The sequence below is a fragment of the Methylotuvimicrobium buryatense 5G genome, assembly GCF_000341735.1.
Lineage (GTDB): Bacteria > Pseudomonadota > Gammaproteobacteria > Methylococcales > Methylomonadaceae > Methylotuvimicrobium > Methylotuvimicrobium buryatense.
On sequence record NZ_KB455575.1, the window covers coordinates 4238609 to 4353951 of the forward strand.

The window sequence follows — 115343 nt, forward strand, 5'->3', positions numbered from 1 at the left end:
GACCGAAGTGAAACAGTGGATGGCGCGCCACCAGCTCGAACTGCATCCTGACAAGACAAGGCTTGTCAACGAACAAAACGACCCGCACGGATTCGACTTTCTGGGCTACACCTTCAAAAAGGGACTGCACTTAATCCGCAAGAAAAGCCGAAAGGCGATGCGGGATAAGATAAGAGCGCAGACCCTGCGAAGCCAGGGAGTTTCAATCGATACTGTGATTCACCGACTCAATCCGATATTACGCGGCTGGTTTAACTACTTTAAACACGCCCACAAGAGCGAGTTACAAGCCATGGACGGATTTGTACGGCGCAGACTCAGAAGTATCTTGCGCAAGTACCAAAAGAAAGGGAGCGGGACAGGAAGGAACGTCAGAGACCATCAACAATGGCCGAATGCCTACTTCGCAAACCTGGGACTTTTCACACTGACTGAAGCCCATGAGCAAGCGAGCCAATCCCGATGAGGAAACTATCGACTGGAGAGCCGTGTGCGGGAGAACCGCATGCACGGTTCGGAGGGAGGGGAGAGCCTGAAACGGCTCTTCTCTACCCCTATAGTGCCAGGGACGGCAAAGCGTAGCTTCACATCCATGTAACCTGGATATCGACAATCCATGCCGAGATGACGAATAATGCACCACAGGATAAGCACTAAGTTGGCGCTTATGGGGTTATGTGGGAGCGATCCCTAGATCGCGATTTCGGAGTCGGTAAGCTTAGGTAGCAACAAATGGTATCGAAGTCACAGTGGCCTAGATTCCTTGTTCCCGGCACTCCAAAGGCTGTGAGAGTATGCGAATACATCATAAAAAATTTATTCACCATGAAGGCAATGAAGAAAAAGACTATAAAATCAACAGTCTAATTCTTCAAGTTACTTCATGTTCTTCATGGTTATTTCATAATATTGAATACTTTCACGGTCTCTCCAGCGTGGGAATGCATATCAATCAAGGGAAAGATGAATGGGTGTTGATTCGCTATTTGTTGGGGTCAAATGGCTTCGAGGCGATGGCCTTGCTCGGTCCAGCATAGAACTTGTGCACTGTTTTTTTTCCAGTCGGGTAATACGAAACGCTTCGCCTTTTGTCCGTCGATTTCGAATTCATGGATCGCCGGCCGGTGCGTGTGGCCGTGGATTAGTTGCAACACGCCGTGTTCGCGCATAGTGTCGATAACGGTCTGTCGGTTGACGTCCATGATGTCTTGCGTTTTGCCGCGTTTGTGGAAATGGCTGCGCAAGCGGTACCAACGTGCGGCGATTAGCCTTAGCCATAAAGGCTTGGAAAGGACGTTTTGCTGCCACTCCGGAGTATGCGATTTTTCGCGGAATGCTTGATAAGGGAGATCGTCGGTGCAGAGTAGGTCGCCGTGAGTCAACAAAGTCGGCGTTCCGAACAAATCGATCACGGCATAATCGCCGAGCATATTCACGCCCGTTTCTGTGCAAAATCGTTGTCCGAGCAGGAAATCCCGATTGCCTTGTTGCAAATAGACTTGCGTGCCGGACGAGGTCAGGTGTTTGAGCTGCCTTTTGATTTTGGCGTTCGGCGGCGTCGGGTCGTCATCGCCTATCCAGGCATCGAATAGGTCGCCGAGAATGTACACGGCTTCGGCGCGCGGCGCATGTTGTTCCAAATAGGACAGGAAGCGCTTGGTGATTCCGGTTTTTTCAAGCGAGATATGCAGGTCCGAAATAAAATGGATTTCGCGGGGCATAGGCAAAAGACTGGCTCGTTGAATTGGGGGAAGGCGGGGTAGGAATATGCACAAAATAACCTCTATAAGTAGTAGGCTTTGCGGCGGTTCGGTGACTCGCTTGACAGGACGCCGTGAATACGTCCGTGTAGGCTTGACGGCGGTTATCCCTGCCGCCGACACATGTCAATCGAGCCGCCGAATTCCCTTCCAAAGTTGTCGACGTTATTTCATGCTCGTTCCTTAGGGAATGGAGCGCGAATGCGGCTAAGGACTTAGTAACAAAAAACTTCCCATTAAATTATCGTTCCCATGCTCTGCGTGGGAATGTATCCCGGGACGCTCTGCGTCCCCGATGACCGATAAAACAAGCAAAAGCCAACCCATGCACTTCCTAAAGTCTATCAAGCAACCTAACTGTCGCAGTCGACGCGGAGCGTCTAAAGCAGCGTTCCCGCAAAAGGCATGGGAACGATAAGCTTGCGAGGAATGTCGGCCGGCAGCATCCGTGTTCCATTGGCAAAAAAGTCTTATTCGACGATTTCGGCTTTTTCGATCACGATGTTGGTTTTTGGAACATCCTGATGCATGCCCCGGTTGCCGGTAGGTTCCTTGGCCATAGCGTCGACTATATCCATGCCTTCAATTACCTCGCCGAAAACGGCATAGCCCCAGCCGTTCGGAGTCGGATTGGTGTAATTCAAGAAGGAATTGTCCTTGTAATTGATGAAAAATTGCGCGGTCGCCGAATTCGGATCGGGCGTGCGAGCCATTGCCAACGTGCCCCGGTTGTTTTTTAAACCATTATCGGCTTCATTTTTGATCGGATCGCGAACGGATTTTTGGTTGAAATCGCCGTCGAAGCCGCCGCCTTGCGCCATGAATCCCGGAATAATGCGGTGGAAGATCGTGCCGTCATAAAAGCCATCTTTAACGTAGGTCAGAAAGTTTTCTGATGAGATCGGTGCTTTTTCGTGATTCAATTGAATTGTGATTTCGCCCAGTGTCGTGGTGAGTTTGACCTTATTTGCTTGTTCTGACATTGTATTTTCCTTTGCAAAAGAATGGGTTGTCGCTAGTAGTAGTATTGTAGCGGTAAAAAGAGTACGCATGGTCGATTTCCGTGAGTAACAAGTAACCAAGAATTCTATGTGTTTTTGTCTTGAAAGAGAAGCACCGGCTTGGTAAATTGCCCTGTTCTGTTGTTAACCAGTCTTATCTATCATGTTGAAAATATATAACACTCTGACGCGCCAAAAAGAACTTTTTAAACCCCGTGTCGAAGGTAAGGCCGGTTTATACGTCTGCGGTATGACAGTCTACGACTATTGTCATGTCGGGCATGCAAGAGTGATGGTCGTATTCGATGTCGTCGCGCGTTATTTGCGTTACTCGGGCTATAATCTGACCTACGTGCGCAATGTAACCGATATCGACGATAAAATCATTCAACGCGCGCGCGACAACGGTGAAGATTTCCAAAGTCTTACCGAACGCTTCATCGAGGCGATGCACGAGGACGAACGCGCACTTTCTGTATTGCCTCCAGACATCGAGCCTAAAGCGACCCAATCGATTCCTGAAATCCTGGCAATGATCGAAAAATTGATTGCGAACGGCATAGCCTATGTTGGCTCTAACGGCGATGTATTTTATTCGGTTTCGAAATTTAGCAACTACGGACGCTTGTCCGGCAAAAACCTAGCCGAGTTACAAGCCGGCGAGCGAGTTGAGATCGAGCAAGCCAAACAAGATCCGCTGGATTTCGTACTATGGAAAGCGGCCAAGCCTGGCGAACCGGCGTGGGAGTCGCCGTGGGGTCAGGGGCGCCCCGGCTGGCATATCGAGTGCTCGGCGATGTCGACCGGTTGCCTGGGTAATCATTTCGACATACACGGCGGCGGCATGGATTTGCAGTTTCCGCATCACGAGAACGAAATCGCGCAATCGGAAGGCGCGACCGGCGAAAAGTTCGTCAACTATTGGATGCACAACGGTTTCGTGCGCATCAATGAAGAAAAAATGTCGAAATCGCTGGGTAACTTCTTTACCGTACGAGAAGTCTTGAAACGTTACCGGCCGGAAGTCGTGCGTTTTTTCATCCTGACTAGCCATTACCGCAGTCCGCTGAATTATTCCAACGAACATCTGGACGAGGCGGCGGTCGCGTTGACCCGTCTGTATACCTCGTTACGTGGTATCGATGCCGGCGAGTTCGAAGTCGAAGCCGATTACGAGGCGCGCTTTAGAGAAGCGATGGACGACGACTTCAATACGCCGGTCGCGTTGTCGGTACTGTTCGATATGGCTAGAGAACTCAATAAAGTCAAAGACTCCGATAAGCAAAGGGCGAGTCAATTGGCCGCTACCATAAGGGGGCTGGGCGGCGTTTTGGGTATATTGCAAGACGATGCCGAGCGCTTCTTGAAAGAAGGCGATAACCAAGCCGAAGGCTTGACGGCCGAGCAAATCGAAACGCTGATACAGGCGCGAATCGACGCCAAAAAGAACAAGAATTGGGCGGATGCCGATAAAATTCGCGATCAACTGAAGCAGCAAGGCGTGATACTCGAAGACGTTCCGGGCGGAGGCACTAACTGGCGTCGGGAGTAAACGTCGCCGAAGCGGCACGACTTTAATGACAAAATAAGCAAATCGATCCATGACCAATATCAAAGACAAATCTTTACAAACCTATCTCGATGAATTGGCCAGCAAGACGCCGACACCGGGGGGCGGCAGCGCCGCTGCGTTGATGGGCGCGCAAGCGGCAGCACTGGTCGGCATGGTATGCAACTTGACGATAGGCAAGCCGAAATACGCCGAAGTCGAAGCGGAAATGGGCGTACTATTGGACAGGTCCGAAGCGTTACGCGAACGCCTAACGGGCATGATCAAGGCCGACGTCGACGTCTTCGGCCGGTTGATGGCTTGTTACGGCATGCCGAAAGAGACTGAACAACAAAAGGCGGCTCGTTCCGAAGCGATACAGTCCGTATTGAAAGAAGCGACCGAAGTGCCGCTTGAATGTGCCCGAGCTTGTTTCGAAACGATCGAGCTATGCCGGATTGCCGCCGAAAAAGGCAATACCGGCGTCATTAGCGACGCAGGCGTCGCGGTCATGTCCGCTTACGCCGGATTGAAAAGCGCGGCATTGAATGTCTATATCAATGTCGGCAGCTTGAAAGACAAGGAATTTGCCGATCGTAAGGCTCAGGAACTCGAATCGATTTTGGAAGGCACCGAACAAGCAGTCGATGAAGTTTATCGCATTGTAAAAGAAAGGCTATAGAAGCAACCGAACGCCGAGCGTTCGCCGTTATACACATCTCTTTGAGATACGCTGTGCGTGCCATGGCGCTCCCTCCAATATTAACCAAGCTCTCATGGTTTGATGTGGCTAGAAATTCGCTGCTTAACGGCATGAAGGTACGCGAAGCGTACCCTACAATTTAGGTATACTCATCGTAGATCAAAATTCGGCACCGGAGTATTTGTCAAAGGACGCCGTGAATACCTCCCTGTAGGCTCTATGCCAGCTCCATGCTGGCAAAGCTTTTGCCGCACAGCCCGGTGCCTCCTTAGTCAGGCGCTGCCGAAATTTGAAGTACGAAAGGTATATAACGATGAGCGCAGAGCGCGGGAACGATAATTGCCGGGGGGCTGAATAGTTACCAATAACTTGTTACCTGATTAGCAAGTTTCTTCAGCTAAAGCCCAAAAACTAGCATATCCCTAGCAGGACGGGGTTTGCAACCCCGTCCTAAACGTTTTGACTTTGGCCGAAGTTAGCCGAAATGTTTAGGGCAAACCGAAACGTTGGGGACGGGTTAAATAACCCGTCCCGCAGAAGTGGCTACGACTGGCCACTGCTCGGACAGTTGGCTTCAGCAAGCTGAAGCATCTTGCTAATCAGGACTTGTTATACGTTTGTATAGAGCTTTCGCTCACCAAAAAAGTTAGCGAGAATGTTTAAGTAATTCCTTGAAACCCTTCATGAACTTTATGCGCTTCGTGGTTAAACTGCCGAATTTAGGTTGAATTACTTTTTGAGATTATTGTTAAAGATTAAAAAAATCTATTGACGAAAGTCATGAGAGTCTTTATCATACGCAGCTCTTCACGGGTGGATAGTTAGACAAGATTCGAGCTCATTCACGAAGGTCAATCGGGGTATAGCGCAGTTTGGTAGCGCGCCTGCTTTGGGAGCAGGATGTCGGGGGTTCGAATCCCTCTACCCCGACCACACTGCGCTTGTAGCTCAGCTGGATAGAGCATCGGCCTTCTAAGCCGAGGGTCGCAGGTTCGAGTCCTGCCAAGCGTGCCATCTCCTGTTGAAACACTTTTCTGTGGTGATCGTAGCTCAGTTGGTAGAGCCCCGGATTGTGATTCCGGTTGTCGCGGGTTCGAGCCCCGTCGTTCACCCCATCCAAATCTAACCCCTTATCTCTCTCCCCTCCGCTTTCACATTGACTCCTGTGACACAAACTGTGTCGACGTTGCGCCATGTACAATGCCTTTCAAAGCCTGTTTTCTCGCTGTTAGCCTTATATCTGCGTTGTGTCTAGATTTTATCGCTCATCGTTTAGACGTCTTCTTTAGCACTTCCGAAATTTAAAGTGCGAAAGCTATAATCTAGCGGTTGTCGAGGGTGCAGAATTTAGCCCCGCCTGGCGTCTACTGACAGTTTCCCCGCGCCAAATTTTGATCTGTAAAGAGCAGTATATCGTCTTGGAGAAACAGGGGCTTTACTCATCTCTTGGATTCAACCGATGCCCGCAATATTTGCAATAGACGGCGTCGAAGTCGTGGCCGGTCGCGCCGCAATCGGGGCAAGGTCGGTTATCTATTCGGCTTTGTTTGTGGCTTTTCATCAGTTCCGCGCTGTAAATGCCGGTTGGCACGGCGATAATTCCGTAGCCCATGATCATGATTGTCGAGGCGAGTAATTGTCCTAATGCGGTTTGTGGTGAAATGTCGCCATAACCGACCGTGGTGATCGTGACGATGGTCCAGTAGACAGATTTGGGAATACTCGTGAAACCGGCTTCGCTGCCTTCGACGATATACATTAGTGCGCCGAATACCACGACCAGAGTCAAGACCGTATACAAAAATACTGCAATTTTCCGAAAGCTATTATTCAGTGCAATCAGAAGAACGTTGGCTTCGCGCATGTATTCGGATAACTTCAAGACCCTGAATATGCGCAGCAATCGTAGGATTCGCAATGTCAGCATATATTCGACGCCGGGAATCAGCAGTCCCAAATAAGTCGGCAGGATCGAAAGCAGATCGACGAAGCCGAAAAAACTTTGGGCATATAGCAAGGGGCGGCGTACCGAAAGTAGGCGTAAAATATATTCGAGTGTGAATAGCAGTGTAAAAAACCATTCCGATAAATAGAACAGTTGCCGATACTGATTACGGATCGCTTCGACGCTATCAAGCATAACTGTGACGATGCTGAGTAAGATCATGATGATCAAGACAACGTCGAAAGCCTTCCCAGCCTTGGTTTCAGCGCCAAAAATGATCCGGTTCAAGGTTTGCCGCCAAGCCGAGGTAGGGCTCTCTTCATGGATGCGAGGGTGTTTTAGCGGTTTATCATGAATCATATCGGTATTTTCTGGATTGAAATACGATGGAGATCGCGTCGAGCGAAGGAGCGGAATAGGCTCAGCTTCACTGTTGCACTGGGTAATGCGAAGTCGGAGCATGGCAAACGACAAGAAAGAGTTGTTGAGGCCGCAGTTCCAAGAGAGAAAGGGCTTATTCCGTTCAGAATAGTTTTTTACATCGCCTTGTCGGTTTGCTCGGGTGTCACAATCTTAGCAGTAAAACTCGCCAAGGTATTGCCCGATACTCTGAGTTTTTCATCATAAATGACTTCCAGGCGTGTTTTATAGCGTTGACCGACTTCGCCGGCCGAGAACTCCGGCCAATCGGTTTTTTTGATGGCCGATTTTCTACCCTGAACAAAACGACACATTAATTCGGCGGCATGCGAAATATCGGGGTCGGCCCATACCTGGCCGTCCGGGTAAGGGTACTGGCCTTTCTCTACGTTGATCAAGCGATAGCGGACCAAGTCTGCGTGAGGCGCATTACAGAAGTCGACATTTCCCGAATAGCCGGTAGTGATGACATGCAGGCCCAGTTGCAAGGCTTCGGCGATACCTCGGCCAAAGCCTTCCGCCCGGTGCAGCGACAAAAAGCAGTCGCAGGCTTGGTAAAGCGCCAGCAAATCCGGGCGGGAGAGGGTGCCTTCGATGATTTTGATGCGCTTGTCCCGGGCTGCCAGTTTTTTCAGTCTTTCCCAGTTCAGGTCCTTCATCGCGGGCTTATGTGCCTTGATCACCAAGCCCACTTGCTTCTCGGTATATTGATCGGTCGGGAAGGCGGCTAAAAAGGCATCGATACACGCCTGTGGATTTTTGCGCTGAAAATAAGATTTCAAATCCAATGAAAAACAAAATAACTTGGCTGTTTCCGGTAGGCCAAAATGCTCCCGGGCGCGCTTGCGAGAAGAGAATCGAGTGATGCTTCCCAGCTCAACCGTCATCGGCATCACCATTAAAGGTTTATGGCAAACGGGAGTCAGTGCATCATATATATGCCGGGTCGACACCCAAACTTCATCGACGAATTCCAGCATCATTTCCCAATTCTTAGGCCAATTGCCGAGCTCCCAGGGCCAGTAGCCGATAGTGTAGCGGTCCTGCAATTGAGATTCCCCGCAGTTCAAATAAAAGCGACCGTGCTCTTCCGCAGTCATACAGAAAATGTTGAAACCGAACGGTCCTTGTTCCGAAACATAGTGTTCCATGCTGCGGTCGTTTTGCGGAACATCCGAACCGGGCGGAAAGTTCAGCATTGTCATCGGAACATTGGCCGACAAAAAGGCGCGGGCGGCCATCCGAACATCCTCGCCAATACCGAGCTGGCCAAAGGCATAGCCGATCAAATTGACGCCGAACGGACGCTTCGAGAAAGGGATTTTGGGTTCCTCTGGTGGCGTGTTTGGTGCGATGATGCTGTTCAGGCGGGCCGGCCATGGCGCAGGAATTCTTTTAACGATATTCTTCTCGCGCTCTGATAAAAAAAACCAATAATTGTAATCCTCGAGGCCATAGGTGTAAAACCACTGATAAAAACTCATGAGCTGATCGGGTAGCGGAAACAGCGCTTGAATATCGGGGCGTGCCTGCCAAATGACGAACTGCAATGGTGTCAAGCAGGAATGAGAAACATCGAGAGAAGCCAACTGAGAAGCCAGGCGCGATAAAAACTGTTGGTTTTGCCGAAGCGCCGGGTACTCATGGAGTCCGTTGGTCAATAGCCAAGCTAAATAGGCGGCCGAACTTTCATGGCTTGCTTCGCCCAAATGTTCGCGGAGGTCGGTTCGTAATTGTAATATCAGTGTATTTAAATTGAGTTCAGCCATGTTTTGCTATTCGTCCTTCGTGCCTGCCGAATTTATCGAAATGATCCCAGCCGGATGAAAATAATCCCGAAGCAATCGCTTTAACGACATCGGGGTTCTGAGCTAGATACCAGGCTTCGTCGAAGTCATGTCGCCCGAAAGGCGACGGTAAGTAAGGATGGTGAGCGACATTGAAGCTTTTCAACAGCGCGAATAACAGCCGGTTGTCTGCTGAATTGGTAAATTCGAGACCGGAAGACCGGTCGCTGAGGGTAAGTTCCATGGCCAATAGCTTCAGGTCGTGAGCCATGACCTGAACAGCGGAAAGGCTAGCCTCAACTGAAGCTTGTCGATTAGCCACAAAGCGGATAATCAATAATCCGTAGTCTTCGCGCAAGCCATTCAGCGTTCCCATAAGGGTATCCAGCCAGGCGTTTTTGATCGGCTCGTGAGTCACCATGAGCAACAGCGGCGCGGCAGGCTGGGTCATGGCTGATCGAAAACGTTGAACTGCCCGTTCGAAGTAAGCAAAGTCCTTCGCTACATCGGGTGAATGATGATTAAACATGAAGCGTAAACCGAATCGTTCCCGATAAAAACGGTGCTCGCAAAGATTGGCTTCGGGCGTTATGCGGTTTTCGATCGGAACCGGTTCATAGTGCTCCGGGTCGAGAAAAAGCCTGAAATCATCTTGTAGGATGTGGGTTGTGACGACCGGGGTTGAAAAAATCCAGTCGAAGGGCCCGGAAAACGCGCGATACTCTACTAATTTTAACGCGTGCGCGGCATGGCAAAAATTACCGAGCGAGATCGCTTGGTGAAAAACTTTATCGGCCCAGAGCGGGGCAAGGCAATTACTGCGGTCGGTCCACATACTGTTATGGGTTATCGAAGGTTTTTTCTATATCTAGGTTGCGCCGCCGGTTGTTTAAACCAGTTTGTAAGCGAGTAACGGCGCTTTCAGTCATGGTTAGAGTAAACGGATTCGGCGATGGCTTCAAGGTCGAGTGCCATATTCAAGTCGTCAGGCGTGCGCATCTTAGCGCTGTCTGCCAGTTACTGTATACCTTTCGCGTTTCTAGTTTTGGCTCCTCACCTAACGCTCACTGCCATTAAGTTAAGGGAAATCCGTCATTCCGCCATGGATTGGCGGAATCCAGTGCCATGGATGGCAGGCTTTTGAGGCACATTCGAGCCTGAATGCCAACATTACTTATTCTGTGACGACTTAACTTAATGGCAGTGCACCTAACGCTAGGTGAGGAGCCTACGGGGGGGGGCTTATTCGCGGCGTCCCCAGCGCCGAATTTTGATATACGATGGGTAGTATAGCTTCAAAATTCAAACGCACAGGCAATGGAGTCAGCAAGCTGAAAAAGCATTTATTGTGTCTGTTGAAGGTGATTATGAAGCCGGACAATAAAGCTAGTCAAAAGTGATCCCTGGTAGGCTCAACGACGATCCGCGTCATTGCCGGTACAGTCAGAAAGTACAGCACTCTTTTTAATCGTTTGAATATCCTGTAACGTTAAGTCCATCAATTTTGCTACCTCCGCTTCCGGTATCCCATGATTTAGCATTTTCAGAACAGTTTCAGCTCGGGCTCTTTGGTAGCCGATGTGTTCACCTTCTTCTCGCCCTTCTTCTCGTGCGGTATCAATCACATTTTTTAAATCGCGATAATATTTCAGGCTGGACTCATACGCCTGTCGCTCTTCGGGTTGAAAGCGTGCAATGCTGGCTTTTTCAAACAAGCTCAAAAAGACTTTTTCGCGCAATCGCGGCGGGATTTCATCCAGTTCATGCAAATGGCGAAACAAAAAGAACCATTTGTCTTGCAGGGTGTCGAGTTGGTCTTCCGTTTTCCTGAAGTTGGGCAAGGTCAAGTAGATAAAGGTCAGCTTGTCGTAAAACACCTGATGATGCTGGTTTTTCAATTGTACCCGATGGATGACTTCATCGCGCTGGAGGCTGTCCTCATCATCGAACACAAAGTCCAAAATGCCGATGGTGTAGACCGCCGACAGCCTAAAATCCCAGTCGCCACGTTGGGCTTGCTGTTGAATCGGGAAGGTGGCATAAAAAACGCTGCGGTCTTTGAAGAAGTTCTGTTTGGCTTTTTGCAGCTCGACAATAAAATATTCACCGGTCGCGCTGACGCAATTCAGGTCAAAGATGGCTTTGCGGTCCAGCGCCGTCGCGCCTTGGTACTCGTTATTACAAAACTGTAGTTCTTCAATCTGGTGCCGCTCCGGCAGCAAGGTATTCAAAAAGCTGATCAAATGCTCTTTACTTGCCTCTTCGCCAAAGGCTTTTTTAAAGCCAAAATCGGTGAATAGATTAATGTACTTTTCTTTCATGAGTTAGGACAAAGACAATACAACATGAGGCCAAGTTTAGCATGATTCAGTTTGTGTCTTTTTATTCGTGAATGACTGTTCCTTGTCCAAAAAACTAAGGGGGGCTTTGTTGCCTAAATAATTTGTATCTGACTCTAGTTATTCACTGACCCGAGCTATTCCAGTTATTCTACTGCGACAAATACACCGAATGAGCTTTGACGCCGTTGCCGTACTGAACAGCTTTAGTCACACCTGCTGGAAAGGGCGCTGTAAAGCGTTGCCCCTGCTGATTTTCCAAAATTTCGGTTTGGTATTCGATCACGACGCGCCGGATGTCAATATCAAACACTTGGCGAGAGTCGAACCGACCACCGTATAGTCGCCGGGCGGCAAAAGGCACCGGTCGACCGTCAGGGGTTTAATCACATCGGGATTATCAATCTTTTCCAGCGTGGTGCCGATGCGCCCCGGTTGACCTCCGGTTTTTTTAACGGTACCCCTATATCACCTTTTCCGCCCTTGCCAAACCGATTGGATGAGGGGGGCTTGCTACTATTACAGCTGTTCAAGTTCAAACGGCCCACCATGATCTGCACCAGCATAATTAGTACACCCAGTATCGTACGTTAAGCCGTTGACAATTGCGCTTCCTCGGCAAGCAATTGCTGAGCAGTTTTGATCGTGGCCTCCACGTCAATGTCATTGACTGTCAAAATAAATACCGTAAATCGTTTGGAATGACGATATTATAAGGCCAGTTTCAAAACTCGAATTTTGCCTTCGAGGGTGACCTAAGTGCCACAAAAGGCATGGATAAGCAGTCGGGGGTACTTGTAATGCTATCCGGCTTTTCTTGAATGCGAGAGAGGCTATAAATGGCAAGTCTAAAGCCTTTCGATGTATCGCGAAAAATTACGGTTTTTCGCGACAAAACGTATCAAGTATTATTTTTTATTTTTTGAAAAAATTACGCTGAGTAGTTACAAAAATTTTAATATGCAATAAGCTGATTGTTGCTAAATTGGTTATTTTGCCCAAAAGCAACAAATTATAATAGTGTTATTAATCAGTGTATTAAAAAGTAAGCGAGCGATTAGTTAAGTGGGTGTCCTTTTATTGCCTAAATAATGTGTATCTGGCCCTTGTTGTTAAGGCTATAGCTGTAACCTGTAGCCGTCTATCACCACATAATCGAGTAACACCGATGAAGCGGTATCGGCTTTGCGCAAATCAAATGTGACTTGAAAAACGTTGCTCTCACACGATAAGACCAACGGTTGATCCATACCTAGATTAAAAGAGACGCCTCGTTTTACCTTAAAGTGCTTTGAATGAAGCCCATTGCAATCAATTACAACGTCTAAAGTCTCCATCGGCAATGTGGACAAAACACGACCGCAGAGATTGAAATTCCCCATTGCCTTGCAATTGCGAAAGCTCAAACAAACTTTGCGTTCCGTTAGTCGAGATTCACCGTTAGTCTCATGACTCACTCCCGAAACAGCGAATCGCTTCTCCAAATCCTCATGAACCGTCTTTTGTCTCAACAAAAAAGCCCAGCGCTGATCCTGTATAGTCAGTCGGTTTTCCGCCAGCATCAAGCTTGCTGCATGCGGCGTACGGATAAAATTCTCAGCCAAAACCCCATCCAGCCATGGCTGTTCGGCTGCATCCGTCGTTAATTGTGTCAACCAAGCTTGTGTTAAAAGCTTTTTGATTTCATCCCGCCAACGTGCAAACAGTAAACAACTATTACGCTCATTCTGTAGAGAATTGACGCCCCTGCTCAAACTCACATGATGCCGAATAACGCTCTCGTAAGCTATAACAACTGCTTTCCCGGCCTCGCGCACCTTAAAACACAAGTCAATGTCTTCGCAACCATTATTATAGCGGGTGTCAAATCCGCCCAAAGACAAAAAAAAGTCACGCCGCAACAGCATGCACGCCCCTGTTACCCAAGGCAAAAAAGCATAATAAGTATCGGTCGGTGTGCTCTGAATATGCTCAAACTGCGCTTTGAGATTGATTTTTATCCCCGCATGATCAATCTCGCCATCCGCCACTCGGCGTTGAACATTGCCCACTAGCCCGATATTCACTTCACTATCCAGCAACAAATGCAACATCGGTTCAAGCCAGCCGGGCGAAAAAATCAAATCATTATTTAACAAACACAAGATTTCACCGCAAGCTACATCAACAGCCCGATTGTTCGTTGCCGCGTAACCTAGATTTTGTGAATTAATCAGCGTTCGCATACGGGGATGGCGCAAACGACTGAGCCATTTAGGCGTTGCATCTTTGGAAGCATCATCTACCAAAATTACTTCAAAATCCAAACCCACGGGCAATGAAGTCAGCAGGCTGGAAAGCATCTCTTGCGTTTGTTGAAGGTGATTATGAAGCGGGACAATAAAGCTAATCAAAAGTGATCCTTGGTAGGTTCAACGACGATCCGCGTCATTGCCGGTACAGTTAGAAAGGACAGTGCTCTTTTTAATTGTTTGAACATCCTGTAACGTTAAGTCCATCAATTTTGCTACCTCCGCTTCCGGTATCCCATGATTTAGCATTTTCAGGACAGTTTCAGCTCGGGCTCTTTGGTAGCCGATGTGCTCACCTTCTTCTCTCCCCTCTTCTCGTGCGGTATCAATCACATTTTTTAAATCGCGATAATATTTCAGGCTGGACTCATACGCCTGTCGCTCTTCGGGTTGAAAGCGTGCAATGCTGGCTTTTTCAAACAAACTCAAAAAGACTTTTTCACGCAAACGCGGCGGGATTTCATCCAGTTCATGCAAATGGCGGAACAAAAAGAACCATTTGTCTTGCAGGGTGTCGAGTTGGTCTTCCGTTTTCCTGAAGTTGGGCAAGGTCAAGTAGATAAAGGTCAGCTTGTCGTAAAACACCTGATGATGCTGGTTTTTCAATTGCACCCGATGGATGACTTCATCGCGCTGGGCATTGTCCTCATCATCAAACACAAAGTCCAGGATGCCGATGGTGTAGACAGCCGATAGTCTAAAATCCCAGTCGCCACGATGGGCTTGCTGTTGAATCGGGAAGGTGGCATAAAAGACGCTGCGGTCTTTGAAGAAGTTCTGTTTGGCTTTTTGCAGCTCGACAATAAAATATTCACCGGTCGCGCTGACGCAATTCAGGTCAAAGATGGCTTTGCGGTCCAGCGCCGTCGCGCCTTGATATTCGTTATTACAGAATTGTAATTCGTGAATTTGGTGGTGTTCCGGCAACAAGGTGTTCAGAAAGCTGATCAGATGTTCTTTACTTGCCTCTTCGCCAAAGGCTTTTTTAAAGCCAAAATCGGTGAATAGATTGATGTACTTTTCTTTCATGAGTTAGGACAAAGACAATACAACATGAGGTCAAGTTTAGCATGATTCAACTTGTGTCTTTTATTCGTAGATGATTTTTCCCTTGTCCAAAAAACTAAGGGGGGGGCTTTGTTGCCTAAATAATTTGTATCTGACCCCAGTTATCCCTCTACGCAATCATTGGTTGTCCATGTTACGAGTTTTTCAAATTGACAAAGCCACCATATCACTCATACAAAAAAGAAAGATTTTGTTTTTCTATAATTCCCTGATCCGCACACCAAGCCTGATGGTCTTTAACTTCTGTCCATTCGGTTAGGAAAATGAAGTCCAGTTTAGCGGTTTTAGCGGCTTGATAATCGTATTTGCTGTCACCTAAAAATAAAGCAGGTCGGATAATGTTGCCGTTTTCGATTTCTCTGGCGAGTATGGTGTCTTTGGTGTCGGGACTACCGAAGATGCCGCCGTCAAAGTATTGGGCTAGATCGCGTGCAGCAAACACTTCGCGTAGTTCTTGTTGATCGCCACCGGAAACAATCAGCCAATTGGCGTTGGGGACTTGTGCTTTGAGTTGATCAAGCCCCTCGGCGATTTCGCAGTTCATCAAGCCTTGTTTAACGGCTGTCGCAAAGCGGTCAAGCAAGTCATTATTAAGTGCTTCATCAAACGGCTGTTGTAAGATTTGGGTGATAAAGTATTCAAACTTGGCATAACGTGAAATGCCGCCGTTGGCGACATGGTAATCAACCAAGATCATTGCTGGTTCGTGACCAAAATGTTTAGTGGCTTCGTAAAACGCTTGGGTTTTGATTTTGTTTGAGTTCAGCACTACGCCATCGCAATCAAAAATTAAACATTGGTAATAATATATTTTATTCAAGAAAAATATCCAATAATGATTTAAAATCCAAAAACAAATTTATTCGCAATAATATCAGCACAGCGATCGGCTTCATTTAAAACAAAAAGTTCAAATTTTAATTTAGAAAAACCTAAATCAGGGTACCGTGTTACAATACCTGCTGAATGTAAAGCATCCACTCCCCTTATTACTTTATTTTTTTTTGATGCATTGACCGATAAAATTCCAGTTTTGCAACCTGCTGTAAGCGATTCATATACCATTGATGCACTATCTTCTGTTACCCAACATTTTACAGCAACAGAAAGCAAATCTGGCAAGGTATCTGATGAAACAATATCTACAGAATGGTAGTTTGATTTATAATTTTCTTGAAAGTATTTTTTTGTAGATAAAGGTGTTCTCGGTGAATCAAGTATCTTCCATGACACGGTCTTATCACGCATAACATTATCAATTTGTTTAAATATGAGATCTTCAGGCCAATCATTGCTTTTAGATGGACCACCTATAAGTAAGAGTCCAGTACATGATTTTTTTTCTTTAAAAACTATTTTATTTGGAACTCCTTTAGTTAATATAACATTATCACTACTAGCAATTGAATCATGTGCAGGTGCAATAACCATGTTAAATAAAAAACATGGAAGGGTTGGTTTCATAAGACATACAATCTTTTGATTGAAAAATAAACGCGACATGATCAATATAAAATGTGTAGCATGCCCTGCACCGATTATACAAAAATAAGAATTTTTCTTATATAATGACCGCATAGTGCTATACATATTTTTAATTGTTTGAATTTCATAATCAATACCGTATTTCTTTTTCAAACACGATGCAATTCCGAGCATTTGATTGACGTGTCCTAATTTACCATCACTTACAATAAGAATTTTTTTTGTCATAGTTAAATACACAAATTGAAAAAATTCAAATATCTAACCAAGCTTTTGCACACGCAAGATCAAAAACATCATCAATATCAACTGACGATTTTTTATCCATTACATACATATAAGGATTTATACCATGAAAATATTGCCACTCAATCATCTTTAAACGAGGAGATATCAGAATTCCATCTGTAACTCTATATAGAGGTTCTAATTCTTGAGACGGTACATGTTTTATACCTAGTTCATAGTTTAGTGGACCAGTTTTAGTCCATATATATCTTCTAAACTCTTCAACTGACATCAAAGAGTCATATCCATTCTTTATTTCAATTTCATACCTTGCAATTGCGTCCTCATAATGTTTTGGTTCGACAAGTGGTGAAGTACAAGTTGCCCAGATAATATTTTCGCCTTCTACACTTTCAGCAACATGTGCAACTACTTCACCAAATGATTTGGTTTTTTCGTCACAGTATTCAATCGAACGTTTATGTATATCAACACCTTGGGCCTTACCCATTACCAACATATCATGACAATCAGACGTCACCACTATTTTTGTAATTTGAGGTACTTTTTTTAACTGTTGAATTTTATATATTAATAGGTTTGAATCAGCGAAAGGTGCTGTATTTTTTCCAGGCAAACGTCGGCTACCTTTTCTAACAGGAATTATTGCTGTATACATTTTTTAATCCTTTTTAATAATTTGAGATAATGCAATAGAAAAAATATTCAGATCAACTGAATGAGCAATGTAGTTAAAGCCTTCATTTTTAAGCGACTGATTGCGCACGATTGTGTCAGAAAATGCACCCAATAAAATCCCCTTAGCCTTGGCTTTAGCCGCTATCTGCTGCATCAGGCTTAAAACCTCAGGTGAATCCACTTGCCCCGGCTTGCCTATCGATTGCGATAGGTCATAAGGCCCGATAAATAGGATATCAAAGCCTGGTACTTCAAGAATGGCATCAAGGTTTTGAATGCCTTCTACGCCTTCAACTTGGAGTATCACTACGGATTGATTAGCTTGATCAAAATATTGGTCTTTAGGCTGAGTACCAAATTGTGCGGCATTTACAAAACGACATACACCACGCATGCCTTTTGGATAAAAGCGTGCGGCTTGAACAGCCGCTTTAGCTTGTTCTGCGGTCGCAATATTAGGAATTTGAACGCCCAACGCTCCAGTATCTAATGCCGCGCCAATCGCGTGTGCATCGACGCCTTTAACGCGAATAATCGGAAATAAATTTGAGATTTTGGCTGCTCTAACATGATTATTAAGGGTTTCTAAGGTTACCGTACCGTGTTCTTGGTCAAGGATAATAAAATCTAAGCCGCTATAACCTGCCGCTTCAACTAGATTGCTATCCGTGGTTTTACTAAAAATACCCAAGCAGGCCTGGTGACTTATTTTTTTTTTAAAGTCTTGTAGTAAATTTGTGCTCAATTGATCGCTCCAAAAATTGATTTGGTGGGGAGTTGATAATTTGTTGGCGTTATGGAATAGAGTTTTACTGCATTCAGAGATTGTTGATATTTTTTAAACAACTCAATCATTTCTTGATTGCGCGGGTCACCATTTGGATAACCATCAAATCCTGCTAAGGTTATTTGCTTAGCTTGCCCACTGCTCGCAATCGCTAGTGCATAAGCGATAACCAGTGAGGTGGGAAGTTCGCAGTAGGTTGAATGGAAATTAAAACCTTTGCTGGTAATGGCTATCCCAAAATCCAAGAGTTCTTTATTCGTCAATTCGTTTTTCACATCCGCTGGCAACATGGAGGCCGGTGTGATTAACGGCTGGGGCAGTTTTAAGTGTTCATGGCAATCCGCAAGTAAACGCACTGGGTGACAAGCAGCACGGGCATCAATCAGATCTTGACGAATATTGGATTGGGTATTAAGCGCAATCACATAGGGTTGGGTTTGTTCTATAAAACTCTCAATCGCGGCTTGGTATTTTTTCACACCCGGGCCAGTTCCAAGAATTAAGACAGTTTTATCTTTGAGCAAATTGCTGGGTTGCCAAGTGCCACGCGGTTCGCCGGCATAAAAATGGCGGGCGCCTTCTAGGGTGTCGAGGCTGAATTTTTTACCGCCTTCGATTTTTAGGTGATCGATTACAGCGAGAATATCTTCTTCGCTGTAACGACTGTCTTGCAACATTTCTTGAATATAGCTTGGGTGAATGCCGTATTGCCCAGCCAGGTAGTAAAACGGATTGGTGCCCCAGCCATAGCGGTTTTGCATGGGTTTAAAGTGTTTGCGGATCAGTTCAAACAGTTTGGTGGGGTTGCCTTGCTGTTGACGATAGTCGGCTAGCGCAAGAATCAGGTATTCGGTTTGCGCATTTCCTGGCCCGCGACCCATACCGGTGACAGTACTATCGACCCAGGTGACACCGGCTTTCACCGCTTGCAGGCTATTGGCAATCGCTTGCCCCATATTGTCATGGGTATGAATGCCGAGTGCACCCTGCCAACCTTTTTGAAAGGCATAAATAATGTCGCTGACCTGTTGCGGATTTAAACTACCCATCGAATCGGCGAAATACAAGGCATCAATTGGGTAATCGCTAGCTGCTTGAGCGAGTTGGGTAATGTCCGCTGGGGTACGATCCGCCACTTGCATCAGGTTAAAGCCGACTAAATAGCCTTGTTGCTTTAACCAAGTCGCGGCCGGTAAACAGGCGATAAACTCATGCACATGGCAGGCAATGCGCACCAACGTAACAGGAGAATCGGCTTGAGGGCTAAACAATTGTTCTAAGCAAGCGGTTTGGGTACTCGGGTCAGCGATTTCAGAACCGTTAATCATCACGCCGATTTTATTCGCTAAGCCCGGTGGAATAGAGAGACGTTTTAAAAAGGCATCAGTGCTATAGGCACAAGCGCCTTTAAAGCCATTATTGTTTACACTGCGAAAACCGATCTCAACAAAATCGATTTGTAGCGCATCCATCGCTAGCAAATAGTCTTGTACGAGTTCGGGCTCAAAATCCCAGTCGTTGTAGTAGCCACCATCGCGGAGGGTGCAGTCAAGTACCTTGCAAGCTTTATAATTCATTAAATAGCAGCCCTTTTATCGATTTTGAAAAAAATCCAGTTTGTAAACATTTAGTTATGTAGCTTGAATAAGCCGGCTCAGTACGCACCCTTGAGTTAAATAAATAACAACTAGCTTCCTTATTCCCAGGATTATTTTTTAGAAAATACAAACAAGCAAGATAACAGTCAAAATATAGGCTTGCATCATATAATTGTCTTATTTTTTCTAAAGTTTCAATGTTTTTTTCATTAGGATTACTTGTGCAGCTAACTACATTTTCAAGCATGTCATTTAAATCTAGATCAATCATAGGGATAGACTTATTTTTTTTCTCACTGAGTACCGCTGCTATATGGTTATAAATTTCTTTCCAGTCAACACTATAGTCTGCATTCATGCCCAAACCATCTTCGCCATTATTCAAAAAAGTTTTGACTTTTGAATAGGTTGTATCTGATGGTCTGTAAGGAAAAGTTACAAGCGCTGGATTTGAATGAAGGGCGCCATCGAGTTTTGCAATACGCAAAGGTACTATTGCACCAGAGCCCGCATTAGCGATAAAAACGTCACAACCATGTGCATGTTGAATTTTTTCTTCGTAATCAAACCCAACTAAATTGATTGTTGAAATGTTATTTTTTAACCGACTACTAATAGTATGTACTACAAGTAAATCATCTGTATCATTGGCAAGTGCTTTATTAACAGCTGTCCAGCCATCTATGAGAACTTCAACCGTTTCAAAGTATTGCGAAAGATTATTCAGGATTTTAACATAGCCTTCAATCTGCTCTTTCCAAGCTCTTTTTTGACCTGTTATTCCAATCCAAATCTTTAGTGTTTTTTCGGTAGATTTCATGGAAATTGTACTATCACGAGCGGAGTCGAATAAATAATTCTCAAAATCTGCAAGGTGCTTTTCTGGCATGATACCATTATGTCTAATCTTAAAATTGAGACCGACATTATTTAAGGCGTAATAAATATGGCTCTCCTCATAGTCTTTTGAAGAAGACTTGTTATCACTTGGTAGAAAAAAGGAATCCGCATAAAACTTACAATTTTTTTTCGTCTTATCTGAACACTTCCAGAAGTTAAAATATTGATCATAAATAAAATGAAAAGGTCTCGGGTGGCCAAGAAAAAATCGACTAGTTAAACTATTAGATTTATAATTAAATTTGGATAAAAAATCATTGCAATACACCTTTTGGAAGGAGTTCAGAACTTGATCAATAACCGTTTCTGAGAAAACAAAAAATGCAAGATCAGGAAACAGCATTGCATCTACAAAATTTTCAACCTGAACTAAAATCCAATCATATTTTCCACATGTACTTTTATAGAGTATGAAATTACATACTGAGTACCTTTCACTTACAACCGCATAGGTTTCAATATCACAATAAATAGGATGTTGTAGTTTCAAAATTTCATTTGACTCAACAAGCGATTTTATTTTTTCTAATGATTTATCATAATCATGCGTTAGCAATAGCTCTGAAAGGCTTTTGGTTTGTGTAAACACTGAAAGATTTTTCACTGAAAAAAATGGATAAGTATCTTTCTCAAAAGATTTTTGTGTTTTAGAAAAACTTTTTGCGGACTTATAAAGCCTAGCCAGAACAGTTTTTTCACCAATTTCATTCTCAATACAAAGTTGAATTTCATCTACTGAGTTAATTTTGTATTCAAAACCACAAAGCTGATGAGTTTCAATTTCCTTATTTTTCAGAAATGCTACTACATCATTTCTCACGATATTTAATGGCAATATATAATCTGAGTCATTAGATTTCATGATCAAGAATGCTCGTTGGTTATGCTTTATTGCAATCCACCCTTTTATTTCATTTATTTGTGATAAGACCTCATTTGGCTGATCGATCCAGTAGTCAAGACCTGCATCTTTAATTTTTTCTATAAAAAACATAATTATCCCATCTACACAGTAAAACTGTAATCGTTTAGCCCCCTCCCTGTTCCTATCACGCCAAAACCAGAATAGGCAAACGAGGGACGGGTAGGTTTTTACGGCGTTCGGCCAGTGTTTGAGCAATAAACTCCCAAGGATTCAGGTCTCTCAAACGCGCGGTATCAATCACGCTCGCCAGCAAGGCGACCACGCGGCTGCCTTGTGCCGTCCGCGAACCGAAGGTGATTTTGCGCAGCAATACCCAGTGCCGCAAACTGCGTTCCGCGACGTTGTTGGTCAATGGATGCGCCGGCGTTTCGACCACGCGCACGATGGCCTCCCAATCGTTGAGAAATTCGCCGGCTAATTGTCGGCTGTCAACATGCGCGATGTCTCGGTGCGTCTCGCAGAGCGAGCGCAGCAAGGTCAGCAACTGTTGATTCTGCGCCCATAAGGATTCGGCATCCGGCGGCGATTCGCGGAGTCGGTGGATGTTGCGCATCAACAGGATCATGGCCAATAACAAGGCTTCGCCGAAAGCTTGTCCTTCGCTATCCANGCACTGATACAGTGCTCGGGCCTTGCGCACCAAGTGCGCCCAACAGCGCAAGCGCCTAGGAAAGATGCGATAGACGCTTAGCCGTCGGTCATCAGTAAGCCGCAAAACGCTTCCCCTAAGAGCTGGTTCACGACGAGACGATGGCGTTTGCCCACTTGATAAATCACCGTCTGTGCGCTGACAAAGACCCAGAGCCAAAATAACTGCCCGGCTTCTTTCCAGGGTGTTTCATCGATATGTAAGAGGCCGGCGGCCTTGAGTTCCGCGATCAACTGCTCGTCGACGACCGGCGCAACGGCACGTCCCGCTTCATGAATGCATTGATTGATGGTGCTGGTGCTGAGGTAGATTCCCAGCCAATCGCGCAAATAGGCTTGGATTCTGCGGCGCGATGCCCGTAGGGACAATGAGAGATAGACCAGAAAACTGACCAGCCGGGGGCCGCACAGATGCCATTCGCTCAGGGCTACGCTCCAGCCGTCTTCGTCGGCGCCTCGCCCGGGCTCGGCAAGGGTTTGATGACCGCAGGGACAGGTCGCCGAGAAGTAGTCATGTCGGCTATGTTCGATTTGTAATTTCGGCGATTCGGCGTTGCCGACTTCAAGCTCCAGTTCGAACCGAGCGTTCCAGGGGCGATAGTCGGTGTTGTCGGCAAACGATTGCCCACACGCGGCGCAGCCATCCGGGCGATGCTCGATCGCCCGGGTCACCGGTAAGGTCAGGTTGCGGCTATAGCCTGGGCTACCGACTTGGCGCCCGGCTTTTTTAGGCTTTCCGCTATCACCGGTCGCCGCCGGAGGTGTTGCCGAGTCCTGGCTAGGTAAGTCATCTGACGGAGACTCAGACGAATCCAGTGCCGACAAGTCGCCCGTTGCCGGCGCTTCTTCAGACGGTTCGGCGCTGGATTGATTCGATTGCCAAGGCTCCCGGGATGACGGCGGACGCGAACTCGTATCCGGGGATTGTTTGAGTCGTTCTCGGGCTTCTTTGAGATCCGCCAACAGTTGCTTACTCAATGGACGCAACTCACCCTCCGGCAAATCATCCAGATAGTCCGTGTCCATTTGGCTAAGGTCTCGGTCGCTCAACGTCATGTCCTATAGCTTTTCATGTTTTAACGTGAGTTGCTACTTTTTTAGTGATGGGGGCTACACGATAACGTAAAACTGTTTTGTAATATGCATGTGTAACTATGAATCATTTCTTCATATGAAGGCAGCTTATCCAATGCAGCATAAGCGTTTTCCTTTAGTTTTTCTCTAAGAGCCGTGTTGTTAACAATTTGTACGATATTGTTTGCTAGGCTAGTTAAGTTCCCTACATCAAAAAGCAAAGCACTACTATTATGATGTACTTGCTCAGCTATACCATATGTATTCGTTGATACGATAGGCAATCCTAAATACATAGCTTCTTGAATAACTTTTGGAAAGCTTTCTAAATGGCTTGTAAACAAAAACGCATCGGAAGCATTATAGTATTTTCCGATATCTTTGGTCTCTTTAATAACCTTAATATTATTTAGATAGGCTTTTGGCATACTTTGATGGTACTTATGTAATTGTTTACTGTAATGAGACTCACGATCTCCGACAATTAAAATAACCGTTTTCTTTTTTATATCGTCAGGTAATTTTTCATAAGCTTTTAATGCATCAATCTGTGCTTTACGTTTTGACACAATACCAGGACAAATGAATACAAATTTATCTTCGATATTTAATTCGCTTCTAGCAGCCTCCCGTGCATCTTTTGTCATATTCACTTTCATCCGTTCAGAGTCAAAGCCATTATAGATAGTCATAAAATTATTTCTTCGATTGTAAGGTTGGAACAATGCCTTAGTAGCATTGGCTACAAAAATGACACGATAAGGATAATTGATGGCTTTTTTTCCATGCGATTCAACTAACTTACTGTGTTCACGTAAATGTTCAAATGGCGGTTCGCTTTCGTGTATCACCCAATTGGATGGCAAACCGAGTGCATAGGCGGACTCAATTGCCCAATGACATAAAATGGTATTTGCGATTACTACATTCACATTCAATCGGCCAATATGGCGATTCACAGTCGTTAAGGCTTCTTGATAGCTTCGTTCATTCTTTGCCGAGAAAAGAGTCATAATATTGGTATCTAATACCTCAACCTCAATACCTTCGGTTTCATAGGCTTCTCTTAAATTGCCATCAGAAGGTGATAATACAATCGGCTCTATGTTACCTTGTTTTTTTAATCCTTTTGCTATTTCATACATAATTAAAGGCGCGCCTTCATACTTGAGATTATGCGTTACAAATAAACATCTGAACTTTTGATTTGGCAAGACCTGAAGCGCTCGTGAACTAACCGAAAAATCCATCCCTTCATCAGTTAGGTTTGGGTTATAAAATGGATCGCGCCAGCTTTTATATTTGCGGATAAATGCGGCCTCTTCCGATGGTTTATCGTTGCCAACGCCGATGCCTCTTGTCACGCCTTCATAGTGAAATAACTCTGCATTGGGTGCGACGACGTTTCGATAGCCCGCTTGAGTTAAACGAAAACCGTAATCACAGTCATTATAAGCTACTGAAAAATCAATATCGTCAAACCCACCCATATCTAAAAATAGTTTTTTGGGAGTTAGCATGCAAGCTGCGGTCATTGCAGAAAAATTTTTAATGGATTTGGCATAATTTAAATAGCCATTATCGTCACCTTCTATCAGTTTTAACGCTGGGGCGGGCAAGCCATAAGCCGAAACTTGATTAATAATACCAACATGTTGCAGTTTTCCATTGCCGTAATATAAACGTGCACCAACAGAACCGATGCCTTTTATTTGAACCAAGCCTGCCATTTGGCTTAACCATTCTGCTGTAATGACTTTTACATCATTATTTAAAAATAAAACATAGTCTTCTTTGACAAATTTTGCTGCTTCGTTATTGATATATGAATAACTAAAATGACCATTTGGTGATGCAATGGGTAAGATGGTGTGTTTTGTAGTCTTGAAATATTCAAGTATATCCAGGTCGGTGCTTTCGTTGTTTATGATATAAACTTTGTAATTTTTATATGTTGTCTGTTCAACTGAATCTAAAGCTACTTTAAGAACATCAAACTTATTTTTAGTTGGAATAATGATAGCGATTTCTGGACCAACATCAGGAAATTGAATCGAGTATACCTTTCTTTCATTTTGAATTAACTGGACAAAAACTTTATCAAAGTGTAGTTCAAGTTTTGTCAAGTAATCGTTTATCAGTGCGCTATGATCAATTTGTATAGCATGTAACTGCTCACTATGGTACAAGATTTGGGCCAAGTGCCCGACCGGTTTATTCTGGTAAGCTGCTGTAAAAGCCAATGCATCGATTAAAGACTCACACTCAAAACTGCCATTTGTTATCAGTGATCTATTTGCATACACTAGTGAACCAAGATAATAAGGCTGCGATAATAGTAATTCGGGCGAAAAGTCGGGCTTAAATTCAGGAAGCTGGCGTTTCTTTTTACTTTTGTAGTCATTATCTGTATAGATTAATACATGCGCTTGGTTATTGAGTTCATTTGCAACATGGAAGAGCAGGTCCGGCTCGAGCGTCAGCTCCTCTTCGACCAAAATAAAATGATCGGTTGCTATGCTGTTTACCAATTGTTTGGGCTCGATATTTTGCGCAAACTGAATTCTCTGATAAGCAAAGCCTAGCGTTTCTGATATTTCTTGAATGGATATTGCTTTGCTTATAATAAATGTAGCAGTCCAATAGGGATAGACTTGTTCAAATAAATTGTCGATTGTTCGCTTTATCCTCTCATGTGCAATTTTAAATACAAAGTGAAAATGCTTTGCTGTGTACTGCACGTCCGTTTTTTTAGACTCCAACAGTCTATAAGCAGGCATTGTTTGCCCTTCAATAATACGATCTGCAAACTTATCAGAATTCGCTTCTTTAGGGGTTAACGCTATGTTCAGTTTGGTTAATTTACGAGATGCAGAAGCCCAATAACCATGCTGTTGAATTTTAAAGTCATCCCACTCTAAAATGTTTCTGTTGTTTGTTATTAGCGGGTATTTATTTGCACCAAAATTATCTTCAAATATTATGTTTGTAAAGTTGTTACAGTCTAACTCATCAGGATCATTAAAGAATGCTAAAATATTTTTCATCATTAAACTCGCATCATACTGGTTTAATGCCACAAATAGATTTTTGTGCTGACTCAAATAATCGTTAATAAAGTTTATTGCGCCATGACGTAACTTAGACAAATGATAATTTGATTCGGAATCAAACGATACTTTATCGTAAGTCGGCTGTAATTCTTTTTGAATACTAATTACCGAAGGGTGCGTTGCTGAAAAAAACAACTCAAATAATTGTACGTTATTGAAAAAATCTGAATTAATCGGATGATCACTTGCTATGTATGTATGATATTTCAAGCCTAATTTTGAAATTTCATTTATTTTTTTATTAACAATAAAGTAAATGCCTTCTACAGATATATTGGCTATTTTTTTAAGAGTAGGTTGAAGTGAGCCGGCATAACCTATATCCACGATTGCAGATTTATTTGTCATACCTGATTTTTCAATATAAGCTTTAAATGATTGAGACTTGGACTTATTAATTTCTATTATATTTGCTGATACGGTTCGAACGAAATCAATATAATGATGATGATTTTTATGTTGTATAACGGCATCGTCGTATGTTGTGAAAGCTGATTGACTAAGCATAGTTTCACATTGATCAAGCTTCTCTTGGGTAAAGCCAAATCGATACGTTAATAAGTGTCTCAGCGTGGTAGGAAAGTAATCCTTATTTGCCACAGTCAGAATAGAATCAATATCTACTAGACTGGCTGAATAAGATAAAAGACGCGAAGAAAAAAAATAAGCTGACTCCGGTAGCTTCGGAAATTTACCCCTTAAAAGATCATAAACTTCTTTAAGATAAAAGCCATCGCGTGATATAAAGAACACTTTGTCATATTGATGATGGACAACTGTGTTGTATAAAGAATGCAAAAAGCCAAGGAAAACAGGACCAAGCGCTTCATAGCCTAAGCGATAAGTTTCACCACAATACCTAGCCGACCTAAGCAGCGATGCATCGCAATCAGCGTAATGTTTTTGTGCAACCTGACCGAATACGCTAGCGTAAGCTAGTTCAGCATCATTACTTGAAAACTCGTCAATTAGATGGTGATTATTTTTGTGGAACAAACTAACAGCCGATGGTACTAAATAAGCATCCATACCGGCTCTCTCTGCCATAGTAACGTCACTATGCAAGTTATCGCCAACGTGTATCCATTTTTGCGGTGTCACATTGTATAGTTTTAAAACGTGATTAAATAAAGAGCCATGATGTTTTGTTTTTTGAATTTCTGATGAAATGTATATATCTATACCAGACAAGTCAATTTCGGCCTTTTTTAGTAATTTTTTGACGCTACTTTTAGACAGATACATGTCGCTAAGAAAAACAATTTTTTTGTTTTGTTTTTTCGCAAGCTCCAGCAAACGTATACCAAAAATTTTCTGGCTTACGCCCTCCAATTCTTCTTCTATCTCGAGTCTTTTGAAAACATCTAACAAATTGGCATCTATATCAAATAGCTCTGATATTTTTTGGTAAATATCTTCAAGGGTAATCTCTTGTTTATCCGTGTCCTTTCTGGCAGCTAGTTCAGCTTCAATCCTGAATTGTTTGTAATTGAAGTCTTTTTTGTATTCGGTCTTTAATCTTTGCTCAACTCGACTAAATATTGCAGAAGGATGTAGATATGATCTTTGAATTAAAGTATCAAAAATATCAAATGAAATTATAGACTTATCTTTAATTCTATGTTCAAAAAAATCTAGCCTATTTTTTGCATCTATAACTGTATCTATAGTGCATATTTTCTCAGCAATAAGCTGCTTTTTATTGTTAAATGAGTTATTAATAACATAAGTCTCATAAGAATCTTGATGGATATAGGCGTCTAAAATATTATCTAATATGCTTAATGTGTTTTTATTTATGTTAGCTGGGCTGACTCTTTTTATCTGATTTAAAACTAACTTGTTAGCTATCTTATTTTCAGGTAATTTAAGCGACAGAGGTTTGATTATAAAATCAAAGAAACTCAGCTCATCTTCCTTAAGATCTTTAATATCAGCTGCATTATTAAGTTTTAATGCTGTTTTAAAGTCACCTAAGCTTTCAATTGCTTTAAGGAAGGCAAGGCTTTTTTTATAAATGAAAACGGTTTTTATATCACCGCCACAAAAGGCTTTAATAAATTCAATATGTGTTGCGTTTGATAGGTTTATACAATAATTTTCATCATTTAAAACTAATACATCGCATAGTTCTTCAAAGTATGTTAAAAGCTCACCAGCATATAAAAAAATGACCCTGACATGAAATCCTTTATTTCTGTATATTGAATGTATTGTTTCAATAAGTTCAATCTTATCTTGTTCATTTTCGGCATTTTCGATAAAGAAAAGTACTGATGTGCTATTGTCTGGTTTATAGCCAAGACTTTCTATGTCAAATTGGTATCCTCGAATATCATGTGCATTTAGCTTTATGTTATAAAGGTACTCAATAACGTTTATACCATAGCAATAAGGCAAGAAGTACTTTCGTTCCAAATATTCAAGCTTTAGATTCTGAGTTGGATTTCTATGCTCTGCATATCCAAAATTTATAAAATGCCAAAATGGATCCATCTTAGAATTTTTTACGTCCGAATTTTGTTGCAAATAAAAATCTGGATCAAATAAGCTAAGATCAATAAATTCTTGTTCAATGGCTTTAAAATTTGAATGTATTTTTTCTGAAAATGGGTTTAGTTTAAAACTGATGTCACCTGTAAAGGTAGTATGTTTGTTTTGAAATTTAGTTGGAGTTATAACTTGAACTATTTCTTCACTTTTGTCATGTGCAACAATTATCTCATTTGAAGCAAGCCTTTTAGCCATGTTCAAGTTAAACTCCACCATAGATTTCAAGCTAGTCTCTTGGTTTATGAGTTTCTTATAAAGCTCAATTGCTAAACTATAATCTTTAGTTCTAAGCGCTCTATTAGCTTGCTGCAATATTGTAAGGCCTGGTTCTGTCATAGTGGTTTCGCTCTTTTTTTGTTCCAGTTTGTGTTCTTGGGTTACGCGTACTTTAATAGTACTGATTTTTGGGTTGTTTTTTGATCTCGCTGAATGTCAACTGGGATCAACCCATCTTTTTGATAATAGCGCTGATCATCTGGCCTAAGGTGTTGATGCCAGCGTTGGTAAAAAATCAAGCGGTTTTGTTGGATATATTGCCCGTCCCCTGTTTTTTGGATTCGTGATGAATCACAAAAATAACTGGGGTCGGGTACAAATTATTTTTGCTAACCTTATTCGTTAGATCAGCAAGTCTTTAAGTAATTCTATTTGCGCTTCGGCACGTATCAATTGTTGAGCTAGTTGCTGCTGTCGATTGTCTTGTTCGCTTAATTGCTGTTGCAATTGCTTAAGTTTCCTGTCTCGGTTTTGCAATGTCTCGTTCAATAATATCGCTATTTCTTCCAGTGCGGCAGACTGGTTTGCCATGCGCGCTAAACTTGTCCCATAGAATGAAGCAGTAGTACTCACATCTTTACTCAGTTGCCCATCCATTTTGGATGCGGCGATTTCTAGCAATGACCCTAGTGATGGCCCTTGTGTCGCCATATATTCCAGCAGATTGATTGGCGTTAAGGTGATGTCTAAAAAGCTTTCCGGTATAACTTGCGCTAGTAAGTTTTGTGCAAGATTTAATTTGAAACGTGGATCATGGCCCCAACAAATTACCGTACAGCCTTGTTGGTTCGCATGATCGGGGAGTACCGTGACTTCGGCTTTTTCTGTAAATATTTCACTATCATGCTGCCATGACCACAATAATTTTCCATCGGCTAAATAGATGTCTAGCTTGTGTAATAAGATGACGCATGGAGCATTGCTGATATCGAGGCGTAATGTTAAGAGTTGATAGGTGTTAGGTATCAAGGCGCGAATGCGCTGCACCTTACCATTCAATAAATAATGCGTCCGTGATGAAGTCGCTTCACTAATATCAAGCTCTTCTCCTGAAGTAGTTTTTTGTTTGACGAAAATCTGAGCATTTAATGTATCAGGTGGATAGGTGCTACGCGTATTTTGCTTGAATTGATCGATTACATGCAACGCAGGCTGTAGATTATATAAACGCTGGTTTAAATCTTGCCATGCACGGGTAAAGGTTTGGTCATTGTTTGAGCTCTCATCGCGACAGGCTGCATTAAGTAAACGATAGGTTTCTCTATAATCGGCCGTGACATCGTCCGATTGTTCAAATTCCGTAACACTATATTGTGTGTGACGCAGGTTGTCCGATAAAAAGTCAGTGATATAGGTTTCGATGCCTTGTTCAATATTTGCTGGGCTGGTTAACGCTAATTGCTGGGCTATTCGTTGTAATTGAATTTTGGGATTAGCCATCAATAAGTCATAATCAACAAACACTCGCGGGAAGCGATGCGTTGCATTTACGGCGGCAATGAGGTGTTGATGCCATAGTAACAATGATTCTTTAGTATCTAATCCATCACGAGCGAATAGCGATTGTGCAATACTGAGCGGGTTGCGCGAAGTGATTACTACTTTAACGCATACATCCATTTTTTCGAATAGCGGTATCCAGAACCAGAGTAAACGACAGAGTCGAGGGTCTTTAATCGCGAGTATAGAATTCGGCGCTATTTTGCTGTTCAGTAAGTTTTCTGCTTCTGTTGTCATAGCCGCATCAATACTGAGTGGGTCAAGCTGATGAATCAACGATTGCGAGAAATAATTTGCTTTTATTGATTTTAGTAATTGGTCATTAATATCAACAAAATCGACATCCTCAAAATAACCTTTGGGGTTGGCAAAGTTCGGTGGCATGAGTTGATTTCCTAAATCAACGCCTAAGGCCATTAATCCGCGTGTTACTGCACTCGTACCGCTACGATGCATTCCTAGGACTAACAAAAGTGTTTTGGTCTGGTTGTTCATTTAAATAACAATATACATCCTAGGAAAATAGTAAATATTGTCTCCCACTTAGAAAAAATAGGCTAGGGGCGATTATTGAAATAATCCCTCCTCAATCCCCCCTTTTTCAATGAGGGCGGCAAAGTTCCAGCTTGTTTTATATGCAGGGGCCTGAATAATTACGTTTAACTCACAATAATGAGTGATGGTCTTTTAGTTTGCCGAGGGCAATCTCGTCGGTGTCAGGTAGATTCAATTGTGCGAATTGCGATTGAGTTCTTGCTTGCGCAAGCAGCTTTATTTCGCCATTCGGTTGTGCGCTGCTGATTGCTTGTTCAAAAAAATCGAAAGCTTTATCGTTGTCTCCAGTAATTGCGGCTGCTTTGCCTAGGCTGTTGTAAGTGCCGGCAATCAGAATGCGGCTGATGAGCCGTTTTTCGCAGCCCCACTGCCTTGCCTGTGAGATCAGTTGTCGCGCCATGCTGTCGTTGCCTAATTGCAGCTGCGCAGCTCCCGCTAACAATGCCAATTTAGCTCGTTCCGGATGGCTTTCTATGTCTTCTTGCGTCAATGCCGCTAGGCTATCCCAGGCACCGAACTGCCATTGCGTCTTGGCTCGGTCCAGTAGCGCCTCGTCGAATGCCGCCGATACGGTCGAAGCGGTTTCGATTTCGATTGGCTTTACTGCCGGTTGGTACGAGGTTATTGGGTTGGCATTCCAGGTTGCCTGTCTCGGTATTTGTGTCGCGTCGCTAAAGTGCCAGTGGAGATGCATTTGTTTGGCGACGATTTTCGGTGTCGGAGCAGAGCTGCGGTATTTGGTAGATTCGCGGCGTTTACGGAACCAGTTTTTTAGTGTTTGTAACATGGTTAAAACTTTGTTTCGAAGGTTTGTTAGAAATTGAGCGTTTAGCGCTAGGATTTCGCGATGAAAAACGTCCTGGTGCCATTATTGTACCTGAGGGCTCGGTAGCTCGCTTGATAGGCTCCGCACCTAAATTATACTCATCGTAGATCAAAATTCGGCGCCGGAGTGTTCCGTCAAAGGACGCCGTGAATACATCTCTGTAGGCTCTATGCCAGCCCCTCGCCTAGCGTTAGGTGAGGGGCTGCATAAACCGGTGCCTCCTCAGGCGCTGCCGAAATTTTAAGTACGACAGGTATGTATCGGTTGGGCCGAGAAGCGGTTATTGAAAAAAAGGGCGTCATTAAAATTTAACGGCTGAATGAAAGCAATCACCTTGCGTATCTTTTTCGGATAGCAAAGGGGTTTTGCCGGGTAATAATGGCCAGTCGATGGCTAGGTCGGCATCGTTCCAAGCCAGCGAATATTCGTCGCCTGGGCTGTAATATTCTGTGCATTTGTACTGAAACTCTGCATCCGGGCTGGTAACGTAAAAGCCATGTGCGAAGCCTGGTGGTATCCAAAGTAGTTGTTTGTTGTCGGCGTTAAGCAATAAACCGACCCATTGCCCGAAGTTGGGGCTGCTTTTGCGTAAGTCGACGGCAACATCATAGACTTCACCGTGAGTTACTCTGACCAGTTTGCCCTGGGGATGCCGGTGTTGGTAATGCAAACCGCGCAAGATGCCTTGTTTCGATTTACTGTGGTTGTCTTGAACAAAACGGTATGGCCCGCAGTGTTTTATAAATTCATCTTCGCGGAAGGTTTCCATGAAAAAACCCCGTTCATCGCCGAATACTTTGGGCGTGATTAGGACAACGTCGGGAATGGCGAGTGCTTGGTACTCCATGTTGGTCGGTCTCTTATTGGTTTTTCAAGGCTAATAAATTGAGTAAGTATTGTCCAAATTGTGTTTTGGCGTATAAATGGCCTTGTTGTTCGAGCGCTCGATCGTCTAGCCAGCCTTGCTGCCAGCCGATTTCCTGTAAGCAGGCGACTTTTAAGCCTTGTCGGTGCTCAATGGTCTGTATGTAGGCGCTGGCTTCTTGCAGGGCGTCGTGCGTGCCGGTATCTAGCCAGGCAAAGCCGCGGCCAAGTCGTTCGACACTTAATTTGCCGCGCTCAAGGTAGGCATTATTTACACTGGTAATTTCCAGTTCACCGCGATGTGACGGTTTTACGGCTTTGGCGATATTAATCACGTCGTTATCGTAAAAATACAAGCCGGTGACTGCATAATTCGATTTAGGCTGGGGTGGCTTTTCTTCAATGGATATGGCTTTTCCTGTTTGGTCGAATTCTACCACGCCAAAGCGTTCGGGGTCTTTGACTAAACAACCAAATACCGTTGCGCCGCTGGTTTGGTTGGTTGCGCGCTTGAGTTGTTCTGAAAAGTGCTGGCCGTGGAATATGTTGTCTCCTAGTACTAGGCAAACCGGGCTGCTGTCGATGAAGTCTTCACCAATGATAAAGGCTTGGGCCAGACCGTCCGGGCTTGGTTGTTCGGCGTATTCAAATCGCACGCCGAATTGCTCGCCTGTCTTTAACAGTTTTTGATATTGCGGTAAATCTTCTGGTGTGGAAATAATCAAGATGTCTTGAATGCCTGCCAGCATCAGTACCGATATCGGGTAATAGATCATCGGTTTGTCGTAGATTGGCAACAGCTGTTTGGATACGCCTAAGGTAATGGGATGTAGGCGTGTGCCGGAGCCTCCAGCGAGAACAATGCCTTTGTATATGGTGCTCATTGTAGATATTCCTGTAATGTTAGCGCTAGCAAATCTTGCCAATGTGGCAGTTGAATACTCAATGCGCTTTCTAATTTGCCGAGATTGAGGCGCGAATTCAAGGGGCGAGTAGCCGGGGTAGGGTAGTTGCTGGTGGTTATGCCGTGCAAGCGTTCTGGTTGTATCGCCAGTTTTACGCCGCTCGCTTGTTTAAAAATTGCTTGGGCAAAGCCGTGCCAACTGGTTTCGCCGCGTGGCGCCAAGTGGTATAAGCCGTCGGTCAGACGCGTTTCGCTGATTCGGTGGGGGCTGACAGCGCTAGAGCGGTGATGTCTGCAATTAAGCGGGCGGGGGTGGGGGCGCCGATTTGGTCGTTTACCACGTTTAGGCTGTCACGGTCTTGCCCTAGGCGCAGCATGGTTTTCATGAAATTATGGCCGCGGGCCGAATAGACCCAGCTGGTCCGAAAGATAAGATGATAAATGTCTGCGTGTTGTATAGCCAGGTCGCCTTGCAGTTTGGTTTGTCCGTAGTGACTTAAGGGGGGGGCTGTTTGGCTGGTTTCTTCCCAGGGCGTTTGGCCATTGCCGGGGTAGACGTAATCTGAGGAGTAGTGTATCAACAATGCGTCTTGTCGTTTACAGTAGTCGGCGAGTTCTGCATTGAGGCGCGTGGCTGCTTGTCGTTCTGTTTCCGCTCGGTCTACGGCGGTATAGGCCGCCGCATTGATGATTAGGCTAGGTCGATGGCTTGTTAGCCATTTTTCGACGGCATCAGCGTTGGCAAGATCCAGTTCGTGGCGAGTCGGTGCGGTTATTTTGCCATACGCCATCAGGCGTCTGTGTAGCTCAAAGCCCACTTGGCCTGTGCCGCCGGTGATCAAAATGGCGTGTTGATTGTTCATGCGTTTATCTAGATGCTGTCCGTAGGCGCTGAGTTAAGAATTTAAGAATGCTCTAAGTCTTAGGTTCTTTCGACTGTAAAATTGAGGACGAAATGGCCTGGTTTTTTGATTTCCTGGGTCCTCTAAGAGGAAACGGTGGCTTAGATTATTCCCGCGATCTTCATTACGGCCAATGAGATAAAGGAAATCTATTAAAGGCGCGTATTTTATCATATGTGCCTTAAATTCCAAAAAACAGAAATAACTAGAGAAATAACTAGAATAAGAATATAAAGGGGTCAGACCCCTTTTTCATATGCTATATTTACTCGAGAGGTCACGGGGTCAGGTCACGGGGTCAGGTCTGGTCAGGTCACGGGGTCAGGTCTAGAATAATAGTAGGGGACAGACCCCTATTAAATATTAAATAGCCATTAAATCTGATATATTGGCAAAAAACAATAAAGGGGTCAGACCCTAAAAAAATCAATAACCTTAGGGCGTTAATGATGGTTTATGGTACATAATATGGACAAACGAGGTAAGCGGAGTTATCATATGTGATAACAAGATTTAAGGTGATGTATGATCTGGAAAATCGACTTTTATGGTGATGTAGAGGAGCGAATCCTTGATATGCCACCTAAAATCCAAGCACGGATGATTAAGCTTTTAGAGTTAATGGAAAAGCACGGTGCTAACTTGGGACCACCACACACGGAGTCAATGGGTGACGGCCTATTTGAAATAAGAGCTAAGGCTCAAGAAGGAATTGGGCGTGGGTTATTTTGTTACTTGAAAAGCAAGCATATCTATGTGCTGCATGTTTTTGTAAAAAAATCTCAAAAGACGCCAAGAAATGAGCTCGAACTGGCTAGAGAACGACAAAGAGAGGTTCAAAAATCATGAGTCTTCAAAAACTGAAACAACGCGCTTTAACGAACCCTGATGTTAAAGCTGAATATGAAAAACTTGAAAGTGAGTTCAATCTCATTGATCAGTTGCTCTCAATGCGCACTAAAGCTGGTCTGACTCAAGAGCAGGTTGCAGAGAGAATGCAGACCCAAAAGAGTAACATTAGCCGCTTAGAAAAAGGAAATGCCAATCCTAGCTGGTCAACGCTTCTCAAGTATGCCCATGCCTGTGGGTTTGAGCTTTCCCTTAAACCGCAGAAAATAGTTTAAGTTTAAGCGAACCATCAAAAAGGGGGCAGACCTAGGCTGTCGAAACGCATGCATCAAATCACATACCTTATTAATATTCAATAACTTAAAATCATTCTGGATGCAATCGTTTGACCAAAACGACAGCTTAAGCCGCTTTTATTTTGCTCATAAAGCGACTAATCAATGACTTAGCTAAAAGAAGCACAACTATATGGTTTATAATCGTTCACTTTACAGTGATTTTATTTCCTCAAATAAAGGAATAAAGGGGTCAGACCCTAATGCCACTAAGTTAATTAGGCATTAAAATTGCCTAAACATTAGCGCATCTCATAATTTGATCTCCCTTGCGTTTTGCTAATAGCTGTTCTTTAACCTGAGCGCGCGGCGCGGATAAATAAGGAAACGGGTTTGTCGGTCGTCGTTTCACAGCTCTCGGCTCAATTCTCGCTTCACGTTCGCCGATCGTTTTGGATGCCACGATCTCCAAGACGTTGTTAATCCAATTCAACAGGGTTTCACCAGTCGTTTGCGCGAGACTCGAAGCGAATTCTTTGTAGCTTCCCAAGGCTTCTGTAAAACTAATTCGGCATGGCCAAACATGATGGCGTATGCCGGCTTGCAGCATGAGCAAGCGAATCAGATTGTAAGCCAGCAGACATACGGTGAGCTCTTTTCGTGCCATGGCCGGTGTCTTACAGCGTATTGCCAGCGGTGCCGATACAATTTCCGTAGTGCGTTTTTCCGATAGTGCTTGGCATCCACTAATGTGGTCATGTAGGTTCCTGATTAGCAAGTTTCTTCAGCTAAAGCCCAAAGATCAGCATATCCCTAGCAGGACGGGGTTCGCAAGCCATGCGCGTCAAGCTAAAAACGGCCAACCCACATCACGCTCTTTCCCAAGCTCCAGCTTGGGAAAGACACCCCGGAAGCTCCCCCTTCGACATGCTCAGGGCAAGAGCTTCCTGAGACCGACACAACCTCCGCACATTCTCAATCAACCCCGACTCGCTCGATCAATCTTTCTTGGTTTTCGGGAAGCTAGAGCTTCCTGAACAGGTTACCCAAGCTGGAGCTTGGGTAACAGCATAAATTATCGTAATACTGGTCCATTAGACAGATATCATGGGGCTGTACTGTCGTTGCCATCAGGCGTCTGAGTAAAGCCGTCTCACCCGTTCCTTTGCCGCAGTAGGGTGCAACTTCCGCGCCCAATAAACCGCCGTGATTGAGCGAGGCCACGATTTCAAGACGCAGAATCGGGAAGCCCAAGCCGGCCTGTTGATTGGATTCTTGCGGGTAAGTCTCTTGGTTGGCGCAGGTATCTGCCAGGGTCAGCGTGCTACCGTCGACCAGCTTAACGGGATGGCCTCGCCAGGACCAGTGCGTTCGACTCGCCGCTTCTAGTCGTTCCCCGGTATAGCGGATGAGCTCTCGTGGTAAACTTTCCGGGAGTTTTTGCCGGGCTTGGCAATACGCGGAGGTATTGCCCGAACAGCGCGTTTGCCCGCAGTTAATTTGTTCGGTTTGCACTGATTTGACGGCATCGCTGCAACTGCCATGCTTCAAAGCCTGCTTAATGAGCGCCAGCAAAGTCACGAGCGGCGTCCAAATCCGCTGCCGGAGCGTGTGCGGAACAGCCTCTTCAGCGTCTTTCAAAAGCCGCTGGAGTGGCTCGGTCGGTAATAAATCCTCAATACCTTGAGCGTCGAGTTGTAAAAATTGCTTTTTAAAGCGTTCGAGTTGTTCTTGGGGGGGTGGGATAAGTTGCGCAGACACTTCTCCTGTTTTTAAGGAATATTGATGCCAACTCAATCTTACCAAATAGCAACGCTATTGTATTAAGTTTATTGTTATTTTATAAATGCAATTTAAATGCCACCTTAACTTAGTGGCATTAGGGTCAGACCCCTTTTTACCTTTTTAATATGCTATATTTACTCGCATTGATTTCAGGTATAGAATGTAGTTTTTGTGTACGCGGATAGTCTAGTGAAAACATCTATCGATATTGATGATCAATTATTATTGAGCCGTTCAGTAGGGGGGGTCGTTAAAACAAATTATTGAAAATGCGTTGCGTGATTTTGTTGCGCATCAGGAACAGCCACGCCCGGTCATTAAATTACCAACGTTTGGTATAAAAGGGTCAGACCCTGAGGTATCCCCACAAATTACGCCTTTTCCAGAGTTCTGAAATAATCAACCAAAAGAGCCTGAGCGTGTTCCAATAAATTTTCCGGCAACTCGAATACCACATATTGGCAAGCAATTCGGGCAAGAAAAATGACTGAGTACGGCGAACGATCACGATTACTGCAGACTTTGATTTGCCGTTCGATGGCCGTTCCTTTTAAGCCCAGTCCGATCAACCAAAGCGCAAAAATAATGAGTGCCGCAATCAACAACAAATTGGCACGGCGTTCGGCACTTATCCGGCTATCTTGAGTTAAGTCTGCCCCGTAATGCGTGCTTTTGGTATCTCGAAAACCTTCCTCGATTTGCATGCGGGAACGATAATAATTCACGACGTCAACCGGCGTATAATCTTTCAACGAAGGCGAAACGACCAGTAACCAGGGCTCTTTTTCGCGCGCGGCCTGTTTCCGGCTTGACCTGGATTGCGCGGGGCGGTGTTGAACCGTCAGATCTTTACGATATTTGGGCGCACGGTAAAACGCGACTAAGGAAAAAGGGGTCAGACCCTTTTTTATTTTTGCATATTTATTAATATAATAACTGGGGTCAGGTACAAATTAAACACAAGTCAATTCAGTATCATTTAACTTGTACCTGACTCTAGTTATTTAGTTATTTAGTTATTTATTACGCTTGGTATTGTGTCGCCTGCTTGTTACAATAACACCATGAAATACGACCTCCATACCACGCCAGTTTTTGATAAATGGTTTAACAAACTCAAAGATAAATCTATCCGTTTCCGCCTAGAAGCGCGTTTATCTCGGCTTGCCGACGGTAATTTTGGCGACGCAAAAATCATTGGCGCTCAGTTATTTGAGCTGCGCTTTTTCTTTGGTGCGGGTTATCGTATTTATTACACCATCAGAAACGGGCAAGTTCTGATTTTGCTTTGTGCGGGTGATAAATCGACACAAAGCAGTGATATTGAACTCGCTAAACAGTTACTTAATGATTTATAAGAGACCCACGATGACAACTGAAACAAAACCGTTCAACTTTGCCAGTGGCATTGAGTCCAAAGAGGATATGGCCTTATATTTATCTGCATTCCTTGAGGAAAACGGTATTGAAGGACTTACTCAGGCATTAGGCCATCTGGCTAAAGCAAAAGGTATGAGTGAAACGGCTATGGCGGCCGGACTTAACAGACAAAGCCTTTATCGAACGCTTGCGAGTGAAGGTAAGCCTAAGTTTGAGACCATTGATAAAGTTATTCACGCGCTAGGATTTAAACTAACCATTCAAAGCTTGTAGATATTCTTCTTTTTTGAATCAATGGGGTCGGATTGGATTGATTTTCAATTGAAAAAAGAAAAATAATAAAGGGGTCAGACCCCTTTTTAATATGCTATATTTACTCGTATTTATTTCAGGTATAGAATGTAGTTTTTGTGTACGGGGATAGTCTAGTGAAAACATCTATCGATATTGATGATCAATTATTATTGGCGGCTAAGCATCAAGCCGTTCAGCAGGGGTGTTCGTTAAAACAAATTATAGAAAATGCGTTGCGTGATTTTGTTGCGCATCAGGAACAGCCACGCCCGGTCATTAAATTACCAACGTTTGGTGGATCAGGGTTAAAGCCGGGGGTCAATTTGGCTGATAGTCGTAGTTTGAACGATATTATGGATGGCAGTTGATGTATTTATTGGATGTAAATATATTGGTGTCTGCGCATCGTGAGGATGTGGCGCATCATGCAGCTTATCAGGCTTGGTTAGAGTCGTTGTTGAATGGTAGTGGCAATTTTGGTTATTCTGAGTTGGTATTAAGCGGTTTTTTGCGGGTCGTGACGCATCCGCGTATTTTTGAAGAGCCCTCACCATTATCTAGTGCTTTGATGTTTACGCAGCAGATTAGAGACGCACAAAATTCGGTTTGTATTGCACCAGGTGCTAAGCATTGGGCTATTTTTACCCAATGTCTGGAGAGTTTGAACGCTTGTGGTAATGACGTTGCCGATAGCTATCATGCTGCTTTGGCTATGGAATGGCGCTGTGAATGGGTTTCTGCAGATAAGGGCTTTAAGCGTTTTAAGGGGCTTAAATGGCGTCATCCTGCCACTTTATTCGATTGCTAGTTTAATGCCTAGAAAAGTACGATTTTATCAGCCAGGCATTCCCGTACATGTTTTTCAGCGTGGGCATAATAAGGCGGCTGTATTTTTTCAGGATGAAGATTATCATGAGTATTTGCGTTGTTTAAAAGCGGCGGCTGATGCGTGTGGTTGTGCCGTACATGCTTATGTATTGATGACAAACCATGTGCATCTGTTGTTGACACCGGATACCGCAGAGGGTATTAGCCGTTTTTTTCGGCAGTTGGGTTTACATTTTGTGTCTTATATTAATCGAACATACCAGCGCCGAGGCAGTTTGTGGGAAGGGCGGCACAAAGGCAGTATGATTGATAGTGAAGGGTATTTATTGAGCTGTATGCGTTATATTGAAATGAATCCGGTCCGTGCTGGTATGGTGGAGCATCCGGCTTCTTATCGCTGGTCGAGTTATGCGGCGAATGCTTTGGGGCGTGATCATGCTATTATTCAGCCGCATGCGACATATTTGGCATTAGGGCAAGATGTATCTTCTCGTTTACAGGCCTATCATAGTTTGTTTTCTTTGCAGCAGGAGCAGGATGAATTGGATCTTATTCGGGCGAGTTTGTCATCGAGTACACCGTTGGGGAATGATCGTTTTAAGCAACAAATTGAGCTTGCAGCAGGGCGTAAAATTGGGTGTATTCGACCTGGTCGTCCTAAAAAAATATAAACTCGATGTTCAAGTTGTTTAATTCCTAAGGTCGGTAAGGAACGTGCATGAATTAACTTAGGCAAACTCAGATTAAAAGACGCTAATGCAAGCCATTCTCTATAATTAACTGGTTTGTGATAAAAGTCGGATGTATTCAAAATTGCCAAATGATGATTGAACCTTATTCAACAGAAATTGAAAAACAGATGCAAGAATTGTACAGCAGTTCTCAATTTAGCCCATGCTGGTAAACTGGGCTGATTTTTTCATATCCGTACACGGACGATGGCTTACCCTTTTAAAGAAACAGAACAATTCACGCAAGCTCGCTTGATCGAGCGAATCAGGCAAGTCTTCGAAACCTTGCCCGACGGTCGCAGTGGGACTGGTGTTTACCAGAAATACAGTATGGTCGATGCAGCACTGAGCGCCTTTTCGGTGTTTTTTATGCAATCACCCTCGTTTCTGGATCATCAGCGGACGATGCAAAAAGAGCGCGGCAAGAATAACGCACAGAGTTTGTTTGGAGTCTACCAAATTCCGAGTGACAACCAGATTCGGAATCTGCTGGATGCGGTGTCACCCGACGCCCTATGGCCACTGTACCGATGGGTGCTGCAGGCATTGGAAGCGCAAGGCAAACTCAAAGAGTTCCAAGTGCTGGGTGATAGCGTGCTGGTGGCCTTGGATGGGGTGGAGTATTTTAGTTCGCAGAAGATTCATTGCGCCTGCTGCTCAACGAAGACACTCAAGAACGGTGCTATCCACTATGCTCACAGCGCAGTTACCCCGGTAATCGTTTCGCCACATCAAGCGGATGTCATTCCGTTGGCCCCCGAATTTATCGCACCGCAAGACGGAAGCGATAAGCAAGATTATGAACTGGCGGCCGCGCGGCGCTGGTTGGAGCGCGAAGGCGGCCACCTGCCGGCGAACGTGACGTTTTTAGGCGACGATTTATATTGCAAACAGCCTTTTTGCGAATACCTCAAGCAACAGGGTCGGCATTTCATTCTGGTGTGCAAACCGGAATCCCATAAAACCCTCTACGAGTGGGTGGAGGATTTTCAGCGGCTCGGGCAGGTTGAAGTGATCGAAAAACGCCGCTGGACAGGCAAGCAACGACTGACCGAGCGTTACCGCATCGCTCAGCAAGTGCCGTTGCGCGACAGCGACGATGCCCTATTGGTGAATTGGTGCGAAATTGAGGTCATCGATGAACAAGGTCATATCGTTTACCGCAATGCGTTCGCCACGGATTACGCATTAGGCGCGCACAATGTGGCCGATATCGTCAGCGCCGGTCGTACGCGCTGGAAGATCGAAAACGAAAATAACAACACATTGAAAACCAAGGGATATAACTTCGCGCATAACTTCGGGCACGGTAAAAAGCACCTCGCGGCCTTGTTAGCCAGCCTGATCATTCTGGCTTTTCTGGTTCATACGTTGTTGCAATGGTTCGATCAATGCTATCGCTTGCTGCGTGAAGAATTGTCCAGCCGCAAGACGTTTTTTAACGATTTAAGGGCGCTCACCCGCTATTTTTGTTTTGATAGCTGGCAACATTTGATGGAATTTATGCTTGATGGCTTGAATATCCCCATTCCACACTGAGAGCTCTTATGGTTATCTGCTTAAATTGAGAATTGCTGAGAATTGTACAGCCGTCTGTCAGAGAAAGATAGACGCTTGTATGCCGGTGTTGAGGCTTTAAAACTGGGCTACGGCGGTATCACCGCGTACCCCGCATAAACTATACCTTTCGCACTTCAAATTTCGGCAGTGCCTGAGGAGGCGCCGGGGTGCTCGGCAAAGGCTTTGCCAGCATGGAGCTGGCATAGAGCCTACAGGGACGTATTCACGGCGTCCTTTGACGTGCCCCCGGTGCCGCATTTTGATCTACGATGGGTATATACAATACAAAATTGCGTAGGGTGCATAAGCGATAGCGTCATGCACCTTTTACGCCAGTGAATTGGCGGATGACGCTATCGCTTATCCGCCCTACGAACCTACGAAAAATAATAATGTCTCATTATCGACGCAAGCGAGTTCCGAATAAAAGGGTTCAGATCCTAATTAAAAAATAAGGGGTTCTATATTCTTCGGGTACAGCCGACCTACGTGTAAAAATAGGATATAGCGACTAGTCCCAGCCGCTTTCCAGCGTTTATTCAACATGGGAATGACAACGGGGGATTACCCCATAAGCGCCAACTTAAGAATCTAAGTATTTGATTAAGCAAGACTAACGCCACCTCCCCGACCTTCAATAATGAGTTCCAAAACACGATCCGGCAAACCCTGAAGCTTTCTCTTGCGCGGACGTTCACAAAGGCTTTTTACGTGGTCATCAATAAAGCGCTTATTTTTTGGAAAACAAGCCGTAAGTCCTGCCTTGATCTCATTGGCGATCGTGCGCCATAAACGCCAATGGGTAATCGAACGATCACCGTCCATTGTGGTGGCCGCCCGGCCGAATCGGCGCTGCGCTATTTTTTGAGTCACTGCAGCAAACAGTAACTTGCCGTGCAAATATAAATCCGCCAGCTTGCTGTCTTTTCGGGCGCGTAGCCGGTCGATATCGAGCAAGCTCTTTAGCCGCTTTATGACCAGCTCCACTTGCCAGCGAACCCGGTAGAGCTCAGCGATTGATTTCGTGTCGAGCAGCGCTTCGGGGAGCGAAGTAAAAATCAACACCCAGCCGCTCAGCATCAAGGTCTTTTGGCTCGCCGTGCGACCTTTATCACGCGCGCGTTGTTTCGCTTTGCGGCGTGCTTGCGCGGCCTGTTCCGGCGGTAACGGCATCGCATGCACCACGCCTTCAATACGTTTGTCTTGATGGCACAGATAAACGGGTATCGCACCCGGCTGACCATTCAAATCGCGTATGCGCTGTTCCCAATCGATTTTAACACCTTTCGGTTCGTTGCACCGTTCGTAAAGNGTCATGCTGTGTGGATTGTAGCGCAGTACGACGTGGCCGCCGCGATCAATGAGCGGGACTAAAGACTTCGGTTGGTTGTAGCCTCGATCAACCAACGCGACATCACCTGCAGTCAACTGATAGTGATCCAAGCTCTCGCCGACTTTATCGGTCGTGACGTTGACCTCGCGAAGTGNNAAGCTCATCAAGTCGATCGCCACATGCAAGCGATACGTTGTTTCTTTCGCGCCGGGTTCTTGCACGGTCGAACCGTCAATCACAATGAAATTCAAGGAGTCATTGTTGATCTGTTTATCCAATCCGAACACACTCTTTAATTTCTCTTTTAAAGATCTTCGAACATCATGCCATTGTTGATCTGTTTATCCAATCCGAACACACGCTTCAGTAACGACTTGATCCACACCACGCAGGCCGCCAGTCGCTTGGTCACCGCCGTGTCGCTCAAATAGCCTTGAAGCTTGGCAACTTCGCCGGCACAGCTGCGCAACGACAAGTCCTGTCCGCAATACAACAGGACTAACTGCAATAATTGCAACGGTGATCGGATTTTCCGTGCCCGTGCAAACGCCTGTAATTCATAGGCCTGCTCCTGGAAATCTGCCGGGAGCTCTTGCAAAAATTCATCAAAAGGCGTATCTGTTAGCTGTGGCTGCTTCATAGGGATTTTCACTTTCGTCGGTAAAAATACTCTATGTTGTGGCCACACTTTTATTTTTCAACTACAAATCAACGTTTTATGCCTTAAGTTGGCGTCTATGGGGGATTACCCACTCTGTACGTTATCCAACAAAGTGAGTGAACCGGTTTTGGAGCTATCCCACTATTGCCGATCGGTATTGTTCGGGAATGGCATTTAAAATCGATTCACCAAATTGTCTATACAGGTTTTTGAAGTGCGTGACATTGTCCACTTGACCGCGTCTAGCTTGCTCTTCTCTCGCTGCTTAGTAAGGCGATCATCAAGGCTAGGTATGGGCGTTTGCGGGGTGTTGGGGGTGGTTAACGCGTTTGCTTTGACCTGGTCGATCAATTTCAAAATATAGCCTGTAGGGTTTTGAATCCCCCCTTTACGGATTGCCGCGTTATAGACCAACATTAACGCGGTTAACTGGGCTTGTGTCAGGGTTGATAGCTTTGACCATACTACGCTATGGGCTGATTTGAACTGTAAGAAAAGGACACCCACTTACCTTGATTCACGCTAACTCATAAGCTAAGCTTCAATGAACACTAAATAGCAAAATAGGTTGCCCGCCATGACCAGACCCCGCTCCCAACTTATTTCCTTAGCTGATACACCGGCCGAAGTCAGCCGAATTGTTTAGGGCAAACCGAAACGTTGGGGACGGGTTAAATAACCCGTCCCGCAGAAGTGGCTACGACTGGCCACTGCTCGGAACAGTTGACTTCGGCAAGCTGAAGCATCTTGCTAATCAGGTATTGTTTTAAAAATCGATGCGGCCCGAGCAAGCGCTTGGTCGGATGAAGAGGTATTACAACGCTGGACACATTTATTCACCGGTCCTGTGTTGGTGCAACGCTTTTTAGATCCCGCCACACGCGCAAAAATGAGCGAAGCCGAGCTGATTAAGGTTGCAGAATGCACGGCGCTGTATCGACAGCGTTTAACGGATATTTCTTGGTTTATGCGTGTGTTAATGAATCCATCGCCCGCCAAGCCAATAAAGAAGACGGTGTGAAAGGGCGATTTTGGGAGGGGCGTTTCAAAAGCCAGGCGATCCTAGATGAACAAGGCTTGCTGGCCGTCATGGCCTATGTTGATCTGAACCCGATACGCGCCGGTATGGCCGAAACCCCAGAAGATAGCCATTACACCAGCCTCGAAGCTCGGATCGCGCCCGAACGCGCTGAACAACGCATGGCTGACGCTATCGAAACAAATACGCTGCAGAGCGAGAAAAATAAACCTTCTAATCCCCATCAACTGAATACTGAAACCGTCTTTGCATCGCTCAAGCCGTCACCGCTGATGCCCTTTGACGCCACCGGTCGATAAGTTAAGCCGTCAATGGTTCGACAGGCTCACCACGAACGGCTTAACTTAATGGCAGTGACCCTTTGCGTTTGAAGACTATTTAGAACTAGTCGAGTTGCTAGGACGCTGTATACATCCTGCCAAGCGCGGATTTATTCCCCAAACAACCCCGGCCCTATTGCAACGACTGGGCATTGACCACGAAACGTTCATTGCCCATGGCACCCAACTGCTGAAAGAGTTTGGCTGTGCCGTCGGCAAGTCAGAGAGCCTGATCGCCTTGGCGGCCGAACGCCAAGCCCGCTATCTGCGCGGCATGCATACAGCTAACGCCCTGTTTGGCAAGGCCGCCTGAGTTTTTAGCGGAAATCAATAAAAGAGGGCAGCTCTTGCAATCAAGCATTTTTCCCGAGAAATGCGGCGTGGATAAAACTGGAATCCTATAAAATTTTTGAGCGAATAAAAAGACACAAGCTGAATCATGCTAAACTTGGCCTCATGTTGTATTGTCTTTGTCCTAACTCATGAAAGAAAAGTACATCAATCTATTCACCGATTTTGGCTTTAAAAAAGCCTTTGGCGAAGAGGCAAGTAAAGAGCATTTGATCAGCTTTCTGAATACCTTACTGCCGGAACACCACCAAATTCACGAATTACAATTCTGTAATAACGAATATCAAGGCGCGACGGCGCTGGACCGCAAAGCCATCTTTGANCTGAATTGCGTCAGCGCGACCGGTGAATATTTTATTGTCGAGCTGCAAAAAGCCAAACAGAACTTCTTCAAAGACCGCAGCGTCTTTTATGCCACCTTCCCGATTCAACAGCAAGCCCANCGTGGCGACTGGGATTTTAGACTATCGGCNGTCTACACCATCGGCATCCTGGACTTTGTGTTTGATGATGAGGACAATGCCCAGCGCGATGAAGTCATCCATCGGGTGCAATTGAAAAACCAGCATCATCAGGTGTTTTACGACAAGCTGACCTTTATCTACTTGACCTTGCCCAACTTCAGGAAAACGGAAGACCAACTCGACACCCTGCAAGACAAATGGTTCTTTTTGTTCCGCCATTTGCATGAACTGGATGAAATCCCGCCGCGTTTGCGTGAAAAAGTCTTTTTGAGCTTGTTTGAAAAAGCCAGCATTGCACGCTTTCAACCCGAAGAGCGCCAGGCGTATGAGTCCAGCCTAAAATATTATCGCGATTTAAAAAATGTGATTGATACCGCACGAGAAGAGGGGCGAGAAGAAGGGAGAGAAGAAGGTGAGCACATCGGTTATCAAAGAGCCCGAGCTGAAACTATCCTGAAAATGCTAAATCATGGGATGCCGGAAGCGGAGGTAGCAAAATTGATGGACTTAACGTTACAGGATGTTCAAACAATTAAAAAGAGTGCTGTACTTCCTGACTGTACCGGCAATGACGCGGATCGTCGTTGAGCCTACCAGGGATCACTTTTGACTAGCTTTATTGTCCGGCTTCATAATCACCTTTAACAGAAATAACTGGAGTCAAATAACTGGGGGCATAAAATAACAAATTATTTAGGTAACAAAGGACACCCCCTAATGCCACTAAGTTAATCAGGCATTAAAACTGCTTAAACATTAGCGCATCTCATAATTTGATCTCCCTTGCGTTTTGCTAATAGCTGTTCTTTAACCTGAGCGCGCGGCGCGGATAAATAAGGAAACGGGTTTGTCGGTCGTCGTTTCACCGCTCTCGGCTCAATTCTCGCTTCACGTTCGCCGATCGTTTTGGATGCCACGATCTCCAAGACGTTGTTAATCCAATTCAATAGGGTTTCACCAGTCGTTTGCGCGAGACTCGAAGCGAATTCTTTGTAGCTTCCCAAGGCTTCTGTAAAACTAATTCGGCATGGCCAAACATGATGGCGTATGCCGGCTTGCAGCATGAGCAAGCGAATCAGATTGTAAGCCAGCAGACATACGGTGAGCTCTTTTCGTGCCATGGCCGGTGTCTTACAGCGTATTGCCAGCGGTGCCGATACAATTTCCGTAGTGCGTTTTTCCGATAGTGCTTGGCATCCACTAATGTGGTCATGTAGGTTCCTGATTAGCAAGTTTCTTCAGCTAAAGCCCAAAGATCAGCATATCCCTAGCAGGACGGGGTTCGCAAGCCATGCGCGTCAAGCTAAAAACGGCCAACCCACATCACGCTCTTTCCCAAGCTCCAGCTTGGGAAAGACACCCCGGAAGCTCCCCCTTCGACATGCTCAGGGCAAGAGCTTCCTGAGACCGACACAACCTCCGCACATTCTCAATCAACCCCGACTCGCTCGATCAATCTTTCTTGGTTTTCGGGAAGCTAGAGCTTCCTGAACAGGTTACCCAAGCTGGAGCTTGGGTAACAGCATAAATTATCGTAATACTGGTCCATTAGACAGATATCATGGGGCTGTACTGTCGTTGCCATCAGGCGTCTGAGTAAAGCCGTCTCACCCGTTCCTTTGCCGCAGTAGGGTGCAACTTCCGCGCCCAATAAACCGCCGTGATTGAGCGAGGCCACGATTTCAAGACGCAGAATCGGGAAGCCCAAGCCGGCCTCTACGGTCGCCATGAGTGTTTTAAGCCGGGTTCGATGAAGCTCAGGAAGCGCTCGCTTGATCAGATTATGGAGTAAACTTATGGTCGACATAGGAGCCTCTCCGGGGCGAATCTGAAAGATTACTAATTTCAGAAATTAGACCCGAAAAACCAATTTATTTATCAATTTTTAGCTATAAAAAATTGTTTTATATGGTTGTTTTGTGGGGATACCTCGGTATCTGACTCTAGTTTGACCCTAGTTAAATTTCCTAAATTTGCGGGTCGCGCAATAAGACGTCTTTGATCAATTCGATTTGAGCTTCGGCCTTTAGCATTTCATTGTCTACTAATTGCTGGCGTTGCCGGTGTTCTTGTATTTCCGTTTCCAGTTTGGCCATACGCTGTTCTTTCTCTTTTTGAACTTGTTCGCTTTGTTTTAGGCGCTGTTGATTTTCGGAAAGCGTTTTTTCTAGGGTCGTTATTTTTTCGTTGAGTTCGTCTAGCCTTTTGCTTGATGCTGCTTTTTCTTGCTGTAACCGCTCGTTTTGTTTAGTCAGTTCGGTTTTTTCTTGAGTTAGCGCTTGCAGTTGCTTTTGTAGGGCTTGGGTATGTTGGCCTTGCTCGTCCCGTTGCAGGGTTAGCTGCTCGATGTGCTGCTGGCGCTCGGCGGCGGTTTTGGCCTGGTTGTCGCGTTCGGTTTTGAGTTGTGCGATTTGGTTTTGTAGCGTTTGGGTATGTTGACCTTGCTCGTCCCGTTGCAGGGTTAGCTTCTCGATGTGCTGCTGGCGCTCGGCAGCAGTTTTGGCCTGGCTGTCGCGTTCGGTTTTGAGTTGTGCGATTTGGTTTTCCAGCGCTTGGGTATGTTGGCCTTGCTCGTCCCGTTGCAGGGTTAGTTGCTCGATGTGCTGCTGGCGCTCGGCAGCGGTTTTGGCCTGGTTGTCGCGTTCGGTTTTGAGTTGTGCGATTTGGTTTTCCAGCGCTTGGGTATGTTGGCCTTGCTCGTCCCGTTGCAGGGTTAGTTGCTCGATGTGCTGCTGGCGCTCGGCAGCAGTTTTGGCCTGGTTGTCGCGTTCGGTTTTGAGTTGTTCAATTTGCTTTTGTAGCGCTTGGGTATGTTGGCCTTGCTCGTCCCGTTGCAGGGTTAGTTGCTCGATGTGCTGCTGGCGCTCGGCTGCGGTTTTGGCTTGGTTGTCGCGTTCGGTTTTGAGTTGTGCGATTTGGTTTTCCAGTGCTTGGGTATGTTGACCTTGCTCGTCCCGTTGCAGGGTTAGTTGCTCGATGAGCTGCTGGCGCTCGGCTGCGGTTTTGGCTTGGTTGTCGCGTTCGGTTTTGAGTCGTTGGATTGTGGCAAGGCGATCCTGTATGAGCCGGGTTTGTTCATCTGACTTTTTGTTTAACTGTGTGTAGTCGTTCGAGAGTGTGGCAAGTTCGCTACGTAGTACGGAAATATTTCGTGTAAAAACAGCATGCCCTACGGCAGGGTGGTTGCTTTCGATAACAGCTGATTGACGGTAGTTCAGCGGGGCTAAAAAATCGGTAATAGCCTGAATATCCATGTCAGCCTTGGCGTTATTAGGCGCTTCTTTGACGATGCGTACGCAGATAACATCGGTATGATTCAATGATTCGGTTGCACCTTGTATGATTTCCAGGGCTGGAAAGCAGTCGATGATGAGCCAGCGGTTTTGTGCTTGTGTCAGAGATTGATAGGCTGGCGCTTTCAATAGCTCATCGAGTCTTTGTATAGTGCGTGTGTTCTGTCCGGTTTGGCGCAGATTCGGCCAAAGCGGCGTCAACCGGTCGGGGGCAATCAGCCCGTCTTCGTCCGGGTTTGTCGCTTGGAAAAAGAGGGCTTCACCTTCACGGCTTCCGATAACCGTATTTACTACATGCCAAGCCGGATTCGATTCGCAGGCTTTTTGTGCCCAAGTGAGTCGGGTCTCGTCGGCTTCGATGATCAATGCGTCGGGTAGGTTCCATTGTCGCCAGAAATGCATGTTGCCTTGGCCGGTTCCGGCTCCTATATGAATGACTGCTTGCGGCTCTAGCAGGGTCCTGATAAGGCTAAAAATAGTATCGGTCAGTGCTGTGTCGGCGAATGATCGGTTGTTATCTGGAAATGTATTCATGTTTCAAATAGGTTATTTATTAGTTCGGGGTGATCTTGCTTGAGCTTTTGTTTGTGATTGTCGCTTAGGCGTCGGCTCCGTCGTCCCGGTTTGTTGAACGGTTAAAGGGCTTTCAATGGACAGTGCGGCTACAGGTGTCGCTTGCTGTTTTATTATTGGAAGCATGGCCTTGATCATAGCAAGCCAATCGTCCCAAGAACGGGAAATTTGCGCTTGATTGGTGCGTAGGGTGAGCAAGATCGTCGGCAAAAGATTGATCAGCGCCAATATGAAGGATTGGTCGGACGGGCCAAGCTGATTCCAAACATTAATATCTAAGGCCTGGGGCGGGGCAAAGCGAAGTTCTAATTTGGGACCGAAGTCGTCGTAAGATTCGGCGAACCAGGTTTGCAACGGGTTCGGCCCCGTGCTTTCCGGGAATTCTAGTTTCGGATGTTCGCCAAAATGATCCGGACGGGCAATGGCACAGGAAAGACGAAATTGAAATTCGGGGTATTGGCGATCGTTAAATGAAAGGTTGTTGATATCGAACCAAAGATGTTCGTAATCCGGGTTGACTTGTTCTCGTTTGATCGTGATGTTGTCGAAACGCAATCGCGAGCGTATTTGGTCAAAGAGATCTTGTAGACGTTTTAGGCTAGAGCAGAGAGTTTTAGCTAGGGCTTTGTCGATTGGAGTGATATCGAGGTGGTTTGTTAGGTGTTCGGTAAGCACTGATGGTAGAAGGCGTATAACGTTCCAATCGCTTGCGGCAAGCTCCCTTAAGATGGCTGTCCGAATGGCCGCGTTGCTATTGTCGCCGACTGGAATCACGGTGATTTGGTCATTTTGTTCCGCGCTGGCGGGCCAGCGTGTTAGATTGCTAGAATTATCGGGTTGGCGTTTGAAGTTGAATCCGGCGACGCCTGCTTCGATGAGGGTTTCGAATTCGAGTCGATCGAAATACCTTCCTGCCACATTGAGCCGGGTAAAGCGCCAGGCGACGGTATCTTGATTGGTTATCGAGCATTCAAGCGTCTCGTAATCGCAATAGTCCGGATGTCGCTGTAGTATGCGTTGCCAACGTTTATCATGGGTTTGTAGCTGGTTTTGCGCTTCTTGGTGTTGCAGAAAGTAATGCTCGAGTTCTTCCTGAACCTGGTGTAGTTGTAGCAGTAGCAGTTCGTTTTCTTGAGCTTGGGATTGCAATTGGTCTTTTAGGTTTTGCAATTCGCTTTGAGCGGCTTTGGATTGAGCGGCGAGTTTGTCGCGTTCCGACGCATAGGATTTTGACAAGGCTTCAAGTTGGCTTTTTTCATTGAGCAGCGATTGATGCGCTTGGTTGAGTTTTTGTAATTCTTTGGCTTGTTGATCAAAAGCAGTGGTTTGTTCTTTTGATTTTATGAAGAGGCTTTCCAGTTCTTCCTGAACTTGATGCAGTTGCAGGAGTAGCAGTTCGTTTTCTTGTGTTTGGTTGTCGAGTTGGGTTTTAAACTCCTGAGCTTGGGATTGCAATTGATCTTTTGCGCTTTGCAATTCGCTTTCAAGTGCTTCATTCTGGATCTCGAGTTTATCGCGATCTTGAGTCAGCGCTTGATTGGCCTCATTGAGGGTGTGTAATTGATCGCTTTGTTTTAGGGCTAAAGCTGCCTTTTCTTGCAGGCTCTGTAGCGCACCGATAGCTATATCGATCGATACGGTCATCGATTTGGTTGTAGGCCCCAGATGAATTATGCTGGCGGCGATCTCATGGCTGAGACTATTGATCTGTGGTTGGTCGTTATAGATTTGTTGGCCGATGAATAAGGCAACTTCGTTGGTATCGGGTTTTTTGAATGCGTCGTTTTCCAGCGGCGCACATTGAAGATGCCAGCGTTCATTGCCGGCATCGATTAAATGGCTGGGCATGCTGAGTCCTTCGTCTGCCATGATCAAAATACTTCGATCCGGGTGGCGGAGGTGAAAGCGTAACAATGTTTGATGTATGGTTTTCCAGCTTTGTAGAACGGCATCTGCCGAGATGTCCGAGGGTGAATTTCGTACTGCTTCAGCAAGCATTTGCTCGGGAGATGTGCAGGCCAGAACAAAACGAATATTGGGGTCAAAGTGAGTCCAATAATCTAATAGCCATGTGCTATTCGTATCGGCCCAACCCCATAATGGGCTGTTTAAATTGGCGATGAAAATTTCACTGGCGAGTTGTTCCCACAAACGGCCGGGCTCTTGACTATGCTGCTGGGTTCCAGTATTTACCGGTATGTTGGTAAGGACGTGATCGTGCCAATCATGGATGTTGAATATGGGGTCCTTATTAGTGTCTTGAGCGGGCGACATTCCCGCTTGTTCAAAAATAGAAGCGATTAAATCGATTTGTGACGGAATAGCGCCGGTAATACAGAGTGTTTTCATGTGTTAAAGCGTAGGTTTGATGTTATATAGGATGTTATATAGTTAGGGTAAAATTTACGGTATTTGGATTTTGCACTCTTAGCGTTTATGTGCAATCTAAAGCGTCGAGGAAAATAGTTGGGCAAATGTTTTTTTTGTAAGCGGTTTGCCTACGAATTACTATTAAATCGTAAGAACTTGTTACCAAGGATTAAGGCTGAGTTTGCGTCGCGCAGGCAGGGACTGCCGTGTTCCAGATGCCATGGGCTTTCGCGTTCTTGCTGCCTGGGTTCCGGCAATCCCTGCTGGGATGAGGTTCTCAACATTTTTCAAGGTCTAGTGTTAACATAGCATAAATTTAAGGTATTTTTGTCAACATTAAATTAACATGCGTTTATACTACTATTCAGAAAGGGCCGAATGCCTGAGCGTTTCAGCTTGAGAAAGGTCTCTTTACTACGATCATTTCAGTGTAAATTCAAACTGGGCGGGCAACAAAGACTACAATAATTAACTAAGGAATATGCACAAAGTAACTTATACAAGTAGTAGGCTTTGTGGCGGTTTGGTGACTCGCTTGACAGGACGCCGTGAATACGTCCATGTAGGCTTGACGGCGGCTATCCCTGCCGCCGACACCTGTCAATCGAGCCACCAAACCCCCTCCAACAGTTGTCTAAGTTATTTCATGCTCGTTCCTAACTTGGCGTGGTTTCTGCTTGTCTAAGATTTATAAGATTTCCGTTTATTTTATAATTCTTCCAAGGGAGGTGTGGAAATCATTTCAAAAAGAGTCTTTTTTTGTTAATCTTTAACCATTATTTTTTAGTGCATACAGAGGGGTAATAAAATGTCGAATTATGACATGCCGGGACAAGCGATAAATCAGCTTGTCGAAGACGGTAAATTTGAAGAGAGTTTTAGAGACGATTTGTTTCAAGAGTTGACAAAGGTCAGGGACATATCAAGTCAGTTTTTTGATGAGATACCGGCTGCATTTGAAATTACCAGAGGGACAAACTTGCTCTTTGTCGAAGGCGGCGGAGAACTGGATTTAAGTGGCATTGATAGACCAACCGCTAGACAGTTGAATGCAATATTTTTCTCAACCGACGATGATGTCGATCTTACATTGCCTAATCAGTTTAGAGGTACTGTTGTATTGGGCGATGGCAATAATAGTTTGGAAGCTAATAATGCCGTAATCGTTTACTCGGGCGCTGGAAATGATACTATCAACACCGGTCGCGGAAACGATTTGGTTGTTACCGGCGAAGGGGATGATTTCGTCGATACTGGAAATGGCCGCGATACGATCGTCGTCGGATCCGGTAACGATACTATTAATGCCGGCAATGGCAGAGATTTGATTATCGTTGAAAAAGGCGAAGATACCGATAACACTATTGTAATTGATGGGGGCAGAGGTAGAGATACGCTAGACCTGAGTGATGTGGTCATCACAAGCATTTCGGTCACCGGAACAAACGCTAGAGGAAGACCAACCAGTGTTCAAATCGAATTGGAGCATGGCACCACGCTGGATGTTACTAATGTTGAAAGGTTTATTTATGACGTTAATGGGGATGGTTTAATTTCTAGAGACGAAACATTAACCTTGATTGGTTTGTTGGATATAGATTTCGACGCCGGACCTTTGGGTTAAAGCTTAGGTGTCTTAGTCGCAAGCAACTAAAGGGCGCCGATTATTGGCGCCTTTTTTTTGCGGCAACTAATCTCTTTTGATCGAAAAACCGTCTACGAATAAAAGGTGTGTGATGTGTCTATCGAGGACTGCCGTGACCCCCGCCACCTAAATTATCTTAGATAGTTAAACATAGTCTGTGGATTTTGGAATTTAGGTGCGGGGCGAATGCCGATTTTTCATGAAGAAAAATCGGCTCTGCTGCCGACATCCTCGCTAGCCACGCCTATTTTTTGAGTATAAAGGGAGTCGTACAGTATCCCATTTTTTCTTTGACGAATTATCGTCGTTAGCAAGCGCATGAATTATTTTCGGTATGAAAAGGCATAAGAGATTAACGGTTGGCCGATCATTCCATTATTCGTTGAACGGAGCGGAAAAAGACTATGCCTTGTTAATGAAAAAAGCCTTGTCGCTTATGGGCCAGGAACGGCCTTTCGAAGCGTGGCGCTTATTGGATAGAATCGAAAGATTGAATCCTCAGGTGATGGTCGAGTTCTCTTTGCTGCGCTCCAAGGCCCTGGTGGATTGTGGCCATGGCTCATTGGCACTGGAAGCGGCGGGCAAGGCCTTGCAAAAAGACCCCGGCAGGCAGGAAAGTCTCCATTATTTACTGCGTTTACATGCTATGTTATTACCCGACTATGCAGAGCAGGCCGCGCGTTTGTCGTGGGATGTACTTGGCCGGAATCAGGATGGACAAGCCGTTATAATGGCATTGCGCATTCTTAAACAGTTACAAATTCAACCCATCGGGCTTTGCCACTACAATGGTCGAGCCGTTACCGGCTGGTTGTTGGATGCCCCTTCATTGCCGGCCTTGACCGTTACGATAGACGGTACGGACTATACTCTGAAACCCTTTTCAGGGACTCCACTCCTAAGGCAGCATGGCTTAGGTTCGGGACAGGACGGTTTTTCGTTGAAAATGTCGCCAGGGCAATTTCAGTCCATGCGTATTCATCTTAACGGGCTCGATTTGGTCGGCTCGCCTATCCGGTTCAAGCCTGTAGCTGTCTTGGATAGCGCCCTTTTCGAAACGTCGCCAAGCGAGCTTGCATCGGAGTCGTCCTGTGCGGTGGATATTATCGTACCGGTTTACAAAGGCCTGGAGGAAACCAAGACATGTCTCGATTCGGTCTTGACTGCCGTCAATCAAACTCGGTATCGCCTGATCGTCATTGACGATGCCAGTCCGGATGCTGAGCTGGCGGCGTTTCTGCAAGATTTGCATGCCCACGGCCGGATTACGCTGATTCGTCAAGCCGTGAATACGGGTTTTGTCGGCGCGGTGAATAGAGGATTGAAGCTGAGTACCAAGCGGGACGTCGTTTTATTGAACGCCGACACGCGCGTACTTGGGAATTGGTTGGACCGCTTGCATTCGGCTGCTCACCGCTCGGAAGTCGTCGGCACGGTAACGCCGTTGAGCAATAATGCCGAATTGTTGAGTTTTCCGCGGCCCATGTATAGCGCACCGATGCCAAGCTACGAGGTATTGGCTAGGCTCGACGAGACATGTGCCGGTTTAGGCGACGATATTGAGCTTGAAATTCCAGTTGGCGTTGGTTTTTGTTTGTATATCAAGCAGCAATGTCTTGAGCAGGTAGGGCCATTGGATGAGGCCTTGATCGAGCGAGGTTATGGCGAGGATACCGATTTTTGTTTGCGAGCGGCGGCGCACGGCTGGAAAAATATTTGTACACCGAATGTTTTTGTCGGACATCAGGGGAGCGTATCGTTCGGGGGCGATAAAAACGCGTTGGTCAAGAAAAACATTCCGCGAATTCATGCCCGCTACCCTGAGCATGAGCAGGACTATTCGGCATTTCTGGAGACGGCTCCATTAGCTTCGATCTATGACCGTCTGCAGCGGGCGGTTTTGCCGCTTTATACCCGAAAACGAAGCCGCTTAGTTCTCTTGCCGCCCGTACTTGAGGATCCGGCGACCGTGGACGCGATTCGTGCCGCATATAAACATTTCGAACATGCCGTTTATTTTTTGGCTATCAGTCCAAGCGAAGTGCTGAGTCATCTGATCAGTTTGACCAGTTCCAACTCCGATGAGTCGATACAATTGGAATACCGTTGGCCTGAGGATGAGGCAATCTTGTTACAGGATTTGCAAGCGGCTGCTTTTTATGACATCGAAATTCATGCCATTGCCGGGTGGCCGGAAGCCTTGCTTCAAGGCGTCGCGGGGCTTGAAATTCCCTACGAGCTCATAGTGCATGATTATGGCGCTTTTTGTTTGCAGACCAAGTTATTAGGTGATAGTTGTTTTCGTTCGGACTGCGCCGAATGCAGCGATGCCTGCCTAAAGGCTTCGCCTTTTTATCGCTCCGTTAATGCATTACGTACTTGTTCCGAACGCTTGATGGCCGGTGCTACGGTGGTTAAATTGGCTTCGTCGGACGCTATGCGACGTTATTTACATTATTTTCCGAACATTCGATTTCAGATCGATCAGCCTGCCGGCACCCCGTTTCCGGGCGGAACCGGCTTGAGGTTTTCAGGCGAGTGTTTGCGTATCGCGGTTTTTTTCGCGGCTTTGCCGGACCAGGGCTTTTTCAAAATACTCGAACTGGCGAGGCTGTTGGCGGCCAAGCGGATGAATATGGAGCTGATCGTGTTCGGTTCGACGTGGGATGATCATGCCTTGTTTGCCAGCGGAAAAGCGTGGCTGACGGGGCCGGTTACCTGGCATGACATACCCGATATGGTCGCCTTGCAGCGCTGCAGCTTGGCTTTGCATGCGGCGGTGTGGCCGGAAATCGACGGGCATGCCTGGCGCTTGGCGCGAATGTCGGGATTACCCCTGGCTGCACCAGAATGGGGTGTTTATACCGATTTGCTTGATCCCGATTGGGGCGATATCGGCTTGGCGCCTGACGTAAGCCCTGAAGAGTGGCTGTCGCCCCTTAGCAATGCTTATGGCCTTACGAAGTTGACATGAAAAAAGACAATAACCGTTTTAAAGGCAAACTGTTTGGTTTTTACGAAGGGCTGCTGCATGGCTGGGTTTATGACTCCCGGGATTTGACTGAACGCATCGTCGTGGAAATTTATGCCGACGATTATCCGCTCGGCATTGTGCGCGCGGAAACCTGGGTTCCTGATTTGGCCGAACAAGGAATCGGCGATGCATGCTATGGGTTTTGGTTGCGTATCTCCCTGGCCAAGCGCGTACACATACAAAATATTCGCGCGCGAGTCGCGAATACCGATTATTGGCTAAGTGGGCTTGTCGATCAAGCCCGCGAAATGACGACACTTCGACCGCCGCTTCTGGGTTATGTGGTCAATTCCGGCGGGCTGAGGGTGCAGGGTTGGGCCTGGGATCCTGTGTTTCCGAAGCATGCGGTAGGGTTACGTTTTTATGAAGACGATCGTTTGTTGTGCGAAATTATCGCGAATCAATTGATTATCGACCCGGCGGAAGCGGAATTGGGAGAGGGTAAGCACGGCTTCAATTTCAATTTGCCTGGCGAACTTGCAGACGGCCGTGTGCACCGGATACGCGTAGTCGATGAGCATAACCGCCCCTTACAGGGCGGTCCGTTGGTCGTGGCGGCTTTCCCTTCCGGTTTTAGCAGCGAAATGAAGCGTTTGAATTTGGCGGAGCCTGAAAAAAACTTTATTGAGACATTGGCTAAACGCTGCGAGCAATTGTTGCCCGACTCGCTTGATTTCGAGCTTTATCGAGAGTGGTTTGCCCGTTTCGGCAAGCCGAATTCCGATGCTTCCAGTCCATTCGCATTTTTGGTCGTGGTGTTCGGCGTGGGGGATATTGGATCGACGGTCGAGAGCTTGTTGGGGCAAAGCCACGGCGCCTTGCAGATCATCGTAAAAGGCAGTTTTGAATATTGTGACGACAGAGTTGAAATTTTAACCGACCGGGATTGGCCGTGCCTGTTTCCCGAGCGATTGCGCCGGCATCAGGGCTTAGTCTGCTATGTCGAGGCCGGCGATACTCTGGCGCCCGAAGCTTTATCCTTGGTCGGCGGCGTGTTCGCCGATCCTGATGTGCAGCTTGCGTACAGCGATTGCGATTATCGACAAGGCGACGAGACTTGTTTGCCCTGGTTTAAACCCGATTGGGATTTGGATCTTTTTTTGGCAAGCGATCCGTTGCAGCATTTATTGGTCGTACGTGCACAGTTGTTACCCGCCGAATCGCCCTGGAGCCTGGAACCGAAAGCCTGGTCTTGGCTCGCGGTCAATGCCGTTGGCGATAACGGCGAAGCGATACGGCATATTGCCGATGTGCTGTATCATCGGCATCGGCAGCATTGTTTAGCGGAGTATGATCAGACGATCGCTGCGGAATTTTTGCCTCTGATTGCGCCTGATGCAGAAGGCGTTACAGCGGCATCGGATTACCCTTCTGTGCGAACGATTCAATGGTCGGCACCCAACGCTTGGCCGAAAGTGAGCTTGATTATCCCGACTCGGGATCAACAAGACCTGCTCGAACGCTGTATCGATAGTCTGCTGAAAACCGATTATCCCGATCTTGAAATCATCGTGGTCGATAATGATTCGCAGCAACCCGCCATCCATCGATATTTTAAAAAACTTACCCGTCAGGGTATTCGCATTTTGCCTTATCCACATCGCTTCAATTATTCGGCGATCAACAATTGGGCGGTCGAGCAAGCGCAAGGAGACGTTATCGGTTTGATCAACAATGATGTCGAAGCGATCGAGCCGGATTGGCTGAGTTCGATGGTCAGGCAATTGCTCAGGCCGAATATCGGTGCAGTTGGGGCAAAGTTATTGTGGCCGAACGGCATGGTGCAGCATGGAGGCGTTTTATTGGGGCTGCACGGTTTGATTGGGCATGTGGGCAATCACTGGGAGCAGCACGATAGCGGTTATTTTGGCTATAATCAATTGGTCAGGCGAGCGAGTGCGGTGACGGCCGCTTGCCTGATCTGCTTCAAACGCGATTATCAACTTTTGGGGGGCTTGAACGAACAAGCTTTTCCGGTGGCCTTTAACGATGTGGATTTTTGTTTGCGTTTACGTAAATCCGGTAAGCATATCGTATGGACGCCGGAGGCGACATTGTGGCACAAGGAATCGGCTAGCCGCGGTAGAGACGCCATTCCGGAAAAGCAGGCGCGCTTTGAAAAGGAGAAACGAAATTTGAAAGAGCGTTGGGGGCATCTTTTATTCGAAGATCCTTTTTATAACCCTAATCTGAATCTCGATCACTATTCCCATAAGGGTCTTGCCTTTCCGCCTCGGCATAAAGTTTGAACTCACGCATTTGGGGCTATCAATCATCACCTTTTAAATGGCATTTATGAATATTTTATTTCTTCATCAAAATTTTCCGGCTCAGTTCAGTCATGTCGCGACGCGTTTGGCGCAAAATCCCAATAATAAAGTGGTCGCCATCAAGCAATCGCCCAGTATCGAGATGGACGGTATCGGCGTGGTCGCTTATCAATTGAAGCGAGGAACATCACCCGATATTCATCCATTGATGCAAGATTTCGAGCCGAAAATCTTACGCGCCGAAGCCGTCGCCAAAACGGCTAACTTCTTAAAGGCAAAAGAATTTAATCCTGATGTGGTGGTGGCTCATCCCGGTTGGGGCGAAACTTTGCTGTTGAAGGATATTTGGCCAGATGCCAAATATCTGGGCTATTTTGAATATTTTTATTCGGCGACCGGACAGGACTTCGATTTCGATCCTGAGTTTTCGCAAATCGATGGTAACGAGGTAGCTAAATTACGATTGAAAAACACCATTAATCTGCATGCTTTGAACGATATGGATGAAGGAATAACACCAACAAATTGGCAGCTTAATACCTATCCTGAATGGGCGCGAGATAAGATAAAAGTCATGCATGAAGGTATCGATACCGAATATTTTTGCCCGAACCCGAAACAAACGCTGAGTATTCCCGAAAAAAATCTTATGCTAAGCAGTCAAGATGAGATCATTACCTATGCGGCCCGGTACCTGGAGCCGGTGCGGGGTTTTCACTGTTTTATGAGGGCCTTGCCGGAATTGCTGAAACGCCGGCCTAACGCGCATGTCATGATCATGGGCAACAATCAAGGCGGGTATGGCCCCGAACCTAGCAATCATGACAGCTATGTGGAAATGATGCTGGAAGAATTAAAAGGTTCGCTCGATCCGCAACGCGTGCATATTTTGGGGCGCTTGCCGAAGAACGTCTATCGAAATGTGCTGCAACTATCTTCGGTTCATGTCTATTTGACTTATCCGTTTTTATTATCTTGGTCTATGCTAGAGGCCATGGCGAGCGGCCCGATTATCGTTGCTTCCGATACTGCTCCGGTGCGGGAAATCATCAAGGACAACAAAAACGGATTGCTGTTCGATTTCTTCGATATCCAGGCCATGGTCGACCGTGTCGAGCAGGCATTGACACTGACCACCCGCAAAGCGAATGCGATCAAAAAAGCCTCCAGAAAAACTATTGAAGATGAATATAACTTTGAGACATGCTTGGAAAAGCTGATCGAAAAAATCGAAGCCCTGGCCGGTAGTGTTGAAAAATAAGTATGATCGTTCAGAATGAATCGGCATCCGGAGGTGTTTGCTATGGGTATACAGAAAGGACCGGCATACCAAAAGCGGGGTAACTATTCACATCCACCTATCGTTCCCAGCAATTCCCAATTTGGAGATCAAAAAGGGTGTGGGGTATGCTTGGCGAGGATGTCGGCAGCAGGGCAGATTTTTGCTCCTGCAAAATCGACCTGGCACCTCGGCGCCTCCTTAAGTCCTGCCGAAATTTGAAGTGTGACACTTATAGTTATAAAGCGGGCGTAAAATATATTCGAGTGCGAAAGTTATAAAGGGATTAATACTCTCGGGACTACGAATTCATCATTCTCGTCCGCTCCATTTCTTTGATTCCGATAAATCCTGTTCGGACTTTAGCTCGAAATAGCGGGCAAACAGCAAGATCAAAATACCGCTGATTGCCAGTAGATAACAATACTCTGCAAGGCTCTGCCGCGCTATTTTTTCGGTGTATTGAATCGGCTTGTTTTCGAGGCGACCGATTTCGTCGATGACGTTTTGAAGTGCTTCCGGGTTTTGGGCTTCGAAGGCCTTGTACGGAATGCCGATGCTTTGGAAAAACTGATGCAGAAAATATTCCGGCGAGGTGGTTTCGTTTGCATTGGTTGGCTTGCTATCGAGAGCGAGGCTTCTGTCGTCGCGCAGATAAACCCAATACAGCATGACCTTGTATTGATGGAACAACTGGGTCAGCGTGCTTTGCGTTTCGAGATCGATGCGTGCGGCGCCGTCAGATACCAGTAGAATGACGCGCGATCCGGTCAACGGACGTTCCTGAAAATAGTTCAACGCCATCGCGAGACCCGGTGCGATGTTGGTGACGCCTCGGCCGCGCGATCGGGTTGCGTCGATCGCGGCCAGAATCGCGGTTTTGTCTTGGGTCAGCGGCAAGACATGAATGGGCGCTGTGCTGAACGAAATCATGCCGAAAAAATCGTCTTTTCTGCGTTTGATGAAATCGCTGAGTAAATCTCGGGCAATCGCGATCTTGCTTTCTTTTGCCGCGCCGCCGAAATAACGGCCGGCGAAATTTTCGTTCATGCTTGCGCTTCGGTCGAGCAGGATGACGATTTCGGCGCCCTGGCCGAGTCGTTGTACGGTTTGCTCCTTGAGATAGGGGCCTGCCAGCGCGATCAGCAGCAACAGAATGACGCCGGCGCCGATCAACTTCAATAGCGTAAACAACAAAAATGACAAAGGGTCGAACGGCAATACCGACAGGCTTGAGTAACGCAGCGCGGTTAGATGCTTGCCGAAAAACGGCAGTAAGGCCAGTGGTGAAAACAGCAGTACCCAGGGATGACTTAGCGCTAAATCCATCGACCGCTCCTTTCGAGCTTCCGGTATAGCAAGCACAGTTTCTCGATTTGAGCCGGACTTATTGCCGGTAATTCGCTAGCGGCTTCGGCAAAGAAGAGTTGCTGCGAAATGGCGAATAAAGCTTCGGTCTTTTCTCGAAGCGTTAAAAACTTCGGATGACTTTGAAAAAAGTCCGGCAATTGTCCGGCAAAGAGTGTTTCGCCGGCCAGTTCGTTCAAGGCATGATGAAAGCATTGCAGGGCCTGTAAGGTCACGGCCTTCGATTGCGGCAACTTTTTGAGTTTTTTGAGTTCCCGGCAGGCTTTGCCGAATGAGCCGCTGTAACGTTCGAGAAACGGGATTTTGCCGTAAAACCACACGATATAGAGCAATATAATCGAAGATACCCCGAGCAAATAAGTCAAGGCGCGGTGGTGCGAAGTCGCATCGATCAGGCGCGGCGGCACTTCCGGTTCAGGCTCGATGTCGCGGTCGGCTTTGTTTATTGGAATCAGCGGGTGATAACTGAAAGTCCAAGGCGGAAGCGTTGCAGTTTCAGGATTGCCTCGGTGCATGAAGCGAATCGGCAATGGCGGGATCGTCAATTCCTCGGTGGCGCGTACGCTCTTGAAAACCTGATAGGTTATCGCAAGCGAGTAGTCTTTTCCTGATTTGTTTGGTATTGATTCGATACTATCAAGCCTAAGCCATTCGTTGACCGAGCCAGGGGCCGGCAGAAAGCCGGATTCCAGTGTATAGAATAACGGTACCCCGATATGGGCCGTCAGGGTGATTTTGTCGCCAAGGCTGTAGCCGTAATTGCGCGGCGAATCGAGTTCGATTTCAATGTTGGCCGCGTTTGCGGTCATGGCGCCCGATAAATACAGCAATAGCCATAAGTAAAAATGAGCTAAGGAACGAGCATGAAACAATTTAGACAACTGTTGGAAGGGGGTTCGGTGGCTCGATTGGCAGGTGTCGGCGGCAGGGATAGCCGCCGTCAAGCCTACACGGACGTATTCACGGCGTCCTGTCAAGCGAGTCACCGAACCTCCGCAAAGCCTGCTAATTGTAGAAGTTATTTTGTGCATATTCCTAAGTGTTTATTGTTCATAGAAATAATGGGTGAGCTGATCGGCCTGAAAGGTGTCGTCGAGAAAAAACGCTTGGCGGCCGTAGCGCGTAAACAAATGCTTGAGCTGTTCTTGCCGGGTCTCGAATGCCGCGATGATTTTGCGTTTCAGGGCCGGACGCATCAGTAATTGTCGGTCTTTACCGGTTTCCGGATCTTCCAGGCGCACCAGGCCCCATTCCGGCAGATTGCGATACTCTTGGGGATGCCATAATACGACCGGGATCACGTCGTGTTTCAACAGCGAATCGAAAATTTCGGCGGTTTCATGAAACGGAAAATGAAAGTCGGAGACTAGAAAAATCAACGAGCGATGCCGGGGGCAATGCTCGGCGATCGAGAGCAGGCTTCGGCAATGGCTGTCGCCGGGGTCGAATTGCCCGAGCCGGTCTACGAGTTCGGCGGCGCCGCCTTTGTACCAGCGCGGCGGTAGATGAAAGTCCGGCAATAAATCCAGTCCGCAGCCGAAAAAGCCGAAATGATCGCCGCTACGATAGGCTGAATAAGCCGTCAATTCGGTAAATCGTGCCAGGGTTTTCATTTTTCCGTGAAAGCCCATCGAGGCCGATAAGTCCGCAATGATGTTGACCGAAATCAAGCCGCGCTGGCGAAAAGTCCTGACCATGAATTGGCCGAACGGGTCGAGCAGACTGGCGTGAATATCGATATTGTGCGCTTCGGGACGCGCGATAAAGAGCGCATGCCCGTGAAACTCATGTTCGCCGCCGCTGTGTTTGCCGGCATGACGACCAGGGTGCGCGCTCGCGGTGCGCCAAGGCAGTTGATAATGAAATTCTTCGAGCATCGTTGGCTTGTGGTAGTAAGCGGTTAGTAGTGAGCAGTGAGCGGAAAGATAAATAATAAAATTCTTAGAGCATCATCCGATTAAGTTTCGCGTACAAATGGATTGGAGCAAATTTTCTTAGGGCGCCGCTACCTGCTGCAGTATTTTTTGGCTGAGCTGTTCGGCGAGCAGTGTACGTCTCAATTCGTAAGTCGGGTTGAAAAACACACGGTGCGCGATCGTTTCATGGAAAATTTCGCGGATATCTTCCGGCAAGACGTGCGTACGACCGTTTAGCCATGCCGTCACTCGCGCCGCGCGCATCAGCATTCCGGCACCGCGGGCGCTGGCCCCCGCCAGGATTAGCCGGTCCATGTCGACATTGTCTAATGCAATCGAAAAGTTTTTCGGGAAACGGGTCGCCTGCCAAAGTTGTAAGGCATAATTTTGCAAGGTTTCACTGGCTTGGATGTGGTGCTGAATCTGTCGGCTGATTTCGTTCAATTCTCGGTAGGGGAGGATGCCCGGCTGTATCGTCTCGATCAATGCGTCGACATCGTAAAATCTCGGATTGAACATCAATTCGCGCTGTAGTGCCGGGTCTTCCGGCGTTTCGATTTTCAACTCCATCATGAAGCGGTCGCGGGCCGCGGAAGGTATTTCGAAGGTTTCGTCCTTTTCGACGCGGTTGCGGTCGGCGAAGACCTGTAAATGCGGGAAATAATGCTCACGGTTGAAAGCCGTGACCGATTTTTCGGCCATCACGCGCAACAGTAATGAATGGACCTGGGGTCGGGCGCGGTTGACTTCGTTGAAAAAGAAGGTCGATAGCTCCTCGCCGTGTTTCAGGATCGGCCCGGGGTCGACCTGCGGTTTGCCGGCTTCGTTGATGTAGGTGTGGTAGACCAGGTCGTTCGGCATCAGATCGATGGTGCCTTCGATGCGCTCATAAGCGCCGCCGATGCCGCGTGCGACCGCTCTCAACAAGGTGGTTTTACCAACCCCGACATCGCCTTCGAGCATCGCATGGCCGCGCGCGAATATCGCGGTCGTGACGAGTCGTACCGGACGTTCGAGTCCGATCACGGCTTTGTTGATTTCCTGTTCGAACAGTGCGGCGCGGTTATGCCAATCGGCTAGGTTTCGGTCGGTCATTATGGTGTTTAGTTTAAGTGTTATCGGTAGCATTAATTCGGCAAAGGGCTGCCGGTTGGGATTATTTGGGTAGAGCTTTAACCTCTCGTTCATGAAGGCCCGGCCATCGCCCCGGCAAAATAGTTCTTGGGTGGCGGAGGGCGCGGTCACTCGCCCGACAGGACGCCGTGAATACATCCATGTAGGCTCGACGGCGGCTGTCCTTGCCGCCGACGCCTGTCGGTCGAGCAACCGCTCCCTCTCCGGAACCTACATTTTCTCTGTCGAGTTTCTTAATATCGAAAAACTAGATTAAGATTTCAAATCCACGAACTTTCACAGTAACGTTCATGAAGGTCTAGCCATCGCCCCGGCAAATGACCATCCTTGGGTGTCGGAGGGCGCGGTCACTCGCCCGGCAAGACGCCGTGAATATACCCATTGGAGATCAAAATTCGGCGGCTCTTCGAGCATTGCCAAAATGTGAAGTGCGAAAGATATAAAGCCATCAAAGCCTGTTTGTCAATGAATTGCTCAGGTCAATGCCGGATTCTAACCGGTGCAATCGCAAAGAAGATAAGAAAACCGAAAAAAGAAACGATGGTCAACCATTTGGTTAGGCCGTAAAGTTTGCGAATGCCTCGGTTGGCTTTTTTGACGATTTCGAATTCTTTAAGGTAAACCGTTTCGCAGGCACCGTTGCCGGTGTCGTCTCGGGTAATGCTGGTACCGCGAAAGAAATTATTGCTTTTGTTGGCATATTCGGCCAATACGCCCTTGAAACGGATATGGTCGCCCGGTTCGGCAGACATCAGCGCTTTTTTGATGCGGTCGTCGTCTGTTAGTAAATGATTGTTCGACAGAGCGTTCATCTTGAATAAAGCGCCTGTCTCGTAGTCTTGCCAGGATGCCCAGCATGTCCAGCTATCGTTATGAAACTTCATTTGCCGGTAAACGCCGGAACCGACATTTTTACCCCAGATCACGCATAAGTCGCGAAGATTTAAAAAGTCTTGCCAGCGTTTGTGATGCCAGATGTTGGTGAAGGCATCGGCGTCACTGTAACTGACGACGACGCCGTGTAACTCATAGTCATACAAAGGCGTGATCGTATATTCCTGATCGTTGACCTGAGTCTTGAACGGCTCGGCGTTTATTTTGGCTTGAACCGGTTTGTCTAGATAACCGAGATCGTAAAAAGTCGGCTCCGGTAAACGGTCTTTTTTGAAATAAAGCACGACCGTAAGTAATGCGCCGACAATGAAGAGCCATTTAAATAGCTGCTCGAAAAAGGAACTGGTAGCCATGGTGCAGATCGGTCGTAAAAATTGAAATTATAGTTCAACTGTTAAAATATCAGATGTGCAGAAAGGCTAATTTTACTGTGAAAGTTCGTAGATTGAGATTCTGTATCTAATTTTTCGATATACGGCGCTCGACAGAACCAATGCCGCTTCCGGAGAGGGTGCGGTTGTTCGACCGACAGGCGTCGGCGGCAGGGCAGATTTTTGCTCCTGCAAAATCTGCATTCGCGCCTTCCTTGGCGCTCGAGCCGCCGTCGAGCCTACAAGGACGTATTTACGGCGTCCTGTCGGGCGAGTGACCGCACCTTCCGTTCCGCCTCGAACTTTCATTTGCCGGGGCGATGACGGCTTCTTCATGAGTATTACGGTAAGACTTCCCATTGTTCAAGGTTTTATTTGATGCGTCTCATTAAACGATAGCGTTTGTTTATTGCGCGCTATGGGGCTTCTGTGTATGCTCCGCGCATGCAAATACAATTGATTACTATCGGCAATAAAATGCCGACTTGGGTGCAAGCGGGTTATGATGAATACGCTAAACGGCTGCCGAGAGAGTGCGAATTGGTGCTCAAGGAGATCCCGCCGGGCAAGCGGGGGAAAAATAGCGATTCGGCCCGGATAGTTAAGGACGAAGGCGATAAAATGATCGCGGCGATCGCAAAAGACGCGCATGTCGTTACCTTAGACGTCCCCGGGAAGCTTTTGTCGACGCCGGAATTGTCGGTTGCCTTGAAACGATGGCTCGAAAGCGGGCGGAATGTCGCCTTATTGGTCGGCGGACCCGAAGGGTTGTCCGATGATGCGAAACAATTGGCGCGCGAATCCTGGAGTCTGTCCAAGTTGACTTTTCCGCATCCATTGGTACGTGTGATCGTTGCCGAACAGATCTATCGTGCCTGGAGTATTTTAAATAACCATCCCTATCACCGCGAATGAGTGCGCAAATCCTTTTAGCTTCGGCGTCTCCGCGTCGTCAGGAACTGTTAACGCAAATCGGAGTCAGTTTTAAGATGTTTCCGGTCGATATCGACGAGACGCCTTACTCAGGTGAGGCGCCATTGTCTTATGTTCGACGCATCGCCGCCGAAAAGTCGGCCGTGGCGTTGGAGCGGAGCGATGCAAGGCTCCCGATTCTGGCCGCCGATACGGCGGTGATCTTGGGCGGACGGATCATGGGCAAGCCAAAGGATAAGGCCGATTGCCTGGCAATGCTCGGCTTTTTGTCGGGACGTACGCATCAGGTCTTTAGTGCCATATCGCTTAGAGGGTCTGAGCACTGGCAAGCAGTTAGTATTACCGATGTGACTTTTCGCTCCATCAACGAAGAGGAAATGAACCGCTATTGGCAAAGCGGGGAACCGGCCGATAAAGCAGGCGCTTATGCGATTCAGGGTTTAGGGAGCGTGTTCGTCAAATCGATTACCGGCAGTTTTAGCGGCGTGGTGGGCTTGCCGCTGTTCGAGACGGCTGAACTTTTAGCGAAACAAGGGATAACGATTTTCAAATGAGTGAAGAAATTTTAATCAATGTCACGCCGCCGGAAACTCGTGTCGCCGTCGTCGAAAACGGCGTTTTGCAGGAACTGATCATCGAGCGCAGTCGTCAGCGCGGCTTGGTCGGTAATATCTATAAAGGCGAAGTATGCCGGGTGTTGCCCGGCATGCAAGCGGCCTTTGTCGATATCGGTTTGTCCAGAGCCGCTTTTTTACACTTGTCCGATTTATGTAGTAAAGATTTGGAAAAAAAAGGGTCGGCGAATATCGAAAGCTATCTGCACGAGGGCCAGCATATCGTCGTGCAAGTGACCAAGGACCCGATCGGTTCGAAAGGCGCGCGCTTGACCACGGAAATCTCGATCCCGTCGCGTTATCAGGTCTACATGCCCTATGCGAATAATTGCGGCGTGTCCCAACGGATCGAGTGCGATGCTGAGCGTGCTAGACTCCGTGCCTGTCTCGAATCGTTTCGCGAAAAAAACCAATGCGGAGGCTTTATTGCGCGTACGGCAGCCGAATGCGTCGAGGAAGCGGTTTTGTATTCCGACATGACGTTTCTTCTCAAACTCTGGAAAACGATTTCCGATAGCATCAACAGTGCTCAACCCAAGCAGTTCATTCACAAAGACTTACCGCTGAGTGTCAGAACGCTTCGGGATCTATACAAAGAGGGTATCGAGCGGGTACGTGTCGATTCTAAGGAAACTTATCTCAAGCTGGTCGAATTCGCGAAGATTTTCGTACCTGATATCGTCGATGTGATCGAGCATTACACCGGCGATTGTCCGGTCTTCGATATATACAGCGTTGAAGAGGAAATTCAGCGCGCGTTGGATCGTAAAGTCATGCTGAAATCAGGGGGGCACTTGGTGTTTGACCAAACCGAGGCGATGACGACGGTCGACGTCAATACCGGCAGTTATGTCGGCGGGCGTAATCTTGAGGAGACGATTTTTAAGACCAATTTGGAGGCGGCTCAGACGATATCTCGCCAACTACGATTGAGAAATTTAGGCGGCATCATCATTATCGACTTCATCGATATGCAGAGCCATGAGCATCGCAAACAAGTCTTGCAAGCCTTGGAGCGGCATTTGGAAAAGGATAATGCGAAGACCAAGATTACCGAGGTTTCCACGCTCGGCTTGGTCGAAATGACCCGTAAAAGGACTCGGGAAAGTCTCGAACATATTTTGTGCGAACCCTGTTCGGCTTGCGGCGGGCGCGGTGTTCTGAAAACCGCCGAAACAGTATGTCTGGAGATATTTCGCGAAATTATCCGCGAAGTTCGGCAATATAAGGTAAAGAAGCTGATGGTGTTGGCCTCGAACGAGGTAGTCGAAATGTTGCTAGATGAGGAGGCCGATATGCTTGCGGAACTCGAAGCGTTTTTGAATATTCAGATTAAATTCAGGGCCGAGGGCGAATATAATCAGGAACAATATGACGTCGTGTTGTTATGATTTCGGTTGATGTTGATTGAGTTATTCATACAAAATGCCTCCTGATTATCAAGATGCTTCAGTTTGCCGAAGCCAAGTGTCCGAGCAGTGACCAGTCGTAGTCGCAAAAACTAAAATATGCTGTTACCCAAGCTCCAGCTTGGATAACCTGTTCAGGAAGCTCTAGCTTCCGGGGTGTCTTTCCCAAGCTGGAGCTTGGGAAATAGCGTGATGTGGGTTGGCCGTTTTTAGCTTGACGCGCATGGCTTGCGAACCCCGTCTTGCTAGGGATATGTTGATCTTTGGGCTTTAGCTGAAGAAACTTGCTAATCAGGAAATGCCTTGAATACTTTTTATTTTTCAAACGACTCATGTAGTTTTTCAATATCGCATTAACGAGTTTTTAGCTAAGTGATTCATCACATTACGCGGGCCACGCGAATTCTGCTTTTTGGGTCTTTGATTGCTTCGGCATTAGGCTTGACGGCAGTCCGTTTATTAATGAGCGGGCTGGAAAGTTATAAGTTCGAATTAGAGAGAGAAATTGGGGCGCTCATTGATGCCCCGGTTGAAATTGGCCGAATAAAGACCGGTATGAGAGGCATTACGCCGACGTTAATGCTAAAAGATATCAAGGTGTTGGCTGAGGATGGGCAGCGCTCTTCTACCCCGGTTAATTTTGAAGAGATTCGCTTAAATATTAGTTTATGGCGTGTTCTTTGGACCCGAGAACTTTGGGGGGCATCTTGGATCTCGATCGTAGGTGCCGATGTGTCGATACAGCGAAAACCGGATGGTAGTTTTACACTAGGCGGTTTACAAGCCGGCGGCGAAACCGATTATCCGTTGTGGTTGCTGCAGGGAGGGAAGTTTGAGCTGTTGCATAGTCGTATCGCTTGGCAAGACGAAATGCGTGGCGGCAAACCCATTCAATTTGAACGAGTCGATTTGGTAATCAAAAACGATGGTGACCGACATCAAATTCATCTGCTAACGGGCTTACCCGAAAACTTAGGCCATACATTGCGCGTGTCGATGGAATTGAATGGCAACTTTTTCGAACCCGGTAATATAGACGGCAAATTGTATTTTGAGGGAACCGGAGTTGACTTGGCCGAGATTATGGCGGGCGAATCGCTATCGGATATTAGTATTGAATCCGGGGTTGGCGATCTTAAGCTTTGGACGCATTGGCAAAAAAGTCAATTATCCGAAGCGGTCGCGGAGATTAATCTGTCGCGCGTGGTATTGCAGTTCAAGGCAAAGAATGCTTTAGTGCTGGATAGACTCGAAACGCTCTTTAGGTGGCGCGATGATGGCCGACGTTTGGTTCTGGATGTTGCTCGATTGGCTGTCGAAGGTACTCGGCGGCCTTGGACCGATACGCAGTTTAGTTTGGCTGTTGAGCGAGATACAGAGAATGCGTTCAAGCGTTTGGCGTTGTCGGCGCATCGTCTGGATATGATGAATATTTCCGAGTTGGTGGCTTGGCCAGGTTTATTGCCGGTTGAACAGACGGAACGTTTGACGGCACTCAAGTTGTCCGGAAATGTGGAAGATTTTACGCTTTTTATCGATATTGACAGTCAGCGCTTTGCCGCCGATGGTCTATTTTCCGATTTAGGATTTGCCGGGTTCGATTCCTTTCCCGGGTTTTCCGGTTTAACTGGATATATCCGCGGCAATGATGAGCAGGGCATGGTGCAATTGACTACCGGCCAATCGCAGTTAGCGCCGGATGGGGTTTTTCGGCAAGCGCTATCGTTCGAACGTCTGCAAGGGCGGATCGACTGGCGGCAAACGCTCGATGCCTGGATTATTTCCAGCAAACAAATACGGTTAGATGTGCCGGCCGGGTCAACGATTAGCCGCTTGTTTTTAACACTGCCCAAAAGCGAAGCCTCGCCCGTACTGGAATTACAGAGTACTTTTTCGGTTGCCGATCTTGGTCAGGTTAAAAATTACCTTCCGGTAGGGAGTATCGATCCCGATACTTTCTCTTGGTTAGACCGCGCTTTTATCTCAGGCAGTATTCCGCGTGGCGGATTGTTGTTTTCCGGCGAGTTGGAGCGTTACCCCTTTGCTGAAAGTCAGGGCGTTTTCGAAGTCTTGTTCGATGTTTCCGATATGACGTTGAATTACGACCCGGAATGGCCGAATTTGACCAAAGTTGATGCGCAGGTGTTGTTTTACGGGCCGTCGCTCAAGGTCGATATCAAAAAAGCCGAAACTGCAAATTGCTCGATTAGGCAAGCCGAAATAACTATTCCAATGCTGAATGATGAGCCCAATCTTCTGGTCAGCGGCGTGGCCGAGGGCAGCATTATTAACGCGTTGGATTTTCTGCAGCAAACTCCGATCGGTTCATCGGTTGGGGCGTTGCGAGCCGCAATAACGCCTACCGGAAACACATCTGTTAAACTCGATCTCGATATCCCATTAGTAGGGCCGAAACCGATTAAGGTCGATGGCGAAGCGACGTTCGATCATGCCTCCCTCGTCGTGCATTCATTCGATTTACCGGTAGGCAACATCAAAGGGACTTTAAAATTCAACGAACAGGGGCTTTTCGCCGACAATATGCAGGCGGTTGCGTTGGGGAGCCCGATTCGAGTGAATATCGAAAACGAATCGAAACAAACTACGATTAAAGTCGTGGGGCAAAGTGCCGTTGAGGATCTGCAAAATCAATTTAAGCTACCATGGTGGGGTCTTGTTGAAGGCAATACCGACTATCGGTTGGAATTGGTGTTGCCGGGCGATGACAATCGCACGACTCAATTGACGGTCAATTCGGACTTGAGAGGCTTATCGCTGGCCTTGCCCGACGGACTCGCAAAAAGTAAAGACCAGTCTCGATCCTTATCGCTCGTTTTTGATTTGAGCGACGAGCGATTATTACCGGTTAGATTAAATTACGACAATCAATTGAATGCCGCATTCAAGATTGAGATAGCGGAGCAGGCGTTACATTCGGGGCATTTTCTGTTCGGGGTCGGTGTAGTGGATTATCCGGATGACCCGATTATTAAGCTCGAAGCGAATCGTGATCAAATGAATCTCGAAGAATGGCTTAGTTTTATCGATAGGGGCGGTGTCGCAAAAGAGAAGCCGATACCTGTACACGAAATCAAAGTAAAAACCCGGCAGTTAATTAATAAATTCATGGACTTAGGTCGTCTGGATTTAATGTTGACTCGTAGCGGCAAGGTATGGGTAGGTAAGATCGATAGTTCGGCGGCCAAGGGGGATTTGCGTATACCTGTTGACCGGTCGGGTGAGGATAGCATACGGATGACCATGGAGTTTATCGATCTGACGGCGATGAGCCGCATTAAATTGGAAGGCGGTACCGATAACCTCGCGGAAAAGTTGCCGTTATTCGATATCGACAGCGAAAAAGTGATTTGGCGCTCAAGCGATATCGGGCGATTGGTGTTGCGAACCGTACGCATACCTAAAGGCTTGCATTTTCATCGACTTACAGTTTCCGATAGAAATGAAACAATGAATCTGACCGGGCGTTGGATCAATCAAGGATTGGGCTCTACAACTGAGTTAAAAGGTACTTTCGACGGCCGGCAGTTCGGTCGGTTGCTTAATGAGTTAGGGCTTTATGAAAGTATGAAAGAAACCCGTATTGCCGCAAAACTCGATCTAAATTGGAATGGGGCTCCTTATCAATTTTCATTGGAGCGCTTGCGAGGTAAAGTGGATATCGAGTTAAAGGACGGTAGATTGCTCAGCATAGAACCTGGATTAGGGCGGGTATTGGGTATCATAGCGTTTTCACAGTGGGTTAAACGATTGCAATTGAATTTTCGCGATGTTTACGAGGAAGGGTTAACCTTCAATAGTATCAAGGGACGTATCCATTTAGCCGATGGCATTGCCAGTACCGCAAATTTAGAAGTCGACGCCGTGCCGGCCAAAATAACGCTTTCCGGGAACGCCAATTTGAACGATAAAACGCTGGATCAACAAGTTCGGGTCGTGCCTAAAAGTTCCGATGCGGTTCCCATTGCTGGTACAATTGTCGGCCGTTTAGCCGGTTTGATTGCCAAGGCGGTGACGAAAGATTACCAGGAGGGCTTTTTTTTCGGGTCTCAATATCGAATCATAGGTTCTTGGGAAGAACCGCAAATAATTCCTTTGCGTGAAGGCGACGGTTTGTTTAACAAAACCTGGCAAGGGCTTACCGATTTTCCGTGGACGGAAAATAGCGATTAAGGACTTCCCGGTATACGCGGAGTATAAAAACAGGGTAGTTATACCCATCGTAGATCAAAATTCGGCACCGGGTTGCTTGTCAAAGGACGTCGTGAACCCATTACCTTTTTAAGCATCGCCCAGGCTTGAAGTGCGAAAGGTATAATGTTCATAAGGGTAAGTATTGAACGAAAACATCAACGCATCGTTATGCATTGAGCGATTCTGAATAAAAATTAAACTGAATAAAAATTAAAACAAGAGTCTTTAAATGAGTAAATGTGCCGCCATACAAATGGCATCGAGTCCCAATGTGGGGGCGAATCTTTTAGAAGCCGATAAATTAATCGGCGAAGCGGTAAATGCCGGAGCGAAATTGGTTGTGTTGCCGGAAAACTTTGCCTTGATGGGTGAAAACGAGACCGATAAGTTAACGGTCAAGGAAGTCGACGGGAATGGTCCGATACAAGATTTTTTAGCGTCGACCGCACTCAAATACAAAGTTTGGGTTGTCGGTGGAACGATTCCGTTGGCTGGCGATAACGATAACAAAGTCAGAGCTGCCTGCCTAGTTTATAACGACCGTGGCGAGCGCGTTGCGCGTTACGACAAAATGCATCTATTCGATGTCAGCGTGCCCGATACCGAGGAAGAATACCGCGAATCGAATTCGATTGAGCCCGGATATGATCCGGTTGTTGTCGATACACCTTTCGGTAGGTTGGGGCTGTCGGTTTGCTATGATCTGCGCTTTCCCGAACTTTACCGTAATTTGGTGGCGAAAGGCGCCGAAATTTTGTTGGTACCTTCGGCGTTTACTGCACAAACCGGTGCCGCGCATTGGGAAGTCTTATTGAGAGCGCGAGCGATCGAAAACTTATGCTATGTCATTGCGCCGAATCAGGGCGGCTTTCATATTAACGGTCGTAAAACTTTCGGGCATTCGATGATTGTCGATCCGTGGGGTGTGGTTTTAGGTTGTCATAAGAATGGCGGCGGCTTCGTTTGCGCCGATATCGACCACGAACGCTTGGAAAAAGTTCGATTGTCTTTCCCCGCTTTACAGCACCGGAAAATTTAAATTTCGATTGGTTTTCGGTAAGCAGTTAGCGGTGAACTGATAGGAATTATGATCATCGCTTAATTTTATGCTGTTACCCAAGCTCTAGCTTGCACTGCCATTAAGTTAAGCCGTTCGTGGTGAGCCTGTCGAACCATGGACGGCTTAACTTATCGACCCAGGATTTTTCCATTCACCCTTCGACAGGCTCAGGGCGAACGGAAAAATCCTTAACTTAATGGCAGTGAGCTCTAGCTTGGGAAAGAAGGTGATGCAGGTTGGCCGTTTTTAGCTTGATGTGCATGCCCCCGGTGCCTTCTTAGACACTGCCGAAATTTGAAGTGCGAAAGGTATATGTACGGCTAAATACTTAGCGAGAATATTATTGAAAAATCAATTTTTACGGTTACATTGCTTTAAATGTCATGATGCCATCGAATAGAACCATCGTTAAATTTTGCGGCGTGTTGTTGTGGCCGGCGGTTCTGGTGAGCTGTTCCGAAACTGAAGTCCGTTATCGGGATACCTTGCACCTGGAGCGGCCGCCGGAATTCGAGGGCGCTTTAAGCGAGCAAAGCTTACAAAAATCGGTTGATCCTGTGTTGACAACCTTATCGATTCAACAAGGCTTAGGCGATAAAGTTGCGATCGAACAATCGGCGCTACGAACCAAGCTGATCATCAAAGAACCTTTTGAAAAAGCTTGGTTCATAATGGAATTAGTCCTAAATCAGCAACGCATCGAAATTACCGATAGGGACCGCGATGCGGGTTATTACTACGTCCGCTTCGATCCCGACGACAACGAGGCGAAAGGTTTTTTGGGGTGGTTATTTAGAGACGACGATTATATCGAGCGAATTTATTCGTTGCAGTTATCCGAAGGACAGTCCACGACGGAAATTACTGCGGATATCGTGACTGAACAAGATGAAAAAAATCCGTCCATACCAGGTGCGCCAGAGCCGCTCGAGGACAATAAAAAAGACGGGCCAGAACGGTTGCTGCAGATGCTCTATGAGAAATTGCGAGACGGCATACCGAAACATCAACGGCAATAATAAACAGTATGGAAATTTTAAATATAGCGAAACAAACGATTCTTGCGCCGGCAGGCTTGCAGGAAAAAGATATCGAGCGAGTCATGAGCAGTTTGCTCAGTGTTCCGGTCGACGCCGCCGATATCTATTTTCAATCCAGTCATTACGAATCCTGGATTATGGAAAGCGGCATCATCAAAGAGGGCAGTCATAATATCGAACAAGGTGCCGGCGTGCGTGCCGTCGTCGGTGAGAAAACCGGATTCGCCTATAGCGATAAACTTGAATTGCCGGTCTTGCTCGAAGCGGCCGGTAATGTCAAAGCGATCGTCCGGCAAGGACAAAATGCGCGTACGGCCATCGCCAAGCAAGCCGGCTGGCCTCGATATTACCATCCTGTTAACCCGCTCAAATCTCTAGCGGATCAGCAAAAGGTCGATTTGTTACATAAGGTTGACCGAGAGACCCGCAAGCTCGATAGTCGCATTGAAGAAGTGATTATCAGCCTGGTCGGTGTTCATGATAGTGTTTTAGTCGCTAATCAAGACGGTTCATTGGCTGCCGACATCCGTCCGTTGGTCCGTATGAACGTGAGTGTCATCGTCGAAGAGAACGGACGCCGCGAGCAGGGTAGCATGGGCGGCGGCGGACGTTGCGATTACGGTATGTTCGTAAACCAGGATAAAGCATTGGAGTACGGCCGAGAAGCGGTTCGGCAGGCGTTGGTTAATCTGGATGCCGTTGATGCGCCGGCCGGCAGCATGACTGTAGTCTTGGGGTCGGGTTGGCCAGGTATCCTATTGCATGAAGCCATTGGGCATGGTTTGGAAGGCGATTTTAACCGCAAAGGCACATCGGCCTTTAGCGGACGTGTCGGCGAAAGAGTGGCATCCGATTTGTGTACCGTGGTCGATGACGGTACGCTCGAGGGACGTCGCGGCTCATTGAGTATCGACGATGAAGGCACGCCTACCGAAAAAACCGTTTTGATTGAAAACGGCATATTGAAAGGCTACATGCAGGATAGATTAAATGCCAGGCTGATGGGCGTATCCCCGACAGGTAACGGCCGGCGCGAATCTTACGCGCATTTGCCGATGCCGCGCATGACCAACACCTATATGTTGCCGGGGCCGCACGATCCTGAAGAAATCATCCGCTCGGTCAAAAAAGGTTTGTATGCGAAAAATTTCGGTGGCGGACAGGTCGATATCACCTCGGGAAAATTCGTGTTTTCAGCCAGCGAGGCCTATCTTATCGAGGACGGCCAATTGACGCGCCCCGTAAAAGGTGCGACGTTAATCGGCAATGGGCCGGATGTCCTGACTCGAGTGTCGATGGTCGGTACCGATTTGGAACTCGACAGCGGCGTCGGAACCTGCGGGAAGGATGGGCAAAGCGTGCCGGTCGGCGTCGGCCAGCCGACCTTGAAAGTCGACGCGTTGACGGTCGGCGGTACGAGTATTTGATGGTTGGTGATTGGTGAACAGTAAGCGGTAAACAGTAAGCAGTAAGCGGTAAGCAGTTAACGGGTCGTTGTTCTTGAGACAAGCCTGTGCTCCGGCTTCCTTGCCAGTGCGGCGTTTGAATTCCTAAGAGGGCTATTTCTATTGCTCTCCTTACGTAAGTATTCAGACCCCGTTGGCAAATTACCGCCATTCAGTCGCAATTGTTGGCCTCCCCCTTTGAAAAAGGGGGATTGAGGGGGACTTATTTAAAAAATCTCCCCTAGCCCCTCTTTTTCAAAGAGAGGGACTGAATACTTACCTCCTTACCGCTCACTGTTGACCGCTTACTATAGATTTAATTTTAAGTAGAGAATTATTTTGCAAAACCGAGAAGAAATCAGTCGATTGGAAAATTTGGTCCAAAGCATTTTAGATGAAGCGAAGCTGCAGGGCGCAACCGCTGCGGAAGCGGGTTTGAGTGTCGATAGCGGCTTGTCGGTGACGGCGCGTTTGGGTGATGTCGAAACGATAGAACATCATCGCGATCAAGGCTTGGGCGTAACCGTTTATTTCGGACAGCGTAAAGGTTCGGCGAGTACCACCGATCTATCCAATGCTTCGATCAAGGAAACGGTGACCGCCGCATGTAGTTTCGCACGCTATGGCAGCGAAGATCCATACGCAGGATTACCCGAGCAAGACTGGCTTGCGACCGAATTTCCCGACTTAGATCTATTTCATCCTTGGTCTCTCGCGGCGGATCGTGCGATCGAGTTGGCGATAGCCTGCGAAGATGCCGCGCGTTCTTATTCAACCGAAATTACGAATTCGGAAGGCGCGACGGTCACCAGTCATCAAGGCATTCGGGTTTTGGGCAATAGTTTAGGTTTCTTGAAGGGGGCCGAATCGAGCCGTCACTCGATTAGTTGCGCAGTATTAGGACAGCGCGGCGACAGTATGCAGCGCGATTATTGGTATAGCGTTGCCAGGAATCCAGACTTGCTCGAGGCAGTCGACTCCATCGGCAGAAAAGCGGCCGAAAGGACGATCAGGCGTTTGCAAGGGCGTAGTTTGAGCACGCGGCAATGTCCGGTTTTGTATTCGGCTGAAGTGGCTTCCAGCTTGTTCGGATCGCTAATCGGCGCAATTAGCGGCGGTAACTTATACCGTAAATCGTCGTTTTTACTCAATGCGTTGGATACACGGATATTTCCGGAATTCATACATATTCACGAGCAGCCTTATTTGGTTGGTGCTCTCGGCAGCGCTGCTTTCGATGCCGAAGGCGTCAAAACCAGGACTCGGGACATCGTTGCGGACGGTATTTTAAAGGACTATGTGCTGAGTACTTATTCGGCGAAGAAACTCGGTCTAGAAAGCACGGGAAATGCCGGCGGCGTGCATAATCTTACCGTAGAGACCGGGCCTGACGATTTTCAAGGCATGCTGAAAAAACTCGACACCGGCTTGCTCGTAACCGAATTGATGGGGCAGGGCGTTAAAATGGTGACTGGCGATTATTCGCGCGGCGCGGCCGGGTTCTGGGTCGAGAACGGCGAAATTCAATACCCGGTCGAGGAAATTACGATTGCCGGAAATTTGAAGGATATGTTTAAAAATCTCGTCGCGGTCGGTAATGACGTTGATTATCGAGGCAACGTCCGCACCGGTTCGGTATTGATCGAGCGCATGTCGATCGCCGGGGAATAAGGCACTCTATGAGTGGAGCTGTTATGATTGAAAATAGTGGATATACCCATCGTAGATCAAAATTCGGCACCCCGACGCCGAAATTTGACTAGCAAAGGGTATAATTCAAAATAAAGTAAAATCCCCTGTTTTGTTCAATCAAATCGATGGCTTCTAGCCAAATTTTCAATCAAGATTGCAGGGATTGCGGACGCTTGGACGATTTTTTGTGCGAGGTGAAACGCAAGTACCCCGATTATCATGCTCGGCCGGTTGCTCCGTTCGGCGACGAACAACCGAAATTGTTGGTGGTCGGGTTGGCGCCGGGCATGCATGGCGCGAATGCAACGGGGCGCCCCTTTACCGGCGATTATGCCGGAATCTTGTTGTACCAAGCGTTATACCAATTCGGTTACAGTAATCGCCCCATTTCAGAAGGCCAAGAGGATGGATTGGTTTTAACCGCTTGCCGAATCACCAATGCCGTTAAATGCCTGCCGCCGCAAAATAAACCGACCGGTTTGGAAATCAATACCTGCAATCGATATTTAAACGCCGAAATAGCGCAATTGCGTGAAGGAACGGTCATTTTGGCGTTGGGCAGTATCGCGCATCAGGCCGTCTTGAAAGCCTGCGGTCTAAAATTAAAAGACGCACCCTTCGGCCATAATCGCTTGCATCGTTTGCCTAATTCGCGATATCTGGTTGATTCTTATCATTCCAGCCGTTATAACGTGCAAACCAAGCGTTTGACCGAGGAAATGTTTCACGATGTTTTTCGTAGTATCGCTGGAATTTTCGATCGTTGAGTGTTGCCGTGCCTGTTGCCGAATTTGATGTAGCCGCCTTTCTGAAAACCCTGACCGGCCGGCCGGGGATTTATAAAATGCTGAATGAAAAAGGCGAAATCATTTATATAGGAAAGGCCAAGAACCTGAAGAACCGCGTGTCGAGTTACTTTCGTACGCAGAGCGCATCGCCTAAACAGCAGGCGATGATCGCGCAGTTGGCGTCGATCGAAGTGATGGTGACGAGTTCCGAAGGCGAAGCCTTGTTGCTGGAAAGCCAACTGGTCAAGCGTTTCATGCCTCGCTATAACATTTGTTTGCGGGACGATAAATCCTATCCTTATATCTTTATTTCTACCGAACAGGATTTTCCGCGAATTACTTTTCATCGAGGCGCGAAAAAGAAAAAGGGGCAATATTTCGGGCCATATCCGAGCGCCGGAGCGGTTAAGGAAACGCTAAAATTATTGCAAAAAATATTTCCGGTTCGGCAATGCGAAGATTCTTACTATCGCAATCGAACGCGCCCCTGTTTACAGCATCAGATCAAACGCTGCACCGCGCCGTGTGTCGACTTGATCGATACAAGCAACTATGCGGTCGATGTCGAAAACAGTATTTTATTTTTGGAAGGAAACGGCGAGTTACTGATCGGTCGTTTGATCGAAAAAATGGAAAATGCGTCGGCGGCCTTGGATTTTGAAAAAGCGGCGGATTTTCGGGATCAAATCGCACGTTTACGTTTGATTCTGGAAAAGCATTTTGTGCATGGCGAGCGGGGCGATGTCGATATCGTTGCCTGTGCTACGCGAGCCGGTGTCGCATGCGTTCAGGTGTTTTTTATTCGCAAGGGCCAGAATCTCGGCAATAAGTTGTTTTTTCCGAAATTGTCCGATCAAGATGAGCCCGGCAAAATTTTGCAGGCGTTTATCGCACAATATTATCTCGACAAGACGGTGCCCTACGAATTGATCGTCAGTCACGAGCCGGAAGAGGCCGGCTTATTGGCTGAAGTTCTGGCAGCTTATGCCAAACATGCCGTTACGATTACATCGAAGGTACGCGGCGAACGCCAAAAATGGTTACAAATGACATTGGTCAATGCCGAGCATTCGTTGCAAAGCAAGTTGGCTGATCGGCAAGGTATTTATGCGCGTTTTTTGAGCCTTCAGGAAGAATTGGGTTGCCGGGAATTGCCGAAGCGCCTCGAATGTTTCGATATTAGTCATACCCAGGGCGATCAAACTGTAGCCTCGTGTGTTGTGTTCGACAGGGAAGGGCCGGTAAAATCGGCTTACCGGCGTTTCAATATCGAGGGTGTGACGCCCGGCGACGATTATGCGGCAATTCATCAGGCGGTTGCCCGGCGTTATAAACGGCTCAAGCAAGGCGAACATGAGGCACCCGATATTTTGTTTATCGATGGCGGCAAAGGGCAAGTTGCCGAAGCGAAAAAGGCATTGGCGGATTTAGAGATAAACAATGTTATGATAGTCGGCGTTTCCAAAGGTCCGGATAGGAAAGCCGGTATGGAAAAACTACTTTTGACCGATCAGTCGCAGCCTTTGGATGTAACTCCCGGCGCGTCGGGGTTGTTGTTGATTCAACATATTCGCGACGAAGCACACCGATTTGCAATTACCGGGCACCGGCAGCGGCGAGGCAAGACCAAAAAACAATCCGTTTTGGAGGATATTCCAGGGTTGGGGCCGAAACGCCGGCAATTATTATTAAAACAATTCGGCGGTTTGCAAGGCGTTGCCGGTGCTAGCGCGGATGCTTTGGCGAGTGTGGCAGGCATTAGTAAGGACTTGGCGCAACGAATTTACGAACAATTTCATAACCCAAATGGCCATTAAATTTAATCTTCCGACCTATCTGACTTTGCTGAGAATTGTTTTAATTCCGTTGCTTGCAGTGGTGTTTTATCTGCCTTGGGAATATGCCAACTTGGCTTCGACAATCATTTTTATTTTGGCCGGTATCACTGATTGGTTGGATGGTTATTTGGCTCGTAAGATGAGTTTGGAAACACCGTTCGGTGCTTTTTTGGATCCGGTTGCGGATAAATTGATGGTGGCGATTGTGCTGGTTTTGATTGTACAACAAGACGGTTCGCCTTATTTAGCTTTACCTGCGGCAATTATTATCGGGCGCGAAATTACGATTGCATCGTTACGCGAATGGATGGCGGAATTGGGGCAGCGCGCTAAAGTCAAAGTTTCGCAATTGGGTAAATGGAAAACCACCGCGCAAATGACCGCGATCGGGTTTTTATTGTACGGACAGGATGTCATCGGTATCCCCGTTAAGACATCCGGATATGTGTTGCTGTATCTGGCGGCGATATTGACGTTATGGTCGATGATTAATTATTTGAAAGCCGCATGGAGTGTGTTTGGAGAGGGTTAGGAATATGCACAAAATAACTTATACAAATAGTAGGCTTTGGGGCGGTTCGGTAACTCGCTTGACAGGACGCCGTGAATACGTCCATGTAGGCTTGACGGCGGCTATTCCTGCCGCCGACACCTGTCAATCGAGCCACCGAACCCCCTTCTAACAGTCGTCGAAGTTATTTCATGCTCGTTCCTTAAAAAACAATCTATTCACTATTAATGTAGCGGATCGAAACTAGAATGTTGTAATAAACAACTGTTTGATGTTTAATTTAAAACCTTATTTTAGTATGGGATATGATAATTCGAACAGCCGTCTTCGAAGTTTTTTGGCGTATTTTGATTTGCGATGGGTATATAAACTTAACGACCGCTTTTTCGTCTGCTCTCGAGTGACGGTTTCCGACGCAGTTTATCGATGATTTTCCTTTAAGCGTCGAATGAAGTACATAGTCATAATAATCGCAAACAGGGTCGTTTGAAGTGCACAGAATTTTATGTAACTTTTCGGTGAGTAATATCGGGATTAATCAGCCTTGCCATGCCATGCCCCGCAGGTTCTCGAATGAATTGTCGAAACGATACGAATCATTAACTTTAATAAAGGCAGCATAATGATATTGCTGTAAAAAGTGAAAATGGAAAAGGAAATAGAAAATAACAAAAATAAATTGGACACTCAGGATGAAATTCTCTTGGCGGCTTTAAAGCTTTTCGCCGAGAAGGGGTATTTCAATACGTCTCTCGGTGATATTGCCGAAGCGGCCGGTATCAAGACAACCAGTGGTCTGTATCAATGTTTCAAAAACAAGCAAGCGATAGCCGAAGCCTTATACGCGAATATTATCGATAGTCTGAGTATTTCGATCGATGATATTCGACGCCGAAATGCCAAGCCTTCCGAGCAATTGCGAGAAGTCGTCGGTCTTTTGTTTAGATTAACTCAGGAAGCGCCTGATGTGATGCAGTTTCTGTTAGTCATTAAGGTTCGCGAATTTTTGCCCGAGCAAAAGCCTTTCATGGAAACACCGCCCTTCATCAAGATCATAAAAATCCTTCAGGCCGGGATTAAGGCTGAGGAAATCAAAAATATCGAGCCTATACTGGCTTATACCTTTTTTTTCGGGATCATCAATCAAACGCTCCGCATGGCCTTGTCCGGCAGTCTTCCGAAGGACATCGATGCCTATCAATCGCAAGTTTGGCTTGCAGCTTGGAGTGTCATTTGTAAGAAATAGCAGCAAACATCCGGCATGGTATCGTTGCCGGCAGATAATGCCTTGGTAAGCGGTAAGCGGTAAGCGGTAAGCGGTAAGCGGTGAAAGAGGAAAGAGGAAAGAGGAAAGAGGAAAGAGTCGACCGGCATGCGGTCTTTCTCTACCCTCACCAAACGCCCAGCGCTTTTATACCTTTCGCACTTCAAATTTCGGCAGTGCCGGAGGGGTGCTCGGTAAAGGCTTTGCCAGCATGGCGCTGGCATAGAGCCTACATGGGCGTATTTACGGCGTCCTTTAACGGGCGCGCCGAGGCCGGATTTTCATCTACGATGAGTATTATTAAAGCGATTGCCAGGTTTTTTGAGCGTTAGGTTGAGTGATTCTCACTAATAAGGCATAGGTATCTACACAAGTTTTCAGCTTTACAAAACAATTAGTTAAGTTAATTTTTCTGTAATCTAGGATAAAAAAGTAGACTAAAAACATCAATTTTTAGTCCCTATCTTCATAAAAAACCAGAAGAAACTTTATAACAGATTGATTTTGAATAATAAAGATGTGTAGATACTTATGCTAATAAGGGGGGAAATCGGTTGTTGGTTATTTTTCCGCGATGAAAATGGCTCGTTTGGGGGCTGGGTGGCCTTCTAGCGTTAAGCTCGGGTCGTTCGGGTCGAGAAAATCCTTGAGAGATTTAAAATCCATCCAGTCGGTGCTGCGTTGTTCTTCCGTGCTTGTTACCGTGACATCGATTAATCTGATGTTGCTGAAACCGCAGCGTTTTAGCCATCCTTGCAGCGCTTCACAGCTGGGTATAAACCAAACATTGCGCATATGAGCATAGCGGTGCTCCGGCAGCAATACCTCATTCGGTCCGCCGTCGACGACCAGCGATTCGAGAATTAATTCGCCGCCGGGTCTAAGGCAATCTTTTAATTCCAGCAAATGATCGATAGGCGAGCGGCGATGATAGAGCACGCCCATGGAAAATACCGTGTCGAAAGCATTTAAACCGTTCGGTATTTGTTCGATGCCCATCGGCAACACGTAGTGCCTCGCATCACCGGCCAGTTTTTTGATGAGGTGAAACTGCATCACATTTAACATTAACGGATCGATACCGACCACAAGATCCGCGCCGGCGCCGAGCATTCGCCAGCCATGATAGCCGTTCCCGCAACCTACATCGAGCACCAAACGCTTTTTTAGTGGACTGATATGGGCTTTCAATCGATTCCATTTCCAGTCGGAGCGCCATTCCGTATTGATATCAATGCCGAATAAGTCGTAAGGTCCTTTTCGCCAAGGGCTGAATGTTTTTAATACGGTTGTTAATTGCTCGCGGGAAATATCGCCTAAATCGCTAGCAGTGCCGATTTTGACGGTATCTTCATTAAAAACGCGCTGCGAGAGAGATAACTCAGGCAAGTCGTCTATGGCTTGGAGCCAGCGAGTCAACTGGCCGTGCCGAGTCGGGTTGAATGCCGACTGTAATTGTTCCGGCAGGATGTCGGCCCAGGCGTCCGCGCCATGGTCCCTTAATGTTTGGTAAAGTATTTGATAATCAATCATTTGAGTGCGATTATCGAGGCGAAATTGAAATATTGAAACCAGACCTCGGCACTATTGAAGCCTGCTTTTAGTAAGCGTTGCCGGTGGCAAGAAAAAGTTTCGGGAATCAATACGTTTTCTAATGCGGTCCGCTTTTGGCTGATTTCCAAGTCGCTGTATCCTTGCGCTTTTTTAAACGCGTGATGCATTTCGGTTTGCAATTGCTGTTGGCGAGGGTCGTCGAATTTTAATTTCTCGGACAAAATCAAAATGCCGCCCGGTAATAGGGCCTGATAGATGTTGCGGAGAAATTCGCTTCGGTCTTCAATAGGTATGAATTGTAACGTGAAGTTCAAGACCACAACCGATGCGTTTTCCAGTCGTGTTTCACGGATATCTTCGCAACGGGGTTCGACTTCGATTGGAGAGGTGTCATTCGCCAATATTTTTTTAAAGCGTTCGATCATCGCTTCCGAATTATCAACAGCAACAATGCGACAGTCAGGTGATTCGATTTGATGACGCATTGCCAGTGTTGCCGCACCGAGCGAGCAACCTAGGTCATAGCAGAGGCTATTTGCTTGCGCGAAGCGCCCCGCCAACAAACCGATAGCCGAAATAATGGAACGGTAACCGGGCACGGAGCGTTGAATCATGTCGGGAAATACTGCCGTTACCGCCGCGTCGAATTGGAAGCCTTCTAGGGACTCGACAGGGTGAGCGTATAGTGAATCTTTTTTAAAATTCATCCAAGTATTGGGTTGGTGCAGGCAAAAATATGAGTTATTTCAGTGGGGTGTAGCGCTCTGTTGAAACAGAGCGTGCATGGCGACGGCGCGATAATTTATGAATTGTGCAGCGAGTTTTTGGACAAAGCTTCGGCATTTCTTGTTTTCAATGTTTCGATAACCGCTGCTAATGAGCCGCGGTTTTTGATTTCATTATTGAATGTCGTGCGGTAGTTGGTGACTAGGCTGACGCCTTCGATTAATATGTCGTAAGCTTTCCATTTATCTTTGATTAATACCATCCTGTAGTCTACAGCGATGGGCTGAATGCCCGGTTGCAATATCTCCGTTTTAACGACGACCTTAGTCGCATCCGATTCCATTTTTAACGGCAGGAAGCGCACCGACCAGTCTTTGAATTCGACAAACGCGCGAGAATAAGTTCTGACTAACAGGTTTCTGAATTCATTATTGAATTGCGCTCTTTCTTCAGGAGTGGCGTCCCGCCAGTATTTTCCGAGTACCAATGCCGAAATTCGATTAAAATCGACATGGGGATAAATCGCCGATTCAACAAAATCCGTTATTTGTGCAAAATCCTTTATAAATTCGGGATTTTGCATTTTCTCCTTCAGTTTGTCGGAAGCTTCGGAAATCGCTTGTTGGGGCAATAATAATTCGGCGGCAATGGCTTTGTTCAATGCGCTAATGCTTATAAAAAAGCTTAATATTGCCAACAGAAAAATGCGTTTGTATTGTGTTGTTTTCATAATGACCTCAAGTTCTTAGACTTATGTGCAAACACATGTCCGAGTCTTTTACGGATCAGGAAGACTTGGTTTAGGGTGTCGGAAGCGTGCTAATATTATCGGATGATTTATATCTTGCAGTAAAACTATTTTGCAAGGTACAGGCGCCTTGGCGCACGGCAAACGTGATTAACTTAAACCTACGGACAAGATGACGCATAATACCACCAATTTCCCCTTAATACGCATGAGAAGAATGCGTTATCAATCTTTTTCACGTCGCTTGATGAGCGAAAACCGTTTATCCGTCGACGATTTGATCTATCCGATGTTTGTCACGGAAGGCAAGAATAACCGCGAAGCGGTGCTTTCGATGCCCGGAATAGAGCGTCTTTCGTTGGATTTATTATTGAGTGAAGCCGGAGAAATATCGAGTCTCGGCATTCCTGCAATCGCTTTATTTCCGGTTATATCTCCCGATAAAAAATCCGACGATGCGGCCGAGGCCTTTAACCCGAACGGATTGGTTCAGCGAACTGTCAAAGCGCTCAAGGCGGCCTATCCGGACCTTGGCGTGATTACCGATATCGCACTGGATCCGTTTACCTCTCACGGTCAGGACGGGTTGATCGATAACAATGGCTATGTGATCAACGATGAAACGGTCGAGGTTTTGATCAAGCAAGCTTTGTCGCATGCCGAAGCGGGAGCCGATATCGTTGCGCCTTCGGATATGATGGACGGCCGGATTGGTGCGATCAGGCTGGCCTTGGAAAATCATGCTTACCGTAATACGCGTATTTTGGCGTATTCGGCTAAATATGCCTCGGCATTCTATGGCCCCTTCAGAGATGCCGTGGGCTCGGGCGCCAACCTCGGCAAAGGCAATAAATACAGTTATCAAATGGACCCGGCCAATACCGATGAGGCGTTACGCGAGATTGAGTTGGATTTGCAGGAAGGCGCTGACATGATTATGGTCAAGCCCGGCATGCCTTATCTGGATATTGTACGCCGCGCGAAAGACCGCTTTGGCGTGCCGACTTTCGCCTATCAGGTCAGCGGCGAATATGCGATGTTGAAGGCGGCGTCATTAAATGGCTGGTTAGATGAGCGTCAAGTCGTGCTCGAATCGTTATTGAGCTTCAAGCGTGCCGGTTGCGATGCCGTGTTGACTTATTTTGCCAAGCAAGTCGCTTCATGGTTACAAGAAGAATTCAGTAAGGCCTAAAAAGTTTCTTACTCGTGATTGTCCACAATGAAGAACGCGAAAGTATTTTCGTGATTTTCAGGGTAATAACTTTTGCTTTTCGCCGGAAATAGCCTTAAGCAAGAGTGTCTCTATTCTTAGTTAAGTCAACCGGAGCGAGCCCATGTCCGAAGATACGCTGTTTACAGAAAAACGAAAATTTCAGATCGAAGAAGGTATTCTGGTTTTGTTGCTGGCGCTTTCGATGACCGGTATTGGTATTACCGATTACTCGCCGGCCGACGGCTATGTCTATTGGTTGATCATGATCATCATTTTTGCGATTTCGGCAATGATTATCGCTTGGCTGCAATCGAAGCATAAAGCCAGTGACATCAAACATATCTTACGAGAGCAAACGCTGCATTGGGGCGTGTCGATGCTGATTGTCGCTGCAGCGTTTTCCATTCAGCAAACCGAAGTGTTCGATGAAAAAAGCGCCGGCATCGTCATTCTATTGATTTTATCGTTGTCGACAATATTGGACGGTATCAGAATCGGTTGGCGTTTCAGTTTGGTCGGGATTTTTCTCGGCGTGTCCGCAGTCGTGACATCGTTTATGCAGCAAGCAATTTGGATAGAGCTGTTGATGGCAATCGGCATCGTGGCTATGACTATACTCTGGGAAGTTTGGCAATATAAAAGACAATTATAATGACACAAATCGATCAATATGCCGTTTTCGGTAGTCCCATAAAGCACAGTAAATCACCAACTATTCATCGAATTTTCGCAGAGCAAACCGGTCAAGAATTGGTTTATACCGCCCAAGAAGTAACGGCCGATCGTTTCGAATCGGCCGTTACGGAGTTCTTCCGCTTGGGCGGTCAGGGGCTTAATTGTACCGTGCCGCTAAAGGAACTGGCATGGCGATTCGCCGATCGAAAAACCGAACGCGCGGATTCTGCAAAAGCGGTCAATACGCTGGCGCTTCAGACGGATGGTTCGATATTAGGCGATAACACGGACGGTATAGGTTTGGTGACCGATTTAATCGTTAATCATGAGGTTACGCTAAACGGAAAGAAGCTATTGATTCTTGGTGCCGGCGGTGCATCGCGCGGGATTCTTTCGCCGCTATTCGAGCAACAGCCGGCATGCATTGTGATTGCCAATCGGACGGCTTCTAAGGCCGTTAATTTGGCTGATGAATTTGCCGATCGGGGCGATATTAAGGGTTGCGGTTTTGACGAATTGGCAGGTTTGTCATTCGATGTGATCCTGAACGCGACCTCTGCCAGTTTGTCCAACGACCTTCCGCCGTTGCCGGAAGGTCTTTTGGCGCCGAATGGCGTTTGTTACGATCTCGCTTACGGTAACGAGCTGACTGCTTTTGTTCGATGGGGCATCAGTCACGGCGCCGCTAGCAGTTTAGACGGTCTGGGCATGTTGGTCGAACAGGCGGCCGAAGCGTTTTTCATTTGGCGAGGCATCAGGCCGGATACTGCGCCGGTTATTGAGTTATTGAATTCGGAAAGATGAAAGGTGAAAGGTGAAAGGTGAAAGGTGAAAGGTGAAAGGTGAAAGGTGAAAGGTGAAAGGTGTAAGATGAAAGATGAAAGATGAAAGATGAAAGATGAAAGATGAAAGATGAAAGATGACCCCTTCGTTTAATCTGGCCTTAGGATTTGGTCGCAAATAACTTCCCTATTTTATGGATGGTTCGGTAACTCGATTGACAGGTGTCGGCGGCAGGAAGCCGCCGACAAGCCTACACGGACGTATTCACGGCGTCCTTTAGCGGACACCCAGGCGCCGAATTTTGATCTACGACGGGTATATCACGAAATCCTTAATGCATTAATTCAGCTCAAGTTTATTTTTCCTCCTCACAATGTTTACCAGCCTTTGGGAAAATCGATTGTTCCGGTAGCCACGGGCCCGAAGCGAATTTTTCAACAAATCAATGAGATAAATGAAATGGAAAGAATCAAGTATGGAATCATGTCGTTGCTGATGGCTGTTGCCGTGATGCAAGGTGCTCATGCCGACGATAAGCCAATTGAACAATTACGAGATTTTTTAAAAACAGCGCATTCTTTGACCGCGGATTTCAGACAGGTCGCGATCGATGAGAGCGGACGCGCGCGGAAAGCAAGTGAAGGCGTGTTTTATTTGCGTAGGCCCGGTAAGTTTCGTTGGAATTATCTAAAACCTTTCACGCAAGAGATCATTTCCAATGCCGGTAAGGTTTGGTTTTACGATGAAGACTTGGAACAAGTGACGATCAAAAAGATGGATCAATCGCTGGGTTCTACGCCCGCTTTATTGTTGAGCGGTGATATCGATTTAGAGGATAACTTTATTTTAGAAGGGCAAGGTTCCGACGAGGACATGACCTGGATAAAATTACTGCCTAAAAACGAGGACAGCGGTTTCAAATATATTCTGATCGGACTGGATAAGGGCAAGCTTGGCGGTATGGAGCTCAGTGACAATTTCGGGCAATTAACGCGCATTTATTTTTCGAATCTTAAAATCAATACTCCGATCGATGACGGCGTATTCGATTTTATTCCGCCCGCCGGAGCCGATGTCTTTGAGGAATAAGAAGCGTGTTGCAACAAGCCCTAAGGCCCTTAGCTGAAAGAATGCGTCCGATGCGCTTGGACGACTATATCGGACAGCAGCATATTATTAAGCCCGGTAAACCGCTCTATGAAGCGGTTGCATCGGGCCGCTTGCATTCGATGATTTTCTGGGGACCGCCCGGTACCGGGAAGACCACGCTGGCACGAATAATATCGGTGCATTCCGATGCGCATTTCATCTCGATATCGGCGGTGTTGGCCGGCGTCAAGGATATCCGTGACGCCGTTGCCGAAGCAAAAAAAATTCGTGAAAGCGAAAATCGCCGCACGATCTTGTTTGTCGACGAAGTACATCGTTTCAACAAATCTCAGCAAGATGCTTTCTTGCCGCATGTCGAAGACGGCACGGTATATTTTATCGGCGCGACCACCGAAAACCCGTCTTTCGCATTGAATAATGCGTTATTATCGCGCGCACGCGTTTATGTTTTGAATGCCTTGCAAGCAGTTGACTTGGCGACGGTTTTGGAAAAAGCATTGACCGATCGGGAGCGCGGTTTAGGAGAGCAAGCCATCGAAATGACCGACGATATCAAGCGACAGTTTGTCGATGCTGCCGACGGAGATGCGCGTAGATTATTGAATTTATTGGAAATCGCCGCCGAGTTAGCGTCGGCGCACGGAAGCGGAAAAATCGACGAGATTGTTGCCGGCGAAGTGCTGAGCGGCGGCGTACGTCGTTTCGATAAGCAAGGTGAAGAATTTTACAATCAGATTTCGGCCTTGCATAAGTCGGTGCGAGGAAGCTCCCCTGATGCTTCGTTGTATTGGTTGTGCCGCATGATCGACGGTGGTTGCGACTTGGCTTATTTGGCTCGGCGCATCGTGAGGATTGCATCCGAAGATATCGGCAATGCCGACCCGAGAGCCTTGCCGGTCGCGATTAGTGCTTGGGAGGCGCAAGAAAGGCTCGGCAGTCCCGAAGGCGAATTGGCGTTGGCACATGCAGTGGTTTATTTGGCCTGCGCGCCGAAAAGCAATGCCGTTTATATGGCATACAATGCAGCGATGCGCGATGCTCGAAATAGCGGAAGTCTCGGCGTGCCGGTGCATTTACGCAATGCGCCGACGGTATTGATGAAGTCGTTAGATTATGGAAAGGAGTACCGCTATGCGCATGATGAGCCCGATGCTTATGCTGCCGGCGAAAATTATTTTCCGGACGAAATGCTCGGAACGCGTTATTACGAGCCGGTTAATCGTGGGCTTGAAATTAAAATCGCAGAAAAATTAAAACATTTACGGAATTTAGATAAAATGGCCGTCTCAGGAAGGAATCAATCGGCTAGTCGCGGATGACGTTTTTATAATGTGAAAAAGAAAACACGGAAAAACGGTTCGTGGTGCGTACGAAATACTTTTTGGGGCTTTATTCGCTATGAAGATTGCGATATGGAAACGCATAAACGGGAAAGTCCCAGGTCAATCCGTCTAGTCGGCTTCATCCGTGTTCCATTCATTAAGCTTGCTTTTGTTGAGCAGTAACAATAATTCATATATACCATCATGGATCTAAAATTTCTTGACTTCGAACAACCCATCGCCGAATTAGAAGCGAAGATTAGAGAACTTCGTCGTGTCGAGTTTGATAACGATATTAATATTTCCGACGCGCTTGAGCAGCTCGAAAACAAAAGTAAATTATTGACCGAATCTATTTTTGCCGAATTGAGCGATTGGCAGATTTCGCAACTCTCGAGGCATCCCGGGCGTCCTTATACGCTCGATTATATCGATTTGATGTTTACCGATTTTCATGAATTGCACGGTGATCGGGCTTACGCCGACGATCCTGCAATCGTGTGCGGTTTGGCTCGTCTGGAAGGGCAGCCGGTCATGATCATCGGTCATCAAAAAGGCCGCGACACGAAAGAAAAAATTTATCGTAATTTCGGCATGCCAAGGCCGGAAGGTTACCGTAAGGCGTTGAGAGTCATGAAGATGGCTGAGCGTTTTGGTTTGCCGATCATTTGTTTGATCGATACGCCGGGCGCTTATCCGGGAATTGGGGCAGAGGAACGTGGACAAAGCGAGGCGATTGCTCGAAATTTGTTTGAAATGGCGCGATTAAAGACCCCGATTATTTGCACAGTTATCGGCGAAGGCGGGTCCGGCGGCGCGTTGGCGATCGGTGTCGGAGACCGTTTGTTGATGTTGGAATACAGCACTTACTCTGTGATCTCGCCGGAAGGTTGTGCATCGATTCTGTGGAAAAGTGCGGAAAAGTCGCAATTGGCGGCCGAAGCGATGGGCATCACTTCCGACCGTATTCGTGAACAAGGCTTTCTTGATGAAATGGTTCGCGAGCCGGTGGGCGGCGCGCATCGAGACTTTCAAACGACGGCAATGCATTTGCGTGAGGCGTTGTTACGCCATTTGGAGCAGTTAAGGAACGAGCCGGTCGAACAATTACTGGCACATCGCTACCAACGAATCATGAATTTCGGTGCTTATATTGAAGAGCCGGGTAAATAACCGTTTTTATCTTGCGGGCTTTGAGATACCGTTGGCAAACCATACTCATCGTAGATCAAAATTCGGCACCGGCGGGGGCCCGTAAAACGACGCCGTGAATACGTCCATGTAGGCTCTATGCCAGCATCCATGCTGGCAAAGCCTTTGCCAGGCACCCGGGTGCCTCCTTAGGCACTGCCGAAATTTGAAGTGCGAAAGGTATATCTCGATCATTTTCCCGGTTCGTCGAGTCAGGAAATCAGATTGCAGCAACGCGTTTCCGAATATAATTTTATTGAGATTGTTAATGAGTGCTCCGCATATAGGATTTATTAGTTTGGGTTGCCCTAAAGCCTTGGTCGACAGCGAACGGATATTAACCAAGCTTCGATCCGAAGGCTACGAAGTGTCCCCGAGCTACAAGGAAGCCGATTTGGTAGTCGTCAATACCTGCGGCTTTATCGACGCAGCCGTCGAAGAATCGTTGGATAGCATTGGCGAAGCATTGGCCGAAAATGGACGAGTCATAGTGACCGGCTGTCTTGGGGCCAGAGAGGACGAGATCAGAGCCAGGCACCCGCAGGTATTGAAAATTACCGGCGCGCATGCGCTGGAAGAAGTCGTTGCGGCCGTCCATGAGCATTTGCCGCCGATACACGATCCGTTTACCAGTCTTGTGCCCCCGCAAGGGATTAAATTGACGCCCAAGCATTACGCTTATTTGAAAATTTCCGAAGGCTGTAATCACCGTTGCACCTTTTGCATCATTCCGTCGATGCGCGGCGATTTGGTCAGCCGTCCTATCAGCGAAGTCATGCTCGAGGCCGAACGCCTGGCTAATGCCGGGGTTAAAGAATTGCTGATCGTCTCACAGGATACCAGTGCTTACGGGCTCGATCTGAAATACCAGGCAGGACAATGGCGAGGTAGGGAGATTCGGACTCGTTTTTATGAATTGTCGGAAGCGTTGGGAGACTTAGGTATCTGGGTCAGAATGCATTATGTGTATCCCTATCCGCATGTCGACGAAGTTATCCCGTTGATGGCTGACGGTAAAATCCTACCTTATCTGGATATTCCGTTTCAGCACGCCGATAGTCGCATACTGAAGTTAATGAAGCGACCGGCGGCTGCCGAAAACAATTTAGAACGCATTAATGCCTGGCGGAAAATCTGCCCGGATATTACGATTCGCAGCACCTTCATAGTCGGTTTTCCCGGTGAAACCGAGCAAGAATTCGAGCAATTATTACAGTTTTTAACTGACGCGCAGTTAGATCGGGTAGGTTGTTTCGCATATTCGCCGGTTAAAGGTGCTGCGGCCAACGATTTGTCGGGTCAGCTTCCTGAGGCAGTCAAACAAGAAAGATTAGTCCGGTTTATGGAGCATCAGGCGCAAATCAGTGCTGCGAAATTGCGTAGGCGAATCGGACGCGTCGAGACCGTTATTATTGATGAAGTTGTCGAAGAAGGTGCGGTCGCGCGAAGCAAAGCGGATGCTCCGGAAATCGACGGGCAAGTTTTTATCGACGGTGCGGTGCATTTAAAAGTCGGTGATTTTGCGACAGTGGAACTGGAGGAATCGGACGAGCACGATTTTTGGGCGCGCTTAATTTGATCGAGGCGGTTGATTTTATACTCATCGTAGATCAAAATTCGGCACCGGGGTGTCCGTCAAAGGACGCCGTGAATACATCCCTGTAGGCTCTATGCCAGCTCCATGCTGGCAAAGCCTTTGCCGCACATCCCGGTGCCTCCTCAGGCACTGCCGAAATTTGAAGTACGAAAGGTATAAATATTTCTACGGTGTTTTTATCCAAAGATTGAATAAGGTCACATTGGTTTTTTTAACTGTATCAAATTATTGGCTTTTTAGTACTGATGTACAATGGTTTTTGTTCTCAAAATGCATACAATGGACTGTAGTTTAATTAACAATAATGAACGGAGGTGTTATGCAATATAAAACCAGCAGATGTAAAATATTGTTAGCTGCAATGGGGGTAATCCTGCTTTCTTTTGCAGGGTTGGGAGTTTCGTCGGCGAGTGAAGCGGTAATTATTACTCAAGCTAACGGACAGTGGTCGTTGGCGGGGTGGTATGGTTTTAGCGTGATTTTGGCATTGATCGGTTTTATTGCCGCAAAATCGAAAAATTGATTTTCCCTTTCACAGGCGTTCTGTTGAACGCCTGTGCTTTCATCTAAGGCAATCATACAAATTGCTTTTTTCCTTTCATAAATCAAGTTTCGGCGCCCACTTTTGAGGGCTCGGGCTGTTAGCCGGATTTGCCACGTTCAAAAGAAATCAATAATCTATACTGGCGGAGTTCAAAAACGCAGAATAGTTTTCTTATTTGTTGTTCACAGACTATCCTATCCAGCGAAAAACTGTGTAATATGCCGGCCTGAATATAATTAATTAAAGTTAACGATGAGCATGAGGAAAATTACCGTTTCATGAAACTTGCATTGCTTTCCAGAAATCCTAAGTTGTACTCCACGCGGCGATTGATAGAGGCGGCGGAAGCAAGAGGCCACCAAATTGAAGTCATCGACGTGTTGCGTTGTTATATGGAAATTACGTCGACAAAGCCGGGTATTCATTATAAAGGTACGGTATTGGAGGGATTCGATGCGGTCATTCCTAGAATCGGCGCGTCGGTAACGTTTTATGGTACGGCGGTGCTTCGTCAGTTTGAAATGATGGGGACTTATCCGCTCAATGAATCGGTTGCGATTTCAAGGTCGAGGGACAAGCTGCGTTCATTGCAGTTATTATCCCGCAAAGGTATCGGTTTGCCGGTGACCGGTTTCGCACATAAGCCGGACGATATTGAAGATTTGATCAAAATGGTCGGAGGGGCTCCGGTGGTCATCAAGCTTCTCGAAGGCACCCAGGGTATCGGCGTCGTATTGGCTGAAACGAAAAAAGCGGCGGAAAGCGTTATCGAAGCTTTTATGGGCTTGAAGGCCGATATATTGGTTCAGGAGTTCATTAAGGAAGCCGATGGCGCGGATATTCGTTGTTTCGTAGTCGGGGATAAAGTCGTAGCGACGATGAAGCGGCAAGGCGGCGAAGGCGAGTTTCGTTCGAATCTTCATCGGGGCGGGACTTCGTCGTTAATCCGGATTACGCCGGAAGAGCGCTCGATCGCGGTTCGCGCAGCTAAAACGATGGGTTTAAATGTCGCGGGCGTCGATATGTTGCGTTCGAATCATGGACCAGTCGTGATGGAAGTCAACTCCTCTCCGGGATTGGAAGGCATCGAAACGGCAACAGGCAAAGACATCGCAGGCATGATTATCAGTTTTATCGAAAAGGATTGTCTCGGCAAATCCACGCGGACCAAAGGCAAGGGCTGACATGACGGAATTGTTCATCGGCGGTCAGAAAATTAAAGCCGGCGAACGCAGAACTCTGGATATTCCGTTGCCGAATCTTTATACCCATACCGTTGTTCCGATGACGGTACATGTGATTAACGGCCGGCAAAGCGGACCAAAACTTTTCGTCTGTGCGGCGATACACGGTGATGAGATCAATGGTATCGAAATCATCCGTCGTTTGCTGCAGTCGCCGGCGTTGCGTAATATCAAAGGGACTTTGATTGCGGTACCGATCGTCAATATTTATGGCTTTGTTAGGCATTCGCGTTACTTACCCGACCGCCGCGACTTGAACCGGGTTTTTCCCGGATCCGATAAAGGCTCGTTGGCCGGTAGGCTGGCATCGCTTTTTTTTCATGAAATCGTCGAGCAATGCACGCACGGTATCGATTTGCATACCGGAGCGATTCATCGCGATAATCTGCCGCAAATTCGCGCCGATTTGAATGAAGGCGAAGAAACCGAGACTTTAGCGAGGGTTTTTGCCGCTCCGGTTATTTTAAACTCGGATGTGCGGGACGGTTCATTGCGGGCGATCGCCGCGGAACATAAAATTCCATTGTTGGTATACGAAGCCGGCGAGGCGTTACGCTATGACGAACTGTCGATCAGGATCGGGCTGCGCGGCATTATACGTGTGATGAGGCAATTAGGCATGATTCGTCAGGAAACAGCTAAACGAAAAAGCAAACTGCCGGAACCGGTTGTCGCTCGTTCGAGCTATTGGGCCAGGTCTTCCAAAAGCGGCTTATTAAGAGCGATGGTTTCGTTGGGAGCTAAAGTTGATAAAGGCGAAACGCTCGGTGCGGTTAGCGATCCGTTTTATCTTGAAGACGATAATATCACAGCGCCGAATTCCGGCATTATCATCGGTAAGACTAATCTGCCGATCGTCACCGAAGGCGAGGCGTTGTTTCATATAGCCCGATTCGGTAAAGCCGACAATGCCGCCGACGTCGTAGAGCAATATCAGCACGAATTCAATCCGATGAATGAAGCTTATGAGTGGTCTGAAACCCCAATTGTTTGAACTTGGAAAATGCCATAATCAAGAAGACCGATTTTAGGGTTTAGATTGGTAAGTTAAATTGATCCTATAAAAAGCATTTTGTCCACGAAACACACGAAAATCACGAAAATAGTCAAATTGTTATACTTTCCAAGTGTAAGTATTCAGCCCTCTCCAGGAAAATAAGAGTTCGCTCATTCCCAAGCTCTTTGTTTGGGAATGCAATACGAGAAGCTCCAGCTTCTCGAAACCGGTAAGCAAGAGCTTACGTGAAGGGCTTCCCAAACCGTAGTTTGGAAAACAGCGGAGAGGGGCAGAATACTTACTTCCAAGTTGCTTACCCAAGGGGTGATTCAAGATATTTATGTGACTGTATGATTACTTTCGTGTGTGTCTTGATTTTCGTGGACTGACTGCCGATTTAGGTTGATCAACAAGCGGGCATCCCAGGTGGAACTGATGCCTTATTTTGATAAATTATTGGAAATTCTTTATGAAGGAAACTCAACAAACCGATCTGAAAGCCCAGAATAAGCCTTGGGGATGTTATGCGCCAACTGCGGCAACAAGGGTTTTGAGGTTGATTGCCGCATTAGGTATAAGCCGAGGTCAATTAAGGAAATGGGTGGCTAGACAATGGAAAAAGTCGGGTTGGCATTTTGTCGATTATGAGAAGCAAGGTATCCGGTATCGATTGGATATTCTCAATAATACGACCGATGAAAAAATTCTCACATCTTCAAAAATTTATGATAAAGAAGAGATCGAATTTCTGGCTGAACGAGGGTCGGGGCTAAATTCGTGTTTTGTCGACGTGGGGGCGAATACCGGTTATTACTCGCTGAGTCTTGCACAAAAAGGGTTTAAAAAAATTCTGGCAATCGAACCGAACCCGCCGACTTTGAGCTTGTTAAAAAATAATGTTGAGCTTAATGGGTTAGAGTCTGTGATCGAAGTCATGCCGGTTTGTGTCGGCGAAGAAGGCGATGTGCCTTTTTATTCAACGGGCGTATTAGGCGGGGCCAGTCGGCTTGCGCCATCGGCATCAACCCGAGAAATAACACTACCGTCTCTTCCGCTTGAGAAAATTTTGTTAATGCAAGGTATCGATAAGATTAGCTCATTAAAAATCGATATCGAGGGTTACGAAGATCGAGCCTTAGCGCCGTTTTTTTTGCATGCGCCCGAGTCGCTTTGGCCGATACGCATTGTCATCGAGGATTGTCACAAAGATAAATGGGAAACGGATGTCGTCGAGCTCATGCTTGAAAAGGGCTATCGTCTCGTCAAGCAAACAAGAGGCAATGCTTTTCTGGAAAAAGACGAATAAAAATCAACGGCTTTGTTTAACGCCCATGCGTTGATGTTTTCATAACCATTTCTTATGCCGGAAGAAAATCAGCAGGCTCATTGCCGTAGCGAGACTGACCGACCAGAACACCGGATAGGACCATGCCCATTTCAGTTCCGGCATGTAATCGAAATTCATGCCGTAAACGCCGGCCAGAAAGGTTAGCGGTATAAAAATCGTCGCAAAAACGGTCAATACTTTCATGACTTCATTCATTTTATTACTGAGACTGGACAAATAAATTTCCAGTAGGCCGGCGATCAAATCCCGGTAAGTATCCAGTCCCTCGGCGACGCGAATCGTATGGTCGTAAACGTCGCGCAGATATACTTTGGTCGTATCGCGTATTAGGTCGGATTCCGAACGAAGCAGACCGTTCAAGACCTCTCTAAGCGGCGAAACCGCTCGTCGAACGAAAATCATGCCTCGTTTCAACTTTTGAATCGTATTCAGCATGTCGGGCGAGGGCGAAAGGAGCAATTGATCTTCGAGGTTTTCGACAATTTCATCCAGACTGTCTTCGATCAAAAAATAGTGATCCACGACCAAGTCGATAATACTGTAACTCAAATAATCCGCACCCTGACTACGAAATTTCCCCCGGCTGTTTTGGATTCTGCGGATTATCGGATGTAGTAGATCCGATTCCGATTCTTCAAAGGTCAAGATGAAATTACTGCCGAGTATTAAGCTGAACTGTTCGTTATCGAAAGTCAGAGATTCCGCGTCGAATCGTATGACCCTGAGCACGATGAAAATAATATCGTCGAACTCCTCTACTTTGGGCCGTTGATGGGTATTGGCAATGTCTTCCAGTACCAGTTGATGAATAGTGAACTCTTTCCCGAGTTGTTCGATCAACTCGACGTCGTGCAGACCGGTGATGCTGAACCACGATACGGTGGGCTTGTCTTTCGGCGGAATCAACTCCGAAACGGTCTTGATCTCACGTTCGATCAAGATGTCTTTATTGAATTCGATCAGTTTGATTTTACCGGTCGTTTCCAGTCTTTCTCCGACATGAATAACGCTGCCCGGCGCAAGGCCGAATTTTTCGGAAGAACTGCTTAACGATTGGAGTTGAGTCATCGTCGTTCGAGAAGGTTCATCATGTGTTGTCCAAAATTAAAACTCAATGGTTTGTCCCACTTCGGGAAGCGTAGCGTCCCAGTCGGTACGGTGAAAACACGTGCGTAACGAATGAGAGGCGTTGAGTTCGCCGTGGATCAAATACAGCCGGGGTTTCGGGTCTTTGAACGCCGAGGCCCAACGGAGCAATTGGCTTTGGTCGGCATGTGCGCTCAAGCCGCCGAGCGTATGAATAGTGGCTTGCACATGGATTTGACTGCCGAGAATTTTCAAGTCTTTCTGACCTTCGACCAAGGTCCGGCCGAGAGTGCCCTGGGCCTGAAAACCGACGAACACGATATGCGCATTGCGCCGCCAGAGATTGTATTTCAGATGATGGCGGATGCGTCCGCCGGTACACATGCCGCTGCCGGCGATGATGATGCTGCCGCCGACGATGCGGTTGATCGCTATCGAGTCTTCAGTCGATTCGGAATAGACCAGATTCGGTAGCCAGGTTTGCCAACCGTCTTTGCGTTTGGCGATGTTTTTGAACTCGGGGTCGTCATCGTTGAACAAGTGGCTATGATCGTCGTAAATCTTGCTGGCTTCGATCGCCATCGGGCTATCGAGAAATACCTGCTGCTGAGGCAGCGCGTCTTCTCGATAAAGTTTACCTAGCCAATAAATCAAGTCTTGGGTACGTCCGACCGCGAATGATGGAATAATCACATTGCCGCCGTTCTCGTGAGCTGCGATGAGTATTTCGCGTAATTCGTCGAGCGTCGTGTCTAATGGCTTGTGATCGCGATCGCCATAAGTCGATTCCAATAACAGAATATCCGCTTCGGTGAGTTGTTCCGGATCGTACAGCAAAGGCGAATGCGGATTGCCGAGATCGCCGGAAAACACCAAGGTTTTTTGTTGCGGGCCGTTGTTTGATTTCAATTCGACAATCGCCGATCCGAGAATGTGTCCTGCATCATGAAAAGTGACCGACAAGCCAGGGACGATTTCAGTCGGTTCGCGATAGGCGATAGGCTTACGAAGTTGCAGCAGGTTTTCGACATCTTCGAGCGTATAAAGCGGTTCGAGCAATTTTTTTCCGGAACGTTGGCGCCGTTTGTTTTCCCACTCAGTATCGCGCAGTTGCAGTAATGCGGCGTCTTTGAGTAACAGGTCGAGCAGATGAGAGCTGCCTTCGGTCAGGAAAAGATCGCCTCTGAAACCGTCTTTATAAAGTTGCGGCAGACGTCCCGAGTGATCCAGATGGGCATGCGACAACACGACCGCGTCGATGCTCGACGGGTTGAACGGGAATCGGGATCGGTTTTGTTTGTCGGCTGCTTTGCCACCCTGAAATATGCCGCAATCGATCAAAATGCGCTTAGCGTTCGATTCCAAGAGATAGCAGGAACCAGTCACCTGGCCGGTGGCGCCGAGGAAAGTGAGTGTATTCATAGCCCTTTCTGTTTGTGACGGTTTTATTTGGGATGGTCTTGCCTGCCTCGGTGGACAGTTTGGCGGTCCACCGTATGGCTGGGATTATTTTTTAATACGATCGATGATGCGCTGGTAGGCGCCGGTCAGTTCCTCGGCGACAACTTTGGCTGCAGAGACCAATTCCTCGGTCGTTTCTTTGGTATCGTCTTTGATTTCCTCTGCTTTGTGTTTTAATTCGGTCCATTTTGTTTCGGCATGTTCCCATTCGTCTTTCGCTTCCTTACCGGCAAGATTTAATTGGACAGCGATTTCATCGCGTTGTTGTCTGATTTTGTCGGACAGGCGTTCCAAGTCTTTCAAAAGGTCCATGGTGTTCTCCTCGTTTGTGCAGTGTTGTCTTGTTTTTATGGCTAAAATGAGTTGCTCGGGATGGATCTGAGCATGGTTGAGTATAATTCAATTCTTTGACGGCTTGGGAAGGAATTTTGAAAGAAGAAAAAAGAAAGAGGAAAGAGGAAAGAGGAAAGAGGAAAGCTGCGTAGCCCGGATGGCAATGCCTAGCTTAGCATCCATCTAACCTTAATATCGACAACCCTTACCGATATGACGAATAAAGCCATAAAAGGACCGTAGAGTAGGCGCTAAGCTGGCTCTTATGGCTTAGAAGTCACGCCATTTCCGCACTCCGCTATGCCGCATTCGGGTTATATGTGTTTACAGCAGGATGCGCATAGGGTGAAATCGGAAAAAATCCTGATGAATAACGGGAAGTTTACTCAATGCCGATATTGGGCGTTGGCCCATAATAAGCGATTTAATTTTTGCTTATACCGACTATGAAACAGTTACTGATCATTCTATTCAATTTCCTGATTTTTCCAGTGGTCGCCTTGGCGCACGGACCGACACCGCAAAAAGCCAAAGAGAGTATTGCCATTGAGGCGCCGGCGGACAAAGTTTGGGATGCGGTCAAGCAATTCGGTTCGATCGCCGATTGGCATGACGATGTACAAAAAAGCGAGGGCGACGGTAAGCACGAGTCGGGCGGCAAGCGCACGCTGACGTTTACCAACGGAGAACAACTCGTCGATGAGCTCGATTATTACAGCGACGAAAACCGCGAATACAGTTACCGCCTGAACAAGGAGAATGTCAAGGCGCTACCGGTCAGCTCCTATTCGATCGAGCTGCAAGTTGCACCGGGCGAGAGCGATAGCAGTAGCATCGTGACCTTGAAAAGCCGATTTTATCGCGGCGATACCGGCAACACACCACCCGATCACTTGAATGATGAAGCGGCGGTCAAAGCGATGACTCAGTATTTTAAAAACGGCTTGACCGGTTTGAAGAAAAAATTGGAAGAATAATCAATGCGCCCGGATTACTTGCCCGGGCGCATTCTTTCAGCAAGTGGAACGATTTTCTGTTTTTTTAGACAAACGTAACACAGTAATACCGCTTAATAATAACCACAGTGCCGAAGGCAGAGGAACGGTGTCTCCCGCGGCAAAATTGTGTGTCCAATAGCTGTAATAAGGGTCGGCACTCGGGTCGAAAACCAGTCCTACCCCAAGGTCGGTAAACCAATCCAATAAAATGTTCTCGCGATGTCCGAAACGGCCCATCCAGCCGTCGCCGAAGATTCCTTTGGAGGCGTGCCAAGCGTCCCAGGTCAAATCATTCCAACCGTTACCTACGTCATCCTATGAATTGAAAGCTTGTATAAACCGTTATTGGTAGAGAAAAGGCTCAATTCATTCAAATCGGAGGAGTCGTACATAACCAGTCGCGCCGACTCTTGTGCCGGTAGCATGGTTAATTGGCCCTCGGAAAAGGTTACTCCGTATCCTGCTGCAATGTTTTCTCCCCAGCCTCCGCTCGGTTGATTCCAGGGCATTTTGGATTAGTGCGCCAGATTGTCTATGATGCCGTGCCGGCTAGCGAGTAGAGTCATCTCGGCGACCGATTTGACACCGAGTTTTTCTTTAATTGAGGTGCCGTGATTGCACACAGTCTTGTAACTCAAGCAGAGCTTTTCAGCTGCTTTGCGCGTCGTATAGCCTCTAGCCAATAAACAAAATACGTCGAATTCGCGCGGCGACAATTGTTTGATTTGTTCCGATTCGTCCTTTTCGGATGCGATGTTGAAGGCCAGTTGTTGCGCTAATTCGGGTTCGACATAACTGCCGCCGGCGGCGATTTGACAGACTGCCGCGACTAGCGTTTCGGGAACGCTGTTTTTGGTGATGTAGCCTTTTGCTCCGGCCTTAATAGCGCGGGTCACATAGACCAATTCATTATGGATGCTAAACACTAAGATTTTACAATTCGGATCGCGCGCAATCAGCCGCCGAATGCTTTCAAAGCCGCCGATGCCGGGCATAGACAAGTCCATCACGACGATATTCGGTTGATACTGAGTGTAGAGTTGGCAAGCGGTTTCGCCCTTGTCGGCCTCGTAAATATCGCCGATTTTATTCGACAGTGAAAGGTAGGTTTTGTAACCGGCCCTAACCACGGCATGGTCGTCCACCAGCAAGACATCGATCTTATCGGACACGTTGTTACTTCTCCATACAATTAAACCGGGAATGATGTCGGATATTTAACGGCAAAGCCATGGGAGCTTTTCCCGAATTTGAATGCCGACATACTCTCGGGATATTTTCCCTGTTTTTTCTTAGCGCTTTTCCCGTCATCTGGGTGCTGTATTCCGTAACGTCGCATCCCGCTCCTTCCGTATGATTACCGTCCGTGCGCTGCCCTCTATGAATGATTCGTTATGCGCCTTGATCAAGCTAAGCCGGTTGTAACAACAAACACCGCAATCAATAGGGGGCCGCGCCGACATTATGCGAAAAATCAATCTGGAGGAATTATGCAACACCATAAAAAACGCGAACTCTGGGGCGCGGCGGCATTAGTGTCGGGCGTCTTGTTGGCCGCGTCGCAGCCGGCGCAGGCCAATCAAGCGTTAGATAAGTTGTCCAAACAAAATACCAATTGGGTCATGCAGACCAAGGATTACAGCTCGACTCACTATAGCGAGTTGTACGACATCAACATCACGAATGTACAAAATCTGAAGCCGGCCTGGTCATTTTCAACCGGCGTTCTGAACGGTCATGAAGGCGGGCCTCTGGTCGTCGACGGCATTATGTATGTGCACTCGCCCTACCCGAACAATGTTTTTGCGATCGATCTGAACAACCCGGATAAAATTCTGTGGCAATTCAAACCGAAGCAAAATCCGGCCGCGCGCGCTGTGGCCTGCTGCGACGTCGTCAACCGCGGCTTAGCTTACGCGCCGCAAGGCAAGGATTATCCGGCGACGATCTTTTTAAATCAATTGGACGGCCATGTCGTCGCATTGAACGCGAAGACCGGCGAACTGCTATGGAAAATGGAAAACTCCGACATCGCCATGGGCTCGACGCTGACCGTGGCGCCGTTCGTCGCCGAGGATAAAGTCATCGTCGGCACATCGGGCGCCGAATTGGGCGTCAGAGGTTACGCGACTGCTTACAATATCAAAGACGGCAAGCAAGCCTGGCGCGTCTATGCAACCGGTCCCGACGAAGATATCAAGTTGTCGAAAGACTTCAATAAGGCCAATCCGCATTACGGGCAGTTCGGTCTGGGGCTGAAAACCTGGGAAGGCGACGCGTGGAAGATCGGCGGCGGAACCAACTGGGGTTGGTACGCTTACGATCCTGACTTGAGAATGCTGTACTACGGATCGGGTAACCCGGCGCCATGGAACGAAACGATGCGTCCCGGCGACAACAAATGGACAATGACGATCTGGGGCCGCGACATCGATTCCGGCGAGGCGAAGTTTGGTTATCAAAAAACGCCTCACGACGAATGGGATTACGCCGGCGTCAACTATATGGGACTGTCCGAGCAAAAGGTCAACGGCAAAATGACCAAGTTGCTGACGCATCCCGACCGTAACGGCATCGTCTATACGCTGAACCGCGAAAACGGCGATCTGGTCAGCGCGTTCAAGATCGACAATACCGTCAATTGGGTCAAGCACGTCGATCTGAAAACCGGTCTGCCGGTGCGCGATCCTGAATATTCGACACGCATGGACCACGAAGCGAAAGGTATTTGTCCTTCGGCGATGGGCTACCACAACCAAGGCATCGAATCCTACGACCCGAACAAGCAATTGTTCTTCATGGGCATTAACCATATCTGTATGGATTGGGAACCGTTCATGCTGCCTTACCGGGCCGGCCAATTCTTCGTTGGCGCGACGTTGAACATGTATCCGGGACCGAAAGGCACGCTGGGACAAGTCAAGGCAATGAACGCGGTAACGGGCGAGTTCGAATGGGAAGTTCAGGAAAAATTCGCGGTTTGGGGCGGCACGACCGCAACAGCCGGCGACTTGGTCTTCTACGGCACGTTGGACGGCTACATCAAGGCCTTGAACTCGAAAACCGGCGAAGAACTGTGGAAGTTCAAACTGCCTTCCGGCGTGATCGGTCATCCGATTACCTATAAACACGAAGGCAAGCAATATGTCGCGATCTATTACGGTGTCGGCGGTTGGCCTGGCGTTGGTCTGGTCTTCGATTTGAAAGACCCGTCGGCCGGTTTGGGCGCGGTCGGTGCGTTTAAGGAATTGGCGCATCACACCCAAATGGGCGGCGGCGTGATGGTGTTCTCGTTGTAAGAAATTAAGGCATGAATGTCGGGTTACGGCTTTTTGTCTAACCCGACCCACCTAATGAGGGCTAAATGAAACAACTGAATGACATTTTGACTGCGTTGGCTATTGGCTTGGCTGTGTCGGCTTCGGCTCATGCAAGCGAAGAGCCTCTGAAAGTGTGCAATGCCGAAAACGAAATGCCTTATGCGAACAAAAAAGGCGAAGGCTTCGAAAACAAGATCGCACAAGTCGTAGGCGAGGCACTCGGACGGCCGATCGAATATGTTAATTGGACCGATGCGCGCTATTTCGTGCGCGATTATTTGGATAAAGGTTTGTGCGATGTCGTGATAGGTATGGATGCCGGCGATCCGCGTGTGCTGACGACTGAACCGTATTATCGGTCGGGTTATGTATTTATCAGTCGCGTTAAGGACGGACTGGATCTTCACGGTTGGGACAGCAATGCATTGATGAATGCCGAGCGCATCGCCTTCATTCCGGGCACCCCGGCCGAAGTGATGATGCGCAAGATCGGACGTTACAACGACCAATTCAACTACATGCATGAACTGGTCGGCTTTAAGTCGCGCCGAAATCAATATGTCAAATACGATTCGTCGAAGCTGGTCGGCGAGGTCGCCTCAGGCAAGGCTGAAGTTGCGGTGCTGTGGGGACCGTCTGCAGCACGCTATGTCAAGGAATCCGCGACGCCTCTGACGATGGCGGTCATTCCGGACAACAACGTCCGCGCCGACGGCGAGAAAGTCGGCTTTCACTACAGCACCTCGATGGGCGTGCGCAAGGAAGATACTAAATTGCTCGAACAGTTGAATCAGGTGCTGGCCGAGCGCCGTCAAGACATCGATCGAATTTTGAGCGCCGAGGGCATACCGGTCGTTTCGGAACCCGCACAGGCGTTGGCATCACAATAAACAGGAAACGAAAAAAATGAAATTAACACAACTTATGGCCGCTATTTTGGCCGGAACGGCTTTGATGAGCACTGCGGTCCATGCCGAAATTACTTTGCGTAATGCGATTACTGGCGAACAGCTGGATATGAGCTTCGCTAAAAAGGGCGGCGATACTGAAGCGTTCAAGCAATTCATGCAAGACGGAAAGAATCCTTATAACGGCAACGAAGAAGTGGTTGCTGAAGGGAAAAGTCTTTATATGACCGGCTGTTCAGGTTGTCACGGCCATGAAGCGGAAGGCAAGCTTGGCCCTGCTCTAGCCGACGATTACTGGACTTATCCTAGCGGCGAGACCGATCAGGGCTTATTCGAAATTTTATTCGGCGGCGCGCAAGGCATGATGGGGCCGCAATATGTCAACTTCAATACCGATGAAATGCTGAAAATTATGGCGTTCATTCGCAGCATTTACACCGGCGATACTAGTAAAGCCAAATGGCTTAAATAAACAGCGAGGTTAACACGATGAAAAAAACATTATTGCTCGGCGCCGCGAGTTTCGCGGTTGCTTTGTCGTCTTCCGCAATGGCCTACGACGGGACTAACTGCAAGGAACCCGGCGTTTGTTGGGAACCGAAACCGGGTTTTCCGGATAAGGTAGCGGGTAGCAAATACGACCCGAAACACGACCCTAATGAACTGAATAAACAAGCGCAATCGATCAAAGAAATGGAAGCCCGCAATCAGAAACGAACGGAGCATCTGTCTAAAACCGGCAAGTTTGTTTATGAGGTAGAAGAAATCAATTAAGACCGTATACCGTTTCCCCCTGCCAATGTACGCATGGCGTGTGGAAACGCATATCGTGCTGAATTGCCGGTATGATCTTTCCCCCTCGGAAACCGGAGGCTGATTTTACCGCCGGTTTCATTAGTGATCTTTGAAGACTAATATGACTTCGCCCCTGAAAGCTGCAGGCTGGATGGGGCCTTTTTTATCTCTGCCATGACAGACAAATTACTGAACGATTGGCGCGAAAAGGCGCTGCAATTCGAGCAACAAATCAACCGAGTCGTGATCGGCCAGCAAGAAGCCGTTCGAAATATCGTGATCGCGGTATTCGCTCGCGGACACGTTTTGCTCGAAGGCAATGTCGGCGTCGGCAAGACCACTTTGCTGCGCGCGGTCGCGCAAGGGCTCGGCGGACAATATCAGCGTATCGAAGGCACGATCGATTTGATGCCGGCCGATCTGATTTATTACACTTATTTAAACAGCGACGGCAAGCCCTGCGTCGATCCGGGGCCGTTGTTGAAACAAGGCGAGCAACTCTCGACCTTCTTTTTTAACGAAATTAACCGCGCCCGGCCGCAGGTACACTCGCTACTGCTGCGCGTAATGGCCGAACGAAGCGTCGGCGCATTCAATCGGGATTATCTTTTTCCGCATATTCAAGTATTCGCCGACCGCAACCGGGTCGAGAAAGAAGAAACCTTCGAATTGCCGGCCGCCGCACGCGACCGCTTTTTGATGGAAATCGGCATTGAGATGCCGAATGACGATACCGTTTTGGATGATTTGATGTTCAACCAGCGCTTTCACGATGTCGATGCCTTGGTTGCGGAAATCGATAGCGGTTTGATTCCTTATTATCAACTCAACGAATGGTTCGTTCGGATCCAACAAGCGATCGAGCCGAGTCCTGCCTTGCGCCGATACGCGCTCGATCTGTGGAAGGCCGCTGCCGAACCCGGTCGCTACGGGATTAGTCTGAGTGATGTCGATATGTCTCAATTGATACAGGCGGGCGCCAGTCCTCGGGGCATGAGTTATCTGATACGCGCCGCGAAAATCCGCGCTTGGCTCGAGAGTCGCACGGTATTGCTGCCCGAGGACGTTCAAGCGGTCTATCGGGTGACGATGGCGCACCGCATCTTTCTGAATCCGATCATGGCCTATCGCAAAGACGAGCTGATGCCAGCGTTGATCGACGGGATTTTGGAGGCGATCGCCGCGCCTTGAGGGTTGGGGACGCGGGAAGCGATAAGCGGTGAAAGAAGAAAGATGAAAGATGAAAGATGAAAGATGAAAGATGAAAGATGAAAGATGAAAGATGAATGGAGTCCTTTGTGGGAGCGATCCCCAGATCGCGATTTCGAAGCCGGTAAGCTTGGGCGACAATAAACGATATCGAAGTCGCATTGGCCAAGCTTCCTCGTTCCCAACGCTCCAGAGGCTGTGAAAGTATTGGAAAATATACCTTTCGCACTTCAAATTTCGGCAGTGCCCGAGGAGGCGCCGGGGTGTCCGACAAAGGCTTTGCCAGCATGGAGCTGGCATAGAGCCTACATGGACGTATTCACGGCGTCCTTTGGCGGACACCCCGGTGCCGAATTTTGATCTACGATGGGTATACATCATAAAAAATTTATTCACCATGAAGAACATGAAGGCAGTGAAGAAAAATCCCCCAAAGTTAATAGCCTAATTCTTCATGTAACTTCATGCTCTTCATGGTTATTTCATAATATTGAATACTTTCACAGTCTCTCCAGCGTGGGAATGCAGACCGGTCTTGCCTCGGCAGCTAATGTATGGGTTTGCACTGATGACCCTGGGAACCGGAAAAAACAATAAACAAGTTAACTAAGTAATCTGATGAACTATAAAAAATGGATCGAATCGGCTGTGCCGAAGGCCGGCGTCAGTCATTTAGTGGAAATGTATTTGACTTGGTCCGGCGTGGGCTTTGCCGGAGCGCTGATCGCCAGCGCGCTCGATCATTATTCGGCGGTGCCTTATGCCGCATATTTCACCGGCGCCGTGAACGATGCGGTCGGTTACCGTTTTTGGGTACTTTTGGCCGATATTGGCTTGTTGTTTTTTTGTTTCAGTCTGCCGTTTCTCTTCATGACGCGCTATTTCGGGGCTGTCGAAAAAGTCGCCGGTCCCTTGCAGCGTCTGACCTACACGTTTTTCGTCGTGGCCTTCGACGAAGGCGCATTGATGATCGGCATTTTGTTCGCGAATTTGCTGCATGCCTCCGATAAAACCGTCTTGCTGGTGAGTAAATCGTTTTTATTCAGCGATGTCGGTATTTTTACGATTCTGGTGTTGATCGTTCTGAATTCGGCGCTCTGGATGTTGGGCGAGTCCATTTTCAACCGCGACGATAAAACTTTTTCGGGCATCGTACAAATGCTGATGACTGCGCCGGTCAAATACACTGCCCCGGGTTACTGTTGTTTCACCGGTATCGCGGTTTATTTAATCGTGAGTCAATGAGATGGCGTTACCGATAGAGACTTTCCATTACCGTTTGGCGCATCCGGGGTATTGCGCGATTCCCGGCGCACATCCCGGGCAAATGGTTGGTAGCGGACAGTTATTCAAGCGGCACGAGTCGTTGTTGGCAAGTCCCGATCCCAGGCGCCTGGATTTACGGGCCAGTGTACTCGATCCTTTCAATCATTACCGGGTCAAGGTCTTTCAACAGCACAGCAAAATCGACGTGTTCATTATCGTCGACCTGTCTGCGTCGATGTCCATTCCAGGCGAGTCGTCGAAATTACAGGTCGCGGCTGACTTTTTACTGTCTTCCGCACAATCGGCTTTTGAGTCCGGCGATAATTTCGGTTTCATCGGTTGCGGACAAGGTATCGAAAAAGCATGGCTGTTTCCGAAAGGCTTACGCATGGGCCGCGTGCATGAATTGGCTCGCGATTTGTCTCGCGTTCGAAACGGTCTGAGCGGCAACGGATTGTTTCAGGTGGAGCCTTATTTGCCGCTGCGGCGGTCCTTGGTTTTTCTGCTATCGGATTTTCATTTCGATCTGAATCGATTTTCGCGTCTTGCCGGGCTATTCGGCAGGCATGCCGTCGTGCCGCTCGTCTTGTGGGATCCGGCCGAATATGACGATTTGCCGGAGTGGGGCATCGTCAAATTTCAGGATAGTGAAAATAGGCGCACCCGGACCTTGCTGATGCGTCCCGGATTGAAGCGGAAAATCATCAAGGCCTTTGAGCAGCGCAGAAGCAGTTTACGGCATTGGTTCAGATCCAAGGGTGCGGAGCCGTTGTTCATCGAGGGTCGTTACGAGGCTTCGGCATTGACGAGTTATTTTCTGCAGAGAGTGGTGTGAAAGATGAAAGGTGAAAGGTGAGAGGTGAAAGGTGAAAGATGAAAGATGAAAGGTGAGAGGTGAGAGGTGAGAGGTGAGAGGTGGGCAAGGGGCATAAAGGTGTCGCCCCCCACAAGGGCCTGATGCTCTGTGGGAGCGATCCCCTGATCGCGATGTCATTGCCGAGAACGTTACTGTGAAAGTTCGTAGATTTGGACTCTTTATCTAATTGTTCGATATGCAAAAGCTCAGCAACGAAAATGCCGGTTCCGAAGAGGGTGCGGTTGCTTGACTGACAGGCGTCGGCGGCAGGGACAGCCGCCGTCGAGCCTACAAGGACGTATTCACGGCGTCCTGTCGGGCGAGTAACCGTACCCTCCCTACGCCCGAACTTTCATTTGTTGGGGCGATGGCCGGGCCTTCATGAACGTTAGGTGACAATTAATGGTATTGAGGTCACATTGGCTAAGTTTACAAGAGGGTATCTATAACTAATGAATAACGATGAGCGCTCCGCGTGGGAATGCATACTGAGGTTGACGTTGTTGCTGGGTGTCTTGATCAGCGGTTGTTCCGGATCGTTGGAACAGTCGGTCAGCCGCTTCGAGTTTTTGACGCCGAAGCCGTTCGGTTATGTCATCGGCGATGAAATCGCGCATCGTATCGTCATCGATACGCGCTCCGGCATCGAATTGAATGGCAATACCTTGCCGAAGCAGGGCGAGTTGAATAGATGGTTGACGGTCAACCGGGTCGAACATTCGCAAAGCAAGACCGGCCAAGGCATGCGCCATGTTGTCGATATACGGTATCAGGTTTTTTACGCACCGCTCGAAGTCAAGATGCTGGCGATTCCGGGGTTTTCGGTCACCTTTAATCAACGAGGGCAAGCGATCGAGCAAGCCGTTCCGTCTTGGCATTTCACGATTTCGCCGTTACGCGAATTGGCGGTCCGGAAAGACGATGCGGGCGAATATATGCGCCCCGATGCGCCTCCGGCCCGCTTGTCGAATCGCGAAACCGTGAGCCGTTTGTATGCGAGTCTATTGATCGTGGTGCTGAGCGCGCTTTATTTGGCCTATCTTTACGGCTATCTGCCGGGACTTACGAGACGCGGCATTTTCAAGCGGGCCCAGCGGCAATTGGCGCGCTTGCCCGAACGGGATATCGCATCGGCCTTGAGCGTGGTTCATCATGCACTTAACACATTGAACCGCAATCCTTTGTTTCAACACAAGCTAGATGAGTTTTATCGAAACCAGCCCGATTATCGTAAATTGGCCGATGAGTTGAATGCTTTTTTCGAGGTGTCCAATCGCTATTTTTTTGCCGGTTACGGCGATATCGGGCGGGACGATTTCGGCAAGATAGAGCGTCTATGCCGCTTATGCCGTGAAGTCGAGCGAGGCGGCCGGTGAGCGATATCGCTTTCGAAACGCCCTGGGCTTTGGCAGGGTTGTTGTTGATGGTGTTTCCGTTGCTTAAGACCGGAGCGGCGCCTTCGGCCTATTCATGGCTCGCGATCGTACCTGCCGACTGGCTGTCCGGTTTGTTGGCGTTGCTCTTACGCGTCATCGGGATGTCGGTCGTCGCGGCCTTATCGCTTGGGCTGTCCGGCGCATATTTGAAGGAACAAAAAGTCGAGCGCATCGGGCACGGCGCGCATATCGTGTTGTTGCTCGATCGCAGCCGCAGCATGGACGATACCTTCGCCGGTAGGGCGCCGGACGGTTCGAACGAATCGAAATCGGCAACGGCCCGGCGCTTGTTGACCGAGTTCGTCGAAAAACGCAAGCATGACCGGATCGGTGTCGCGGCTTTCAGTACCTCACCGTTGTTCGTGATGCCGCTGACCGAAAACAAACAGGCCGTGCAGGCGGCGATTGCCGCGACGTCCGCGCCGGCTTTGGCTTACACCAACATCAGCAAAGGTTTGAGTCTGGCCGCGTCGTTTTTCGAACAACAGCCGTTGACCGGTTCCCGGATTTTATTGTTGATCTCGGACGGTGCGGCGGCGATCGACCCCGATAGCGAGCAGGCTTTGAGACAGTTGATCAAGCAACAGCAAATCCGCTTGTATTGGGTGTTTTTACGCACCGAAAACAGCCCGGGCATATTCGATATACCCGAAGATCCTCGAAACGATAACAGCGATGCGATGCCGGAACGTTATCTGCATTTGTTTTTTAAAAGTCTCAATGTGCCTTATCAGGCTTTTGAAGCCGAAAATCCCGATGCGGTGCAAAAGGCGATAGCCGATATCGATACCCTGGAAAATCGGCCGCTGCATTATTTCGAGCGGATTCCGAAACAGGATTTATCCGGATTATGTTATCGCTGGGCCGTCATTTTAGTGTTGTTGCTATTGGCTTTGAAAAGTTGCGAGGTACGAAGATGAAGGTGTCGTTACGGCAAGGTGTGGGTTGGTCGTTGTTTGCCGCCGGCTGTCTGTCGGTCATTGTCCAGCTCTGGACTTTTAATCGAATCGAACGCGAAAATGCATGGATAGCAAAATTGTTGTCGGGTCATGATATCGCCATCGAAAAAGTGATTGGCGCGCAGCCCGAGGTGCGCCTGGCCCGAGCAATTTATCTGAGACAAATGCACCGTTACGACGAGGCGTTGGCGACCTTGAATTTGATTATCGACCAGGGCGGGACGGAACTGCAAATGAAAACCCGTTACAACCTCGGTAACTTGTATCTGGCCCAAGCGGTCGAGCAGACCGAGTCGATGAATTTCAATGAAGCCCTGCCGCTGGCAGGCCTCGCCAAGCAAGCCTACCGGCAGGCCCTGGTCTTGGACAGCGGCTTTTGGGATGCGAAATACAATCTCGAAGTCGCCATGCGGCTGCTGCCTGAAATGAACCGTATCAACATCGGCGACGACGACCCTGAAAGCAAAAAGTCGAAACTATGGACGACGGTGCCGGGGTTTCCTCGCGGTTTGCCATGACTGGGTTGGTTGTGAGCAGTAAGCGGTGAATGGCGAATGCGGCGTAGCCAGGATAAAGCAAAGCGCAATCCGGGGCATTCGGAGTCAGGAAATTCCCGTATTACACTGTCGCTTCACAAGGGCTACGTAACTGAATCGCCGTAAGGTGCGCATCGCGCACCTTTACCTTAAGAATTTCGCGAAAAATAACTTCCTGGAGTTATGGGCTTTGTCGAGGATTCGGTAACTCGCCTGGCAGGACGCCGTTAATACGTCCTTGTAGGCTTGACGGCGGCTTTCCCTGCCGCCGACACCTGCCAATCGAGCAACCGAACCCTTCAAAAATAGGGGAGTTATTTATGACAAAATCCTAAACAATATGACTCAAAAATTATATGCGGCAACGAAAAATACACAATAGTTCAAGAGCGTGAGCCATCGTGTTTTAAAACTAAAAGTAAGGATTCTGTCTCCCCTCTCGAGAAAAAAGGAGTTCGCTCGTTCCCAAGCTCTTTGTTTGGGAATGCGGTACGAGAAGCTCCAGCTTCTCGAAACCTAAGCCAAGAGCTTACGTGAAGGCTTTCCCAAATCGGAGTATGGGAAACAGCGAAGGGTGTCTGAATACTTACAACCAAAAAGTATCAATAAAGAGCTTATGTATTCACGACAAATCTTCAAGGATTACCGTTTTTGGTGTCTGGCCGCGGCCGTCATTGTGCTTGCCTTGTTGTTCATTCATCCTAGCGAACAGCGCAAAAGCCCGGTTTATAATTTGACTTTCGTCATCGACATCACGCGCAGCATGAATGTCGAGGATTACCAGACGGGCGGCCAAGCGGTGAGCCGTTTGGAGTTCGTTAAGCAAAGCTTGCGCGGCTTATTGCTGAAGCTGCCGTGCGAATCGAAAGTCGGACTCGGCATTTTTACCGAACGGCGCTCGACGGTGTTGTTCGAGCCGGTCGAAGTGTGTTCGGGTTTCGCCGAAATCGATGCCGCGATCGCGGCGTTGGATTGGCGCATGGCCTGGGCCGCCGACAGCCGCATCGCTAATGGCCTGATGAATACGCTGGAAATGCGTCAAGACAGCGGTAGTAGTCTGGTGTTTATGACTGATGGACAGGAGGCGCCGCCGGTCAATCCGCGTTATCGCAACGATTTTTCAAGCGTTAGGGGCGCTATAAAAGGTTTGCTGGTCGGAGTCGGCGGAATGGAGTCGGCGCCGATTCCAAAATACAACAGCCGGGGCGAGCCGGAAGGTTTTTATATGGCCGATGATGTGCCGCATCGTTCGACTTTCGGTCTGTCCAATTTGAATCCCGAAGAGATTGAAGGCTATAACGCCCGCAATGCGCCCTTCGGCAGCGAAGCCGTGGCCGGTAACGAACACATGAGTCATCTGCATGAGACCTACTTGCAACAGCTAAGCGCCGAAACCGGTTTGCATTATCATCGTTTGATCGATAGCGAGTCGCTGATTAAGGCGTTGCAGAATGGCGATTTAGCCGAGCAAAAGCAAGTCGAGACCGATGTTCGCTGGCAAGCGGCGCTTGCCGCCCTGGTTATATTAGTGCTTGTGTTTGTTTGAAGACAGTGGATGGGCAAAAAATTAAAAAGCGAGAGGGACGGCGTTTGGATGGATGGCCG

At 47.3% G+C, this 115343-nt stretch carries 101 protein-coding genes and 3 tRNA genes (1 of these 104 cut by a window edge); 58 read left to right on the forward strand and 46 right to left on the reverse strand.

Going from position 1 to position 115343, the window contains the following annotated elements; translation table 11 throughout:
- A protein-coding gene (locus tag METBU_RS24725) for a group II intron maturase-specific domain-containing protein (RefSeq protein ID WP_268869782.1) crosses the window boundary here: on the forward strand, window positions 1-466 show its 3' portion. It extends 131 nt beyond the left edge of the window; only the last 466 of its 597 coding nucleotides appear in the window; its start codon lies off the left edge, out of view; it ends in the stop codon at window positions 464-466.
- Between the two features lie 529 nt (window positions 467-995).
- Here the strand turns inward: METBU_RS24725 and lpxH are convergent.
- Both lpxH and METBU_RS0119000 read right to left on the reverse strand, forming a co-directional pair.
- Window positions 996-1721 (reverse strand): UDP-2,3-diacylglucosamine diphosphatase, encoded by a 726-nt coding sequence (gene lpxH / locus METBU_RS0118995; RefSeq protein ID WP_017842123.1) that lies wholly within the window; start codon window positions 1719-1721, stop codon window positions 996-998.
- A 509-nt stretch (window positions 1722-2230) separates the two neighbouring features.
- Window positions 2231-2743 (reverse strand): peptidylprolyl isomerase, encoded by a 513-nt coding sequence (locus METBU_RS0119000; protein WP_017842124.1) that lies wholly within the window; start codon window positions 2741-2743, stop codon window positions 2231-2233.
- A 181-nt stretch (window positions 2744-2924) separates the two neighbouring features.
- Between METBU_RS0119000 and cysS the strand changes: the two genes are divergently transcribed.
- From cysS to METBU_RS0119025, 5 genes are all read left to right on the forward strand, one after another.
- Window positions 2925-4313, forward strand: coding sequence for a cysteine--tRNA ligase (gene cysS, locus METBU_RS0119005; RefSeq protein WP_017842125.1), 1389 nt, complete (start codon window positions 2925-2927; stop codon window positions 4311-4313).
- A 49-nt stretch (window positions 4314-4362) separates the two neighbouring features.
- Entirely contained in the window at window positions 4363-4992 is a 630-nt protein-coding gene (gene fchA / locus METBU_RS0119010) for a methenyltetrahydrofolate cyclohydrolase (RefSeq protein ID WP_017842126.1), read from the forward strand.
- Between the two features lie 877 nt (window positions 4993-5869).
- Window positions 5870-5946, forward strand: a tRNA-Pro gene (locus METBU_RS0119015).
- 4 nt (window positions 5947-5950) lie between these two features.
- Window positions 5951-6027 (forward strand) — tRNA-Arg (locus METBU_RS0119020).
- Window positions 6028-6052: 25 nt separating this feature from the next.
- Window positions 6053-6128 (forward strand) — tRNA-His (locus tag METBU_RS0119025).
- Window positions 6129-6448: 320 nt separating this feature from the next.
- On the opposite strand, the gene METBU_RS0119030 is transcribed toward METBU_RS0119025, so the two are convergent.
- From METBU_RS0119030 to METBU_RS0119045, 4 genes are all read right to left on the reverse strand, one after another.
- Window positions 6449-7318 (reverse strand): ion transporter, encoded by an 870-nt coding sequence (locus METBU_RS0119030; RefSeq protein ID WP_017842127.1) that lies wholly within the window; start codon window positions 7316-7318, stop codon window positions 6449-6451.
- Between the two features lie 176 nt (window positions 7319-7494).
- The gene (locus METBU_RS24730) at window positions 7495-9147 is read right to left on the reverse strand and encodes a glycosyltransferase (protein WP_017842128.1); all 1653 of its coding nucleotides are present in this window, start codon (window positions 9145-9147) and stop codon (window positions 7495-7497) included.
- Window positions 9140-10000 carry a DUF1796 family putative cysteine peptidase gene (locus tag METBU_RS25495; RefSeq protein WP_017842129.1) on the reverse strand — a complete coding sequence of 287 codons (861 nt, stop codon included), beginning with the start codon at window positions 9998-10000 and terminating at the stop codon, window positions 9140-9142. The genes METBU_RS24730 and METBU_RS25495 overlap by 8 nt, the downstream gene beginning before the upstream one ends.
- 577 nt (window positions 10001-10577) lie before the next feature.
- Window positions 10578-11486, reverse strand: coding sequence for an Rpn family recombination-promoting nuclease/putative transposase (locus METBU_RS0119045; protein WP_017842130.1), 909 nt, complete (start codon window positions 11484-11486; stop codon window positions 10578-10580).
- 190 nt (window positions 11487-11676) lie between these two features.
- Here METBU_RS0119045 and METBU_RS28255 point away from each other — a divergent pair, with 190 nt between their 5' ends.
- On the forward strand, window positions 11677-11847 hold the full coding sequence (locus METBU_RS28255) for a hypothetical protein (protein WP_017842131.1): 171 nt from the start codon (window positions 11677-11679) through the stop codon (window positions 11845-11847).
- Window positions 11848-12622: 775 nt separating this feature from the next.
- Here METBU_RS28255 and METBU_RS0119060 read toward each other — a convergent pair.
- From METBU_RS0119060 to METBU_RS29075, 17 genes are all read right to left on the reverse strand, one after another.
- Window positions 12623-13897 carry a glycosyltransferase family 2 protein gene (locus tag METBU_RS0119060; protein WP_083877790.1) on the reverse strand — a complete coding sequence of 425 codons (1275 nt, stop codon included), beginning with the start codon at window positions 13895-13897 and terminating at the stop codon, window positions 12623-12625.
- Window positions 13898-13915: 18 nt separating this feature from the next.
- Window positions 13916-14824, reverse strand: a complete 909-nt coding sequence (locus METBU_RS0119065; protein WP_017842134.1) for an Rpn family recombination-promoting nuclease/putative transposase — start codon at window positions 14822-14824, stop codon at window positions 13916-13918.
- A gap of 205 nt (window positions 14825-15029) precedes the next feature.
- Complete coding sequence (locus METBU_RS0119070; protein WP_017842135.1) at window positions 15030-15683, reverse strand: HAD family hydrolase; 654 nt, start codon at window positions 15681-15683, stop codon at window positions 15030-15032.
- A gap of 20 nt (window positions 15684-15703) precedes the next feature.
- Window positions 15704-16576: an ELM1/GtrOC1 family putative glycosyltransferase gene (locus METBU_RS0119075; RefSeq protein WP_017842136.1), complete on the reverse strand. Its 873-nt coding sequence runs from the start codon at window positions 16574-16576 to the stop codon at window positions 15704-15706.
- Window positions 16577-16601: 25 nt separating this feature from the next.
- Window positions 16602-17255, reverse strand: a complete 654-nt coding sequence (locus METBU_RS0119080; protein WP_017842137.1) for an acylneuraminate cytidylyltransferase family protein — start codon at window positions 17253-17255, stop codon at window positions 16602-16604.
- Window positions 17256-17258: 3 nt separating this feature from the next.
- Window positions 17259-18020 (reverse strand): HpcH/HpaI aldolase family protein, encoded by a 762-nt coding sequence (locus METBU_RS0119085; RefSeq protein WP_017842138.1) that lies wholly within the window; start codon window positions 18018-18020, stop codon window positions 17259-17261.
- A complete protein-coding gene (locus METBU_RS0119090) occupies window positions 18017-19639 on the reverse strand; it encodes an aldolase catalytic domain-containing protein (RefSeq protein ID WP_017842139.1) in 1623 nt (540 codons plus the stop codon). Before METBU_RS0119090 ends, METBU_RS0119085 begins: the two co-directional genes overlap by 4 nt.
- A complete protein-coding gene (locus tag METBU_RS0119095; protein ID WP_017842140.1) occupies window positions 19629-21554 on the reverse strand; it encodes a hypothetical protein in 1926 nt (641 codons plus the stop codon). Before METBU_RS0119095 ends, METBU_RS0119090 begins: the two co-directional genes overlap by 11 nt.
- 55 nt (window positions 21555-21609) lie before the next feature.
- On the reverse strand, window positions 21610-22200 hold the full coding sequence (locus METBU_RS29060; RefSeq protein WP_268869772.1) for an IS66 family transposase: 591 nt from the start codon (window positions 22198-22200) through the stop codon (window positions 21610-21612).
- A complete protein-coding gene (locus tag METBU_RS29065) occupies window positions 22173-23159 on the reverse strand; it encodes an IS66 family transposase (protein ID WP_026130329.1) in 987 nt (328 codons plus the stop codon). Before METBU_RS29065 ends, METBU_RS29060 begins: the two co-directional genes overlap by 28 nt.
- Window positions 23160-23230: 71 nt before the next feature.
- A complete protein-coding gene (locus METBU_RS0119110) occupies window positions 23231-29209 on the reverse strand; it encodes an HAD-IA family hydrolase (protein WP_017842141.1) in 5979 nt (1992 codons plus the stop codon).
- Between the two features lie 282 nt (window positions 29210-29491).
- Window positions 29492-31144 carry a sulfotransferase family protein gene (locus METBU_RS0119120; protein ID WP_138767219.1) on the reverse strand — a complete coding sequence of 551 codons (1653 nt, stop codon included), beginning with the start codon at window positions 31142-31144 and terminating at the stop codon, window positions 29492-29494.
- A 169-nt stretch (window positions 31145-31313) separates the two neighbouring features.
- Window positions 31314-31991 carry a hypothetical protein gene (locus METBU_RS0119125; protein WP_017842144.1) on the reverse strand — a complete coding sequence of 226 codons (678 nt, stop codon included), beginning with the start codon at window positions 31989-31991 and terminating at the stop codon, window positions 31314-31316.
- 340 nt (window positions 31992-32331) lie between these two features.
- Window positions 32332-32877 carry a dTDP-4-dehydrorhamnose 3,5-epimerase gene (gene rfbC, locus METBU_RS0119130; RefSeq protein WP_017842145.1) on the reverse strand — a complete coding sequence of 182 codons (546 nt, stop codon included), beginning with the start codon at window positions 32875-32877 and terminating at the stop codon, window positions 32332-32334.
- Between the two features lie 13 nt (window positions 32878-32890).
- Window positions 32891-33778: a glucose-1-phosphate thymidylyltransferase RfbA gene (gene rfbA, locus METBU_RS0119135; RefSeq protein WP_017842146.1), complete on the reverse strand. Its 888-nt coding sequence runs from the start codon at window positions 33776-33778 to the stop codon at window positions 32891-32893.
- The gene (locus METBU_RS29070; protein WP_268869773.1) at window positions 33775-34020 is read right to left on the reverse strand and encodes a sugar nucleotide-binding protein; all 246 of its coding nucleotides are present in this window, start codon (window positions 34018-34020) and stop codon (window positions 33775-33777) included. The genes rfbA and METBU_RS29070 overlap by 4 nt, the downstream gene beginning before the upstream one ends.
- Before the next feature lie 17 nt (window positions 34021-34037).
- Window positions 34038-34661: an SDR family oxidoreductase gene (locus METBU_RS29075; RefSeq protein WP_268869774.1), complete on the reverse strand. Its 624-nt coding sequence runs from the start codon at window positions 34659-34661 to the stop codon at window positions 34038-34040.
- A gap of 564 nt (window positions 34662-35225) precedes the next feature.
- Here METBU_RS29075 and METBU_RS0119145 point away from each other — a divergent pair.
- A complete protein-coding gene (locus METBU_RS0119145) occupies window positions 35226-35549 on the forward strand; it encodes a type II toxin-antitoxin system RelE/ParE family toxin (RefSeq protein WP_017842147.1) in 324 nt (107 codons plus the stop codon).
- Window positions 35546-35824, forward strand: coding sequence for a helix-turn-helix domain-containing protein (locus tag METBU_RS0119150; protein WP_017842148.1), 279 nt, complete (start codon window positions 35546-35548; stop codon window positions 35822-35824). Before METBU_RS0119145 ends, METBU_RS0119150 begins: the two co-directional genes overlap by 4 nt.
- Window positions 35825-36119: 295 nt before the next feature.
- Here METBU_RS0119150 and METBU_RS0119155 read toward each other — a convergent pair whose 3' ends face one another.
- The 3 genes from METBU_RS0119155 to METBU_RS24750 form a co-directional block, all read right to left on the reverse strand.
- Window positions 36120-36491, reverse strand: coding sequence for a hypothetical protein (locus METBU_RS0119155; RefSeq protein ID WP_017842159.1), 372 nt, complete (start codon window positions 36489-36491; stop codon window positions 36120-36122).
- 356 nt (window positions 36492-36847) lie between these two features.
- Window positions 36848-37585, reverse strand: a complete 738-nt coding sequence (locus METBU_RS24745) for a hypothetical protein (RefSeq protein WP_051056256.1) — start codon at window positions 37583-37585, stop codon at window positions 36848-36850.
- Between the two features lie 395 nt (window positions 37586-37980).
- Window positions 37981-38538, reverse strand: a complete 558-nt coding sequence (locus tag METBU_RS24750) for a transposase (RefSeq protein WP_138767217.1) — start codon at window positions 38536-38538, stop codon at window positions 37981-37983.
- Window positions 38539-38673: 135 nt separating this feature from the next.
- Between METBU_RS24750 and METBU_RS0119170 the strand changes: the two genes are divergently transcribed.
- From METBU_RS0119170 to METBU_RS0119195, 6 genes are all read left to right on the forward strand, one after another.
- Window positions 38674-38967, forward strand: coding sequence for a type II toxin-antitoxin system RelE/ParE family toxin (locus METBU_RS0119170; RefSeq protein ID WP_017842150.1), 294 nt, complete (start codon window positions 38674-38676; stop codon window positions 38965-38967).
- 10 nt (window positions 38968-38977) lie between these two features.
- A complete protein-coding gene (locus tag METBU_RS0119175; RefSeq protein ID WP_017842151.1) occupies window positions 38978-39262 on the forward strand; it encodes an addiction module antidote protein in 285 nt (94 codons plus the stop codon).
- Between the two features lie 155 nt (window positions 39263-39417).
- A complete protein-coding gene (locus tag METBU_RS0119180; RefSeq protein ID WP_017842152.1) occupies window positions 39418-39651 on the forward strand; it encodes a DUF2191 domain-containing protein in 234 nt (77 codons plus the stop codon).
- Window positions 39651-40091: a type II toxin-antitoxin system VapC family toxin gene (locus tag METBU_RS0119185; RefSeq protein WP_017842153.1), complete on the forward strand. Its 441-nt coding sequence runs from the start codon at window positions 39651-39653 to the stop codon at window positions 40089-40091. The genes METBU_RS0119180 and METBU_RS0119185 overlap by 1 nt, the downstream gene beginning before the upstream one ends.
- A 4-nt stretch (window positions 40092-40095) precedes the next feature.
- A complete protein-coding gene (locus METBU_RS0119190) occupies window positions 40096-40782 on the forward strand; it encodes a transposase (protein WP_017842154.1) in 687 nt (228 codons plus the stop codon).
- A 312-nt stretch (window positions 40783-41094) separates the two neighbouring features.
- A complete protein-coding gene (locus METBU_RS0119195; RefSeq protein ID WP_144053597.1) occupies window positions 41095-42381 on the forward strand; it encodes an ISNCY family transposase in 1287 nt (428 codons plus the stop codon).
- Window positions 42382-43005: 624 nt separating this feature from the next.
- Here the strand turns inward: METBU_RS0119195 and METBU_RS0119200 are convergent.
- Together METBU_RS0119200 and METBU_RS28815 are read right to left on the reverse strand one after the other, a co-directional pair.
- Window positions 43006-44022 carry a transposase gene (locus METBU_RS0119200; RefSeq protein WP_017842156.1) on the reverse strand — a complete coding sequence of 339 codons (1017 nt, stop codon included), beginning with the start codon at window positions 44020-44022 and terminating at the stop codon, window positions 43006-43008.
- A 17-nt stretch (window positions 44023-44039) separates the two neighbouring features.
- Window positions 44040-44375, reverse strand: coding sequence for a hypothetical protein (locus tag METBU_RS28815; RefSeq protein WP_017842121.1), 336 nt, complete (start codon window positions 44373-44375; stop codon window positions 44040-44042).
- A 942-nt stretch (window positions 44376-45317) separates the two neighbouring features.
- Here METBU_RS28815 and METBU_RS28485 point away from each other — a divergent pair.
- From METBU_RS28485 to METBU_RS0119225, 3 genes are all read left to right on the forward strand, one after another.
- On the forward strand, window positions 45318-45734 hold the full coding sequence (locus METBU_RS28485) for a hypothetical protein (protein ID WP_026130330.1): 417 nt from the start codon (window positions 45318-45320) through the stop codon (window positions 45732-45734).
- Between the two features lie 157 nt (window positions 45735-45891).
- Window positions 45892-46068: a hypothetical protein gene (locus METBU_RS28490; RefSeq protein ID WP_201764873.1), complete on the forward strand. Its 177-nt coding sequence runs from the start codon at window positions 45892-45894 to the stop codon at window positions 46066-46068.
- 169 nt (window positions 46069-46237) lie between these two features.
- Window positions 46238-47158, forward strand: a complete 921-nt coding sequence (locus tag METBU_RS0119225; protein WP_017842158.1) for an Rpn family recombination-promoting nuclease/putative transposase — start codon at window positions 46238-46240, stop codon at window positions 47156-47158.
- Between the two features lie 161 nt (window positions 47159-47319).
- Here the strand turns inward: METBU_RS0119225 and METBU_RS0119230 are convergent, their stop codons facing one another.
- From METBU_RS0119230 to METBU_RS0119245, 4 genes are all read right to left on the reverse strand, one after another.
- Complete coding sequence (locus METBU_RS0119230) at window positions 47320-47691, reverse strand: hypothetical protein (protein WP_017842159.1); 372 nt, start codon at window positions 47689-47691, stop codon at window positions 47320-47322.
- A gap of 356 nt (window positions 47692-48047) precedes the next feature.
- On the reverse strand, window positions 48048-48377 hold the full coding sequence (locus tag METBU_RS24760) for a hypothetical protein (RefSeq protein WP_017842160.1): 330 nt from the start codon (window positions 48375-48377) through the stop codon (window positions 48048-48050).
- A gap of 160 nt (window positions 48378-48537) precedes the next feature.
- Window positions 48538-50397, reverse strand: coding sequence for a coiled-coil domain-containing protein (locus METBU_RS0119240; RefSeq protein WP_017842161.1), 1860 nt, complete (start codon window positions 50395-50397; stop codon window positions 48538-48540).
- Between the two features lie 12 nt (window positions 50398-50409).
- Window positions 50410-52785 carry a coiled-coil domain-containing protein gene (locus METBU_RS0119245; protein WP_017842162.1) on the reverse strand — a complete coding sequence of 792 codons (2376 nt, stop codon included), beginning with the start codon at window positions 52783-52785 and terminating at the stop codon, window positions 50410-50412.
- 829 nt (window positions 52786-53614) lie between these two features.
- Between METBU_RS0119245 and METBU_RS0119250 the strand changes: the two genes are divergently transcribed.
- From METBU_RS0119250 to METBU_RS0119265, 4 genes are all read left to right on the forward strand, one after another.
- Window positions 53615-54430, forward strand: a complete 816-nt coding sequence (locus METBU_RS0119250) for a calcium-binding protein (RefSeq protein ID WP_017842163.1) — start codon at window positions 53615-53617, stop codon at window positions 54428-54430.
- Between the two features lie 355 nt (window positions 54431-54785).
- Window positions 54786-57425 (forward strand): glycosyltransferase family 2 protein, encoded by a 2640-nt coding sequence (locus METBU_RS0119255; RefSeq protein ID WP_083877794.1) that lies wholly within the window; start codon window positions 54786-54788, stop codon window positions 57423-57425.
- Window positions 57422-59734 (forward strand): glycosyltransferase family 2 protein, encoded by a 2313-nt coding sequence (locus METBU_RS24765; RefSeq protein ID WP_017842164.1) that lies wholly within the window; start codon window positions 57422-57424, stop codon window positions 59732-59734. Before METBU_RS0119255 ends, METBU_RS24765 begins: the two co-directional genes overlap by 4 nt.
- A 46-nt stretch (window positions 59735-59780) precedes the next feature.
- A complete protein-coding gene (locus METBU_RS0119265; RefSeq protein ID WP_026130332.1) occupies window positions 59781-61016 on the forward strand; it encodes a glycosyltransferase in 1236 nt (411 codons plus the stop codon).
- A gap of 330 nt (window positions 61017-61346) precedes the next feature.
- Here METBU_RS0119265 and METBU_RS0119270 read toward each other — a convergent pair whose 3' ends face one another.
- The 5 genes from METBU_RS0119270 to METBU_RS0119290 all read right to left on the reverse strand — a co-directional run bounded on the left by METBU_RS0119270 (window position 61347) and on the right by METBU_RS0119290 (window position 66699).
- Complete coding sequence (locus METBU_RS0119270; RefSeq protein ID WP_017842166.1) at window positions 61347-62363, reverse strand: vWA domain-containing protein; 1017 nt, start codon at window positions 62361-62363, stop codon at window positions 61347-61349.
- The gene (locus tag METBU_RS0119275) at window positions 62354-63433 is read right to left on the reverse strand and encodes a hypothetical protein (protein ID WP_138767214.1); all 1080 of its coding nucleotides are present in this window, start codon (window positions 63431-63433) and stop codon (window positions 62354-62356) included. Before METBU_RS0119275 ends, METBU_RS0119270 begins: the two co-directional genes overlap by 10 nt.
- Before the next feature lie 12 nt (window positions 63434-63445).
- Entirely contained in the window at window positions 63446-64279 is an 834-nt protein-coding gene (locus tag METBU_RS0119280; protein WP_017842168.1) for a DUF58 domain-containing protein, read from the reverse strand.
- A gap of 117 nt (window positions 64280-64396) precedes the next feature.
- Window positions 64397-65413, reverse strand: a complete 1017-nt coding sequence (locus METBU_RS0119285; RefSeq protein WP_017842169.1) for an AAA family ATPase — start codon at window positions 65411-65413, stop codon at window positions 64397-64399.
- A gap of 518 nt (window positions 65414-65931) precedes the next feature.
- Window positions 65932-66699, reverse strand: coding sequence for a P-loop NTPase family protein (locus tag METBU_RS0119290; RefSeq protein WP_017842170.1), 768 nt, complete (start codon window positions 66697-66699; stop codon window positions 65932-65934).
- Between the two features lie 462 nt (window positions 66700-67161).
- Between METBU_RS0119290 and rlmH the strand changes: the two genes are divergently transcribed.
- Genes rlmH through rng form a run of 3 tightly spaced genes read left to right on the forward strand, consistent with a single transcriptional unit; the run spans window position 67162 to window position 69655 of the window.
- Window positions 67162-67632, forward strand: a complete 471-nt coding sequence (rlmH, locus tag METBU_RS0119300) for a 23S rRNA (pseudouridine(1915)-N(3))-methyltransferase RlmH (protein ID WP_026130333.1) — start codon at window positions 67162-67164, stop codon at window positions 67630-67632.
- Window positions 67629-68204 carry a Maf family protein gene (locus tag METBU_RS0119305; RefSeq protein WP_017842173.1) on the forward strand — a complete coding sequence of 192 codons (576 nt, stop codon included), beginning with the start codon at window positions 67629-67631 and terminating at the stop codon, window positions 68202-68204. Before rlmH ends, METBU_RS0119305 begins: the two co-directional genes overlap by 4 nt.
- On the forward strand, window positions 68201-69655 hold the full coding sequence (rng, locus tag METBU_RS0119310) for a ribonuclease G (RefSeq protein ID WP_017842174.1): 1455 nt from the start codon (window positions 68201-68203) through the stop codon (window positions 69653-69655). The genes METBU_RS0119305 and rng overlap by 4 nt, the downstream gene beginning before the upstream one ends.
- A gap of 58 nt (window positions 69656-69713) precedes the next feature.
- Here rng and METBU_RS27745 read toward each other — a convergent pair whose 3' ends face one another.
- A complete protein-coding gene (locus METBU_RS27745) occupies window positions 69714-70007 on the reverse strand; it encodes a hypothetical protein (protein ID WP_144053594.1) in 294 nt (97 codons plus the stop codon).
- 38 nt (window positions 70008-70045) lie between these two features.
- Between METBU_RS27745 and METBU_RS0119315 the strand changes: the two genes are divergently transcribed.
- The 10 genes from METBU_RS0119315 to METBU_RS0119355 all read left to right on the forward strand — a co-directional run bounded on the left by METBU_RS0119315 (window position 70046) and on the right by METBU_RS0119355 (window position 83505).
- Window positions 70046-73864 (forward strand): YhdP family protein, encoded by a 3819-nt coding sequence (locus tag METBU_RS0119315; RefSeq protein WP_017842175.1) that lies wholly within the window; start codon window positions 70046-70048, stop codon window positions 73862-73864.
- 250 nt (window positions 73865-74114) lie between these two features.
- Window positions 74115-74924 (forward strand): carbon-nitrogen hydrolase family protein, encoded by an 810-nt coding sequence (locus METBU_RS0119320; RefSeq protein ID WP_017842176.1) that lies wholly within the window; start codon window positions 74115-74117, stop codon window positions 74922-74924.
- Between the two features lie 404 nt (window positions 74925-75328).
- The gene (gene bamC, locus METBU_RS0119325) at window positions 75329-75964 is read left to right on the forward strand and encodes an outer membrane protein assembly factor BamC (protein ID WP_017842177.1); all 636 of its coding nucleotides are present in this window, start codon (window positions 75329-75331) and stop codon (window positions 75962-75964) included.
- An 8-nt stretch (window positions 75965-75972) separates the two neighbouring features.
- Window positions 75973-77412: a metalloprotease TldD gene (gene tldD / locus METBU_RS0119330; RefSeq protein ID WP_017842178.1), complete on the forward strand. Its 1440-nt coding sequence runs from the start codon at window positions 75973-75975 to the stop codon at window positions 77410-77412.
- 357 nt (window positions 77413-77769) lie between these two features.
- Window positions 77770-79101, forward strand: coding sequence for a metalloprotease PmbA (pmbA, locus tag METBU_RS0119335; RefSeq protein ID WP_017842179.1), 1332 nt, complete (start codon window positions 77770-77772; stop codon window positions 79099-79101).
- A 146-nt stretch (window positions 79102-79247) separates the two neighbouring features.
- Window positions 79248-79889 carry a uracil-DNA glycosylase gene (locus METBU_RS0119340; RefSeq protein ID WP_017842180.1) on the forward strand — a complete coding sequence of 214 codons (642 nt, stop codon included), beginning with the start codon at window positions 79248-79250 and terminating at the stop codon, window positions 79887-79889.
- 8 nt (window positions 79890-79897) lie between these two features.
- Window positions 79898-81727: an excinuclease ABC subunit UvrC gene (uvrC, locus tag METBU_RS0119345; protein WP_235726429.1), complete on the forward strand. Its 1830-nt coding sequence runs from the start codon at window positions 79898-79900 to the stop codon at window positions 81725-81727.
- Complete coding sequence (gene pgsA, locus METBU_RS0119350) at window positions 81717-82280, forward strand: CDP-diacylglycerol--glycerol-3-phosphate 3-phosphatidyltransferase (protein ID WP_017842182.1); 564 nt, start codon at window positions 81717-81719, stop codon at window positions 82278-82280. The genes uvrC and pgsA overlap by 11 nt, the downstream gene beginning before the upstream one ends.
- Before the next feature lie 4 nt (window positions 82281-82284).
- Window positions 82285-82431, forward strand: coding sequence for a hypothetical protein (locus tag METBU_RS28265; RefSeq protein WP_175421703.1), 147 nt, complete (start codon window positions 82285-82287; stop codon window positions 82429-82431).
- 474 nt (window positions 82432-82905) lie between these two features.
- Window positions 82906-83505: a TetR/AcrR family transcriptional regulator gene (locus METBU_RS0119355; RefSeq protein WP_017842183.1), complete on the forward strand. Its 600-nt coding sequence runs from the start codon at window positions 82906-82908 to the stop codon at window positions 83503-83505.
- A gap of 579 nt (window positions 83506-84084) precedes the next feature.
- Here the strand turns inward: METBU_RS0119355 and cmoB are convergent.
- From cmoB to METBU_RS0119375, 3 genes are all read right to left on the reverse strand, one after another.
- Entirely contained in the window at window positions 84085-85056 is a 972-nt protein-coding gene (gene cmoB / locus METBU_RS0119365) for a tRNA 5-methoxyuridine(34)/uridine 5-oxyacetic acid(34) synthase CmoB (protein WP_017842185.1), read from the reverse strand.
- Complete coding sequence (cmoA, locus tag METBU_RS0119370; RefSeq protein WP_017842186.1) at window positions 85053-85784, reverse strand: carboxy-S-adenosyl-L-methionine synthase CmoA; 732 nt, start codon at window positions 85782-85784, stop codon at window positions 85053-85055. Before cmoA ends, cmoB begins: the two co-directional genes overlap by 4 nt.
- Before the next feature lie 95 nt (window positions 85785-85879).
- A complete protein-coding gene (locus METBU_RS0119375) occupies window positions 85880-86533 on the reverse strand; it encodes an MlaC/ttg2D family ABC transporter substrate-binding protein (RefSeq protein WP_017842187.1) in 654 nt (217 codons plus the stop codon).
- Window positions 86534-86723: 190 nt separating this feature from the next.
- Between METBU_RS0119375 and hemB the strand changes: the two genes are divergently transcribed.
- The 11 genes from hemB (at window position 86724) to METBU_RS24775 (ending at window position 98533) form a co-directional block, all read left to right on the forward strand.
- The gene (gene hemB, locus METBU_RS0119380; protein ID WP_026130334.1) at window positions 86724-87743 is read left to right on the forward strand and encodes a porphobilinogen synthase; all 1020 of its coding nucleotides are present in this window, start codon (window positions 86724-86726) and stop codon (window positions 87741-87743) included.
- A 142-nt stretch (window positions 87744-87885) separates the two neighbouring features.
- Window positions 87886-88416: a hypothetical protein gene (locus METBU_RS0119385; RefSeq protein WP_017842189.1), complete on the forward strand. Its 531-nt coding sequence runs from the start codon at window positions 87886-87888 to the stop codon at window positions 88414-88416.
- On the forward strand, window positions 88416-89243 hold the full coding sequence (aroE, locus tag METBU_RS0119390) for a shikimate dehydrogenase (RefSeq protein WP_017842190.1): 828 nt from the start codon (window positions 88416-88418) through the stop codon (window positions 89241-89243). Before METBU_RS0119385 ends, aroE begins: the two co-directional genes overlap by 1 nt.
- A 438-nt stretch (window positions 89244-89681) precedes the next feature.
- The gene (lolA, locus tag METBU_RS0119395; RefSeq protein WP_014149883.1) at window positions 89682-90311 is read left to right on the forward strand and encodes an outer membrane lipoprotein chaperone LolA; all 630 of its coding nucleotides are present in this window, start codon (window positions 89682-89684) and stop codon (window positions 90309-90311) included.
- A 41-nt stretch (window positions 90312-90352) separates the two neighbouring features.
- Window positions 90353-91651 carry a replication-associated recombination protein A gene (locus METBU_RS24770; protein ID WP_051056257.1) on the forward strand — a complete coding sequence of 433 codons (1299 nt, stop codon included), beginning with the start codon at window positions 90353-90355 and terminating at the stop codon, window positions 91649-91651.
- A gap of 207 nt (window positions 91652-91858) precedes the next feature.
- Entirely contained in the window at window positions 91859-92827 is a 969-nt protein-coding gene (gene accA, locus METBU_RS0119405) for an acetyl-CoA carboxylase carboxyl transferase subunit alpha (RefSeq protein WP_017842193.1), read from the forward strand.
- Between the two features lie 286 nt (window positions 92828-93113).
- Window positions 93114-94424 (forward strand): 30S ribosomal protein S12 methylthiotransferase RimO, encoded by a 1311-nt coding sequence (gene rimO / locus METBU_RS0119410; protein ID WP_017842194.1) that lies wholly within the window; start codon window positions 93114-93116, stop codon window positions 94422-94424.
- A 337-nt stretch (window positions 94425-94761) separates the two neighbouring features.
- Complete coding sequence (locus METBU_RS0119415; RefSeq protein ID WP_017842195.1) at window positions 94762-94965, forward strand: hypothetical protein; 204 nt, start codon at window positions 94762-94764, stop codon at window positions 94963-94965.
- Between the two features lie 299 nt (window positions 94966-95264).
- Complete coding sequence (rimK, locus tag METBU_RS0119420) at window positions 95265-96170, forward strand: 30S ribosomal protein S6--L-glutamate ligase (RefSeq protein WP_017842196.1); 906 nt, start codon at window positions 95265-95267, stop codon at window positions 96168-96170.
- Between the two features lies 1 nt (window position 96171).
- Window positions 96172-97224 (forward strand): succinylglutamate desuccinylase/aspartoacylase family protein, encoded by a 1053-nt coding sequence (locus METBU_RS0119425; RefSeq protein WP_017842197.1) that lies wholly within the window; start codon window positions 96172-96174, stop codon window positions 97222-97224.
- A gap of 472 nt (window positions 97225-97696) precedes the next feature.
- Window positions 97697-98533, forward strand: a complete 837-nt coding sequence (locus METBU_RS24775) for an FkbM family methyltransferase (RefSeq protein ID WP_017842198.1) — start codon at window positions 97697-97699, stop codon at window positions 98531-98533.
- Window positions 98534-98572: 39 nt separating this feature from the next.
- Here the strand turns inward: METBU_RS24775 and corA are convergent, their stop codons facing one another.
- The 3 genes from corA to METBU_RS0119445 all read right to left on the reverse strand — a co-directional run bounded on the left by corA (window position 98573) and on the right by METBU_RS0119445 (window position 101434).
- Window positions 98573-99643 carry a magnesium/cobalt transporter CorA gene (gene corA, locus METBU_RS0119435; RefSeq protein ID WP_017842199.1) on the reverse strand — a complete coding sequence of 357 codons (1071 nt, stop codon included), beginning with the start codon at window positions 99641-99643 and terminating at the stop codon, window positions 98573-98575.
- Between the two features lie 36 nt (window positions 99644-99679).
- Complete coding sequence (locus tag METBU_RS0119440) at window positions 99680-101083, reverse strand: MBL fold metallo-hydrolase RNA specificity domain-containing protein (protein ID WP_017842200.1); 1404 nt, start codon at window positions 101081-101083, stop codon at window positions 99680-99682.
- Between the two features lie 84 nt (window positions 101084-101167).
- Window positions 101168-101434 carry a hypothetical protein gene (locus METBU_RS0119445; protein ID WP_017842201.1) on the reverse strand — a complete coding sequence of 89 codons (267 nt, stop codon included), beginning with the start codon at window positions 101432-101434 and terminating at the stop codon, window positions 101168-101170.
- A 467-nt stretch (window positions 101435-101901) separates the two neighbouring features.
- Between METBU_RS0119445 and METBU_RS0119450 the strand changes: the two genes are divergently transcribed.
- Window positions 101902-102432: an SRPBCC family protein gene (locus METBU_RS0119450; RefSeq protein ID WP_017842202.1), complete on the forward strand. Its 531-nt coding sequence runs from the start codon at window positions 101902-101904 to the stop codon at window positions 102430-102432.
- Window positions 102433-102468: 36 nt separating this feature from the next.
- On the opposite strand, the gene METBU_RS0119455 is transcribed toward METBU_RS0119450, so the two are convergent.
- Both METBU_RS0119455 and METBU_RS0119460 read right to left on the reverse strand, forming a co-directional pair.
- Window positions 102469-102741, reverse strand: a complete 273-nt coding sequence (locus METBU_RS0119455) for a CAP domain-containing protein (protein ID WP_040575362.1) — start codon at window positions 102739-102741, stop codon at window positions 102469-102471.
- A 227-nt stretch (window positions 102742-102968) separates the two neighbouring features.
- Window positions 102969-103625 (reverse strand): response regulator, encoded by a 657-nt coding sequence (locus METBU_RS0119460; protein WP_017842204.1) that lies wholly within the window; start codon window positions 103623-103625, stop codon window positions 102969-102971.
- 318 nt (window positions 103626-103943) lie between these two features.
- On the opposite strand from METBU_RS0119460, the gene METBU_RS0119465 reads away from it, so the two are divergent.
- From METBU_RS0119465 to METBU_RS0119515, 11 genes are all read left to right on the forward strand, one after another.
- Entirely contained in the window at window positions 103944-105752 is a 1809-nt protein-coding gene (locus METBU_RS0119465) for a methanol/ethanol family PQQ-dependent dehydrogenase (RefSeq protein WP_017842205.1), read from the forward strand.
- A 65-nt stretch (window positions 105753-105817) separates the two neighbouring features.
- Window positions 105818-106663 (forward strand): methanol oxidation system protein MoxJ, encoded by an 846-nt coding sequence (moxJ, locus tag METBU_RS0119470; protein WP_017842206.1) that lies wholly within the window; start codon window positions 105818-105820, stop codon window positions 106661-106663.
- A 16-nt stretch (window positions 106664-106679) separates the two neighbouring features.
- A complete protein-coding gene (moxG, locus tag METBU_RS0119475; protein WP_017842207.1) occupies window positions 106680-107153 on the forward strand; it encodes a cytochrome c(L), periplasmic in 474 nt (157 codons plus the stop codon).
- 17 nt (window positions 107154-107170) lie between these two features.
- Complete coding sequence (locus METBU_RS0119480; protein WP_017842208.1) at window positions 107171-107455, forward strand: methanol dehydrogenase [cytochrome c] subunit; 285 nt, start codon at window positions 107171-107173, stop codon at window positions 107453-107455.
- 195 nt (window positions 107456-107650) lie between these two features.
- Complete coding sequence (locus tag METBU_RS0119485) at window positions 107651-108667, forward strand: AAA family ATPase (protein ID WP_017842209.1); 1017 nt, start codon at window positions 107651-107653, stop codon at window positions 108665-108667.
- A gap of 636 nt (window positions 108668-109303) precedes the next feature.
- A complete protein-coding gene (locus tag METBU_RS0119490; protein WP_017842210.1) occupies window positions 109304-109930 on the forward strand; it encodes a hypothetical protein in 627 nt (208 codons plus the stop codon).
- 1 nt (window position 109931) lies between these two features.
- A complete protein-coding gene (locus tag METBU_RS0119495; protein WP_017842211.1) occupies window positions 109932-110786 on the forward strand; it encodes a DUF58 domain-containing protein in 855 nt (284 codons plus the stop codon).
- 473 nt (window positions 110787-111259) lie between these two features.
- On the forward strand, window positions 111260-112183 hold the full coding sequence (locus METBU_RS0119500) for a hypothetical protein (RefSeq protein WP_017842212.1): 924 nt from the start codon (window positions 111260-111262) through the stop codon (window positions 112181-112183).
- Entirely contained in the window at window positions 112180-113163 is a 984-nt protein-coding gene (locus METBU_RS0119505) for a vWA domain-containing protein (protein WP_017842213.1), read from the forward strand. The genes METBU_RS0119500 and METBU_RS0119505 overlap by 4 nt, the downstream gene beginning before the upstream one ends.
- Window positions 113160-113720 (forward strand): MxaK protein, encoded by a 561-nt coding sequence (locus tag METBU_RS0119510; protein ID WP_017842214.1) that lies wholly within the window; start codon window positions 113160-113162, stop codon window positions 113718-113720. The genes METBU_RS0119505 and METBU_RS0119510 overlap by 4 nt, the downstream gene beginning before the upstream one ends.
- A gap of 634 nt (window positions 113721-114354) precedes the next feature.
- Window positions 114355-115284 carry a vWA domain-containing protein gene (locus METBU_RS0119515; RefSeq protein WP_017842215.1) on the forward strand — a complete coding sequence of 310 codons (930 nt, stop codon included), beginning with the start codon at window positions 114355-114357 and terminating at the stop codon, window positions 115282-115284.
- Window positions 115285-115343: the final 59 nt, after the last annotated feature.

What these genes read in the sequence shown, in the direction of transcription:
- lpxH (WP_017842123.1), bottom strand. Translation starts at nt 1,721, where the DNA reads ATGCCCCGCGAAATCCATTTTATTTCGGACCTGCATATCTCGCTTGAA.
- METBU_RS0119000 (WP_017842124.1), bottom strand. Translation starts at nt 2,743, where the DNA reads ATGTCAGAACAAGCAAATAAGGTCAAACTCACCACGACACTGGGCGAA.
- cysS (WP_017842125.1), top strand. Translation starts at nt 2,925, where the DNA reads ATGTTGAAAATATATAACACTCTGACGCGCCAAAAAGAACTTTTTAAA.
- fchA (WP_017842126.1), top strand. Translation starts at nt 4,363, where the DNA reads ATGACCAATATCAAAGACAAATCTTTACAAACCTATCTCGATGAATTG.
- METBU_RS0119030 (WP_017842127.1), bottom strand. Translation starts at nt 7,318, where the DNA reads ATGATTCATGATAAACCGCTAAAACACCCTCGCATCCATGAAGAGAGC.
- METBU_RS24730 (WP_017842128.1), bottom strand. Translation starts at nt 9,147, where the DNA reads ATGGCTGAACTCAATTTAAATACACTGATATTACAATTACGAACCGAC.
- METBU_RS25495 (WP_017842129.1), bottom strand. Translation starts at nt 10,000, where the DNA reads ATGTGGACCGACCGCAGTAATTGCCTTGCCCCGCTCTGGGCCGATAAA.
- METBU_RS0119045 (WP_017842130.1), bottom strand. Translation starts at nt 11,486, where the DNA reads ATGAAAGAAAAGTACATTAATCTATTCACCGATTTTGGCTTTAAAAAA.
- METBU_RS28255 (WP_017842131.1), top strand. Translation starts at nt 11,677, where the DNA reads ATGAGCTTTGACGCCGTTGCCGTACTGAACAGCTTTAGTCACACCTGC.
- METBU_RS0119065 (WP_017842134.1), bottom strand. Translation starts at nt 14,824, where the DNA reads ATGAAAGAAAAGTACATCAATCTATTCACCGATTTTGGCTTTAAAAAA.
- METBU_RS0119075 (WP_017842136.1), bottom strand. Translation starts at nt 16,576, where the DNA reads ATGACAAAAAAAATTCTTATTGTAAGTGATGGTAAATTAGGACACGTC.
- METBU_RS0119080 (WP_017842137.1), bottom strand. Translation starts at nt 17,255, where the DNA reads ATGTATACAGCAATAATTCCTGTTAGAAAAGGTAGCCGACGTTTGCCT.
- METBU_RS0119090 (WP_017842139.1), bottom strand. Translation starts at nt 19,639, where the DNA reads ATGAATTATAAAGCTTGCAAGGTACTTGACTGCACCCTCCGCGATGGT.
- METBU_RS0119095 (WP_017842140.1), bottom strand. Translation starts at nt 21,554, where the DNA reads ATGTTTTTTATAGAAAAAATTAAAGATGCAGGTCTTGACTACTGGATC.
- METBU_RS29065 (WP_026130329.1), bottom strand. Translation starts at nt 23,159, where the DNA reads ATGGACACGGACTATCTGGATGATTTGCCGGAGGGTGAGTTGCGTCCA.
- METBU_RS0119110 (WP_017842141.1), bottom strand. Translation starts at nt 29,209, where the DNA reads ATGACAGAACCAGGCCTTACAATATTGCAGCAAGCTAATAGAGCGCTT.
- METBU_RS0119120 (WP_138767219.1), bottom strand. Translation starts at nt 31,144, where the DNA reads ATGAACAACCAGACCAAAACACTTTTGTTAGTCCTAGGAATGCATCGT.
- METBU_RS0119125 (WP_017842144.1), bottom strand. Translation starts at nt 31,991, where the DNA reads ATGTTACAAACACTAAAAAACTGGTTCCGTAAACGCCGCGAATCTACC.
- rfbC (WP_017842145.1), bottom strand. Translation starts at nt 32,877, where the DNA reads ATGGAGTACCAAGCACTCGCCATTCCCGACGTTGTCCTAATCACGCCC.
- rfbA (WP_017842146.1), bottom strand. Translation starts at nt 33,778, where the DNA reads ATGAGCACCATATACAAAGGCATTGTTCTCGCTGGAGGCTCCGGCACA.
- METBU_RS29075 (WP_268869774.1), bottom strand. Translation starts at nt 34,661, where the DNA reads ATGAACAATCAACACGCCATTTTGATCACCGGCGGCACAGGCCAAGTG.
- METBU_RS0119145 (WP_017842147.1), top strand. Translation starts at nt 35,226, where the DNA reads ATGATCTGGAAAATCGACTTTTATGGTGATGTAGAGGAGCGAATCCTT.
- METBU_RS0119150 (WP_017842148.1), top strand. Translation starts at nt 35,546, where the DNA reads ATGAGTCTTCAAAAACTGAAACAACGCGCTTTAACGAACCCTGATGTT.
- METBU_RS0119155 (WP_017842159.1), bottom strand. Translation starts at nt 36,491, where the DNA reads ATGGCACGAAAAGAGCTCACCGTATGTCTGCTGGCTTACAATCTGATT.
- METBU_RS0119170 (WP_017842150.1), top strand. Translation starts at nt 38,674, where the DNA reads ATGAAATACGACCTCCATACCACGCCAGTTTTTGATAAATGGTTTAAC.
- METBU_RS0119175 (WP_017842151.1), top strand. Translation starts at nt 38,978, where the DNA reads ATGACAACTGAAACAAAACCGTTCAACTTTGCCAGTGGCATTGAGTCC.
- METBU_RS0119185 (WP_017842153.1), top strand. Translation starts at nt 39,651, where the DNA reads ATGTATTTATTGGATGTAAATATATTGGTGTCTGCGCATCGTGAGGAT.
- METBU_RS0119190 (WP_017842154.1), top strand. Translation starts at nt 40,096, where the DNA reads ATGCCTAGAAAAGTACGATTTTATCAGCCAGGCATTCCCGTACATGTT.
- METBU_RS28815 (WP_017842121.1), bottom strand. Translation starts at nt 44,375, where the DNA reads ATGAAGCAGCCACAGCTAACAGATACGCCTTTTGATGAATTTTTGCAA.
- METBU_RS28485 (WP_026130330.1), top strand. Translation starts at nt 45,318, where the DNA reads ATGCACGGCGCTGTATCGACAGCGTTTAACGGATATTTCTTGGTTTAT.
- METBU_RS0119230 (WP_017842159.1), bottom strand. Translation starts at nt 47,691, where the DNA reads ATGGCACGAAAAGAGCTCACCGTATGTCTGCTGGCTTACAATCTGATT.
- METBU_RS24760 (WP_017842160.1), bottom strand. Translation starts at nt 48,377, where the DNA reads ATGTCGACCATAAGTTTACTCCATAATCTGATCAAGCGAGCGCTTCCT.
- METBU_RS0119240 (WP_017842161.1), bottom strand. Translation starts at nt 50,397, where the DNA reads ATGAATACATTTCCAGATAACAACCGATCATTCGCCGACACAGCACTG.
- METBU_RS0119245 (WP_017842162.1), bottom strand. Translation starts at nt 52,785, where the DNA reads ATGAAAACACTCTGTATTACCGGCGCTATTCCGTCACAAATCGATTTA.
- METBU_RS0119250 (WP_017842163.1), top strand. Translation starts at nt 53,615, where the DNA reads ATGTCGAATTATGACATGCCGGGACAAGCGATAAATCAGCTTGTCGAA.
- METBU_RS0119255 (WP_083877794.1), top strand. Translation starts at nt 54,786, where the DNA reads ATGAAAAGGCATAAGAGATTAACGGTTGGCCGATCATTCCATTATTCG.
- METBU_RS24765 (WP_017842164.1), top strand. Translation starts at nt 57,422, where the DNA reads ATGAAAAAAGACAATAACCGTTTTAAAGGCAAACTGTTTGGTTTTTAC.
- METBU_RS0119265 (WP_026130332.1), top strand. Translation starts at nt 59,781, where the DNA reads ATGAATATTTTATTTCTTCATCAAAATTTTCCGGCTCAGTTCAGTCAT.
- METBU_RS0119270 (WP_017842166.1), bottom strand. Translation starts at nt 62,363, where the DNA reads ATGGATTTAGCGCTAAGTCATCCCTGGGTACTGCTGTTTTCACCACTG.
- METBU_RS0119275 (WP_138767214.1), bottom strand. Translation starts at nt 63,433, where the DNA reads ATGCACAAAATAACTTCTACAATTAGCAGGCTTTGCGGAGGTTCGGTG.
- METBU_RS0119280 (WP_017842168.1), bottom strand. Translation starts at nt 64,279, where the DNA reads ATGCTCGAAGAATTTCATTATCAACTGCCTTGGCGCACCGCGAGCGCG.
- METBU_RS0119285 (WP_017842169.1), bottom strand. Translation starts at nt 65,413, where the DNA reads ATGACCGACCGAAACCTAGCCGATTGGCATAACCGCGCCGCACTGTTC.
- METBU_RS0119290 (WP_017842170.1), bottom strand. Translation starts at nt 66,699, where the DNA reads ATGGCTACCAGTTCCTTTTTCGAGCAGCTATTTAAATGGCTCTTCATT.
- rlmH (WP_026130333.1), top strand. Translation starts at nt 67,162, where the DNA reads ATGCAAATACAATTGATTACTATCGGCAATAAAATGCCGACTTGGGTG.
- METBU_RS0119305 (WP_017842173.1), top strand. Translation starts at nt 67,629, where the DNA reads ATGAGTGCGCAAATCCTTTTAGCTTCGGCGTCTCCGCGTCGTCAGGAA.
- rng (WP_017842174.1), top strand. Translation starts at nt 68,201, where the DNA reads ATGAGTGAAGAAATTTTAATCAATGTCACGCCGCCGGAAACTCGTGTC.
- METBU_RS27745 (WP_144053594.1), bottom strand. Translation starts at nt 70,007, where the DNA reads ATGAGTCGTTTGAAAAATAAAAAGTATTCAAGGCATTTCCTGATTAGC.
- METBU_RS0119320 (WP_017842176.1), top strand. Translation starts at nt 74,115, where the DNA reads ATGAGTAAATGTGCCGCCATACAAATGGCATCGAGTCCCAATGTGGGG.
- bamC (WP_017842177.1), top strand. Translation starts at nt 75,329, where the DNA reads ATGATGCCATCGAATAGAACCATCGTTAAATTTTGCGGCGTGTTGTTG.
- tldD (WP_017842178.1), top strand. Translation starts at nt 75,973, where the DNA reads ATGGAAATTTTAAATATAGCGAAACAAACGATTCTTGCGCCGGCAGGC.
- METBU_RS0119340 (WP_017842180.1), top strand. Translation starts at nt 79,248, where the DNA reads ATGGCTTCTAGCCAAATTTTCAATCAAGATTGCAGGGATTGCGGACGC.
- pgsA (WP_017842182.1), top strand. Translation starts at nt 81,717, where the DNA reads ATGGCCATTAAATTTAATCTTCCGACCTATCTGACTTTGCTGAGAATT.
- METBU_RS28265 (WP_175421703.1), top strand. Translation starts at nt 82,285, where the DNA reads ATGCACAAAATAACTTATACAAATAGTAGGCTTTGGGGCGGTTCGGTA.
- METBU_RS0119355 (WP_017842183.1), top strand. Translation starts at nt 82,906, where the DNA reads ATGGAAAAGGAAATAGAAAATAACAAAAATAAATTGGACACTCAGGAT.
- cmoB (WP_017842185.1), bottom strand. Translation starts at nt 85,056, where the DNA reads ATGATTGATTATCAAATACTTTACCAAACATTAAGGGACCATGGCGCG.
- cmoA (WP_017842186.1), bottom strand. Translation starts at nt 85,784, where the DNA reads ATGAATTTTAAAAAAGATTCACTATACGCTCACCCTGTCGAGTCCCTA.
- METBU_RS0119375 (WP_017842187.1), bottom strand. Translation starts at nt 86,533, where the DNA reads ATGAAAACAACACAATACAAACGCATTTTTCTGTTGGCAATATTAAGC.
- hemB (WP_026130334.1), top strand. Translation starts at nt 86,724, where the DNA reads ATGACGCATAATACCACCAATTTCCCCTTAATACGCATGAGAAGAATG.
- METBU_RS0119385 (WP_017842189.1), top strand. Translation starts at nt 87,886, where the DNA reads ATGTCCGAAGATACGCTGTTTACAGAAAAACGAAAATTTCAGATCGAA.
- aroE (WP_017842190.1), top strand. Translation starts at nt 88,416, where the DNA reads ATGACACAAATCGATCAATATGCCGTTTTCGGTAGTCCCATAAAGCAC.
- lolA (WP_014149883.1), top strand. Translation starts at nt 89,682, where the DNA reads ATGGAAAGAATCAAGTATGGAATCATGTCGTTGCTGATGGCTGTTGCC.
- METBU_RS24770 (WP_051056257.1), top strand. Translation starts at nt 90,353, where the DNA reads ATGCGTCCGATGCGCTTGGACGACTATATCGGACAGCAGCATATTATT.
- accA (WP_017842193.1), top strand. Translation starts at nt 91,859, where the DNA reads ATGGATCTAAAATTTCTTGACTTCGAACAACCCATCGCCGAATTAGAA.
- rimO (WP_017842194.1), top strand. Translation starts at nt 93,114, where the DNA reads ATGAGTGCTCCGCATATAGGATTTATTAGTTTGGGTTGCCCTAAAGCC.
- METBU_RS0119415 (WP_017842195.1), top strand. Translation starts at nt 94,762, where the DNA reads ATGCAATATAAAACCAGCAGATGTAAAATATTGTTAGCTGCAATGGGG.
- rimK (WP_017842196.1), top strand. Translation starts at nt 95,265, where the DNA reads ATGAAACTTGCATTGCTTTCCAGAAATCCTAAGTTGTACTCCACGCGG.
- METBU_RS0119425 (WP_017842197.1), top strand. Translation starts at nt 96,172, where the DNA reads ATGACGGAATTGTTCATCGGCGGTCAGAAAATTAAAGCCGGCGAACGC.
- METBU_RS24775 (WP_017842198.1), top strand. Translation starts at nt 97,697, where the DNA reads ATGAAGGAAACTCAACAAACCGATCTGAAAGCCCAGAATAAGCCTTGG.
- corA (WP_017842199.1), bottom strand. Translation starts at nt 99,643, where the DNA reads ATGACTCAACTCCAATCGTTAAGCAGTTCTTCCGAAAAATTCGGCCTT.
- METBU_RS0119440 (WP_017842200.1), bottom strand. Translation starts at nt 101,083, where the DNA reads ATGAATACACTCACTTTCCTCGGCGCCACCGGCCAGGTGACTGGTTCC.
- METBU_RS0119445 (WP_017842201.1), bottom strand. Translation starts at nt 101,434, where the DNA reads ATGGACCTTTTGAAAGACTTGGAACGCCTGTCCGACAAAATCAGACAA.
- METBU_RS0119450 (WP_017842202.1), top strand. Translation starts at nt 101,902, where the DNA reads ATGAAACAGTTACTGATCATTCTATTCAATTTCCTGATTTTTCCAGTG.
- METBU_RS0119465 (WP_017842205.1), top strand. Translation starts at nt 103,944, where the DNA reads ATGCAACACCATAAAAAACGCGAACTCTGGGGCGCGGCGGCATTAGTG.
- moxJ (WP_017842206.1), top strand. Translation starts at nt 105,818, where the DNA reads ATGAAACAACTGAATGACATTTTGACTGCGTTGGCTATTGGCTTGGCT.
- moxG (WP_017842207.1), top strand. Translation starts at nt 106,680, where the DNA reads ATGAAATTAACACAACTTATGGCCGCTATTTTGGCCGGAACGGCTTTG.
- METBU_RS0119480 (WP_017842208.1), top strand. Translation starts at nt 107,171, where the DNA reads ATGAAAAAAACATTATTGCTCGGCGCCGCGAGTTTCGCGGTTGCTTTG.
- METBU_RS0119485 (WP_017842209.1), top strand. Translation starts at nt 107,651, where the DNA reads ATGACAGACAAATTACTGAACGATTGGCGCGAAAAGGCGCTGCAATTC.
- METBU_RS0119490 (WP_017842210.1), top strand. Translation starts at nt 109,304, where the DNA reads ATGAACTATAAAAAATGGATCGAATCGGCTGTGCCGAAGGCCGGCGTC.
- METBU_RS0119495 (WP_017842211.1), top strand. Translation starts at nt 109,932, where the DNA reads ATGGCGTTACCGATAGAGACTTTCCATTACCGTTTGGCGCATCCGGGG.
- METBU_RS0119500 (WP_017842212.1), top strand. Translation starts at nt 111,260, where the DNA reads ATGAATAACGATGAGCGCTCCGCGTGGGAATGCATACTGAGGTTGACG.
- METBU_RS0119510 (WP_017842214.1), top strand. Translation starts at nt 113,160, where the DNA reads ATGAAGGTGTCGTTACGGCAAGGTGTGGGTTGGTCGTTGTTTGCCGCC.
- METBU_RS0119515 (WP_017842215.1), top strand. Translation starts at nt 114,355, where the DNA reads ATGTATTCACGACAAATCTTCAAGGATTACCGTTTTTGGTGTCTGGCC.